Here is a 115,343-nt window from a genome sequence, read left to right as displayed (position 1 = left end):
TTTCGAACTGTCCGGCAAAAGAAAATTGACTGCCATCCTCATCCATAGCCGACGAGCGCACTGCGTAGGTTTTACTGTTATAATTATCACCAAAGTAGGTTTGCAATGCCGTTAACACCTCTTGTGGTACTTTCAGTTGTTCAAATTCAGCTTTGATACTGGTTTTGTCGGTTTGCCCAGACAATTGATCAAGCAACACAACCTGAGGCACTACTGCCCAGGCAGGTACTTGTGCGCCCATTTTTACCAAACGAAGTAAATTACTGGCTTTGCCTCCTATGCCTTCTGGGGCGGTTTTTTCTATACTTGGAATAAATATCATGACAATAATCCTTTCAACATTGGAATGCCGCCCAAGGCGAGGTACATCAATATGGTCCACAGTGCGGTGGTGTATTCTATGTATTTACTTTTTTTGGCAGTAGGTGTTTTTAAAAAAGACCAACCCGGCAATGAACATAACACAAAGCATACACCCAAAATAAGGATTGCCCAACTGCTGTAATTGGCATAATAAGATGCCCCAATGGCTAACAACATAGTGGTAAACATGAGCCCTATCCATATCAAAGTACCTCCACGGGTACCATACAACCCAGTATAAGACACTACGTTGGGTTCTTCGCCTTCAGGGGTTCTTATCTTACGCCCAAACTCTAGCACCAAACCATTGGTATATGATACAGCAAAAAACCAGGCAAGCCCCCAGTGTGGATGCCCACCCCCCAACAGCCAATCTAACCCACTGGCATAAATATCAATTAGTGGAATAATGACCATGTGTGAGGTAATGTATATGATTTGGCGTTTTTTGAGCCACTCAGGTACAAAAAACTCTACTCCCATCAAACACAAATACAGGAGCACAATCACATACAAATAGAGCATTTGTAATTGGAAAATAGCAATGACTGCTATTTGGGTAATCCCCACTACCAAACCTATTATTTTAAGTTCCTGAAGCGACATTAGGCCACGAGGGACAGGCAGGTAAGTACGGTATTTTATATCATCTTCATGGTCTTTGAATTCGTCGAATATTCTGACCAAAAAGAAAAGGGTCACAGTGGCAAAAACGCCAATAAAAAAGTCTGACCAATTGATAAAGCCTTCTTTTCCCCGACAAATTCTTGAATAAGATACAGCCGAAAATGTGAAAGCTGAAATCATAATTCCATGGGCAATAAAAGGAAATCTTTCTTTTTGATAAATTAAAAAACGTTTAGCAAACGGTAGATAGTTTTCTTCAGGGTTACTCATTATTTTCTTCCCAGTTTTTGGTGAGCATTAGTAAAATGGTCGGCAGACATAGCCGAAGCAATTGATATTTCGCCAGCAAGTGCTACTGCACAACAGATTTCAGCAAATTTCTTGGCTTTGTTGGCGCCAGCACAGCCCAACATTTCAAGGCATTCTTTTTGGGTGGCAAGTGAGGTGCCTCCACCCACCGTACCCACAATAAGTGAGGGTAAAGTAACCGACACATATAAATCGCCATCAGCGTTAGTTTCCATTCGGGTAAGCCCAATAGATGATTCAGAGATGCAGGCAACGTCTTGTCCACAAGCAATAAACAAAGCCGTAAGTCCATTGGCCACATGCCCTTGCGCACCAATGGCGCCACTTTGGATCACACCTAAAGTAGATGATTGCCAATATTGAGCGATTTTTTCGGGGGTGGTTTTTAGTACCTTATCTACTACAAAGCGGGGGATAACTATCTCAGCAGTTACTTTTTTGCCTCTTACATTTACAAACGATAGCGTAGTTGCCTTTTTATCTCCTGAGTAATTGCCCTCTATGTACCACTCAAGCGGGGTTATATCAAAGTTTGCCAAAATGTATTTGCATATTTTGTCGGTGCAAATCGTCACCATGTTTTGTCCGGCTGCATCTCCAGTAAGGTATTCAAAGGTAAGAATCACACTATTACCCTCTATGTTGGCTTTGAGGTCATTGAGCTTGGCAAAACGGCTGGTGCTTTCTACAATCTCTGTGAACTTGTCCATGCGTTGGTATACCCATTTGATAAACAGCCCGACCGTACCCAAGTTATCAAACTTAAAGAAAGGACTACGTTGCACACCCTCTATCAAACATACCGAAGTAATGCCCCCGCTCAAGCGGCAGGCTTTCATTCCTCGGTTATAAGAGGCAATCAGGGCGCCCTCAGTGGTAGCCAATGGCACAAAAAAGTCGCCTTGCGCTTCTGAGCCTTTTACCAACAAAGGACCTGCTAAGCCTACGGGCACTTGTGCCATGCCTATAAAATTTTCAATATTGCCTTTAAGCGATTCTGGACTCTCTAAACCAGAGTGGCTGGTTAACCGATCTACCGAAACTCCTTGTTCAGCCAGGAAGCTCAACCTTGCTTCTAAGCCTTCGGTAGTAGCTGAACCGTTAAAACTTTTTCGGTCTAACTTGTCAATTTCTTCTTGAGTCAGTGGAGCAATTTGCTGTGTATACGCCTCAATACTTTTTACTTTTTCTATTTGTTCAAGTACCTTTTTTACGTGTTTATGGCTATAAGACATAAGTAGGATGTTAAGTTAAACCAACAAAGATAAAGCATACATTTATAAGAAAGTGTGTCTGTAAGTGCTTACGTTTTAAACTTCCTTTTTTTGTACTATACTTTGTTGAAAAATTTTGATGACCACGCCAGATGAGTAGGGGTTTATAGTCAATACGGGACAGAGGTAAAAAGTTTAACTAAGGCAAGTTGAAAAATTATGGTATTTGTTTAAGTTGGAGTTGTATATTGCCTAAAAAAAGACATATTTGGTAGAATTAGAGAATTTAAAGATGTAAAATTGCATATTTTGCTAGTTAAATTGTAGTGAATGTGTTTTAATGCAAAATATTTAATAAGTATGCTTGTGTCAGTTTATTGACCATTTGCGTAAAAAAACAGTGCTTTAGTTGGTACTATTCACAGAAGTTTATAGAAGGATTTGAGAATTCAAAAGCGGGCTGGATGTAACTTTTTTAAAACATTTGAATAAAAAATATTCTGTATTTTTTAAGGTTTTGCTTTTTTGATAATACTGAGTGAGTAATAGTACTTAAATTAGGTTTTGGTTTATGGTGTATATACTCCATTACTTGCCAATGTTGGATTATTTGTAAGCCCGTAGTTCGTGGTTTGTATGTATTATTGGAGAATTGACTCTTGGCTAAAGAGCACTAGTGCATTGGGTACTAAGATAAGTGATACACTATTTCGAGTTTATTTTGCCTGCTGTCAAGCCTCCAAAAAATGAGCATCGTTCGTTTTTTGAATTCTAATGTCTTATAGAGCATTAAACTTTCAGGAATGGGCAATGGTTAGCCTAAAATGTGTAATGATGCAATCTTTACCTTAAGCCATCGAGGTCAAGAATTACAATTTCGTTGCGTGAATAAATAAGTTGATTTTCTTTTTTGAGTTGGTTGAGAATAGAAGTAACTGTTTGGCGGGTAGACCCTGTCAGGTGAGCAATGTCTTGATGAGTAAGGTAATTACGTGCCAACCACAGTTTGCCTTGTGCTTCTCCATTGTCTTGAACAAATTTTTTAAGAAAATGGATTACCCTGGTGCGTACATCTTTAAAAATCAGGTGATTGTACCGATTCTCAAGGGTTTTGAGTTTATTACCTACCTTTTTGGTAAATTTCAAAGAGATAGAGGGGTTTTTAGCCAGTACTTTCTCAAAATTTTCGAGAGTAAAAGTGCACATCACAGCCTCATCGGTGATTACTTTAGCGTATTCTGATGTTTCTCCGTCTGGTGCTTCATCCAAAGCAATTTCGCCAAATATATCTCCTTTTTGAATAATATCTTTAGTCACCTCGTTGCCATCAATGTCCTGGCTGATGATTTTGAGCATGCCTTTTTTGAGAAAATAAATGCGCTTGACAGGCTCATGGGTAAAAAATATGTCTTCGTTTTTGATGGCTTTTTTAAACCCAACCCATACACACAACTCTTGGTATTTGTCATCAGTAATTTGTGAAAATATTTGATGATTGCGCAAGTACCAATATTTAACATCTTGTTGCATATAACAGAGGGCTAAATGAAGTAGGGTGAATGAGTCTTTTATCAAATATAACGAAAGTAGGGGCACAAAAAAAGCACAGTTTGTTGAAAAACTATGCTCCCTGTCTTATTTTATGGAATGTAATCTGGAGGTATGGTTGTTTGTAACCTATCCTCAGATAAGGTATCTCCAAATTAAGCTTAGCTTAGTTGGCAGAAACAGGCTCAATTACAACAAAAGAACGATCACGTTGCCCTTTTTTGAAGTGAACAGTGCCTTCAACTAATGCAAATAAGGTATGGTCTTTTCCCATTCCTACGTTTTTGCCAGGATGGTGTTTAGTACCTCTCTGACGTACAATGATGTTTCCAGCCTTTGCAAGTTGGCCACCAAAGATTTTAGTCCCTAGTCGTTTACTTTCCGACTCGCGACCGTTTCTAGAACTACCAGCTCCTTTTTTATGTGCCATAGTTTTATAAAATTTAAAATATTTTTAAGATTTTTTTCTTGAAATCTGTATTTGTTGGGCAACCCCAACAAACAGCAAAAACGAGGATAGCCTTATGCTGTGATGTCCTCGATTAATACTTTACTCAAGTACTGACGATGTCCGTTGGCTTTCTTATAGCCTTTGCGTCTTTTCTTTTTAAATACGATTACCTTGTCGCCTTTTACGTGCTCCAAAACTTTACCAGATACCTTTGCACCATCTACTACGGGAGCACCAATTTTAACATCTCCGTCATTGTCTACCAACAACACTTTGTCAAAAACTACCGCTGAGTCTTGCTCATCTTGAAGACGGTGAGTATATACGTATTGGCCTTTCTGCACTTTAAACTGCTGACCTGCGATCTCTACAATTGCATACATTTCTCTCTACGATTTATTATAACTGCAAAACAGACCGCAAATTTAGCCTTTAATTTTCGAAATACAAACGTTTTGGATGAATCCATTGTATAAAAATTGGATAACTGGAAGAAATTTTTATCAGGTAAAGACAAAACCAGGTACATAGAAACAGAGGAAATAAAAAATAAAAAAATTCTCTTTTGACAGCCAATCAGTTAGGGCTCACTCCCTTTACCCACCTTGTATTTCTTGTGCATTCTTCTCACTTTTGTGGTATAAAAACACCCCAGCAACACCTTAGTTTTATCAAGGTGTTATTAATCTTTTGTATCATTCCTGAGTTATTTTATAGCTGTTATTTGGGAGCTTCTGTTTTTTGATAAAATGGAGATAACATTTTGCTTTGACAATGGTTTGATGCATAAATCAAGAAATTTTACATCATAAAAAATAAAGAAAATGAGCAATACTGTCAGTGAACCTCTATTAGAAAGCGTTGACAACCGCTTTGTATTATTTCCTATTCAACAAAACGATATATGGCAAATGTATAAACAAGCTGAAGCCTCGTTTTGGACAGCTGAGGAAATAGACCTTGCGCAAGACCTGAAAGATTGGGACGAAAAACTGAATGACGATGAGCGCCATTTTATTACGCACGTATTGGCGTTTTTTGCGGCAAGCGATGGTATTGTAAACGAAAACCTGGCAGTAAACTTTCTTGAAGAAGTAAAAAGCCCTGAGGCACGTTGTTTTTACGGTTTTCAGGTGGCGATAGAGAATATACACGCCGAAACCTATTCGTTGTTGATTGATACTTATATCAAAGATGCTGACGAAAAGCACCGTTTGTTTAACGCCCTCGAAACAGTACCTTGTGTAAAGAAAAAAGCTGAGTGGGCTTTGCGTTGGATTGATAAAGGGAGTTTTGCTGAGCGATTGATTGCCTTTGCTGCAGTAGAGGGCATCTTCTTTTCGGGAAGTTTTTGCTCTATCTTCTGGTTGAAAAAACGTGGCTTGATGCCAGGTTTGAGCTTCTCTAACGAATTGATCTCTAGAGATGAAGGTTTGCATTGCGATTTTGCTTGTTTGTTGTACAACAGCTACATCAAAAATAAGTTGCCAAACGAAACCGTAGTATCAATCATTAAAAATGCCGTAGAGATTGAAAAAGAGTTTGTAACCGACGCATTGCCTGTAAAACTGATAGGAATGAACTCGGATTTGATGAATGAATACATTGAGTTTGTAGCCGATAGGTTGTTGGTAGAGTTGGGTTGTGAAAAACAATACAATACTTCTAATCCTTTCGATTTTATGGAAATGATTTCTTTGGAAGGTAAAACCAACTTTTTTGAGAAGAGGGTAAGTGAATATTCTAAAGCGGGTGTGGCAAACAAGCCTGCTTCGGGCCAAGGTAACCATAGTTTTAGCATGGACGAAGATTTTTAGTCTTAAGCTAACAAGCCAAGTATACCAAAACGGGTGTTTTCTCTATTTTGAGAAAATACCCGTTTTTTATTGGTTCGACTACTGCCTATGTAAAGCTAATCTAACCACTCTAACAGCGTCCAATCATTTTGGGCAAGATGTACATTATCTCCCATCAAAATCCATTGATGTTCTATTTGGTGAGTAGGTAAGGCATTGGTTGGGTCTTGTAGGCTCGTGAGTGCTTCTTGACTAAACGCAATAATATCTTCTAACCTTCGCCGCAAACTATAGCGCAAGCCCTCGGTCAGGGCGTTGAGTGGAGCCTTTGCCTTGTTTTGCAGGGGCATAGTTTGACTATTCAATGAATGGTTTTTACCTTGCATTGTTCGAATTATTTTTATTTGGATAAAAGCCAACGGGAAAGCGTCCAAACTTAGACCTGTTGGCTATTTCTTCACTCGAAGAAGTGTTACAAATATAATAAAAAGAGCGGTTTTGTCGCACTATATGCCTTCTTTTTTTTCAACATACCCATACCTTTTAAGCACTGGAAGTAACTTTTCTACAGTCTTTTGGCTTAAAGGTCGTTTGCCTCCTAAAATTTTACCTAAATAGCTATCAGTTAATCCCGCTTCATTATTTACTCCATTAATGCTCAATGATGGATGCTCTTCAAAATACTTTTTCAACTCTTCTATGGTCATATTTTTATATGATTTGATGATAGGGGTAAAGTTAAGGAATATTATATTTTAAGCTAAATGCTTTTATTACAATGCTTGTTTACGCATTTAGTAGCAGGTTTTGAAACCATAAAAATATATTGTTGTCTACTACAAGTTTTAACAAGCAAATAATTGAAATTAAGCTATTTCTGTTATATATTTTGGGGAAATTTAATCATCCAATAAATTATTACACTATTAAAAAATATACAAATGAAAAAATTTAAAGTAGACAAAAGCCAGGTATTATCTAAAAATGCACAAAAAGAGATTTTAGGGGGTAGACCTGTATTGAGTAGCTGTCCAACAGGGTGTTTCGACCTGTTTTTTTCTGATGCTTTTGGTGAAAGGTGCGCTGTCCCTAGCAATACAGGAGAAATTTGTTTCGGACGTATAAACCGTGAGGGTAACTGCTGCTTATAATTAGTAAGGATAGTTGTCAACAAAATATACAAGGCAGGGAGTGATTCCTGCCTTTTTTAATCACCCCACCAATCTCTAAAACTATCAGGTAAACCACTTCTATTCTTACGATAAGTATCTTTAGGGGAGTAAGTCTTTACCTTTATTTTTCCATCTTTTTCTTTTTTGATTACTAACAACCAAACCGCGATAATAAGCCCAATGGTGATCACCACCCCTAGAGCCACATAACCAATGATTTTTTGTTGCTCTGCCTGATGTTTTTCCCATTCTTCTGCAGTGTAGTATTGAGCCATTGTCAAGAGTGGCAGGAGCAACAGTACAATGGTGAGTAAAGTTACTTTTATTTTTACCTTAGCTTGAGTCAACATATTTTGCACTTTCATAAATACTTGTTGTATGATTATACCTACTTATTACTTCAAAAGAGGGAGGAAAGTTGAGCCTAAAGCAAAAAAAGACAGGCATTACACCTGTCTTTGCTAAGCTTTACAGCCAATACTTTAAAACTTATTAAACCTGCGCCATCAAAGAATCAAAAGTATCCATTACTTCTTTTACCTTGCCACGAGAAACCTCTAATAGTTCTTTCTCGCCAGCGTTTAGGTCAAGTTCGATGACCTTTTCGATACCATTTTTACCCAAGATAACAGGTACGCCTAAGTAACAATCATCAATGCCATACTCGCCTTCAAGTTTAGTACAAACTGGGAATACACGACGTTGATCCTTTACGATAGCTTCCACCATTTGAGCCGCTGCCGAACCAGGTGCATACCAGGCAGAAGTACCCATTAGTTTCACCAATTCTCCACCGCCTTTTTTAGTGCGTTCTACAATTGGGTCAAGCTTGTCTTTAGCCAACAATTCGGTTACTGGAATACCACCTACTGTAGTATAGCGAGGCAATGGCACCATAGTGTCACCATGACCACCCATCAACACAGCCTGAATGTCTTTAGGAGATACGTTTAGCTCACTTGCTAAGAAAGCACGGTAACGTGCTGTATCCAAAATACCTGCCATACCCATTACTTTGGTACGAGGTAATTGGGCTGTAGTGTGAGCCGCATAAGTCATGACATCCAATGGATTAGAAACCACAATAACAATGGCTTCAGGAGAGTGAGCAATCACTTGCTCAGTTACAGATTTTACAATACCTGCATTGGTTGAAATAAGGTCGTCGCGAGACATTCCTGGTTTACGAGGAATACCAGACGTGATCACAACCACTTCCGAACCAGCCGTTCTGCTGTAGTCATTGGTTACTCCAACTGTACGGGTATCATATAGATTGATAGGAGCTTTTTGCCACATATCAAGCGCCTTACCTTCGGCAAGTCCTTCTTTAATATCTACCAAAACTACTTCGTTGGCAATTTCGCGGTAAGCCAACACGTCGGCACATGTAGCACCAACATTTCCCGCGCCTACAACTGTGATTTTCATATTTTTTGTATAGTTATTTTAATATAAAATTGTCGTAAATCAATGGACAGTGGAAATTCTTTAATTATTCATAAAAATACAAGCATTGTTGTTGGATTTTGTTTGTATTTCAAAATATTCGACTATACTTTTACTTAGGTTAACTTAGAAAAGTACCATTTTTATACTAAAATTTATGGCAAAGATAATTTCCTTTATAAGCCGCAAAGGTGGCACCGGCAAAACTACCAATGCAATTCAAATAGCTACTATGTTGCATAGTTTAGGTTATAAACTGGCTTTGATTGAGACAGATACAAACTATACCTTGAGCACTTTGCGTAAAATGGAATTGTTCAAGTCGGGAGCTAAAGAAGGGAGTGTTTTCGATATTATAGGCTCAAAAGATGACAAGGTTTTGACAGATATAGAAGCGCTTCATCCAGCAAAATTAGATTACATTATTATAGATAGTGCAGGAAAAACTACTGACAATAATATCAAAAATCTGGCAGTTCAGAGTGATGCAGTAATAGTACCCACCAGCCTTACTCAAAATGATGTATTGGTCACCTATCAAACAGTACAAGACCTGAAACCAGCCCAGGATATTAACACAAACCTGAAGATTATAGTATTGCCTAACCGGATTCATGGCAGAACTAGCCCAGCAAATATTCATCGCCAACTAGTAGACCTGAAAACAGTCATTACTGAAAATTTTGTTCCGGCAAAAAACATATATGCTCAATTTAGTACTATTCTGCCTGAAAAACAATACCAAGATATTGCCCGCGAACTGATTGGGATATTACAATAATTTATCAAATAGTGATATAAAAATAGTCACAACCATTTGTGGTATCGATATTCATCGGTATCTTAGGACTTGTCGCTTTTATATTTTTGCAACCCTGAATATAAAAGACAACTCGACTTAATATTTAACAAGCTAAAATAAAAAAAACATGGCAAAGAAGAATACCCTTGACGACTTGAACGAGTTTTTGAAAGAGACAAAAAACAGTGAGGAACAACCTGCCAAGGCTAGTAGTAAAGAAGAGTTTTTGGCAAAAGAGCCTAAACAATTGGTAGAGGTAAAAAAAGCTGGTGAAACTGATAAAACACCCGTAAAAAAAACTACTAGTCGTAAACCATCGGCTAAAAAAACGGTGAGTAAGCCAAAAGCAACAGCTAAGTCAAAAACTACTACTGCCAGAAAAAACACTTCTAAAACTACTGCGACCAAAAAAACTACAGAAAAAGTAAGCGAAGCACTTATTTTGGCACAATTAGATGCTTTGGCAAAACAAGAAGATAAAACTATGCGTGAAGTGTGGGCAGGCATTGCCAAAAAAGTAGGAGCAGAGTTTCCGCAGGCGTCAGAAAGCCTCATAGATGAAGGAGTAGACATATTGGTAGATCTAGCAATGGCTCCGATGAATTTCCTGGTATCTGTATCTGATCGAATCAATAAAATGTTATAATAATAATTTTCATTGTACATTTATAAAACCCAGTGATGTTTGACAGCAGCATTTGGGTTTTTTTGTGCCTGACTTAACAGCTTTTTAACGTGACTATTTCCCATAACTTGCTAAAACATTTTATACATTTGAAACAAAGATAGTAAACCGTTGATTGACCAATTGATATGGAAAAAAATATTGTAGAAGAATTCAATACATACCGTGCCCAGATGAATGAGAAAATTTTGGGAGCAGATAATAAGGTACTCAAGCGTTTGTTCAACCTTGACACCAATTGTTATCAAGAAGGGCAGGTAGATGTCATCACCAAAGAAATGATAGGCATGGCTTGTTCTATGGTGTTGCGTTGCGACGACTGTGTACGTTACCATTTAGGTAAGTGTTATGAGCTAGAGGTAACTACTGAGCAGGTATTTGAGGTATTTGCTATTGCCAATCTGATAGGTGGCACTATTGTTATTCCACACTTGCGTCGTGCTGTTGAATACTGGGAAACATTGCAACAAAATCAAGAGAAGTAAGACATAGTTAGGGCAGAAGGAGATTTCTGCCTTTTATTACTTGTGAAACAATATGGAAGAAGACGAGAGTAATATAGAAGAACGTTGGCAGGCATTGCTTAACTTTTTGGAAAAAACTATAGGCAAGCGCCCAGCTGATTTGAACGCCGTCATGTTTTTGATTGGTGTACAAGAACTGGGGCAGGGGGTAAGACAGTTTACCAAAGAACAAAAACAAGACCTGATGCACATAGCGATATGCAGGGTGCTAAGCAAAGCAGGATTTTATGAACTGGAAGGCTTAGATAAAGATGGTTGGCCACACTGGAAGTTGGTCAATAAGCTACCCCATGTAGACCTGCTCAATCAGGAACATTTACTTAAAATATACGTATTAGACTACTTTGAAGATGAGGGGATTTTATAAAAAAAACATCTTATTCTAATACAATCACTTGCTGGTTGATAAATCAATAGTAGTTTGTTTTAGTGTATTGAAAATAAAGGTGTTATGCGATCTGTTGATTCCATTAGTTTAGACATAACTACAACTTTTATACGTGTTTCACCACCTTATAATTTATAAAAACACCTGATCTAACGACATAATATTCAATGAAAATTATCTCTTACAACGTAAATGGTATAAGAGCAGCTATTCGCAAAGGTTTAGTAGAATGGCTCAAAGCAGCAGATTGTGATGTATTGTGTATACAAGAGCTCAAGGCACTGGAAGAACAGGTAGACACAACTGAGTTAGAGGCGTTGGGGTATCATTTATATTGGCAACCTGCCCAAACCAGAAAGGGGTATAGTGGAGTGGCTATTTTTAGTCGAATAAAACCTAAGAATGTGGTGTATGGTTATGGTGATTACGATTGGCATGACACTCGCTGGGTAGATGATGAAGGAAGAATTATCCGAGCTGATTATGATGACTTTTCAGTAATGAGTGTATATATGCCCTCAGGTACTAAGCCCGAACGTGTAGTGTTTAAAATGGAATGGAACCTTGCTTTTCAACAATACATTGCCGAACTTAAAAAAGTGGTGCCTCATCTCATTATTTGTGGTGATTATAACATCGCTCACCAAGCCATTGATATTCATAATCCTAAATCTAATGCAAAAAGATCGGGATTTTTGCCTGAAGAGCGAAATTGGCTTACTGATTTTATGGAGCTTGGCTTTACTGATTCTTTTCGATATTTAAATTCAGAGCCTCATAATTATACCTGGTGGAATGTACGCACCAATGCTCGGGCTAAAAATTTGGGTTGGAGAATTGATTATCAGATGATTTCAAAATCCCTAAACGAAAACCTCAAACGTGCCGTTATCTTATCAGAGGCTATGCACTCCGATCATTGCCCAATTTTGATTGAGGTAGATTAGTGAAAACAAAAAATTGCAATAGGTGTAAAAACTTTAGATATATTTTGATATTTTTGTAAAATAACCAACAAGATAACACTAAAAAAACATGTCAGATCAAAACGCTTCATTTTCCCCAAGCTCGAAACTAATGAGCGAGCTGAAGCGGTACAAAAGCAAGTATTACCTTAACATGTTGTTTAAGGGACTCTTGGTGACTGCCGCTTTACTGCTTACAACTTATATCATAATCAATGCTGCCGAATATTTCGGTAAGTTCAATACCACCATACGAGCTGGATTGTTCTATACATTTTTGGCAGCCGCGGTATTTACACTGATTGCTTGGGTGTTATGGCCTATTTCTAAACTATTGAACATTAATAAACAAATAAGTGATGAAGAAGCAGCCGTTCAAATTGGTAAGTATTTCCCCAATGTAGATGACAAACTCTTAAATACTATTCAACTGCATAATGCAGCAGATAAAAACAATGCTTTGCTGATGGCAAGCATAGAGCAACGCACCAGTCAGTTGGGTATTGTAAAGTTTACTGATGCGGTGCGGTTTTCTGAAAATCGGCGTTATTTGCGTTATGTAGTACCACCTTTATTAGTATTGTTGCTAATCTTAATTATTGCTCCCACATTCTTTTCTGAAAGCTCAGCACGTATTATCAACTACGACAACGAGTATGTAGAACCTGCCCCATTCACTTTTCATTTGGCAAATAAAAACCTGAAAGCGTTTAAAAATGAAGACTTTGTAGTAGAACTAGACTTAAAAGGGCGCACTATGCCACCTGATGTGTATTTAGTATCTGGAGGACGACGCTACAAAATGGAAAAAAGTCGTTATGATAAGTTTTCTTATACTTTCAAAAAAATACAAAAAGCGACTGAATTCAAGTTTGAGTCGGCAGGCTTTAGTTCTCAAAACCACAGCGTGAGTTTGATAGAACGCCCTACCTTATTATCATTCAGCGCCAACCTCAATTACCCTGCATATCTTAACAAAGCCAGTGAAAACTGGGATAACATTGGTAATTTGGTAGTGCCTGAAGGAACACAAATTCAATGGAACTTTAAAACCAACAACTCCAAAGAATTGGCTTTATTTTTTAATGAAGGTAAAGATGTAGTGAAAGCTGAAAAAGTAAATCCAAAAACTTTTAAGTACAACCGCAGTGCCCAACGATCTGAAACATACCAGATCAAACTCAAAAATGAGTTTAGTGGTAACAAAGAAGATATTAACTATTACATCAATGTAATTCCTGATCGTTACCCAAAAATCAATATCAAAGAGTACAAAGACACCACTATGTACGATTATTTAAGTATTGGTGGAAGTGTATCAGATGATTATGGTTTGTCGCAACTCAAAATGTTTTACCGCATTACCCGCGATGGTAAGCCAGGTAAGCTTCAGGCTGTAGACCTTCAACTCAACTCAGGACAATCAATTCAGAACTACTATTATCAAATGGATTTAGCTCCAATGAATTTACAGCCTGGTGATAACCTTGAGTATTTTGCGCAGGTATGGGACAACGATGGAGTAAATGGAGCTAAAAGTGCCAAAACTACTGCTTTGACATTTAAGATTCCTGGTGAAGAAGAGTTGAAGAAAGAAATAGACAAAGCAGCCGAAAAAACCGAGAACCAGATAGACAAAACGCTCAACCAAGCACGTAAGCTAAAAGAAAGTATGGAAAACGTGAAAAATCGTTTTCGTAACAAGCGTTATATGGACTATCAGGACAAGAAACAAGTAAAAGAACTGTTGGAGAAGCGACAAGAGTTGATCAAGGAAATAAAAAAGATTCAAGAGCAAAACGAAACTACTAATCAAAAGCAAAATCGTTTCTCTGAAACCAGCCCTGAGGTAAAGCAGAAAATGCAACAACTGAAAAAGTTGATGGATGAGTTGCTGGATGAGGAAACCAAAAAACTTTATGAAGAATTACAAAAACTCTTAGAGCAAACTCGTCGTAATGATCGTATACAGAACATGCTTGATAAAATTCAGAAAAAAGAAGAAAATCTGGATAAAGAACTAGAGCGTGCCCTAGAAATGTTTAAACAATTAAAGTTTGAACAGAAGCTTGACCAAACCTCTAAAGACTTGCAAAAGCTTGCTGAGAAGCAGGACAAGCTTGCTGAAAAAACCGATAAAAATTTAAAAGATAAGTCTGATAAAAACAACACAAAAGATAACAACAAATCAGACAAAAAGAATGACAAAAACAAAGGTCAGACGTCTGATAAAAATGATAAGAAAAACTCTTCAGACAAACCTGATAAAAAAGAGAGTAACGAAAGTTTGAAGAAAAAACAAAAAGAGCTTACTAAGAAGTTCGACGATATAAAAAAGCAGTTGGAAGACCTCAAAAAAATGGATAAAAACCTTGAGTTCCCCAACGATATGAAAGATTTTAAACAAGAAAAAGAGGATATATCAAAAGAACAGCAAAATAGCCAAAAACAACTTCAGCAAAAGCAAAACAAAAAAGCTGGTAAGTCGCAGAAAAAAGCGGCTAAAAAAATGAAGAAAATGGCACAGCAAATGCAGCAAATGCAACAAAACATGCAGAAGCAGCAAATGCAGGAAAATTTGGATGATTTGCGGGCTATTTTAGAAAACTTGGTTACATTGTCATTTGATCAGGAAAAGCTTATGAAGGATTTCCGCTCAGTGAGTCTTTCTGATCCCCGTTTTGTAAAATTAGGTCAAAAGCAGTTGAAGCTTAGAGATGATGCAAAAATCATTGAGGATAGTTTGAATGCACTGGCAAAGCGAGTATTTCAAATAAAATCATTTGTAACCCGTGAAGTGGGTAAAATGAAAAGTTATATGGACGAAAGCACTGACATGATCAAACGACGACGTTTGAGCATTGCCACAGGTAAACAACAGTTTGCGATGACTTCTATGAATAATTTGGCACTTTTGCTAAATGATGTGATGAAGCAGATGCAAAACTCTATGGCAAGTGCTATGTCAAAGCCTCAAAAAGGCAAAAAAGGAAAACCAAAGCCTAACTTGGGGCAATTGCAGAAAAGTTTGAACCAAAAAATTCAACAATTAAAGAAGAGTGGTAAACAAGGGCGAAAACTTTCAGAAGAATTAGCTAAATTAGCAGCTGAGCAGGAACAAATTCGCCAAGCATTAAAAGAAATGCAAAAAAGAATGGGGAAAGATGGTAAAAACGGAAAAGATTTAAGAGAATTGCAAAAGAAAATGGAAGAGGTTGAAAAAAACCTGGTTTTCAAGAATCTTGAGCAAATTACCAAACTTCGCCAAAAAGACATCTTAACTCGTTTGTTGGAGTCAGAAAAGTCATTGCGGGAACAGGGACAGGATAAGGAGCGTAAATCGAAGTCTGCAAAAGATCAAAAAATACGACGAGTGCCACCGGCTCTAAATCAATACTTCAAGAATAAAGCAAAGCAAATAGAGCTGTTAAAAACAATACCACCAGCCTTGTCGCCTTATTACAAAAAAGAAGTAGATGAGTATTTTGAAAAAATTGATAATTAGATACTTAATAGTATGACGTCTCTTCAGATAAAAATACCTTCATTGGTAGAAAATATCAGGATTGTCGAAAGTTTTATAGACAATGCAAAAGAAAAGCACAACATTAACGATGACATTTATGGCAACATCATGATTGCCATAACTGAATCGGTTAATAATGCTATCAGACACGGAAATCGTGAAGATAAAAACAAAAATGTGCTGTTGTCTTTAGTACTTAATGACAATCGTGTCAAATTTATTGTTCAGGACGAAGGCCCTGGTTTTGATTATCAGAACCTGGCTGACCCTACTGCCCCCGAAAACCTAAATAAACCCGGAGGACGAGGCATCTTTTTGATGAAGAACCTGTGTGACGAGGTGAATTTTGCTGATGAAGGCAGAAGGGTAGAAATGGTGTTTTATGTGATGTAGGGGAAGCTTTTATGAGCAGTGAATTTGAAGATGTATTACAATCTTCACAAAATAATGGTAAAGTTTATTTTTTTAGCGAGCAAACCGATTTTGTGCTAAGCGAAGAAGCAGAGGCAATTAAATGGGTGAACCTTATTGCTGAACAAGCTAATCATAAAATAAATGGACTCAACTATATATTTTGTAATGATGTCTATCTGCACCAAATCAACGTAGAGTATCTCGACCATGATACTTACACCGATATTATCACCTTTGACAATTCTGAAGAAGAGCAGTTAATAGAGGGCGACATTTTTATTAGTATAGATCGAATACGCGAAAATGCCGCCACCTATAATGCCTCTTTCGATGTTGAATTACATCGTGTGATGGCTCATGGCTTATTGCATTTGCTGGGGTTTGGTGATAAAACTGATGATGAAAAGCTTATAATGCGTACTCAAGAAGACAAAGCGTTGACTTTGTGGAGTACAACTTTATAAACATAAGCAAACCTGTTGACATGATTGACTTGGTTTGGTAGACAGAAACCAAACTATGCCAGCAGTTCTCATTACTCAAAAAGCCTAATACCTTAGGTTTTTTTTGACATACCTAACTTACTACCTGTATAACAGGTAACCTTCCAAAATAGTATGAAAGCAGCTTCTATTAGAGAGATCAAACATGAGCTAAACAATATGCCTCAGGGCGAATTAATTGAGCTTTGTCTGAAAATGTCAAAGTTTAAAAAAGAAAATAAAGAGTTGTTAACCTATCTCTTGTTCGAAGCGAATAATGAAGCAAATTATATAGAGAGTATTAAAGAGGAAATGGATGTTCAGTTTGCCAACATCAACCTAAAAAGCGTTTATTTTGCTAAGAAAAGTATTCGTAAAATACAGCGAATGGTGAAAAAGTTTATCAAGTACTCTAAACATAAAGAGACAGAAGTAGAGTTGCTGATTTACTTTTGTATTCATCTTAATAAAGTAAACACCTTATTGGGTAAAAGCTTGGCATTACGCAACATTAACCTACGTCAAATAGCAACTATCCGCAAAACCATTACCCACCTGCATGAAGACCTTCAGTATGATTATAAAATAGAGTTAGACGAGGTTGCAGCCAAGGTCTAATGCCTTGGTTTACTTCATTGTATCTGATAATTTTTTTTGTAGTCAATAAAAACACATCTTTGTTAAGCAAAGCCAGAATCGAAGAATAACTAAAAGCTGTTTGAAGAATTGAGAATGGCAAAGAGGCTGGAGGAAAGTATTAAACTGGGTTTAATCTGGTGATTGTTCATATAAGACTTAAGCTGTTGTTTTGATGTGAATATTAATAGGTAAGTTTTCAAAAAAATCTTTAATGTCTTCCCCATAATCTATGATCTCATCATCATCCTGATTGCATATCCAATTTATTTTGACCAATGTTTTGGTTGCCATGTAGTAGCGCTCCAGCATTGCCAAAATCTCATTGAATCTTTTAAAAGAACTTGTATTCAAATAGTTCATCTGAATATTGAATTCTATGAAACGGTTGTTTTGCTTTAAGTACTTTTGAAGCCAATCAACTATAGGGTTGAAAAAACGGAGTGTGTCTTCCCCAAACGAGTCTCCGGTAATTTCAAATACATTGCTGGAAGTATCAAAAGATACTTTTGGAGAATAGTCACCTGCTTTTATAAATAAACTTTTCATCTGTTCAAAAGAATTTGTAAATGTTAAAACTTTAATGCCTGTATTATATCTTAATAATATGTTACAAAAGTACCATGCTAAAGTCAATAAAAATATTTCAATTTATTTCAAACATATAAGCTGTTGATTGTCAGTTTGTAATGATGTTATACAAAGGTATATTCATTCAAGGTTGAAATAAAAACCATTCTGACTAAAGCAAAAACAGGCATTAAGTAGTTACTTAATGCCTGTTTTCCAAGTATAGAAAGTTTATCTTCTCAAAAAATAGTTATAATAAGAACATTCTTTAATGACTTTTTGATGATAAGTGGTATTGCTATATTGTTGTTGTAGTAATTTAAAACTGTTTAAATATTTTTCAGGTATTTTTTTCTTGTTGTTATAATCTTTACTTGCTTGATAAGCCATTTGTTCGCATTTGGCAGCCATATAAGTCGCTTTAGCAGCCAGTTCTTTGTCTCCTTTTTTATGAGCTAACGAAATAGCTTTGTTGAAATAACGCAATGGGTAGGATAAGTCAAATTGTCGAGGAACTGGTTGTGGTTTATTTCTTAGATTATAACGATAGCCCCAAGTACCTGTACTACTACGATAATTTTGTAGCGCATCCCAAGTGTTACCAAACCAAGTGATGTTATAATAAATATTTCCTAGTTCGAACATGGCAGTAGCATTTGTAGCTTGTTTTTTTAGGCTAAGCATTTCTTTTGCTAAACTGGCTTGGGTATATTGATTAATCACCGGACGACGATGTCCATAGCTTCCACTAATTGTATAGTATTTGGGGTTGGCCAATAGTTTTTTTGATTCACCTGCCAATGTATAATATTCAATGGCTTTTTTTAATTGATCATTACGCAGATACATAGTAGCCTTTACCTTATACCAGTTTTTGAGTGACGAATTCAAGGTCTCTTCAAAGAGGGTTTTATTCTTAGTGCGTTTCTCCCAGGAAATCAGATTATCTACTACTTTCATTGTAAGTGGTATAGCCAGTGCTGAGTTCTGTGGTTGGCACAAGTATGCTTTACCTATATCGCCTTGAGCGTATAGTTTATGGCGAAACACGTTGAGCAAATAGTCGTTTAGATGATTGTGTTTTAATAACCTTACTTGCTGGAACAGTGATCCTTCCTCTGTTTTGGTGATTTTATCGAGTTGTGCTATTTTTATTGCCAGCTTAAATACTTGCACTTGATACTTGAGTTGGGGAGAGCTAAAGGAAAGCTTATTAAACATTTGTAAAGCTTTAGTGGGCTTGCCGCCTACATACTCTAGATAGCAATGAGCCATTTGCCATAATGTTAAATCATCTACTTTACGTTCTTGCACTACCTTACTTACCATTGCTTTCAACTCTTTGAGGTATTGAATAGCCTCCTTTTTTGGGAAACCATCAAACTTTTGATAAAAAGCCAGATTCTTACTTAAGTTGGCAGACAATAAGTTTACTTCCATTTTATTGACTTCACGAGTGAGTAATAGTGAGAGGTATTTGGAAGAAGGTGCCACTTGGTAAATTTGTTGCATTTCTTCAATAGCATTTGCATAGGGTTTTATTCCTCGCAATAGATATACAGTAGCAGTTTCTTCGTTGCTTTTGCACAAGTTGAGCACTTGACGAAAGTCTTGATCTGAGGAGACCTTAAAACTATCGTAAGCTTGTACCCTACGGCTGGGGCATTTGTCAAAAACCTTGGCAAAAAGGTATGCTCCTTTTACTTTATCACCACTCAGCGTCAAAGCGCCTGCTTTATGGGCAAGCGCCCAATATTTGATGAGTGAGTTAGAATTGCCTTCCAACGGCTTTGCTAACTGATCGTATAGCTTGATGGCTTGAGCGTAGTTTTGAGAGTAATGCGCTAAACGTACTAGTTGATAAGCATAGCGCATTTTTAAAAATTTATTAGAAGAGTTTATGTAAGCGCCATTGCCGTTAATTATGAGGTCTTGCATTGCCTCTTTGTCTTTTTGAGTGGCATTTCGCCATCGATTGTCCCCCAAGTTTATTACATAAGGTTCACATTGCTTTGCAAATAGTAGGTACTTCACTACATCGGTAGCCCGTGTCTTCTTTAGGTGTTGTATTGCTGAGTTATTACGCCATTTACTTGGAAGAGCTCCATTAATGCCTGCCACATAGTTTTTGATAAGTTTAGTTTCACTGACCTTGGCTTTGTATACCAACTGTTTGGTGTCATTGGTAGAAGGCGTATTTTTGAAATAAGCCTTCCATTCAGCAAGGTTGTCTTGTGTATGTCCTTCTTCTTCGTTCCAATGATAATCATATAAACGTTCGAAAGTAAAAAAGAAGGGTTTATTGTGAGGTTGGTTAATAATCTCAGGATCGAGAAATTTGTAATAGGTAATGCCTGTTTCATAAAAACCACAGGCAGATTGGGAGAGTTCTTGTGGTTTTAGTACAAATGCTGCGTGTACTAAAACCACAAAAGCCATTTTTAAAAACTTCATATTCGTGAATTTGAGTAGATTTTAGGTAATGACACCTAACTCAAATTTACACTAAATAATCAAAATTTCCTCGTCTTACACGCAAAAGCAAAGAGAAGAATATCATGTCATTATCTATTGCCTGAAAATCAAACAATAACTTTTCTCCCGATTTTCGTACCATATCAATGAATCCTAAACCAGCCCCACCTTTATCTGACAGCTCACCAATTTTTACGATTTCGCGGAAAAGCGCACGTAACTCATCCCGACTCAAACCATTCACATAGTTTATTTTCTCGGCAATGGTAGCAGCTTCCTCTTTAGTTACTGGGTTGCCCGATCCTATAATATAGTCATCGTCATGCTTACCAATCATAAAAATCGAACTGTTGCTTGAGTGTTTCACAAGGTTTTGTAAACACTCAATCATTATATTGAAGACTTTTTTGCGAATGGTGGAAATTTCGCCGAGAACGTTCATATTACGTTCGGCCATTGCTAAAACTGTTTTGGTTATTTCTTGGGTAAACTCCCCTTCATAGACCAAAATCAAGTTTTCGTCCATCAATCTTTTATGCAAGTTATAGATGTAACCCATCTTTCAAGCTTAGATTTTTGGTTAATTTAGTATAACAATTGAATAGCAATTCAAGCTAAAAAGAGTAGAAAATACTCTTTAATTCTTTAGGCTCATAATTTTTCAGATTTTTTTCGTCCAGATGATATAATGTAATATACAACTGATGACTTACTATATAACGACGTAACAACTTTGCCGCTTGTTGTAAGTTGTGAGCACTAATCTGTTCGAGTCTTATCAAATCACCTTTATAAAGGTAAACGCCATTTAAATAAGTACTTTTGATGACTTCAAACACTTGTTTTTGCTTTTGACGAAAAAAACGGGTATTAACAAATGTATTGTTTTTTAAGCTATTGAGCAACTTTATAACGCGTCCTCTTCTTATCAAAACGCCCCATCGATAGATTGGCAATGCCACATCTAATTGTAGGGGATATTTCTTTGATTTTGCCAAGTATTGTTGGGCAATTTGGAGGTCTAAAATAGAGTTATTGGTATTTTTACCATCAAGGCTTCCCATGTTGTAAAACATCAGCATACCACGATCTACTGGAGGTACTCCCGTTTTTTTGTAGTATTTAAGCTGATGCAACCGAATGGTTGCTGACAGGGTCTTAATACCGTTGCCTTTGACCTGTTCTCTCAGTATTTCAATTAATTTGAAAAAACGCTTTTGGGTTTTACCCGACCAATCACAATCCAGTTGGATTTCACGAATGGTTACGTTTCTGAGATTCTTTGACTTCTCAAGTATTTTGTTAGCAATATTGTTGCCTAATTTCTCTAATTGATTATAAGAAATATTCAAAAGTGTGCGATTAGTGATAAAAACAGTAGGCACCAAGCATGGTATAGGGATGTCTTGGGTTTGCCACTTAAGCTCAGCTATTGGTTGTGCTTCTTTTTGGTAAGGGTTCCAATCTATGTCAAAATAGCGTACATATAGACGCTTGATTTGCAACTCTTTTAAATATTTACGTTCGTTTGCCGAAAGATTAAAAGTGGTTTTCCAATAATAAAACGCAGGAGTTATTTTTGATTTTTGAGAACGACAGTGAGTATGAAGCAACCCTATACATAACCATCCAATAGCCCAGTAATATTTACAATTAAATTTCCACACATTCTTTTTTTATTGCTTGAATTAAGTTTTCCAGGTTGGTAACTTGTGGAATGCCATATCTTTGACAAACTACATCTACATTACCTTTACGCCAAAAGTTTTTTGAACAACATACAATTAACTTTTTACTTTGAGCGAATAACCCTAACTCTAATAGTGTAATTGGTGCTTTTGAGTGTGGAGCAAAATACATCGCAATACAATGAGCTTTTTCCAGCGCCTCTAGTTCCCAGTTTACCTGTGCTACAAACTGAGGGTTATTGGTAGATTGTTCCCAGGAAGCATCCCAATCATCGCGTCGGGGGTTCAAAAAAGTAAGCGAACTGTTGGTCAATGCTTGAGTTACTGTGGCTTGCCAGTCTATAGCATTGCCCATGTCTATGCTTCCTGCCAAAAATGCTGCCTTGGTATTGGGGGGAATGTCAATAGAAGCAGGTGGTTTTATAACTTTCATTTGGTTAGTCGATACTTATGGTAGCTTATTTACATCCAATTATTTTCTTCCGCATCCTTCACAAAGCGTTTGTACAAATCAGACTGAAAACTGTCTATGACTTTTTGTTCGTTAGCATCTATACCATCACTTGCCTCAGCAACTTTTTTGAGCACATCCAATAAATAGACATAGTCAGGATCAGGTCCATGTTCTTTAAAAATATCTAAGGCTTTCTTATAGCTATCTTCTGGATTCATGCCTTTTTTACTTTCATAATCGAACGACCAACGGATTTGACTAGCCCAAGGGTGTGCTGTCAAAATGTTTTCCAACATGCGTTGTTCTTCCGCTTGAATAAGACCATCAGCTTTTGCTACTGCATAAATTAGTTCACCAAAAGCATCATATAATTGTTCTTTGTTTACCATAATATAAGTTTATTTGAATCACCTTTTAGGTTGAGTAAATATATCAAAAACCTGAGATTATTACAGAAACAGGTTTAGAAAATAAGTTCAATAGGTGCAAAATTCTTTTTTAATTGATGTCGTTGTTTTGCCAATGCAGGTATGTTATGAATGGTGATCTGCTTCAAACAAGGCAGTTTTTTTAATTTGAGAGGTAGTTCTTCCAACAAGTTATCAGAGATATCAAGGGTGGTAAGGTTTTCCAATAAGAGCAATGACTCGATAGGTAAAGCAGGAAGCTCATTGGCAGACCAATTGAGTTTTTTGAGCTTTTTTAACTGCTTGGCAGCCTTGGGTAGTTGCTTAATCTGATTGTGGGCAATATTCAGTTCTTTGAGCTTAGGTAAATTACAAATGCCTAATGGCAGTGTCTTGAAACTATTGTAGCTTAAGTCCAGCCATATTAGTTTAGCCCAATTACTCAAATCGCTTGGCAAGTTATTCATCCCTTGATTTGCACTTAAGTCCAACTTTTTTAGGCTTTTCAGTTTGCGTATTTCAGTAGGCAATACAGCAATTTGATTATGCGCAAGAAATAACGTTTCTAGTTTTTTTAGTTTACCAAACTCAGGAGGCAAAGTAAGTAAATGGTTATTTGCAAGGTCAAGTACTTTTAAATGCTTAAAGGTGGCAAGTTCAGATGAAAGGTATTGTAACTTCAGGTTGTTGAGTTTCAGTTCAGGATTTGTGAGGTGTTCTCGGTAAGCCCATTGCCGAATAATGCCTGCATCTATTTGTGGGTGTTTTACTACCTCTTCTATCAGATTCCATACTTTGGGTAGGGTAGGAGTAGGCAAGTAACGCCATTTACCCTTTAAAAAACTGGCGTAGTCGTCAGATACTTCTTTAAAAATAAGGTGTTTTATCCGACGTCGAATCTTTGTGTCGGGATAAAACCAACTCATTCCTACCAAATAAGATATGATTTTATAATCAAGCTTGTGTTGACGCAACTTGTTTAAACCAATAATCACTTTTTTGGAGGATGAATCTTCTAGTAACTGATAAATCTGCTCGATTTGTTGGGCAGATGGTTTTTTACCTTGTATGGGCATTCTATGTGTTTTTTATAGCAAATATTAGGTGCTTATTTTATGATCTTTTTTCTTTACGGAAGAAATGTAATCAAACCTTTACTTGATAACAAGCTCACCTTTATACATTTTTGAACTAATGAATTATAAACATATATTTTTTGACCTGGATGATACCTTATGGGATTTTCGGCGCAACTCTAAAGAAACCCTACTCGAGTTGTTTGAACATTACAATCTTGCTGAGGCAGGCAAAGAAGTGATTGATCAGCAAGAGTTTTTAACCAGGTACTACGCCATTAATCAAGAACTTTGGAAGCAGTACCGAGAAAATAACATAGATCATCAAACTTTAAGAATGGTACGGTTTGAAAGAATATTTACCCAATTTGAAATAGATATGCCTCATCAATTGGTAAAACAGTTTTCGGACGATTATTTGGATATGGCTCCTACTAAGTCTCATTTGTGTGACCATGCTCAGGAGCTATTGGATTATCTCAAAGGTAAATATGAACTACATATCATTACCAATGGTTTTTCTGATATACAGTTGGTAAAAATAACCAGTGCCAAATTAGGTGATTATTTTAATGTCGTGGTGACTTCAGGTTGTACTGGTTATAAAAAACCTTCTACTCAAATATTTGAATATGCACTTCGTCAGGCTGGTGCCAAAACCCAAGAGAGTATTATGATTGGCGATAGTCTGGAGGCCGATATTGCAGGGGCTAAAAATAGTGCGCTTGACCATGTGTTTTATAATCCTTTGCAAAAAGCACACAAAGAAGAGGTATATAAAGAAATTACAAGCCTGAAGGAGCTCATAGAGATGTTTTAAGCATTAAAAGCACTAAAAAATGAATCCTTATTGGGGGGGGACGATTTTTAACCACTTTAGAGTTTATTATCTGGTTTTTTTTTGTTTGTTTTGCCCTCAGTTAAAATTTATCTATACTAAGTTTCGTAATTACCCTTAGGGCATAGCAGACAATGGATATAACGTCACAGATAATTATGATACTGGGCTTTTCTCTGGCATCATACTCAGTGGTTGGTAATGATGTGATTCAAACGTTAGGAACCTTCATCAGTTCCAACAGCAAACGCAAATGGCATGTGTTATGGCTGTATATTGGCGGTATATTTTTAGCTGTGGCTACCTATGCCTGGTTTCAACTTCAAGGTGATATTGCCTATGGTCGCTTAGATAAAATTCCTTTCCCGAAAAACTACCATTGGTGGTTAGCACTTCCTCCCGTTATTTTAGTAGTAATTACTCGTTTTGGAATACCCGTAAGTACTACATTTCTTATTCTTAGTGTGTTTAGCTCCAAAAATATCCGAAGCATGGTCGAAAAATCATTGCTAGGATACCTAACAGCGTTTGTTGTAGCAATCGTGTTGTATATGTTCATTTCTAAACGTCTCGAAAAATACTTTATCAGTACTAGCCATAAATACCAAGAGTTTACCAAAACCTCTAGTAATGCGGTATTTCTGAGAGCTTTTTTCAACTTCCTGATAGCTATAGGTTTGGGTATTGTTATTGTCAATTTAATTGGACATTATCAACTCATAGAGGGTATCTTTGGCAAAGAAGCCTATAAAACTTATCGCTTGTTTGTGCTTAAAAATGTGGTAGCTGCTTTGGTAGTAGTACCAGTATACTTTTTCTTATACCGCCAGGGGTTAAGTGCTAATAATAAAGATTCAGAAGAGTATGCCTCTAATAGTTGGATGATTGCCCAATGGATTTCTACTGGCTTTTTGTGGAGCCAATGGATCATTCAAGACATGGCAAACATATTTGTATATTTGCCACGTCATGGTGCTCTGTCAGCCTTAGGTTACTGGTTAGCTATAGCCTTGCTGGTGGGACTTTTAGGGCTTATATTGTATCAGCGTGGAGGAGGCATTCAAAAAATTGTGACTACCAAAACTAATACCTTCGACATCCGTTCGGCTACCATCATTGACTTTACTTATGGTATTGTATTGTTTATTTTCAAAGAATATAGCAAAATACCTATGAGTACTACTTGGGTGTTTGTGGGTTTGCTGGCTGGTCGCGAAATAGCCCTTACTTATCAGTTGGCACGTGGTGAAGCAGGGAGTTTCCGGTCTGTGATTATGGTAGTACTCAAAGACCTTAGTAAAATCTTCTTAGGCTTGGTAGTGAGCCTGCTGTTGGTGTGGTTGATCAGTTACTTGAAATAAGATATAAAACGTTTACGTAGAGGAAAAAAAAGCCTGGCATCACTGTCAGGCTTTTTTATTGGACTCAAACGGCTGTTTTTTTGTATTAACATCAGCAATGGTTTAAGTGGTTGAATATGAGCGTTTTAATTTTAGTTGAAAGTTGTCACCATAAGCTCTTATACCACCTTGAAAACAGACAGTGAAAAATATGATTGACACCCCAAAATTACAATTGCTCAAGATAACTTACATCTCTCATAAAACCTCTCTGTTTTTGCGCTAAAACCTTGGAAATGATAGTCTAAATGTCATTTTTTTTTTGTAAATTTACCTCTTTGAAAAAGAAAAATTATGAGCGAATTTACGGAAAATCAAAATGGTGCTGTAGACGCCAAAAACTCAGAATATTCTGCTGATAATATACGCGCATTAGAAGGGTTAGAAGCGGTTCGAATGCGTCCATCAATGTACATTGGCGATGTAGGTGTGCGAGGATTACACCACCTTATCTGGGAGGTAGTAGACAACTCTATTGATGAGGCACTTGCTGGGTATTGTGATCATATCACAGTAGAGGTAAATACTGACAATTCTATTACAGTTACAGACAATGGGCGTGGAATACCTACCGGGTTTAACAGCCAAATGCAAAAGTCTGCGCTTGAGGTAGTAATGACAGTATTGCATGCGGGGGGTAAATTTGATAAAGATACATATCAGGTATCAGGTGGATTGCACGGGGTAGGTGTCTCTTGTGTAAACGCATTATCTACTCTTTTAAGAGCCACAGTACACCGCGAAGGCAAAATTTTCCAACAAGAATATAAACAAGGAGATCCTCAAACAGAGGTAGAGGTAGTTGGAGAGTCGGATAAGACAGGTACAGTGATACATTTTGTGCCCGATGCTACCATATTTACTGCTATTGAGTACAAGTATGAAACGATCTCTCAACGCTTGCGTGAGCTTTCATACCTCAACAAAGGGATTCGCCTAACAATGGTTGATCACAGGGTGAAAGGTGAAGATGGCAATGCTTTGACTGAAGACTTTTTGTCAGAAGGTGGCCTTACTGAGTTTGTTCGCTATCTGGATGAAACTCGTCAGTCGTTTTTGCCTGAGCCTATTTATGTAGAAGGAGAAAAGTCAGGGGTACCTGTACAAGTAGCTTTTACTTACAACCATTCTTATTCTGAAAATGTGTATTCTTATGTAAATAATATCAACACTATCGAAGGTGGTACACATATTTCAGGGTTTCGCCGGGCGCTTACCCGTACTTTGAAGTCTTATGCCGATAAGGAAGGAATGCTAGAGAAAGCAAAGGTAGAAGTAACCGGAGATGATTTTAGAGAAGGACTTACTGCCGTTATTTCGGTAAAGGTTGCTGAGCCTCAGTTTGAAGGACAAACCAAAACCAAATTAGGCAACTCTGAAGTAATGGGAGTGGTAGACAATGCTACCAGTGAAGCTTTGGGTAAGTTTCTTGAAGAAAATCCTAAACAAGCCAAGTCTATCATTCAAAAAGTAATATTGGCTGCTCAAGCACGTTACGCTGCCCGCAAGGCGCGTGAAATGGTACAGCGTAAAAATGTATTAAGTGGTTCTGGGTTGCCTGGTAAGCTTGCCGATTGTTCAGAAAAAGATCCTGGTTTGTGTGAACTATACCTGGTAGAGGGTGATTCGGCAGGTGGTAGTGCCAAACAAGGGCGTGATCGTAATATTCAAGCAATTTTGCCATTGAGAGGTAAAATTCTGAACGTAGAAAAGGCGCAAGAATACAAAATTTACGACAACGAAGAAATTAAAAACATTATCACGGCTCTAGGAGTTACTTTTGGTAAGGATGATGATGACAAGGCGTTGAATATGGAAAAACTACGTTATCATAAGATCATAATTATGACGGATGCTGACGTGGATGGAAGCCACATTAGAACCTTGATTTTGACTTTCTTCTTCCGCTACATGCGTGACTTGATTGAGAGTGGTTATGTGTATATTGCTTTACCTCCATTTTATTTGGTCAAAAAAGGTAAAAAAGAGCTATATGCCTGGAACGATGATGACAGGGATGTTGCCATCAAAGAGTTGGCTGGTAATGGAAAGCCTGAATCTGTACACGTACAACGATACAAAGGTTTGGGAGAGATGAACCCAGAGCAGTTGTGGGAAACTACCATGAATCCTGAAAACAGGAGCCTAAAACAAGTGACTATTGAGTCAGCTGCAGGAGCCGACCATTTGTTTTCTATGTTGATGGGAGATGATGTACCACCACGTAGAGAGTTTATAGAAGAAAACGCTAAGTATGCGAATGTAGATATATAATTTAATGGCGAGTGATTGGTTCTCAATAATTTTCTGGTTTGAAGTAAATATTGTTTTTCATTCTTTGAGCTTTTACTCAAAAAACAGACAACGATTTTGAATTAATTATTTACAAGATCATATCGCATAAATTTAACTTTTGGGAAATTGGTAATTCAGAGTTTTTTTAGTATTCTGAACCGATTTCCCAATTTTTATTGATTTGTTTAGTATAAGCCGAAAATAGACTAACACGATGATTGCCAAAAAAGAAAATAAAGACAAGATATCAGATAAAAAGAAGAACACTCCAACAGGTGCTATTGAAAAAGAGAAGCGTGATGGACACATTGTGCCTAAGCCTATTACAAATAAACGCATTGCCAACCTCATTGAGCAAAGTAACTATATTAGTCGTGACTTAAGCTGGATGTTGTTTAATCGCCGTGTGTTAGACCAGGCGCGCATTCCTAAGCGTAATATTTATGACCAGTTGAAGTTTTTGGCAATTACAGCTTCAAATCTGGATGAGTTTTTTATGATTCGTGTAGGGAGTTTATACAACTACATAGACTATGGCAAAGAAAGAATAGATTATTCGGGTTTACGCGAGAAGCCTTTTAAAAAGCTGTTGTTTGAAGAAATTCAAGATTTTACCCAAGCACAGCATGCGCATTTCAAAGAGGTATTAAAGCCTAAGTTTAAGGAGAATGGGTTTCAAATACTGGGTATAGAAGGGCTTACAGATGCAGAAAAAGATGAAGCTGCGGTTTATTTTATGCGAACTATCTTTCCTATGCTTACCCCAATGGTGTACGATAACTATCGAACCTTCCCTGTGTTAATGAACAAGGTTTTGACCTTTGGGGTGGTCACCCGCAACCTGCAAAGCACTGATAAAGATGAGCGTCGATTTTCTTTTGTGCAAGTCCCTCAAAACTTACCCCGTTTTTATGAATTTGAGAGAGAAGATGACGAAATTATTTTTGTGCCTATTGAGCGTATTATTCACTGGCAAATCAACAAACTTTATCGTAACATAGACATTGTATCAGTTTCTTTGTTTAGGGTTACCCGTAATGGTGATATATCTTTAGAAGAGAGTGATGACATTGAAGCTGATTTTATAGATGAAATTAAGCAAAAAATAAAAACTCGTAAAACAGGTCGGGTAGTAAGAATAGAAGTGGAGAAAGGGTATTCGACCTGGTTAATGAAAAACCTGAAACGTCGTTGGCAACTAGACGATGACAATGTTTTTGTGAATGACACATTGATGGACTATACTAGTTTGTTTAGCATTGCAGGGCACGAAAACTTTAAAGACAAATACCCCCCTATACATTCACCCATATTGCCAATAGGGTTGATAGATCCTGATGTCGATTATTTTGAACACCTCAAAGAAAGCGACATATTATTACATCACCCTTATCATAGTATTGAGCCACTTTTACACATTTTGGAAGATGCCGCAGAAGACCCAGATGTATTGGCAATTAAAATTACTATATACCGCCTGGCCAAACATTCCAGAGTAACCAGTGCTTTGCAAAAAGCGGCTGAAAATGGGAAGCACGTATCAGTATTGTTTGAGCTAAAGGCGCGTTTTGATGAAGAAAATAATATTCGTGAAGCAGAGAGACTACAAAAGGCTGGGTGTTATGTTATTCATGGCATAGGACGGTATAAAACGCATACAAAAATGTTGTTAATTGTACGTAAAGAAGAGCAAAGTGTCACCCGTTATGTACATTTGGCAAGTGGTAATTACAATGAAAGTACATCAAGGTTATACACCGACATTGGCATGCTCACTACCAATGAAACTTATGCCCATGATGTTTCTGAGTTTTTTAATGTGATTACTGGACATTCCCAACCTCATCATTATGAGTATTTGCTTACTGCCCCTCGTGACTTACGCAATGAGTTGATTAAGCTTATTCAGAATGAAGCAAAAAATGCTCAAAAAGGATTGACGAGTGGTATTGTAATGAAAATGAATTCACTGGAAGATAAACGGATGATTGATGAGTTGTATGCAGCATCTAAAGCAGGTGTGCAAATCAAGTTAATTGTAAGAGGCATTTGTTGTATTCGTCCCCAACGAGTAGGCTTAAGTGAAAACATTATGGTAAAATCAATTGTGGGAGACTATCTGGAACACTCACGTATGTTTTATTTTCATAACAATGGCGACCCAAAAATTTATGGTGGAAGTGCCGACTCTATGGTACGAAGTTTTGATCGTCGTATAGAATCGGTGTTTTTGATGGTAGACGAAGGTGTGAAAAAGCAAGCAATGCATATACTTGATTATAACCTAAGGGATAATATGAACTCATATATGATGCAAGAAAATGGAAACTTTATCAAAACAAAGGTCAGTGGAGACGAGGAGCCTTTTAACTTACACGAAGAGTTTTTTGAAGTAAACGAACAAACAATTCTGGAAACCAAGTTATTCTAAAAGATTGTACTATAGCTTTTAACTTGGCATAATTTTTCCCTGAATATTGCCAGTGCATAAGCCTGTCAAAACACTCGCTTGTGCACTGGTAACATATAAAGCAACATGATTGATTGAATCAATTGTTTTGGTGGTGATATACAGCCACTTTATCAAAGACGCAATATACGGATGAAAGAACAAAAATATGGCTTAAATACGTTGTTTCAGCGCAACTCCGTTATCGGTAGGTTGTTTTGGTTGTATGTGCCTTTGTTTTGGGTGTTTGCCAGTGGATGGTATTTGATTACCCTTAGAGCACAGGATCAAAACAAAGAGTTAACTACTATTAAAAATCGCCACCAAGACATTCAGCGGAATTGCCAGAACCTGGATATAGCAGTTCAAACCTCTATCCACTTGCGTAAAAGCCGGGTTCTGTTCAAACACACCACTAATATAGATTCTATCTGGAGTAACCGTGCGGAGACTTACCTAGACTCTTTATCGAACATAAGCAACAAGCTTGATGAAAAAGCATTGAAGCAAAAGGTAAAACAAGTACGTGGTTTAATGATTACATTAGAAAAGCAATTTGGGCGTTTGAATAAATTTGACTTTTCTGCTTTGACTACACAGAATGACGGAGTGTTTGATGATAAGAAGCCTACTCAAGCATCACAAGATTTTGAAGATATAGATCGCCAGATTAATAATTTGAGCATTAATATACACCGTACCTTAAACGAGGCTGTTGTGTACCACGAAGTAGCACTCAAAGATCGTATGGCATTGCTTAAACGTAAAAACCTAAGCAATGCTAATTATTATGCTGTGTTTGCTTTTTTTATTTTAATGGCAGGCATTATCATTTCTTTCATTGTATTGCCTCGCACCATTAGTTTTGTAGAAGAGCTAAAGCAACACATCAACAATTTATTGCATGGTAAGTTTCCCGGAAAACTCAGGAAATCTGTGTATGAAATGAATGATTTGGTAGATAAAATAGATGAATTAACAGATAGCTTTAGAAAGCTTGAAGTATTTGCCGAAGAAGTAGGAACCGGAAACTTTGATACAGATATACAGGTGTTCGACGAACAAGGAGATGTAGGGCAGTCATTGGCAAAGATGCAGAATAGCTTGAGACAAATTGCAGTAGCTAACCAGCAGCGTAACTGGTTTAACGAAGGTTTTGCAAAGTTTGGAAATATTTTGCGAAACGATGAAGAGCAGAGTTTTGAGTTGTTTTATGAAAGCATTATCACCAATCTGGTAAAGTATCTTGAGATTAACCAAGGAGGCATATTTGTGTTGAATGAACAAGGAACAGCCAGTGAACCTGTATTGGAGTTGAAAGCATCTTATGCTTATAACCGGACAAAGTATCTTAAAAAAGAATTGACAAAAGAAGATGGCTTAGTAGGACAAGCCTGGCGCGAAACAGATGTAGTATATGTGACAGATATTCCTTACGACTATATAGAACTCTCTTCTGGCTTGGGAGGTGCCAGACCAAAAAGTATCTTGATTGTGCCCTTACTTACTGGAGATGACCAACTAATGGGAGTGGTAGAATTAGCATCTTTTGACGAGTTTCCTGAATATAAAATTGATTTTGTCAAACAGTTGAGCGAGAGTATTGCAGGAACTATTTCCAGAGTAAAAACCTCCATTCAAAATCAACAACTTTTGCATGAGTCACAGCAAATGGCAAAGCAAGTAAGAATTCGTGACAAAGAAAAAGAGCAGACAATGAAGGAGTTAATTACAACTAAAAGCCACATGGAGCAGGTCAATCGTGAGCTGGAAGCTGAACTAAATGTGATTAACGAATCATTTACGGTGTTGGAACTGGATGCTGACGGTAATTATACAGAGGCTAATGCACTTATTCAAAAAGTTTCTGGTTATAGTCGTGCCGAACTTGTAGGAAGGCATTATACGGTGTTGCTGCGCCATAAGGCAGGAGCAGTACAAAAAGAATGGAATAGCATAGTAGAGGGTAAGTTGGTCAAAGGTGAATTTGTTCGTTATGCCAAAGATGGTCATAAGTTTTGGCTGTACGAAATAGTGTACCCGGTATATGATGCCAAGGGAAAGCTAAAGAAAATAAACTCTATTGGCTACGAAATTACCAAGCAAAAAGAACAAGAGGGGCGTATTAATGAGCAGCTTCAGGCATTACAAGCAAATGAAGAGAAGGTGATGAAAAGAATTAAAGAGGTGAGAGAAAATGCCAATCTTAAATTAAAAAGACTCAAAGAAGACTTTGCGAAGCAAATAGAAGAAAAAGACCGAATTATTGACACACTTAGAGGTTAACCCAAGCCTTTAGGGAGCAATTAAAAAATAGGATCCCCGTTCTTTGCTAACTATTTTATTCTGAGACGCGGCACTTTTTAAAGTCATAGCAGAGCTACGGCTGCAAACCGAGGCTACAGCCTTGCTGTGCCGAGCTCTGCCAAAGGCTAAAAGTAACAAAGTCTTGGGGCAAAAGAGCAGCTGCAAAATGGGTAGGTTATTTCTTGTTTGCTTCCTTAAAACTACCAGGAGTGCTTGTTGCAAAATGGGTACTCTCCTACATTTTTAAACCTTATCTCCCCATATTGTGTTATAGCTTTACGACTTATTCAGTTGCTTGATAATGGAGCAATAAAGCTAAAAAATAACAAGAACTCCTCCCTATTATTTTAACTGAGGGGTTTATTTGTTAATTTTGCACTTTACAAACATTAGATTTATGAGCATTCAAGAAATTCAAGATGAAATTATAGAGGACTTTTCTCTTTTCGATACTTGGGAAGATAAATATAGCTACATTATCGAAATGGGTAAAAAACTAGCCCCCTTGAGTGAAGAATACAAGACTACTGACAATAAAATCAAAGGATGCCAGTCAAATGTGTGGTTACATACACGTATGGAAGCTGATAAGTTAGTTTTTGATGGGGACAGTGATTCTATCATTGTAAAAGGTTTGGTAAGTTTGCTTATTCGTGTACTATCAGGGCATAAGCCTGAAAGCATTGCAACATCAGAGTTGTACTTTATTGATAAAATAGGAATGAAACAGCATTTGTCTATGACGCGTGCCAATGGACTGGCAGCTATGATTAAGCAGATGAAGTTATATGGAGTAGCTTATCAGTCAAAGGTAGGCTAAAAAACCAAGAATGTGCTGCTATGTACAAGGTGCAAAAAAGATAAAAATGGTTTTATCTGGTGACAAGCCTTTCTTTTTACCTGTTTTCTAAAAGAAAAAGAGGGGAAAGTAACACCCAAAAAAAAGAAAATATGAAAACTAATCAACTCGAAACGCCTGACTTGAAAGAGAAAGTTGTAGAGGCATTGAAGACTGTATACGACCCGGAAATACCAATAGATATATATGAGTTAGGTTTGATTTACGAAATCAAAGTTTTTCCGGTAAACAATGTATATATTTTAATGACATTAACTACACCCAATTGCCCCTCAGTAGAAGAGTTACCCGCTGAGGTAAAAAATAAAGTATTGGCTATAGAGGGAGTAAATGATGTGGAATTGGACATGACCTTTGAACCCCCATACCATCAGGATATGATGTCAGAGGCAGCCAAACTTGAGTTAGGCTTTTTATAAATAAGGGTATGTTTAATGCGTGTTTACGAAGCTCTGTTGTACTACCAAAAAAGACAACAAGCAAGTTTTAAACAATACTCTAAAAACATCAAAAACAGTATAATTGTTATTGACTATGTTTTGTCCATAGTTACGTTTTAGCAATTGTCAATTCAACTATTGTATTAATTTTTAAACTTAGGATAATTATGTACCCAGAAGAATTAGTTGTTCCAATGCGTCTTGATTTAACCCAGGCAGGTGTTCAGGAGCTAAAGACTGTAGAAGATGTAGATGGCTTTTTTAAAGATGCCAAAGGAACTGCTTTGATGGTGATAAACTCTGTATGTGGTTGTGCTGCTGGAGCTGCTCGCCCAGGTATTAAACTTGCTTTATCTGAAACTGCTCATAAGCCAGATTCAGTAGTAACTGTTTTTGCTGGGGTAGATAAAGAAGCAACTGCCAAAGCGCGTGAATACATGTTGCCTTATCCTCCATCGTCACCCTCAGTGGCTTTGTTCAAAGACGGAGAATTGGTTCACTTTGTGGAGCGTCATCATATAGAAGGCCGTACGCCACAAATGATTGCTGACAACTTGTTGGGCGCTTTTGATGAGCACTGCAAGTAGTAGCCAGCTAACTTTTTAATAAATATTGTAAAGAGCAATGGGTCTGACAGATTCGTTGCTCTTTTATTTGTTGAGGCAAAAAAATAGACTCCGAGAATATCATCCAGGAGTCTACAAAACCTAACTAATCAAAAACTTACAATTATGAAAACCTAATAAATGGTTACGTTTTAATGCTTCAAAGAACATAAGGTAGCAACCACGTGTTGACCTTTAATCTTATGCAAAATTATGATTTTATTCTCAATAAATCTACATTCTAAACAATATAAACTCATTTTTGTTTTCAGAAGAAGTTATTTTAACGCCACTTTTTCATAATTAACACATTTTTAACAGGGATTCCTGTGGTTTTAAAAATATTCTTACCTCCTTATACCCTCAAAATGCCCAAACAGACCATTATTTGCAAGGTTTGATGAGTTTTTACCTCAAAATCTTTATATAAACATTACATTTGAAACTTTCTATGGAATAAAGATGAGCGTTTTTTTATAACTAGAATGTTAGTTATATTTGTGCATACTTAAAAATGTTATAAGTTTGCACTTCAAGTTTATAGATAGGGAGTAAATACTGTAAAAGCCTCTCTAGATTGTTTAATCATGCTGAAAGCATTAATTGTATTGAGGGCAATTTATAATTGATAGATTGAACGACAAAGTTTACCTAATATTATTTTGGCAATTCATCAATTATAAAAAAAAACGCCTGAAACAAGATATAGTCAATAAAAATTATTTATAATTGCGTAACAAAAAACTGATAGGACAATGGGCTTTTTTAATCAAATAAGCGAAATTATTTCGAATTTGTTCGGATTTGTACAACCAGTATATTTGATTGTATACTTGGTAGTAGTGGGTGCAGTAATTGCTTTGGCTGTCACCAAGAAAATTTCATATAATCTGGCAAGCACAGTAGCGGTATTACCATTAGGGGTGTATTTGTTGGTGTTTATGGTTATGGGGGTAAAAGTTCCCATTGATCAGCAAACAGAGATTGATAATGTGGAAAAAAAGATTATTGCAAAACTTACCTTAATTCGTGATATTCAGGAAGAGTTAGCAAAACAAAAAGGAATGTATGCGGATAAACCTGAGGAGTTGATTAACTTTTTCAAAAATGGAAAAATTCCTATTGTAGAAAAAAAAGAAAAGGATTTAGGCAATGACAGTGTAATTGTAAAAATTGATACTTTACAAATCATCTCAACCAAAGAACGAATTCTTAATCGTTTGAAAGAAGACAAGGCAAACGCAAAAACACAAATTCAGATTTCTCACATTGAGCGTATGATCAAATTTGCCAATGATATTGAGAACATTGCAGTAATCCCAAGTAATGGAGGCAAGCAATTAAAGTTTGAGTGGTTTGCTGATACTATTCGTAAAGGTGGTGTGTTGGTTCCTGTTTTTGAGATAAAAGATGCAGCTCCTATCAACCCTAAACGTGGAGGAGAGTTTGATCCTGCCAAGCGTGTACCGATTAAAGATAAAATAAAAGCTTTAAAGCAAAAGAAGGAGACACTGACCAACAATATGCTATATGTAAAGAATGAGCGAAAGAAAATATTAGATGACGATGCTAAAGCCATTCGCAAACGTATGAGAGCTCTGGAGGAAGCTGACAAGAAAGCAAGTGCAGAGTATCAAGAGTTGGTAGAAAAGTTTAAGAAATATCAAACCCGACTTGCTCCTTGGGATGATAAAATGACAGACTACCAGACAATTCTGAAAGATGTAGAGGATAAGCTCACCATCTTGAAAGAAAAGCCTCTGAAGGTGGGCTCAAAAGACGAGCCTAGTACAGCTGGTAACTGGCAATAAGTCTATTAAAGCAATAAGATTTAACAATTGTGGTAAAGAGCTGTGTTACTGTGAAGTAGCATGGCTCTTGACCATTTTACCCGGAATGCTAATACTATATTTCTTTATAAACCCTCAACTTCCTCACTACCTTGGACGCAACAGACAAATTATCTATCAGAGAAGTAAGTTTCCAGGATGATGCCTTTGATATACAAGCATTAGGAAATTACAATTTGTACTTGTCGATAGGGCAAGATGGGTTGGAAATATGTGTGATAGATACCCAAACCAATCGCTGCCTTATACTAGAGCATTATAGCTTCTATGTAAACCTTTCTCACAACCAGTTAACTTCTCACCTAAACTGGATATATGACAATCATTTGTTTTTAAAAGCTTACCGTTGGAACGAAATTAAAATAGCTTATCGTGGCAAAGCTTTTACTTTAGTACCCAAGGCATTGTTTGAAGAAGATGAAGCGGTAAAATACCTAAAGCACTTAACCGATGTAACTATTGACCAAACAATCTGCTACTCGGAGATCGAAAGTTTGAATATAATGAATGTGTTTTTGGTAGAAACCGAGTTGGTTGCTTGGTTTGAAAACATTTATGCTTTGTCTGAAAAGATGAGCTTTGTACATCAAACTGCTTCATTGCTCAAAGGTCTGAAGCAACAAAGACAGCTGGGTGCTTCTGGGTTGGCACACCTTTTTTTGCATGTAGAAAGTGAGTATCTTACTTTGAGCATACTTAAAGATGATCAGTTAGAGTTTTGTAATGTATTTGCTTATAAAACAGAACAAGACTTTTTATACTATGTACTGTTGGTAATAGATGAATTAAGGTACTTTCCTGACAAAAGCGTGGTTAATTTGACTGGAAATATTATGCCTGACTCTAGCATCTACGAGTTGCTCGACCAGTACATTCAAAAGGTAGAGATCACCTTGAATCAATCATCAGTTTCCTGGGTTACATTCAATGATAAGTTTGACAAGGACATTTACCAGTACTTCGATCTATTTAGCCTTCATTTATAGTTCTTGCTTTGTATGATTGAAGTATTGCTCAAATACAAACACTATAGAGTTATAGCTGTTATTTAACGCTTGTGGCAGCTGCTCATCATCCATCCATTCTACTTTTTCTATATCTTCTATTGTTTGTGGTTTTAAGTGACTGTCATCAATACATTGCATGGTGTACCAATCGGTTTTCTTAAGCATTTGCTTGCCTTTTTGTGGGTAATAATGCCAAGTGGTACATATAAAGCGCTCAATTTTCACTTTGATGCTACATTCTTCTTCTACTTCTCGTAAGGCAGTTATTTTACTGGTTTCTCCTTTTTCAGCTTTCCCCTTAGGTAAATCCCACTTTGCCAAACGATAAATGAGTAGGTATTGATTATTTTGATTGGTGACTAGCCCCCCAGCTGCCTTTAAAGTATAAAACAAAGATTTGATGGCCTTTTTACAGGCTTTTTTATCATTGACTAAAATAACACAATGTTTGAGGGTTGGATGATGTTGGTCTACAACACCTTGAATAAATTGTTTGACTGTTTCTAAATTGGGGCACTTCAATACTACTTGCTTATTGAGTTTTGTGGGTAAAGTGGTTTTTTCCTGACGGAAATCAATTACTTGGCTATAAAGTTCAACATTGTTTGCATCGTCATTTTTATAAACTGAAATATGTTTGTCGCATATAAATATATCCATAATCTTTACTTAACTTTGTGTTATTAATTTGTTAATATTTAATGAGTTAAACTATTAATTCTGTTAATCTTTTGAAACTTTAAAACATACTAAAATATATGATGTCTAACCAGAAAAATATAGCGGAAACAGTAGCTGCTATGTTACTCGAAGTAGAAGCAGTTCAGGTACGCCCCGATCAACCTTTTCGCTGGAGTTCAGGTTGGTATTCTCCTATATATTGCGATGGTCGCCTGACATTATCTTTTCCCAAAGTACGCAAATTTATCAAATCAGAATTTATACAGTTGATAAAAAAAGAATATCCTACTGTAGAAGCCATTGCTGGTGTGGCTACAGCAGGCATTCCTCAAGGAGCTATGATTGCCGACGAGCTTGAGTTGCCATTTTTGTATGTGCGCTCAAAAGCTAAAGGACATGGAAAAGAGAACCTGGTAGAAGGTAAGCTTACTAAAGGTCAAAAAGTAGTAGTCATAGAAGATGTATTATCTACTGGAGGTAGCTCTATCAAAGCAGTAGAAGCATTGCGTGAAGCAGGTGTAGAGGTATTGGGAATAGTGGCTATGTTTACCTATGGGTTTGACGTAATGGAGCAAAATATGATGGATGCTGATCTCAAGTTTAATACATTGAGTAATTACACTACGTTGGTGGTAGAGTTTTCTCACCGCCACGATTTGAGCGAAAAAATTATGGCTTCGCTGCACGAATGGCGGCGAGATCCTGCTAAGTGGCAACCCCGCGAAATAGACGCATAGTTGCCTGTACTACATTTTGTGATCAACGCCCAGACCAAATAGTGCAAAATCGTATTTGACAGGATCTTGGGCGTTGAATTTTCGTAAGTTTTGGGTAAGCTCAAGAGCCGTTTGCCAATTCATTTGTTTTCTTTCCAGTAAATTTAATTTTCTTGCCACCCGTTCTACATGTACATCGCAAGGGCATATCAACTGACTAGGATTAATTTTGCTCCAAATCCCAAAGTCAACCCCTTTAGTATCTTTTCTTACCATCCATCTCAAAAACATATTGATGCGCTTGCAAGCTGATTTTCGAGCAGGGGTAGCTATATGCTTACGAGTACGCTCTGGGTATTCTTTCAGGCTAAAAAACAACTCATGAAAATCTTTGAGGGCTTGTTCTACATGGGGCATCTCTGGAGTGAAGTTTTGGGTAAAAGCTTCTTCCAAAGAGGTGTGTTTCTGGTAAAAATACTTAAAAAAATGAATAAAATAGAGCGTGTCAGTAGCGTTGAAAGTACGATGTTTAAATGATAAAAATGCCTTTAGGTCTGACTCTTCGTGGCTGAGTATAAAGTTATGTGGGTCGCCATCCATCAGTTCTACCAATTCTTTACATTTTTTTATAATAGTGGTTCTATTACCCCAGGCAAGTACAGCTGCCCAAAAACCCGTAATCTCAATGTCTTGTTTTTTGCTAAATAAATGAGGAATAGAGATAGGATCATTCTCGATAAAGTCGGGTTGATTGTACTTATCTGCTGCTTCGTCTAAAAACTCTTTAAGAGTTTGTTCATTTGTTATATCTGGAATGTTCATCTTTGTTGTTTTGTTTATGATTAAACACAGAGTGAGAGTATGTTTAAAAATTATAACCTGGACTAAAAAAGCAGCTTTTACGCGCTGACTTTAGTAATTTTTTCAGCAATAGCTTTGGCTATTCCTTCTAAAATATACTTCGTCAGCACAAAAAATCCATCATTTTTAATTCCGAAGACAAAATTTAAACATACTCTGAGTGTATGAACAAATGTACAAAGATTATGGTGGTTGATGTAGAAGATAAAAAAATCCCTGCGTGATAGGGCAGGGATAAGCATTGGCCAAAAACACAAAGTTTTAGAAATGAACTCCCATTCCTATTCGAAGATTGGTCATCGAAATCTTTGACTGGTATACTTTGCCTGTGTGGTAAGGATGGGTAATTGTACTTACCCCAGGAGCCAGCCCAGGCATGTCTGTGTTGCTGGGGACAACATTGGCTGGAGCATTTAAACTCATATAACGCACTGTGCCTCCGCTTAAATAAGTAGACTCTATATTAAGAAATAAGCGATTATTACCCATTCCCAGCTTAAATATTTGCCCCATATCTATTCTTACCCCAAAACCAAACCCTGCTGCCATCGCTACATCGTGTAATACTGTGCCCTCTTCTACTGGGTCAGGGCATTCTGTAGTGTGTTGTATATTGGGGTTTTCAAGAATGTAGTCGGTATGGTACTCTTGCACTCCAATACGAGCACTTATATAGGGTCTGATGATTCCTTTAGATAATAAGTCCACTCTCCCTGTAATGAAGGCATCACATACGTAATTGTTGATGGTAAGGTCATAGGTGCCTTGTATTTGCTCATCTTGTACAACCGTAAAGTCGTCTAGTTTGCGTTTACCATAGCTTGACAAGCCCAGGTCTAAACCGATGCTAAAAGGTGACTTGGGAATCTTATAGATAAGCTCTAGGTTAAAACCATGCATCTGCCTGATGGTACTTGCCATTTCTTCCATAGGTTTTGAGTAATTATAACCCATGTTGAAGCCAAGCTGAGCAAAACTTGTTTGATAAATCAAACAGAGTACAAGCCCACTGACTATGCTTTTAAATAGTTTGCTGTTCATGTGTTTCTTGATTTGATAATGTAAACAGTAAATTTAATAAGGTATATACACAGGCCTGATGTGTGAAGCATACATCAAGCTTGGTACCTACTATATGTATACGACAAGTGAAAAATATAAATCCCTTAATAATAAATAAGATTTTTTAACTATTTTTTACCAGTGCCTTGCCTACTGTTTGTCAATGTATTCTTAAGATAATAAAAAAAACTTTTAGTGAGTAGGGTTTTATAGGTGATTGAAGTTTTTTTTATACAAAAACAAACAAAATAATAACTATACCTGCTATTCAATAGTTATTGGGTAAGCAATTGTGTACTTTAGTAGAATAATACTATTATTGACTTTGTGTGATTTTTACTCATAATGTTGCACTGTATACCAAGTAGTAATTACAAAACTTTCCTTAATATTCAATTTATTTAAAATACTAAAAGAATGGCTTTAAAAGTAGGAGACAAAGCACCTGATTTTACCTTACCCTCTACCACTGGAGAGGATTTTAATTTGTACAATAATCGCAAAGATAAACCTTGTATTATTTATTTTTATCCAAAAGATTTTACCCCTGGTTGTACTGCAGAAGCCTGCGACTTTCGTGATAATATTGAGTTTTTCAAACAGTTTGACATAGATGTACTGGGAGTTAGCCGTGATGATATAGAGACGCACCTAAAGTTTAAGGAAAAACACAATCTGCCATTTGAGTTATTGGCTGATACTAAAGGAACAGTGACTAAAGCTTTTAAGGCAGCTATGCCATTGGTAGGAGTATCCAAACGTATTACTTACTTGTTGGACAAAGACCAACAGGTGGTAGCAGTATTTGATAAGTTGTTTGGGGCTAAAGCCCACATTCAGGAAATGATCAAGAAAGTAAAAAGTGACTTGGTTGAAGAGTAAATCTTGGGGTTGGACATAAAAAGTTTTAGCTGTGGGTATTGTGTAGGCAAGGTCCACAGTTTTTTTTATGCTTAAGATTTGCGGCGTTTCTCTTTTTTTAAGTTTCTAAACATCCATAATGCGATGCCAATAGGAGAGCCGCCTAAAGCCAACATGTTTATAACCAAATGGGCAGTATTTGGATGGGGGCGTGCCAGACGTATACAATACCCTACCACGATCCAAATGCCCAGTATAAGCAGTGTCCAGGCTGTTTTGCGATAAAATCCTATGACTTGTTTCAATCTTAAAATATTGCTTTTGCTCTGCAAAAAGGTTATTATGAATCAATAATTTATTCATTACATTTGTAGAAACAAAACAAACTTACAAAAATGGCAGATGAAGTTGGAAGGAGAGGTTGCTCAGGTATGGTCAACCTTGGCTTATCCGTGATTGTATTGCTCTTATTAGGCTGGTTTTTTACTCAGGATAAACTTTCTTTCTCAGACCTTACCAAAAGAATAGGGAGCATTTCAGGTGTTTCGCCCAAAGTGGTATTACGTACTATGCCCTTGGTAGACAGCCCCACGCTTACTATGTCTGATGTATTGGTAGTTAGTGTAAAAAAAGATATTAAGCATCGTAAAAACGCTGAAAACCAGTACGAAATACATTTAGCTTATCGATCAGCTGCTAATCAGGTTACCCAATGGGAAACCAACCTTACTACCTTATACAAAGATGGACACAATTATTTGAAAACTACCTATGATCGTGAGCATGTATATATTCTTGTAAAAGATTTTGTGTATGCACTTAAGCGTAATAGCGGCAAGAAGGTATGGAGTTTAAGGTTAAGGGATCAACTATCACCAGAATGCACTAACTGTATGGCGTTGGTACAGCGAAAATTGATATTACTCACCGAAGATCGGATTTTATACTCAGTAAATACCTTGGATGGCAATATTTTACGAAAAAATCGCCTTGAAACCCCTAAAGCAAAAGGGGTAGGTTTTTATGTAGTGAAAGATAAAATTGTGCTAAGCGATCAGGCAGAAGATAAGATAGATGTTTCAGCAAGTGTGGTAGTAATTAATCCAATTACCTTGATGCCTATAAGGTTATTTACTCCTACGCCCCATCGTGAAATAGACAGTGGGAAAGTATACAGGGTAAACATGCCTATGGTATTTGATAATATAGGTACACACGTATACTTGATGCCTGAGGGTACTCATATACAATGTTGGGACATAGATAGTGGTATTAAGAAGTGGGATAAAGTTTTGCCTTCCAGAGTATTACTTCCTTACGATATAAAAAATCTAAGTCATATCAAGCATCAAACATCCTTGTATTTAAGTGCATTGAGTGGTTCGCGGAGTGTACTATTGAAGGTGGATATGTTATCAGGAAAAATAAGCGAGCTGGCAAAGGAAATAGATTACAGTCTGACACCAATGGTTGGGCGTAAAAACCTGGTAATTGCCTTTACTCGAAAAACGAGAGGAAACAATAAAAATGAGCTTTGGGGTATAAACCATCACACAGGAATGGTGGCTTGGCGTTATCCTCTGCGTAGCACCAACTTATACAATAAAAAAACAAAAGATGGTGAAGTGTATCATATCTTACACAAGGGCAATCTATTAATCATACAATACCTCAAAGAAACAGGGCAGATGCTTATTGAAAAAGTGAATCCTATGAATGGAAGTTTGATTAAAAAAACAGTAAAAGATGTGATAGGTAATCAATGGAATAATATAACAGTAACCAAACATAAGGCATATTTTAGCATGGGCGATGTGTACGAACTAGACTTAAAAACTGCCGAAATTACCAGATTTGATTATTAAATGATTTTGAAATCACCTACACCATTTTGAAGTGGTGTGGGCGATTTCAAAATGGTGTGGCTTGTTAATACATATAATACAAAGGGGTACTTGATGTATTAATGCTTACTGTAAAATTAGGAAACTTGGCGCTCCATTGTTCCGCTTGTTCCTTGGCATTTTTCCAGTCCGATTCTTTCCACACAACTTTATTCAGTGCTGGATATTCTTTCATTACATCAGGCAGGGCTTTCAAACCTGCGAAAGGAATAAATAGTTTGGTAAGGGCAGGCAGTTGCTTTAGTTTTTTGAAAATATCTTCATAGTTATAAGGGGCGTCTTTCTTGCTGCTAATACTCAAATACTCAAGGTTGCTAAGTGTATAAAACTCATCAGGTAAAGTTTTAAAGTTGTTGTTTTTAATTCTCAAATGTTTTAGATTTTTTAATTCCCCAATGGTCGCAGGCATTGTTTCAAATGGTATATAAGACAAGCTTAAATTCTCCAGTTGAGGGCAGTTTTTCAGTACATTCAGCACTTGTTGAATATCCAGCTTTCGACAAGAAGTCAAAGAGATTGTTTTCAGGTTTTTGAGTTCTCCTATTCCCTCTGGCAATTTTTCTATTTTAGCGCCGTCTAACACTATACATGTAAGATTTTTGAAATTCTTGATTTCATTGGGTAACTCAGAGCTGCTCAAACTCTGCAATACTAGTACCTGTAGGTTTTTGGCTTCGAACAATGCCTTGGGAAACTCCTTAGCGTAACTTTTAGAACGGTAACGGATAATCTTGCTTTTGTCGGTTTCTGCTGTTACTTCTTCCTCTGAACCATATTCTTTGGCTTTACCCACCAAATCTTTGCTCAATGGTGCGTCAGCAGTGTTGGCTGATGTTGTTTCGCTGTTTTTATTATCAGCATTAACACTGTCAGTATTTGTGCTGGCACTTGTATCGGTTGAGTTTTCGGTGTTCTCACCTTTTTTACTTCCTCCACAGGCAGCCAAAAAGCCCACCATTGCGAATGTTATCAATAGTTTTTTCATAAATGTAATGTTTAAATAAAAAGATTAAGTAGTTACAATCTTAGAGCTTGTTTAAAGCGGTCGTTTACAGGAGGTTTTATGATGAATTTTCGGATTAGATGCGTCAAATTTTGAAGGAATAGCCACGCTATTGCTGATAACCGATGGCTACAGCTTTGCTGTGCCGAGTTTATAAATCCCGAACTTGTTTCGGGGCTCTGCCAACGGCTAAATTTGACAATATATAATCATAAAAGTCGCGTAAAAGCTCACAGTCCCGAACTTGATTCGGGGACCTAATCAATGAATTTTAAACAAGCTCTTACCAAATATACTATTTAAAATTTACCTTCATCTAAATATTTTGCAATAGTGCTTGAACAAAGCGGCTACCTACCTCAAAAAACAACCAATCGTTCTCTTCTTGCTTTTTGTCTATCTGTCCAAAACCCACATGGTCATAAATAATTCCAAGCTTGCCCGTAATCACATCATAACCAGCTTCCAGTTCATTTAAAAACTGTTGATAACGATCTGCTACCACAAAGTCGAGGCTTTGGTAGCGAATAGCTCGTTTGATATAAAAGCTCAAAAAACACCTAAGCTCGTGCATAAGTGTAGCCCTATGAGGAAACAGTAATGAAGGTTTGAAGTAATACATCAGGGCTTTGTAGGTATTGTCAATGTCTCGTTTTATTTGTTGTTTGATCCCCTTCATTTCATCTTCAGTTAGGTTGTCACCAGAGGCTACCCCAATCATTTGTACCCAGATGTTACGTTCGTTGGTATCCATGGCTACCAGCAACAGGTTTGCCTGATGTTCGCTGGGAAACCATTGGGGGTGTTTGCCTACAGGTATAATGAAATGATCGTTCAGAAAATCAAACTTTTCCAGTAACATTTTAGTCAACGCCATATCTGTGGCTTGTTGAGGCATGTCAAACCAGGGGAAACCACTGACTTCGAGATGCTCTGCCATTTTTTCAAGGCGTTCTGGCGAATTAGACCAATTGTGCCCAATATCGCGTAATTGGAAATCTATAGTTTCCAAAGGGCTACCTGTTTGTTTGGTAACTACTATGCCACTGCTTATATCTTGAGCCACAAGTTGAGGCAACTGATGTTTATTAGGCGAAAAATCAAACAAGTCTGGGGTAATATGATTGTCTTTAACAATGACCCATTCCGAAGCTTCACTGGCTTTGTCAAATAATACTTTTTGAGGTAAAGTGAGCACTAGTTGAGTGGCAGGGGTAGCACCTGATACTTGTCCGGCAAGGTTAGTGACTACTAGTTGCTGCCAAAGTTCAAAGCCTTTATGTAGATAAAGCACATCTTCGGGAGCATCTTCGTTGATAAAGTGAGCTGTAGAGGTTACCCATCGACTTACCTTGATTTGTCCGTTGACCTGAGTAAGCAATGCAGGAGCCTGAAGCAGTCCTTCCTGTAATTGAGTAGGTGCAGCTTTGTCAAAATCAGAGGCTAATAAAATAGGTTGAGCGCTGAATGGTTGTACCAAAAAAGTGAGATCACTGCTAAACTCTTCGGGTGTTTTGAAAAACTCTTCGATGTTTACTACCCCCACCTTTACTTGCTCAAATAGCTCAGGAGTTTCAGTAGCAAGTAGTTCAAAAGCATTACCGACTTTACCCAATGCATAATCATTGGCAAATAGGAGTAGCGTATATTGCAAATCCTGAGTTTCGGGTTGGTTAGCAAGCCAGTAAATAGCTTCAGCCAGTGACTGTCCAGTATCTGCATTTAATACATTGACTAAAAGTTCTTTTTTCTCTGGGTAACGTACCAAATAGCTTTGAATTTGCCCAATAACCTCTTCAGCATTTAGAGCCGATGAATTGTAAACAGGAGCAAGGTTAAACACTTCTTGCCAATACCTTAAGAGGTGAGGTTGCGTGTTGAGTTCAGTGGCTGCTTTGGTTGCTTGGTTTGCCAGAGTATATATTCCCCACCCGTGCGCAAGTTCTCCTGTATATTGATATACCTTATCCTCTATGCTCATCAGCAGGGGGTTGTTTTGAGGCATCATCAGTTCTAAGTACTCTTGCATAGCTTCTACCCAGGTCGCATATCCTTCTTCTATAGTGAGCAATTCCTCTTCCCATTCCTGGTACCAATTCCAAAGGTTAAGGCTCCACATCATTCGTAAGGGGTGTAGTGGAGATTGTAAAAATACTGTCTCTATTTTTTGATTAGGCAAAAGCGTTCTTGTTTGAATCAAATCAAGGTTTTGCACTACTTGCAGCATTTCATATACATCCTCCTGTTCTTCGGGTTCCAGCTCTTCTATTTTTTTGAGTTTGCGCAGCACCTTGTTTAGCCAGTGTTCATACTCTTCTACATAATCTCTAATGAGTTCAATATGATTATATATTGCAAAGGTTTCCCACACCCCTTTATTGTCAGTAGCACTAGTACGAATGGCAGTAAATACTTCGGTACGTTTTACCCTAAATGAGGCTGGAATCCAATCGTTTTCTCCTTCAGCTACTTCAGTAAGGGTAATGGCTCCCTCGCGTAATGGTCCATGGTTTTTAACATCAATTAGCAATGGGTCTACTTGTTCAGGGTTGGCAAGCATACACTGTTCTATGATCGCCAGTTTTTCGGGCAGTTGAATTTTTAACGACTTATTGGCAGGTTTTAGAATCGTTTCATAAATACTTTCTAAGTGTTTGCCTCGACTGGTTTGTAGCCGAAACCCAGTAGTACCAGTGACAGGAGTAGCCTCAATGATATTTTGCAGCCTTAGCTTGATAAAAGCATATAACCAATGTTTGAGCGAACTAGTTACCTCATTGGCTGGTGGTAGCTCATTGGAGGCATCATTGCTAAGCATTAAATTTTCTATAGAGGAGATATTTTCTTGTATTTGGGTAAAGAAAAAAGTGTCAGTATCACTGCTTATTTTTTGAGTGTGTACTAGTTCTTCTTGCAAAGCCTCCTCTTCTATATTAAGCGGAAGTTCCTCCTCATCTAAAGCAATAATGCGTAAAAAATAAGAACCATCTTCCAAATCGGGTGGTAGTACAATTGTTTTGTTACGGTAGTTACGCGTTGATCCTGAGTCTTTAAACTTTGCCAGTGCATTGACAAAAGTAAAGTCTTTACCAGACAAAGAGCGCATTAAATCAATCCTGAAAAAAGCCAATTCCTCAAGGGATTGAGGGGCTGGTACTGTAGTAAACTTTAATTTTATTTTAGCAGGACTTTCGGCATTGCCCCACACTACCTTGGGTTTTTTTGGGGTGGCTTCATTTATTTCATTTGCTTGATTAATCTCGATTTTTTGAATCACCACCTGTGTATCAGGAGGGTCGTATCTACCATACTCTATAGCTGGTTCCTGTAGTATATTTAAAGGTGTTTCCTGAGTTTCCTCACTGTCATTGTAATGGTTCAATGGCTCTTCAAGCTCTTCTTCATGATGAAGTGTAGATTTTAAGTTATAGAAAAGGTTGTTTTTAAAGGGGAATTTCATCGGATTGTAAAAAGTAAGTTGTGAACTAATTCTGACTAATAAGCAGCTTGACTAGTGTTGATATGATTCAGCACATTTGAAATTAAATAAACCTGTCAATAAATATAAATCAAATTGTTCATAATTTATTGACAGGTTTCAACCCTTGCGGCAATGACCTCCCTGAGGTATTATCAATAGTCCATAGCATTTAGTCCGTAGTCCATAGCGGATTCGAGTAAATGTTTACCCTATTAATCATTGTAAACCAATGGCGTATATTAAATTTGCGTACTTGCTTTATTTTTCAAAGGGTTTCGGTTTTACGTCTAAACACGGAATTAAATAGTTTTTAAACTTATAACCATTTGATAATCAACTTTGACTAAAATCACTGCGGAGTATTGATTATAATAGGACAGCTTTATTTTTTTAGCATTATTACCATAATAAACAAACCCATTACCGGCATTGCTATGAGCAAACCACTCAATAGCCACATAGATAACCACTTGCCTAGCATAAATTCAAACCACTTCATATACAGGATTAGAATTAAAGTATCGGCATACAAAGTAATGGCCCCTGGACAAAAAGCATTTTTCCATTGATCTTCATGAAATAAGATAATCACCATCAAGACACTAATGGCTAGGCCATATAACAAAGCGTCTATTTTGATGTCACCCGAAAAACCCATCGGTGGAGCCGATAGTAAAAAACTGTTGCGTAATACAACCACATTAAACGAAATAATCAGCAATAATACTATACTCTTGGTAGCCCCTGAAGTAAACACATCTGCCATGTCAATAGTAGTGACAGGGGGAGTTTTCTTTTTAGGTGTTACACTCTTTTTTGTTGTACTGGTTTTTCTGGTAGTTTTTTTTTGCTGAGTTTTTCGTGTTCGTTGTGTTGTTTTTGGTTTCGCTGTTTGTTGTGCTGTAATCATGACCTCAGATATTTTTATTTAATTTTTTTTCATAAACCCGTAGTATTTTTCTTATCTGACTGACTTTAAATTATTTTTTTTGACAAACTTTTATGCTTTGCTCATTGTAAGTGGTTGATTGTTAATAATTTTAGCGTTTAAACCTTGCAAATGACCGATTAGCTTGCTAAATTTGTTAGCAAATATACCGAATAGGAAAATTATTAGCCAATATTTTTAACATTTTTTTGATATGTTTTTGAGCAAAAATTTAAAACACCTGAGAGAGCGCAATGGAAAGCAAACTCAGGAAAACCTTGCAAATGCACTTGGTATTACTCGTAGTGCTATTTCTTCGTATGAAGATGGACGCGCTGAGCCTAAGTTGGTAGTGATGAATAGAATTGCTCAGTATTTTAACATTACATTAGATCAATTGCTAAATGTCGAATTAGCAACCTTAGGAGATGTAGATCTTCAGCAACAAAAAGAAGTGAAAAAATATGCTTCTGCCGAGAACTTACGCATTCTAACTATTACCACTGACCGCGAAAACAATGAAAATATTGAGTTGGTGCCCGAAAAAGCCGCTGCTGGATATACCAAAGGGTATGCAGATGCAGAGTATTTGAAAGATTTGCCCAAGTATCAATTGCCCTTCTTACCTGAAGGTAGAACTTACCGTGCCTTTGAAATTGCCGGAGAATCTATGTTACCGTTACTGCCAGAGTCTATTGTTATTGGCGAATATGTAGCAAACTGGAACGATGTACAAGAAGGACAAACTTGTGTAGTGGTGGCAAAAAATGATGGAGTAGTACTTAAGAAGGTGTACAACAAAATTACCGAAAGAGGTACATTTTTGTTAAAATCGTCTAACATTGCTTATCAACCTTATGAGGTACCCGCTGACGAAGTAGTAGAGATTTGGAAGTTTGCTGCTTATATTAGTCGTGATATGCCTGATGATAGTGTCACTTCATTGCAAGAACTAAAATCTGCTTTTTCGCGCTTAGAAGATGAGCTTCAAGATATTAAAATGGAACGACGCGTTCGTAAATAATTTGATTGCCAGGTTTTCGTCCTGTAAATAGACCGTAAACCAAAAACAGGGAGTTTTTATGCAACCAAGACCCAATTAATCCAGTTCGCAGCATTTAGAGATATATAGACAGTAAATTGAAGATAATTCAAATAAACAAAATAAATTTAAAACATTTAAAACAAGAAAGTAACCACCATTCAAACAAATAGCTGCGGACTGGTATAACCCACATAGTTTTAGCCTGCTTTTTATTTCATTTTTTGAAATACCATACGAACCTCACCACCTTTTAAAGCCATATACAATAATTGATTGTCTATGCTGTAATTTTCAGCTTGAGGCAAACTTTCCAGAAATTTTACGCCCCATTGCGACTCGGTAGTGAGGGTACTCACTGGAGTAGTCAGTACTAAATACTGATTATTGATAAGGGTATAGCTGCCTGTGTAGGCATTGTGTAGGGTAGACCCACCATAATCACCTTGCTTAAAAGCAATGATAGGGTTTTCGTTAATATTTTCAGTGTTTTGTTCAAGCTTTCCGGCAGTATTCTGATAGCCTATCAATTGCCAGGTGCCATCTAAAGCCACTGGAGTCACGTCTTGCTCCTTAGTAGCGTCACACGACGAAAGAGTGAACATAAAACTCAACAAAATGATGGGTAAAATATTTATATATTGCCTTACTAACTTCATATCTTCTTCTTAATGTCAATATCTTGATAATCAACACGATAAATATTGTTGAAATGCTACTTGATGGACTATTGTTTTCAATAATTATGCCTTTACTTATCTTGTAGCATAGCATATTTAATAAACTTACTTGTTTTGTAATAAAGACAAGAAGACACTGGACTTCCCCTAGTTTTACAAAAAATAAAATGTCCGAATTTGATACCTTTGATTAGTTTTAGAAAATGTCTGTCCTGATTTGCTACCAAAGAAGCTCCCTCCACATTGTATATGAACAAGTCAACTTGTTATAAAGAAATTGAGAGAGTGTGCCAGAAGAACGTATGTTATTATAGAGAGTACAACAATTACTCTATCCATTGAAAGAAAAAAACGATTGGGTAGCCGTGTTTGTAGTCCTATACGTTATCAAATAAATTGAAATTGGTTTAGTACTAAAGCATACTACCTTAGTTACAATTATGAAAATTATCAAAATTTTTACTCTTCTTACTACCCTACTATGGATAAACCTCCCTACCTCAAGGGCGCAAACCAGCCATTCATTACACTATATAGTACTTAACTCTGGCGACACCCTATATGGCAAAGTAGAACATGTAAATCAGCGCAAAGTAACCCCTCGGTATTATAAAAAGATTCGATTTACTGATACACAAGGAAATCGAAAAAAATATAAAAGGGCTAATGTTGCAGCTTTTAATGTGAACAATACCAACTATGAAGGGTTTTGGCTCAGCCAATCGTCGCGAGGGATTACCCTACTAAATCCTCGATATGATATTGATCCTAAAAATGGAGAAAGGCATTTTTTGCGGGTGATTAGTAAAGGAAAACTGAGCCATTATTACTTAGAATGGTGGGAACAAGGCGAAGCCGGCTCGTCTTGGATGGATTTGTTTAGAAAAGAGGAAGATCAATTTTTCATTAGAGCCACTCAGGGACTATTCGGCTTGAAAAGAAAGACGTTAGTCAAGTACTTCTTCGACTGCCTTAGCCTTCAAGAAAAAATCAAAAAGAAGCAAATACGTAAAGTGTCGCAAGTGGTAGACTATTACAATAAAACTTGTGTTGACTAGCTTAATTGGCTTTGCCTGGTTAGGTCTGCTGCCTGTTTTCTTCTTGAACTGCCAGCAGTTTTGAGTGTTTTGCTTGAGTAGATTATTTGGGTATTTTCTTTTTTCTCCCAGCAACCCCCTTCTATTCTTTAATGCTTCAAATAGTTCTTGTTCCACTACAATTTCATGCCTTTATATCACTTGGCTACTTAGTTGTAACTTGCAACTTAAATTAATTACTCAGGTAGTGTTAGATAAATGAAGCATTCTGATAGTTTAGAAGCTAAATAATGAATCGATTGAATAGCGAATGATGAATGCCAATGAATGATTTTCAACAATATTATCTACCGAACAGCAAATGCCGAGAGATGTTAAGGCGAAATTCAACATTCGCTAATTATTGTTTGATATTGTATTAGGGAGCGTTCACAACGCTATGTCTAGAAAATTTAACCTGCTGATTATCAGTATTTTTTTTCAAAAAGCACAATTAAATGAACGCTCCCTTGTATTACTCATTTAGCCCCTATGTATGATCTGCTATATTTTAAATAGCTCTAGTCAGATAAACAGATGACTTTACTTTCCAAGCTATCATCAGTCAAGTACTTTATAGGAGGTGTCTAGCAGCTTATTAATATCTTCATCTGTAATAGGTTTTACCTCATTTATATCCGAATAAGACCTTTCAGCGGCTACAGCCTGTTTTATGACTTTGTAGGTATAGCCTTGGGCAAGTAACCAGTTCCTAAAATCATCCACTGTATGGTTATAATCGTAATTTATAATTTGCTCTTGTGTAAAATTTGTGGGGAGGTATTTCTCCGTGTATAAGGCGTCTAAAGCTGCTTTGAGTGCTGCTTGTCCATCACCACCTTTTCCTCCCTGAGAGGTGGGTGATTCATAAACAGCGTTTGCCAGAAACCCAAACGGGGTGGACGTATCGTAGATATTGAATTGAGCCCGTTGAAGAAGCCCGATATATTTTTCAACATTCCACTCGTTCGCGTTGAGTATTTGGATTAGCCTGAACAGCCTGCCCGACTTTTTAGATTCAGTAGCAGCAATAAAGGCGTTCTCGAAGGTTTCGATGGCTCGGTTTAAATAAGCTGTAAGTTGATCCAAATTAGCCCAAGTGTTGTAAACACCTCCAGTCCTTAGCCCATTCACTCTATTTCCTATAAATCTAGTGAGGAGTTCTTCGCCTACAAAACGAGCAACAGCTTGTACCCCTTGCTGAAGTTCTACCTCATTAGATACATCCAATTGGTTGTATACGGTTTGTATTTCATTACCAACAATACGCAGGCTGTCCATATACCTTAGCATAAACCGGGCTGTAGAGGCCTCTCTGGGGTTGATATGACCAGCTTTTACTGCCAATGCTATAAACTGTTCGTGATTATTGGCTACCTGCCCCTTTGCTTTAGCCTCCTTTACCAAGGCTTCAACGGTTTTAATATCTTTTTCCGAAAATTGCACCCCGGTAATGGCTTTTAGTTCGTGTTGTTTCCGAACATAGGGGGCTTCTTTGGTAGAGTCATCGTTCGCCTTTGTTTGTCCACTACTGGCGCCAATCCGGTCTTTGGGGTGCAAGGTATGCACTACTTCCCAAGGGTAAACACCATACAGTTCATGAAACTGTTCTACCATGCTCCAGTAGCGTTGGGCACCCTCTTTTATCTCCGCTTCTGTTTCGGTTCTGGGCACAAGGTTGTCCAAGGTTTTTATCATATCGGAAGGGGCAGTACCAGACGCTAAAATAGCGTCAACGGTATTGTTAAAGCCTGAGGTAGTATCAGACACCGACGCTGCATCATCAAGGGATGCCCCTTTTTTCCTTGAGTCAGACTTACGCTTGCCAATGACACCATCGGCATCCATTTTGGCTTTATTTTGTTTTTGTCGCATTCGAGACAACAGTTGTCTATCCATCGTTTGAGTGTTTTAGGAGTTTCATAAAAAAATACTACGGGTTTGGTTTATTGACCAGTCAACGATTTTAAACTTTGCCTGGCTTCTGAAATGTCTAGAGCAATTTGAACTATTAAATCATCTAAAGATGATTGGGCTTGGCTGTTGTTAGTTTGATTGCCCCGTAATTGTATCGTTCGTTCATTGATCTCCGTTGCGGTGCTAATAAATGTTTCCAAACTTGTTCGGTTGCTAGTATCTACCAAGTTTTTTTGCTCACTATAGAACCCCGCTATATTTTGAACTGTGTCAAGGTTAATTTGTTGAGAGTTGTTATTGGGTAGATTGTTATTAGGGGCGTTGTCATTATTGGGAGCATTGTCATTATTGCCGTTGTTAAGGATGTTGTCATTATTGGAATCATTACCGTTGTTAAGGATGTTGTCATTGTTGGAATCATTGCCGTTGTTAAGGATGTTGTCATTGTTGGAATCATTGCCGTTGTTAAGGATGTTGCCATTGTTGGAATCATTGCCGTTGCTGAGGAGATTCGGTTGATTATCATTGGCAGAGTCATCACCAGACGGAGGAAAGTAAAAGTTTGGACCTTGTCCAGTCAAATCTGTCAATGCATATGTTTGCTTTTCACTTAATTTAGCCATTGGATTGTCCTTATACTCCGATTTCCAGTATCTTTTTTTACCATCTTTGAAATAGATGACAGCATCACTGCCATGAAGTTTTTTTAACTTCTGGAATAATGTTTTGCTTTGGGCAGAGATAACTCTTTCATCGTCCTCAGTTTTTGCCTGATCACCTCCTCTAATCATGTCATCCACTGGTTCTTCAATTTTACCCTTTGCTGTTTTATATACAGCATTTACTAATTCTTCACGATAAGCGTCTATATCTACCTTGTAATTGGGGTTTGGTGAATCTGATTCGTCTTTATCCAAGACCCAAATTTGAGCTCTGTCTGCGTCATCTAAACGCTCTTCTTTTGTTAATTTCCGATTCGTCCACTTGTCTAATCCTCCCTTATAAATTTTATTCCCGTGAACGTGACGAGTACCAATTATGAGAATTTTCTCACCTTTCTTTTGTTGATTATCCATCACAGATTTTATCATCCCCCCAATATATTTTTGCCTACCAGAATATGTGTTAAGCTTCTTATTATTTGGATCGTCTTCATTCCCTATATCAACTGATACTACCTCCCATCCTAATTCTCTGGCTTTCTTCACTAAATCTGCCTGATAAGGAGAATTCCAGGCTACTTGGCTCCACTCATCTATTTTACCGTTAAATTCTGCATCTGTCCATTCAGGCATTGTCCAGGGACCTTCAATCATCAATACTCCTGAAGAATCAACAAGTTCATCCATTAATATAGATGCATAAATATATGGTTCCTTAGGGCCATGAGTATCACTGATAATCACTAAATTCCCTTTTTTTAACTCACCTGTAAGATCATCTATGACCAATTCTTGTTCCTCGTGTAAATCATCCACTGATAATTCGGACAGGTACTCATCTCTTAATTTTCTTCTGAATGATACTTTATCGCTAATTTCCCATAGTTTTTTTAATGCAGCTTCCTGCTCGGTTGCTGTTTTTTTGAATATATTCTTATCAAAACCTTGTTGTCTCTTTACTAATCTATTTAAGACGCTTTTTACCCATACATCTACTTTATCTTGCTCCAAATTCCTCAGGCTTTCTGTTCTTCTTAAATCACTCATCTGTCTTTGCGACATGTTGCTTTTTTTGCTTCGCGCTCGATTCTTCTGCTTTTTATTCTTTTTAGTAGATGTACTAGTGGTTATACTTGGGTCAATGCGAACTGACTTTTTTTTACGAGGATTACGATTTGACTGTTGTTTACTAAGATTACGATCTGACTGTTGTGCATCAAGATTATGATCTGACTGTTGTGCATCAAGGTTATGATCTGACTTTTTTTTATGAAGGTTACGATCTGACATAATATGGTTAATTAGTTATTTTAAATTGTTTAAGTTAGTTGATTAAATTTCTGTCACTGCATTTCTACGGTTCCGCCCCTCAGGTTTACTAGCCCTTTGGGCGCGTCTTCGGGTGGGGTGTTCATTGATCACCTCCTCGTCGCGTACAAACTGCCCTTTAGTTTTTTCTGAGGCAGTGGCTTCGCTTTCTTTGGGATAATACACCAATTCCTCTTTTCTACCGTCTGACTGGGTTTTTACAGGGTAAAGCATCCTTCCTTGGGCGTCTATTTTGGGTTTGGTGTTTTTGGGGAGTACTTCCCTTACTTTTTTCCCTTGGTCTACCTCTTTTACAAACTGCCCTTTTTGAAGCTCCGACGGGGTGGCATCGCTTTCCTGTGGCAGGTAAACCACCTCGCCCTCATCTCCCAAGGTTGCGTACAGGTTGCGTCCTTTGAACCATTTGTCTTCTTTGGGGGCATACCCTTCAATAGCGTCTTTGCCAGCGTCTACGTCTTTCACATAGTTTCCCTTCAGACGTTCGGCTGGAGTTGCGTCGCTTTTTTGCGGCAGGTACGTCGTTTTTCCGTTTTCATCAAGCGTAGGGTAGAGGTTGCGCCCTTTGTACCACCAGTCGGGTTTGGGGTCTACATCATTGAGCACCTCTTTGCCCGCATCCACATCTTTTACAAACTGCCCTTTGAGCAATTCCGACGGGGTGGCTTCGCTTTTTTGCGGCAGGTACGTCATTTTTCCGTTTTCATCAAGCGTAGGGTAGAGGTTGCGCCCCTTGTACCACCGGTCAGGTTTGGGGTCTACACCGTTGAGCACCTCTTTGCCCGTGTCCACATCTTTTACAAACTGTCCTTTGAGCAGTTCCGAAGGTGTCGCATCGCTTTGCTGAGGTAGATAAATTGTTTTTCCGTTTTCATCAAGCGTAGGGTAGAGGTTCCGTCCTTTGTACCATTGGTCTTCTTTGGGTGGTACACCTGCTGCCACTTCTTTTCCAACATCTACGTCTTTCACAAACTGTCCTTTGAGCAGTTCCGAAGGTGTCGCATCGCTTTTTTGAGGCAAGTAAATGGTTGCGCCATCTTTGCCCGCAGTGGGGTAGAGGTTGCGCCCCTTGTACCATTTATCTGGCTTAGACGAGAACCCTGCCTTGGCTTCTTTGCTTTTGGCAATGCCAGATTTCTTGGCTGCTCTATTTTCTCTTTTTTTGTTGACGCCTGCTCCTCCTTGTTTTTTGGCAAGTGCGGTAGAGCGTTTCTTGGCGGGGCGGTTTACACCAGTAAATACATTTTTAGCATTCTTTTGGCGTTTCAACTTAGCCCGGTTCGCATTGCCTCGTTGTCTTTTGTTTTTTGCTGACTGATTCATGAGGGTATGTTTAAAGTAGTCTACAGTGTTGAGCATTGACAAGGTGCTAGGGACTAGGTGCAAGGTGCTAGGTATACCCTGCTCCGTAGATAACTAACAAATTCATAGCATCAAGTTACATCCTGTGCCTAAAAGCGAAACTGAGTAAAGGTTACACTATGTAGGTTTGGAAAACAATGGCTTATAATCATTGTAGACTATTGTTTTTACAAAAAATAAAATCAGCCTTGGCAAGTTTTTAAAACCTGCCAAGACTGAAAAAACAAGGTTATTCAACTTTTGCCTTGTATGAAGCAATCATCTCTACATTGGTAATCATTGACTTATCGCCCTGTACAGTAAACTTCCACGTAGAGCCCTCTTTGGCTACGCTTAGGTTACCTATTTCCAGGTAAGTACTGTCGGTAAGTTTGGTTTCGTCATTGAGCAAGAATGTAGGCTTTTGATCCCCCTCATAGTCATATTTAAGGAACAACCCATTTACTTTACTACCACTCATACTAGGGAACATATCACGGGTAAAGGTGAGCTCCAAGTCTTGTTCATCGCTGAGCATGAAAGTGTTCCAAGCATCGGTAAAGTTATAGGCAATGTCAAAGAAACTAGTGGTATGGTAGGGTTTCAAGGCACCTTTCACCGCATTGGCAAAGGCACTTCCTCCCTGCACCGCCGTATAGCGTAACTTGATGGTCACATCTAACAAGTCTTTTACATTGTAGTTAAAGCCTTTTTTACCGTTCAGTTCTAGACTCCACAACGACACGGCTCCAGTTCCCTCAAATGGCAGGTAACGATCGTCGTAATACCTCAACTCAAACAAACCATTGTTTTCAGTATATTGGTCTACATAAGAAAGCGCCACTTGCTGGTTGGCTTTCCAGTCGTTGCGAATAGACAACGGTTGGGTACCTTTAGCATCTAGCAAGTACTTCACTGCCTTGGTATCGGGCTCTAGCAATACCTTATTGTTCAACTGAGTAAGCGTGGCATTTACATATTGCCCTTCGCCAATGTCAAAAGCCAGGGCAATGGTTTTTACCTGGCGCTTGTAGTGCCCAGGGAAGTCATAATCAAACAAAGCCTCAGTCAGTCTAAACTCACACACGCCTTTAGACTTAAGTTGCATAAATGCGAGTGGGTCTAGTTCTAACAAAGAGATGTTTTTGGTGATTTCAAAAGTACGCGAATCTTGCTCTATGTAAGCCTTTTCCATTCGGCTAAGGTCAAAACCAAGGCTGCTACCCGCTAACAGTCCTTTTTTCTGGCTATCCCAGTAGGTGCCCCCAATGTAGCTTACCTCCGAAGCGGGTGTGCCCGTTTCGAACTGGAAGGCTTTTTCGGCTTGTTTTGCCATGTCGTGCGCCATCTTGTACGAATCATAATACATACTTGACAACTTGCTTGACATCCACTGGTAGAGGGCTTCATTAGAGAACTTATCGGTCATAAAGTTGGCGATTGATTGGTTGTTTTCAATCTCCTTTTTGTGAACTTCCAATTCTCTTTGGGCTACCTCTTTTTGTATTTTGGCGCTCAAAATCTGAATTTCCAATTGTTTGATTTCACCATCTGCCATATCTCTTTGCAGCTCCCAGTCTTGCACAGAGCGTTGGTGTTGGGCACGTATACCCACCAATTCGCCTGAAGTCATAAGCGCTTCGCCCGTGGTTTGGAACGACTCGTTGGTGCTTTCGAGAAACTCGCCCGCTTGCATCCCTCCTGTGGTTACCCCAAAGTTGAAGGGGCCCATGCTGAACTGAGGCACTACCTTGGCAATGGCACTTAAAATATAACCAAAGGCAGCCACCGATTGCAACGCAATGCCCGCAATCATCAAGTCCATCTGTTGGGTTTCTTCGTCGAGCCATCCATCACTAATCAGGCTGTCATAGTGCTGTTTCTGAAGTTCAGCCGTTTTTTTGCTTTCCTCGAGGTTCTCAATACTCTTTTCTGCCTCCTCAATGTTCTTTTCTTTGATTTGGGTGGTAAGATGAAGAATATTGTGTTCATTTTTATTTTGAAGAATGCTCAATGCCTCGGCATCTTTCTTTTCGATGGCTGCCAATAGGTCACTGCCAAACTGTTCTACTTTTTGGGCAAACTCTTTAGCCTTGCCAAGCATATAGCCAAATCGGTAATGAGGCACCTCCATAGTGAGCCCAGCCAAGGCACTACTGAAACCTCCACCTCCAGCGGCAGCGTTTACGAGCGCCATGGGGTCTATAGGTGGTTGGAACAGCGGCAAGGGTTGTTTGATGCCCATGATGTTGAGGCTGTGGCGAATTTTATAGAGACGATCTTCTACCCGGCCCCAATAATCTGTGAACAAGGAGTTTTCGGGAACAAAAAAGTAGGGGTCTGCTATAGAGTCGTGCACCATCCCCGCAAAAGAGAAACTATCATACGAAGAAATAACTTTTTCCTCCTCTTCGTCATAGTTGGCATTTTCTAGGTCAAAGATAAAATCGTAGTCATCGTCTAAACCAGAATATTGCTTGAGTTCGCTGTATGCCACATCGTCGGACAACACCTTTTCTCCCAGGTTTTCAGGTTTTTTACCCAAAAGGTCATACGCCAACACATACAACATACGGGCTTCGTTGATGCTCTCTCTGGTGTATTGGCGGAACAACATATCGCCCCAGTCGAGCAAGTTGTCTATGTAGTTCATCACAATAGCCTTGCGGTAAGCAATCTTACGATACTCGGCAATGGTATGCGGGTCGAACGGGTCGTCGAGGTAAGTACTAATTTGTGCGGTGGTATTTTGCATTAGCTCATAGCGATAGTCGAGCTTGGCGCAAACTGCCAATACCTCTTGCAAGTTCGCTTGGGCACTTTCCAACAACGTTTGCTGGTCAGCGTCAGTGCTTGAGGTAGTAAGGTTGGTTACCGCCTGCGAAAGCTCGGTATAAGTAGGCCAGCTTTCAATATTGGCAAGGGTTCTGGTCACTTCACCCTCTGTCGCATCAGTATAAGTCCCAATCGACACATTGTCTAGCGAGGTATACCCTTGGAACACTGGGTTAAACTCAATCAAAAACGTAGAGAAGCTTTCTAGTTTTGCCCTTGCGTCATCGCCATCACTGCCAAAGTACTCCAAGCTACCTTCCATAGAGGTAAGCAAAGCGCTAATGTCGGTGGCAAGGAAAGGCAAGAATTTCCAATAGTTGCTTGTCTCGGTTGGATCAAAAATGTATTCATACCATTCTTTGGCATATTCAAATTTTTGATCGGTATTGAGCGACATCGCAATGTGGAAAGGCGCATGAAAGAAAATCTCCCAATAATAAATTCCATTGGCACTATTGAAGTCCAAATGGGTACTCACGGGTAAATCTGACGAGTATACATAGTTGGCATCAGCCTCAATTGTAGTAGGGCTAGAGCTTCCTGCTTCTCGGCTAAACGAGGGCGTTTCATCCGTTTGTTGTACGGTGGCATTGAGCAAACCTCCAATACCCGTAGGCGTATCTACCGAAGCAAGCAGGGCCTGGTTGAGCGCATCGGCGGTACTGGTGGTCAATCGCACGATTTCATAGTTGATGTCGTCAATCTCATAAGGTTTCGCCTCATCTTCATCATCCACCACATAATCGATAAACTGACCATTTTGAATGAAGTATAACTTGCTGTTTTTGTTCAACGCGGCAGTCATTCCTTCATGCAAATCGCTTGGGAAGTTCCCCCAGTTTCCTTTGATGGTAGCTCCCTCACTGTCGGCAAAGTTGTCTGGTGTTTCCGTATCCAAAATCTTGTAATACTGGCTATCTACAATCAAGTAGATGTTACCATTGAGCACAAAAGCCGCCGATACATCACTTACCCCGTTACCAATCGTTTTTGGATAGTTTTCATCCATCTGTTGGCTTACGGTCACGTTGCCTTCCTCGTCAACCTCAATGCTATGTGCTATAAACTGGTCATTACTAAATAAGTAGACTTTACTGTCAAGCACATAAGCCGCATCAATGTTACTTGCGTCGAAGTTTTGGGTGTTCAAATTTCCCCAGTCTACTGTAATGGTTTCCGTGTTTGAGGTGCTAAAGTCCGAGCTGAGCTCAAGCGATTGGTTTTTGGCACTGTTAAACAAATAGGTTTTACTATCAAAATAAGTAAATGCCGCATCTACCGTACCCGACCAATTGGAAGGGAGGCCTGGCAAGAGGTCGGCAATAGCCCCTACAGTTTCTACGGTGTCATAATCAGTCCCTTCATACCTTACATACTGACTTCCTGACAGCAGGTAAGTATACCCATTAAGCGTAAACGCCGCATCAATGCTGGTGTTATTAAAAGTCAAACTGAAGCCAAAAGTATTTGAAATGGTTTTGCTATCCTCGTTTACCATCACATACTGTACTTTATTTTGTTTGACGCTGAACTGGCTTATATCTATAGTCCAGTATTTATTCCCCGCCAACAGGTATACAAGGTTGTCATAGCAAAAGGCAGCATCTGGGTCAATCACACTTTCATATTGATCGAGTACGTAGAAATAACCCTTGAAATTGCTTAACGAGTTCTTGTATATCGCCAACTTTCCATCATTGGTTCCTGCCTTTACTACATAAGAGTTTTCTGACTCAACATAAACCAGGGCTTCAATCTCATCGCTATTAGTGATGGTTTGATTAGATAAATTAAAGTCGACAAGTCTACCTCCAAGATACGCCCTTAATAAGTCGTTTTTGGAGTCATAGCATATAGATGTTAAATCCAGGTTACTATAAAATATAAGGTCTCCTTCACTGAAGCCAAACTCTTTCACCATAAACCTTTGGAAGTCGCCAGTTTTGATTACTTCAGGGGTTGCGCTTGAGATAGACCCATTGTTGGAAGTAATAGAAGTGTAACGAATCCATTGATTGCCGTTAAACACATAAAGTGTGTTATTGTGAACAAAGGCGTCTGTTATGGGGGTAGCACTGGAGCTAGTAAAGTTATTCGTTAAAATTCCCCATTTGCTGGAAATATCACTTTCTCCAGACTTGCCATCTAGCGCAATGTATTTTGACGACGCATTATTAAACAAATAGGCATTGCCATCATCCCCTTGAAAAGCTGCATCTACATTACCCCAATCGGTAGGGATACCCAGGTCATTATCTTTGATAAACTTAGGATAGTACTCTTCAGCCAAGTCTCCCCCGTTGGTCAGGTATTTGTAATATTGATCACCCGAAAACAAGTATACGTTGGTACCGTCATTATAACCCGCATCTATTCCATAATCGGCTTGGATGTTGTTTTGAACTTGCGCCCAACGTGCCGAATTATTACCGCTTTCTATGACACTGCTACCATCATACACATAGTATTTGGTGCCTACCATGTAATAGATGTTATCACCATCATAGAAGGCAGCCGTAATGTTCTCGTCGGTAGGGAGGTTTTCGGTGTTGGTTGCCAGGCTTTGCGGCCATTTATCGGTAGATAACGCCACCACCGAAGGTTTGACCAAAAAGCCGCCTCCTTTGTAATCATAAGTAAACCAAGGACCATCCAAACTATTCTCAATAGAATTGAGCATCACAATGTCGCTGCTATTCAATTGACTAGAGTCTTCTTCAGGAAAGAGGTGTTCAAATACTTCCATCCCTTTGTTTTCAAAGTCAGGCGTATCGGCAGTATAAGTCACCAACTCCGAGGTGAGACTATAAGCCACCTGCTTGGTTTTTACCAGCGAACTCTTGGTGTAAATACGTTTTAAGAAGTAGGGCAGACTGAGTACAGAAAAGTCGTAGTAAGTATACTTACAACTAATCACGATGTTCTCATAGTCATCGTCGTCATAGCCATCAATCTTTTCGGCGTTTTCTACAAACAGTTCAACATTGGTAATTTTGCCTTGTGTTTCGATGCTGGTGTCCAACAATTGGGGTTGTGACCACTCGTCATTGAGGTTGTAGAAGGAATAGTAAATATTTACCCGATACCAACCTCCTCCACTCGAAGATGAAGAGGGAGACGAAGTAAAATACTGAATGTCAGAGTCGTCATCGTCGGTAGTAGACGCTACCGCCGCTGTAGACGTATCTTGTTCGTCTTCGTCGTTCATGATGCGCTCAATGGTAGCCCAAAACACAAACACTCGATGGAACGCATACACAGGGTAAACCTTGGTAGACTCAATGGCCACTTCTACTTTTTTCCAAGGTTCCCAAGTAGCTCCACTGCTCTCGCCGTTTATAAAATTGGCAAAGCGGTAGTAGTAGCGTAGCGGATCGGTTTTGGTTCGCCCAAAGAGCACCAAGTTTTTATCATTGCTGCCAATAGACCCTATCTCGTCGTAGATATAACCACCCGCAATCTTCAAACGAGAAACTTCGGTGTACTCGTCTAAGTATTTTTTATAGCTTCTTTCTACCAAGTCTTCTGTAATGTCGCCTTGCATCAGGTCTTGTTCTAACACTTCAAAAGCAGGGGTTTTATAATCCGAGTCTCGGAGCTCAGGACGGATGTAGTTTTCGGGGTATAAAAACACCTTTCGGTTGGCTTCCCAAACCCTATAATTGCGCATCCATTCCCATTGTCTTCTCAATCGCTCTTTTACCTCTTCATCGTTCGAGCCCGCAAGATCTACATTCTCTAAGTTGATAAAATAGCGGTGGAAGTAAAGTTGGGTGGCGGCAATGGCCTCTTTAATGCGTGAAGTAGTAGCCTCGCTCTCCATCATTACATCGATCAATGTTTTCTCATACAGATCGCGTGCATCTAACAAATCGTCATCTATAGAAATGGCGTAAGGTACCAAGGCATCTCGTTTCAGGGTGTTAAGCTCTCCTTCCACTTGGTCTAGTCGTGCCTGGTAGTTGTCGTTGCACTCTACTGTACCCAACATTTGATAAATCTTGGTTTTGGCAGTAGTTCTATCTACTGTAGCACCATACAAGTTTACCCATACATCTTCATACAGTTTAGAGGCATCCACATTTATTTCCTGCGCCTTGGTCAGTATGTCATACAGTTTGATGATGAGTTCCATGTCAAACTGTTTTTCAAACGAACTGAGCGACTCTAAGAAAGCGTTGTTTTGTTTCACCCAGCGTACTTCATCCTTGTCAAAGCCAAAGATTTCGGACATAGCCAAATAAGGCTCTTTTTCTATGCCATCGCCCTTGTGTAGCAAACTAGGCAAGTCATACTTGTCGCTGCTAAAGGTATCGGCTAATTTCTTAAATCGCGCCAATGCCAATACATCGCTCAATAAATAATCTGCCCAGTCGCCCCAACGGTACTTAAATTCTTGTGGGTAAATGTTGTCGTCATAGGTGTGGTAGCCATCAACCGCCATCACATACGACGTGTCCTTGGCAAAATACATCCTACCCTCAAACATAAAGGCAGCTTCCAGGTCTTCTCTAAAGCCTTCGGGCAACCTGGCGTGGTGATCTTCAATGAGCATAGGATACCCCGAATCGACATATTTTTGTAGTTCATCGTCTTCGGTAAACAACTCTTTAGGGTCGGTATAGCGAATAAACTGGTCGCCCTTGAACACCAACAAGCGCCCTTCCTCATCTATGTAAGCCGCATCAATGGTTTGTCCGTCCTCTTCCTGAAAGTTGTTTTTGATTTTGCCAAAGTGATCGCTGATCGACAATAGCTCGGTGCCACTATTTGAACTAATGTAGTTTTCATCTTTGAAAAGGTACACCACTTCGTCGCTATCACTATAAGCCGCGTCAATGCCATATTTAAAATTATCGGGTACACTGCTCAGTCCTAGTTCTGCCGCCAAATCATCTATAATCAATTTGGGGTAGCCTTCGTCTATGTACCTGTAGTAAGTATCAGAATAACGAATGTATTGATCGCCTGAGAATAGGTAGGTTTTGCCCGCAGGATCAACAAAAGCCGCGTCCACCATTCCTTTCTCCTGAAAGTTGTTGCGTACCTTGCCCAAATGCCTCATGTTCAACCGATCGTATTGGTGCTTCGAGCCCACATACAATTTGTTATTCAAGAAAACATAAGTATTTCTGGGGTTGGTATATACTCCCGTTAGGCGGAGTTCCTCTTCCGACTCTTCTATCTCGTCAATGGCGTACTGAAACTCCTTAGGCATAAAACTAAAAGGTGCTTCGGTTCGCAAGTCTTTTGCCACTTCTTTGGGATAACCTTCGTCTACATAGCGATAATCTGAGGTAGAATAACGAACATATTTGTTTCCAGAAACCAGGTAAGTGATTTGCCCATTGTATACAAAGGCAGCGTCTACGGCATCGGCAAAGCTATTGCTCACCAATCCCCAATGATCTTTGATTTCGGTGACTCCAGAAAACGCCCCGCCTGCGTAGGTCACATAATGATCTTCATTGAAGAAATAAAGGGTACCATCGGCGCCTTCAAAAGCAGTTTTCACCTCTTGAAAAGTGGTTTTATTAAAAGGGAAGTTCTCATAGAGCAACTCCAAGTCTTTGGGGTAAGACCAGTTCTCTTCGTCGGTGTTATAGCGGATAAATTTCTGACCTTTGATAAAGATCATATTGTCGCCTTGCATCAACATAGCATCAAAGCGATCGAAGCCTTCTTCGGCTTGTTTGCTTGGTATGCCAAAGAAGCCAATATCTGCTTTTTTTGGATACCCGGCATCAGGCTTTTCGTAGGTGTCGTTAGAGTATACTACATACCTAAAATAACCGCTGACATCTGCTTTTTCGAATAGATAAGTTTTGCCCTCTTTTACATAGGCAAGCATCACGTTATTCAAGCCTCCCCATTTGCTGGCAATGAGCTCTGGCGGGTCTTCGGTCTGTTTTTCTACATAGGTATCCGTTTCATACACAAAATATTGGTTGCCACTAAAAACATAGGTTTTGCCATCTCTGCCCACAAAAGCCGCATCAATGGTTTCGTTCATTTCTATGTTGTTTCTAGCAATGCCCCACTCTTCGCCCGTGGCATACTCCAAATCAAGCAAGGTATTGTAACACTCGGTACCCTTAAACACATAAGTATTGTTATCGGTACCTCTCAATACAGCACTTGCTTCGGTTCTAAACGCATCGGGCACCGCATCGAGGAAGTTGGGCGTTTCGTCTACTTTCTCAATTTCTTCGGCTTCTAAGCTACTGGCACGTCTCCAAATGCCATCCTCAAGGGTGTAGACACTGCCATAGTTAAAGGTAACCGCCGCAATGCCCAAAAATTCATCGGAAGTATAAACCCCCTGGTGGTGATCTTCGTCATCGGATACCACATGGAAACTGCCCCCGTCAAACAAGTATACATTTCGATCGTCGGCATAAGCCGCAGTTATTTTATGTATTTTACCTTGTAACTCCCCAAAACGAGGCTCGTCCTTGAGGTCAGTCAATTTTTTGGGGTAACCCTGTTCTACTTTAGTGTAATCGTCGGCGAGGTAACGGAATATTTGGTCACCAGCAAAAATGTAGGTGTGACGGTTGATGTCCACATAGTCGTCTCCTTCGTCGTCCTCTTCGTCTTCGCGAGATTCTAATACAAGCGCTGCATCTACCTTACGATAACGCTCTATGTTATTCTCTACTTCGCCCCAGTATTTGCTAATGGCCCTTGGGTAGCCGTTGTCTACCTTCCAAAAATCTCCGTCAGAAATACGCACATATTGGGTGTCTGAGAAAAGGTAGACTTTCCCGTCTTTGCCCGTAAAGGCGGCAGTGACAGCAGTAAAAGGCAGGTTATCCCATTTTTCAATAATTTTTTCAGGCTCCGACCACCAACGATTTGCCTCGTTGAACTCTACCACATACTCGCCCGAAAATAAATAATGTAAACCACTGGGTGCTTTAAAAACCGCGTCTACTTTTTCAAAACCTGCATCAATCAACGATTGTGGGAAGCTCCACCACTCATCGTCATTTTGATCTCTGGGGAAAGTTTCCACCTCTTCAACATCGGGCAGGCTTTCTACTGGAGTAATGTAGCTGTGCTCGTCCTCGTCTTCTTCGTCTACCTCGGTATAGTCAGGCGTAGAGTAACGCACATACATCCGCTTTTCGTTTTCGGCAATCCCAAACAAGTACGTTTTACCATCGAGCACAAAAGCCGCCTCTACCTGCATCAACCCCTTAAAATCTTCGGAAGTAGTGCGAGGATAGCCTGGGTCAACTTTTGCGTAATTACTGCCCGAATAGCGGAAGTATTGATCGCCACTGAAGACATAGACTCTGCCATCCAATCCTGACAATACCGCATCAACAGTTCCAGTGATTTGGATATTGTTTTGTACAATTCCCCAAGTATCGGCTAAGTCTAAGAGCGCTATTTGCTCATCGTCTTCGTTAAAACTTACCGCGTGTTCATCTTTGATAAAATGGAGCTTACCATCTTCTCCTCTAAAGGCAGCATCTACCCCTTGAGCAAACTCATAAGGAAGTGCAGGGTACTGGTCTATGATTCGTTTTGGGAAACCTTCGGCTACCTGTATGCCTTCATTTTCGAGACAGTCAGTATACTTCACCATTACCTCTCCCGAAAACAAATATATATCGGCACCATCTTTTAATACAGCATCGATATGGTTGCCTCCTTTAAACTCATACTCCATCCTTCCCCAGTGTTTATCCACTGGCATCATTTGTCCTTGGTGCTCGGAGCTTACAAATCCACGCCCATTAAATACATAAGAATAGCCATCGGTGCCCTCAAAAGCAGCACTCAATTGATGACCAAAATGGGTGGGAAGGTCTACTTTTAGGTGTTCATCTTTCCAGCTCTCAGCAATTTTTTTAGGGTATTCGTCATCAATGTAACTGTGCCCATCAGAGTACCTTACATATTCGTCGTTGGCAAATAAAAACAACCTGCCTTCATCGTCTTTATAAGCCATGTTTATTTCGGTGATGGCTTCAAAGTTATTGTCTAAATTTCCGAACTCATTGTAGCGTACATCCCAAGTGTCGCTCCCCTTTGGCAAGAGAAAATAATAGTCTTTGGTGAAAATATAGGTATTCCCTTCCTTGTCTTTAAAAGCGGCGCTTACATCAATAGAGTCTCCCTCTTTTTCAAACAATAATCGAATTGGGTCATCTTCAAGCACCTCTCTCAAGTCGTCATCGTCTCGTTGTAGGTCAATCAAATCCTCATCGCTTTCCAAATCCGTCTTGTCAACCAATTCGTAGTCCGATTTGCGATAAATCCAGTACTTGCCATCGTGAAACAAGTAAATAAACTCGTCGCCTTCTAGAACAGCATCAATTTTTTCTATCGCGGTTGTTCCAGGTACACCTACCTCAGTTATTACGTCAAGGTCTAGCTTTTCGGGAAACTTGGCAACCAAGTTCTGGTCACGGAAGGCAATTTCTACTTCTTCTTTTGAAAGCTGCAATTTGCCTGACAACATAGCAAACTGGCGAATCCGTTTGAACGCACTATTGAAGGCAGCATCTAGGGGTTCTTCGGTTACGCTATCTAGTACATTTACAGCACTAAAAATAGGAGACATCCAAGCCGCCTTTATATCATGTTGCCCTTCAAATACCGCCCGTGATATGGACTGCATAATATCGGCGTTTAGCCCAAAAATGCCTTGTAATTGGTCGTGTAAAAAACGGTCTTGCTTTTCGGCAGTCTCTTTCAAAACCGTTTGAATCACCTCTTGCGCCTCTTTTACCTGCTTGGCTACTGCTTGTAGCAAAAAGAATATATCTTTGTTGTAATCTTCAAAACCTTTTACATAGAAAGAGAGGGCATTGTTTGACTCTAAGTAGTAGTCTAATGAGCCTATGGGCAACTTGTTGTCTTCGGTGATGGAGTCCATATAGCGAAGTATTTTCATTACTTCGGTGGTTTCATCTTCCGAGAATTTCAAATCCTGAAAAGCTTGCCTGGTTACATGAAAATCTTCAGTGGTTTTGATAATGCTTGCTAGGCGATCAAATAAGATGGTGCCAGGCAGGTTATCAAAATAATAGCTTAAAATAAATTCTTTTTTATTCTCCTCGTTCAGGAAAAAATCTCTTGCAGATGGCAGTAACTTAAAACCATCAAGATAGTCTGATTGCAAATCCTGAAAAGCCCATTTCGCTACAATTTTATCCGCTATTGGGCTCAGCGAAGCGCTGCTGATGGTCAAGTACTCTTTCTGAAAGCGCTCTACTTTGTCTTTGAGCAAGCGAAGAATGGCATGTCTGTGTGGATAGAAATGAAGGGCTAACTTAAATTCATTGGCATCTTCTTTAAGCAAGCATTGTTTGTCTTTAACTACATGTTTTTTGTCTATGTACTCATTGAAGATCAAGTTCTCAACCAACTCATTTATTTCGCCTTCTTTTAAGGGCAATTCGCTAAAAACTGATTTATTAATGACTAAATGCCCCTTTTCAAACATGTGGAGTTTTTTCTCAAACTGCTTGTATACTTGGGGTGCATAATCGTTAATATCTATTTCTGTATCAAAACTCTCCTCGTTTTCATCCTTCGCAAAGAAAAATGGGTGTTGAATGTTGCCCTCTTCGTCTATGTAATTGTTAAAGATGAGGTTATCATACAATTCATCTCGTTCGTTTTCGCCTAGCCCCAAAGCTTCAAGGTCAGACGGAAACAAAGAAATACTCAAGTCTTCTAGGTCTTCCTCCTCTTGCACTTCTGCCCCTTCAAAAAGCGCTTGGAATATGCTAAATAGCTGATGACGAAGATAACCGAAGTTGGTTTCCAAGCGAAAGTATTTGTGATCCTTAGGAAACGTCTCAGACTGAATAATCCCTTGTTCATCTATGTAGCCTATCATCACCAAGTTGCGGAACATCTTCTCAGCTAGTTTCTCCTCAATGCCCAAGTCGGTAAAATCTAGGCTAGTTACCCAACCAAGTTGGTCTACTGCCTTGTGCGCAATCATTTCCGCCTCTTCTTTCGAGTAGCTCACCAACCGTACATCTTGGTCTTTAGCCTCATTCAAGGTTTCTAGCGTGCGATAAATCACCCCAGAAGCACGTTTGTCGAAGGGGGCGCGGATGAAAGAGTCGGGCTTAAGCACCATGGGTTTAAACCCTTGATAAATGCCATCAAGCGCCGTGATTTTGGCTGTTCGAGAAGCCTCTTCTGCTTCTTCTGTTTTGAATTTACCCGTGGTTATTTGCCATAAATTGTCCGCCGTAAATCCGTGCTCCATCATCCATTTGCAGGTATAGTGTAAAGTATGCATCAACCATTGTTGATCTTTTACCTCCGAACCCATAAAAATCTCGTAGCAGTCTTGCGTAGAAGGCAAGTAGCTAAGGAAGATGTTTTGTTGATTGTGGTGGGCAATGGTGGGGTCTACTTCCAGCACATCAAAAAGCGTAAACAACTCTTCGTGACCAATATCCAGCAAAGATGCTAGTTTCGTGAAGCGGTAAAGGAAGTTGAGCAATTCCATCTTGTTCTCTTCCAGCAACCAAAGGCTATCCTCTACCTCTTTGTCGTCCAAACGCTGAATAATCTTTTCCAAATCAAGTTTAGAAAGCCCCAATACATAGCGTGCCCGTTTTCTGAAATCATAGTTGTCATCCGAAAACAGGTCGGCATAATACGGTATTTCAGTATACTCCTCTTCTTCTTGAAACTCTGTAGCCAAATCTACTGAGCCCAGAATATAGCGTTCGTCAAATTGTACACATTTATTGTTAAAAATGCGGTTGAAAAGGTCTTGTGGTTCATCCCCTTCGGTTTGCCCCATTTCGTTGATGGTAGACAACAGCGCCACCACTACATCATACTCCACATCAAGCGCTTCCTTGAGTTGCTTTACCGAAGCCACCATAGCCACTGCATCGGCGTCTAAAGTGTTGTTGCAGCAGTGCCTAATGATCAAATCTAAATCGGTGAAGCTAATGCCTATTTTATTGGCAAAACGGGTAAAACGATTGACCCTGTCATACCAATCATAAGGCAACTCATTGTAGGTGTTGTTGGCATCGTCTTGCCAAGTTCCTTCCGAATCATTGCTCCAGACAATATACGTTTCCGTATCGTCTAGCAAGGCATAGCCATCGCCTGCCAAGCCGTTATTGATATAAAAGTTGCTCTGAAAGCCATACTCCTCTTCGCGCAGGTTTTGATAGAGCAGTTCTCTGGCTTGTACCCCCGTGAGGTCGGTGGTTTCTAAAAAGGTAGTGACATTGGCCATGTATGCCTGAAAACCAAGGTCTGAGGTGTCATCATCACTTGAGTAGTTATAGTATTTCCGAACAGGCCCATAACTATGCTCCGAAATGATCATCTCGTACTCCTCTTCCGAAAGGTTTAGGTATTCTCTGGCAATAATGCTATCATCGTGCTCCAGCGAAAAAGTTTTATACAACTCCTCAGAAGAAATGCCCAAATGTTTCAAATAGAGCTGTACTTCGGCGTGATCGAGGTTGAAGGGCATGTTAAAAGGGTAAGAAGCCTCGAGCAAGTCGGTGTATACACTGTCTCCAATTTTAGTCTCAAGTACTTCGTTGACTACCTCCAAATAAGGAATTTCTTCGAAAGAATTTTCATAATCAAGAATAATATTACGTATGTCAGGACGCCTGGCTTTTACATCTTCGGTAGAAGAAAATTCATCGTCCATCATTTGCAGTAAATCTGCCAGGTAAGCGGCGGGAGAATAAACTGATCTTGATTCATCGCCTTCTTTAAAATCCAAGTCTCCGAAAAGAGCTTCGTAGTCTGGCAAATCATTAAATGTACTCATGATTTAGGTGGTTATGTTTAGGGATTGAAAAGTTTTTTTGAACTTGTTGGGGCGCTTCAGAGCCTGAAGCACCAACAAAGCTTCTAACTAACAACATTATAATGCGTTGTAAATAAGGTCGTTAGTTGCTTGATAAACAGGAGGTAGCACCGATATTCATCGGTATCTAAGGACTTGCGACTTGTCGCACCGATATGCATCGGCATCCAAGGACTCGAAGCTTGCCTCTTGTCAAACACTTAAAAATTGGGCAAAGCAATGCCGTGCAACTCCTTGGTCAGTAAAGCGGAAAAATAAGATGTGCCAATAAAACAAAATATTTGTTGAGTGGGCGAGTCAAAAAATCTTTGCATAGCCAAAGCTATGGAACTATTTTTTGAGGAAGTCCGCTCGGGAAAGATACCGTTTTATGGCTCAGATTATTTTTGTAGGTTTACCTATCTTTTGATAAGACCAAAAAATTGAAAGTATTTTAAATGTTGTTCTGCTATGCGATTAAAATAAATTGAGAAGCCAAATCAGGCAATAACATTGACCGATTTAGCATGAGGTTGGCGGTTTTGCACAATGTTCATGTACTTCAAAAGCACCTTGCTTCGGGTAGCTAGAGCACGTGCATAAAATTTCTTCATCAAATCTTCGTCCTTAAATACGCTCAAAAAATCATTCATAAACTTCTTTTGAGGAATAGAGGCAATCTGAACCGCAGAATGAAGATTTTGCTTGAGAAGTTCTTTGGCAATTTTTGGGTGATGTTCTCCCAATAGACGAAGTAGACGTTGGTAAGCCTTGGCTTGTTTTAAGACCTTTGGTCGGTCTTTTTTAGAGATTTTACTCCAGTTTAGACTTTCCAACTCTTTTGCACTCAGTAGGTTAAAAGTTTTAAAGTCAACTTTTTTGTTCTGGCGAAGCAACTTATTAAGTTGTTCTAAGGAGTTATCCTTTGCAGTTGATTTTGTAGGCATACCTGTTAGTTTATAGCGGTAGATTTGAATATTAATATATGTAGAATATTTGTAAAAATATTTGAATGTCTAAGAATTAAAATAAAAAATATGGATACATGTTTTTTATTTAATATAACATCAAATTTGTTTAAAATTTATATCCTGTTCTTGTTACCGGAATCGTCAACAAGTCAGAGGTTGGATGGTTCAATGACGACTTGTTTGGTAATTTGAAGTGTCAATGTGGGCTTTGAAAGTAATGTAAACTTGAGTAAGGATTTCATACAGTTCTTATTTTAAGTGGTTTGTTTTAAGGGTAAGAACTTCTTACTGTCGATGTAATGTTTTTTTTTGAAAAATTATAAAAAAAACATCATTTATCACGGTATATGATGGCTAAATATTAGAAGCATTAGGCATTACTATAGGCTCGAATTTAACCTTATGTAATGCTAAAAATGTGCTTTGTATGGTTAAAAAGCTTTTTTGAAAATATTTACACATTCAGTGAAATTACCATACATTTGAAAATCAAATTTACTACAAAACAATTTCCTTACGGTAATTATTACATCACTAAAAGTTGAACTCTCTTTGTTATATCAGGAAGTTATTGTTGTTTGTAAATTTCCTTGTATCCCTGATTTATGAGTAATCAGCTTGTTATTTGATTTTTAGTACCGTGTTGTTGTACTACCATTCCTAAATGAGTTTGTTCAAGCTCAGTCAAATCAACAGGGTATTTTTTGTTTGGCATAAGTTTCTGGTGTTTGGGTGAAGATGTTATACTTAAACAAAAATGGTTTTGGGGACAGATTTTGACTAATTGCCTGAATACCAACATTAATCAACCGAAGCTACAGCTTTGCTGTGCTGAGCTCAGCAAAGCTAATCCTGTAAATCCTAAAACCGAGTCTATTTATAAATGCCGATTCATCAGGGTAGCTTGCTGTGACAAGCTCACCGCAGGTGATCACCTTAATCTTAGTATAACTTATTCCTAAATAAACTATTGACTAAGTACTGGGTGAATTTTAAACAGGCTCTTAACTTATCGTTAATAAACAGCGTGCTAATAAATTTAAAGAATGGCTGGGCAAATGGTTAATCAAATACTTGTTGAAAAGGAATTAAATTACCCTCTGGGTTATGGGCTTTCCAGGCGTTATGATCATCTATAATGGCAAATATTACAGATTTAAACCGTTCGTTAAAATCGGCTTCAACTAATACTTCCTTAAACAGCTGCGCCATGTGGTGAGGAGGATTTTTGAAAGCTCCACAACCAAATGCGCTCAAAATTAGGCAATCGTGTTGGTGCATAGCTGCTATTCTTAGTATAGCTCTAATCTTATGCTTGGTAAATTCTATCTGAGGAGGCGTCAGCCAATTGCGCCCATTGCGTGATTCTACTTTGGGACGAGCAATAGCAGGCACAGTGACAATAGATAAAGTAAAAGGTTGGGTAAGCAAAGCATAACCACTATGTTCCGATGACCTAAAAAATAACACATTGGGTGAGTAAATACCTCCAGATTGGGCTGGAATAGGGTAGTGGTGTTGCCCATGTTTGTGAATACCATATTGAGGAGCAAAGTCAGTGTATTGATACAATGAGGTATATAAATTAGAACGACGAAATAGGTTTTCTTCTTGAGCACCTGCTCCGCGAATAACTGCTCCGCCCGGAGTATTACCATTTGCCATATTCAATACTACAGGATTAAATCCTAGTTTTTGCATAGTTTGCCCTACTTCTACACAATCTGCCTGAATGACTTGATAAACAGTAGTATATGGAGTAGTTATCTCTGGTAGCACTAAAGTATGGGTATCAGGGTAAAACTTTGAGTCTTGCCAAATATGTAACAGATCAGCAAAGTCTTTCAGCATAATAGTTTTTCCATTAGCTACATACTGCCCTGTTTTAATTACCTCTACAGTATGATCAAACACTTTTTTGCGTGAAACCCTAAAGCCTATTTGAGATTTAGAACCTTGCTTAAACTCTGCAATCCATTTTCTGTAGTCCCAAGTAAGGGGAGTATTGTTTATTAGGTATTCTTCCATAGTTGACTTTTTTGACCATTATTTTTTATCAATATACATAAAAAAATCCCTGAAGATGTCTCCAGGGATTCAATAGTTTATAAGAAATAAAACAATGGGATGTTATATTATCCATTCATCGAAATCAAGAATTCCATGTTATTTCTGGTACCTTTCATTTTATCTAATAAGAAGTCCATTGCTTCATTAGAGTTCATGTCATCCATGTATTTACGCAATATCCATACACGCTGTAATTCTTCCTTATCCATCAATAAGTCTTCACGACGAGTACCAGAAGCAGGAACATCAATGGCAGGATAAACACGTTTGTTAGATAGTTTACGGTCAAGTTGAAGCTCCATGTTACCAGTACCTTTAAATTCTTCAAAGATTACTTCGTCCATTTTAGAACCTGTTTCTATCAATGCAGTAGCAATGATAGTCAAAGAACCGCCATTTTCAACGTTACGAGCTGCCCCAAAGAAACGCTTAGGTTTATGTAGTGCATTGGCATCTACACCACCCGTTAATATCTTACCAGATGAAGGAACAACTGTGTTATAAGCACGTGCCAAACGAGTGATAGAGTCAAGCAATATTACTACATCATGTCCGCACTCTACCATGCGTTTTGCTTTGCCTAATACAATCTGAGCAATTTTTACGTGACGTTCGGCTTGCTCGTCAAATGTAGACGAAATTACCTCAGCGCGTACACTGCGTGCCATATCGGTTACTTCTTCTGGACGTTCGTCTACCAACAATACAATGAGGTATACCTCTGGGTGATTGGTGGCAATAGCATTGGCAATGTTTTTAAGCAAAACAGTTTTACCTGTTTTTGGTTGGGCTACAATCATTCCCCTTTGACCTTTACCAATAGGGGCAAATAAATCAAGTATACGGGTAGACATTTCATTGCTTGAAGCACTCAAGTTGAGGCGTTCTTGTGGGAACAAAGGTGTGAGGTATTCAAAAGGAATACGATCCCTGATTTCTTCTGTGGTTTTTCCGTTGATGTTCTCAACCCTTAAAAGTGCAAAGTATTTTTCACCTTCTTTTGGGGGTCTTATTTGTCCTCTGATAGTATCCCCTGTTTTTAGACCAAATAATTTAATCTGAGAAGGAGAAACATAAATATCATCAGGGCTGGCAAGGTAGTTATAATCAGACGAGCGCAAGAAACCATAACCATCTTGCATAATCTCAAGAACTCCCTCATTTTCAATCAAGCCGTCAAAATCACGGATAGAAAACGAATTGTTATTCTTTTTGCTACTACTCTGACTTTTACCACTGCTTGCTTCCTTGGGCTCAGCTTTAGGTTTTGCCGGAGCACCAAGGTCGTCATTTACTGGGTTGTCAAACAACATAGGGTCATTACCCATGTCAAAGTTAAAGTCTTCTTGCTCAGCTTTCTTTCCATTATTAGCTGTGCTTGCCACTTTAGGTTCTTTTTCTCTGCTACTTTCAGATTTGGTGCGACTTCTCTTACGAGGCTTGCTAGAAGTGTCACTCTTTTTTTCTTGAACTTTTGGTGTTGCTTCTTTTTCTTTTATAGGAAGGACTTTTTCTTCGGGTAAGATCGCCTGTTGATCTAAAATTTTGTAAATCAACTCCTTTTTAGTCAATTTCTTGAAGTTTTTTACTTGTAGTTGTTCGGCGATTTCTCTTAACTCCGAAAGAAGCTTTAAGTTTAGTTCTTCGATGTTATACATAGGAAATATTTTGTGAAATTAATACGCATTGAAACGATTAAGTTGAACAATTAAATATTTGGATATAAATAAGAAATGTAGGTTTCTATATCAGGAGAGTGTATTTGCTTTCTCACTACTATAGTGTAAATATCTTGTTATTTACATTACCTTCTCACACTAGTGCATTGGGGATTAAATAAATATATTATTTATTCGAGGGTATTTTGTTTGCTGACGCACTTCAAAAAGTGCTCATAGCCAAAGCTACGTAAACTTTTTGAAGTAAAGTAAGCGGGCTAAAGACTCCGAATAATATGATAGGAATTTAGTTTCCAGTGCACTAGGCAAATGAGTTTAATGTTAAATCAAAAATAAAAGTATGATTGTTTTAATAGCTTATCCAAGATGCTGGATAAGTACTCAATTCTATAATATGGTTAAAATTTGCAAAGAAAGAAGATACCATTGAAAATACCCTTTACCCACAATAGACCTTTGGTGTAGAAATGAGGCTCAATTCACGCTTAGGAGATTTTGCACGGCAAGTTTACGAAAAAACCAATAACTAAAAAATGAATGTAAATTTTTTTTAAGTTTTTTGTAATTAGTGCAATTTTTATGGGGATAATAAAGAGTGTTTTGATGGTAAATTTATAGATTTGCGTCTCTTACTGACACAAACATAATAACTTGACACGATTTTTCAAAATTTTTATATACAAATATAAATACTGATTATGTTACAGATTCCGCACATCCGCACCCACCAACAAAAGGTTATTGAAGGATTACAAAAGCGGGGAGTAAAAAACGCCGAGGATTTGGTAGACCAAGTTTTGGAGTATGACACCCAAAGAAAAAATACGCAAACAAAGTTAGACAACCTCAAAGCTTCTTCTAATAACCAGGCAAAGCGTATTGGGCAATTGATGAAGCAAGGCAAAAAAGTAGAAGCTGACAAATTAAAACAACAGGTTGGAGGTAGCAAGCAAGAAGTAAAAGATCTTGAGGCCAAGCTGAAGATTGTAAGCAACAAACGCGATGAAGTTTTATATAAACTTCCAAATATCCCTCACCCAAGTGTACCCAAAGGTAATACTGATACAGATAACAAGGTAGAATCTGAGCATGGATCTGTTCCTACACTACACGACAAAGCAGTGCCACATTGGGACTTGATTAAACAGTATGATATTATAGACTTTGAGGTAGGAACAAAAATTACTGGAGCAGGCTTTCCGGTATATAAAGGGAAAGGCGCCAGACTACAGCGTGCTTTGATCAACTTCTTTTTAGATGAGGCAGCCAACGCGGGTTATAGTGAAGTTATTCCTCCGCATTTGGTCAATCAGGATTCTGGTTTTGGTACAGGGCAATTGCCAGACAAAGACGGACAAATGTATCATGCCCAAGAAGATGGCTTGTACTTAATACCCACAGCTGAGGTACCTATTACTAATATGTACCGTGATGTAATTGTAGAAGAAGCAAATCTGCCAATCAAGCACGTTGGTTATACTCCTTGTTTTCGTCGGGAAGCAGGTGCATGGGGAGCGCAAGTACGTGGATTAAATCGCTTACATCAATTTGACAAAGTAGAGATTGTTCAAATACAACACCCTGAAAAATCTTATGAAACATTAAACGAGATGTGTACGCATGTACAGGGACTATTGCAGAAATTAAATTTGCCTTACCGTGTGCTCAGGTTATGTAGCGGTGACTTGGGTTTTACGTCAGCCCTTACTTTTGATATGGAGGTGTACTCTGCTGCTCAAAAACGTTGGTTGGAAGTAAGTTCTGTAAGTAACTTTGAAACCTTTCAGGCAAACAGAATGAAACTACGTTATAGAACAGGAGATAATAAGAAGCATTTTACCCATACTTTGAATGGTAGTGCACTAGCCTTACCACGTATAGTAGCAGCGTTGTTAGAAAACAATCAAACACCAGAAGGCATTAAGGTACCAGCTGTATTACAGCCGTATACTGGATTTGATATAATTAACTAGAAGTTAGATTATGAGAGAAAAGAAAAAATAATCTTTTCAGAGATTATTTTTTCTTTCTTACCAACATCATTAGCTCCTTTTGAACACTCCAGTCTTTGGCAAGTTTAAGCATGGCAGTTGCTTCCATCTCTGTTACATACCCTTTAGCGTTATTAGCCTCCCATACCATACTAAGGTAGTTTAACCTGGTTTCTTTATCCAAATTACCCACTACTTCATTTAAATACTCTCTGGCACGCTCAAAAGCTGTATAATAATCAAGAGAAATAAAGTCATTTGCCCACTTTAGTTCTTCCCAGGCATCAAACCTTTCAGCTGTAGAATCCAGTATTTGTTGCTCTTCTTTGTCTAACCCATGATAGTGGAAAATCACAGATTTTAATAACAAAATTGCTTTCTTCTCATCACTAGTCATTACTTTGCTTGTCATTGTTTTAATGGTATTTATAGCTATTGATCTATCTTAACATACTGAATAAAAGCTTGGTAATATAGCTTTTATTATAGTGGTAAATGTTACTTATCTACCATTCGCATGAATTGTTCCAATAAGATAATGCAAGGTATTTATCATACCAACCTTGGCAATTACTTTTTCAGTTTTGGTTTTCAACTCATCATTGATTGAGCTGGATGATGTTTGCAATTTAGTCATACTAAATTTTACTAAGCGGATAAATTATAGGTTTACTAGGGCTTGCATCACTCCACAAACTAATTACTTGTAGGTTGAGTAAATACAACCCGTCAGGAACGGTTGAATTTACATAAACCAACTCAGTAATTGTACTATCCTTGCGAGTTTTTTCAGGATGCTGCCAAAAAGCCCGGTGACACAATAACTTTCCCCCATCTACTTCTCTGTCTACTGAAGGCAAGTCAACTAATAAATGTTTTACTTTGTGATCAGCCAGAAATTTACCAATGCTTGCTTCCAGGTAGGGGGGGTTACTCCCTGAGTATTGTCTGGTAAGCTTATCAGGAGTATTAGGTATTGTTCTAATAATCAAGGCCTCAGGTATTTGTTGAAGCATATTATTTTTTAAGTCCTGCAAGGTCACTAACTGATCTTCACCTTGTTGATGTACTGGAAGAGTTACCAGTTGACACACAAACATATACTCTTTCAAACAATTGTATATATTAGCACTATTGTCTGCCGACAAATGACCATAGCACTCGGTATGAGTACCATTGCCGTGGGGAGTAAGGGTTATTTTTTGGTAATTAACTACCCCGCCTCTGGCAACACTACCAATAAAATCACCCATTTCATAAGTTTCAAAACCAACTTTGTCTGCATAATAACAGTTGGCAGAATCTTCATTCAGTATCATTGAAATATCAATAGGTTCGCTAGGATTGAAACTATAGTCCTGCCCTAAATACTGTATTTTTATGGGTGAAATCATATTTATTCAATAATAAATAAATCAGAAGCTATTTTATCAGCAAACAATTTACCATTGTTGGTAAGTTTCAGTACATCATCCTCAAGTTTTAACAACTTTTTATCTATATACTCATGAATGTAACTTTTGTTTTCATAGAGTAAATTTATATCAAAGTTATGAGAAATTTTGCGCAAATCACAGCCCCAAATTGTTCGTAAACTTGTCATAATATATTCATTTACTTGATTAGCTTTTGATAACTCTTCTTTTTCAAAAGGAATTGTATTTTTAGCCACAGCCTGTAGATATTTACCATTATTAGCTATGTTAAACTGACGTGTAGAACCATTATAAGAATGGGCACTGGGACCTACGCCAAGGTAAGGATTTTTTATCCAGTAATTACTGTTGTGTTGAGAGTAAAAACCTGGTTTGGCAAAATTTGATATTTCATATTGAATAAATTGATTCTGCTCTAAATGTGTAATCAAACTATTGAACTGGCTAGAGGCAAATTCATCATTGATTGGATTGATGAGTTGTTTTTGTAATTGACGACCAAACACGGTTTTCTCTTCTATTGTCAGACAATATGCCGAAATATGCTGTACTTGAAGGCTAACTGTTTGTTGTAGATCTTCTTGCCAAACTTTATTATTTGCCACCGGAATAGCGTATATCAAATCTATACTTATATTATCAAACCCTTTATCTTGCGCCATTAAGATACTTTGCTTGGCTTCAGTAGCATTGTGTGCTCGGTTTAAGTATTGTAAACAAACATCTTGGAAAGACTGAGTGCCTATACTTAACCTATTGATTCCCTGTTTTTTAAGTAGTAGTAGTTTCTCTTTTGTTAAGTCATCAGGGTTAGCCTCTAAGGTAATCTCTGCGTGAGGCGCTACTGAAAATGTGTGATGAATGGTTTCAAAAATTCCTGCAAGTTCTTGCTCATTCAGCAGAGAAGGTGTGCCACCACCAAAGTAAATTGTGTGTAAATGATTATTGGGTAAATAGTTTTTTTGCAGCACAATTTCCTTCTTGATCGCTTCTACAATCAATTTTTTATTATTTTGGTTAACGCTGAAATGAAAATCGCAGTAATAGCAGGCTTGCTTACAAAAAGGTATATGAATGTATAAACTAGACAAAATAATAAGATTAAGACGAGGTATTCAATACAAAAAACAACTCATTTATGGGTGTATATACTGGTATTTTTTTCCTTTTATTATCTATGCTCAAACCCCTTCGTCAAAACAGGCAGACTCAACAAATAGAAGAAACAGTATTTACCTAAAAATTAGTGCAAACTTAAAAGATATTCAAGCATTAAAAAAAAAAGAAGTACCCACTGTTTATCAAGACATTAAAAAAGCTGAGAAGGCTGTAAAATCTTTTATTCAAAAACTACATCAACAAGCTTACTTGAATGCCCAATTAGATAGCTTGCTAGGCACCCCAGATACCCTCTTTGCTTATATTTCTGTAGGTACTAGGTTTATATGGGCAAGCTTGAAAAAAGGTAACCTTCCTGAGGAAATAATACACAATGTAGGATTTAAGCCTAAATACTATAATAAAAAACCTTTTCTGTATAAATCAATATCAAAATTACAAAGTAAAGTGTTAAGTTATTCAGAGAACCATGGTTACCCTTTTGCGCAAATTCGCCTAGACTCTTTAACATTTATAAAGCAGGAAGTCTATGCTAAGTGGAACTATGATCAAGGCCCCCAGATTTTATTTGATACTCTCCACATTGTGGGTGATTTGCAGGTAAAACCAGAGTTCATGATGAAATACTTAAGACTAAGAGAAGGCGACCTATTTAGTCAATCAAAAGTGCAAAGTGCCCATCGTATATTGAAACAATTACCTTATTTGAAGGTCAGAAAAAAAGCAGTGGTAGATTTTCGGGCAAAGAAAGCCAGCGTTAACTTGTTTTTACGAAAGCGTAAAGCGAATCAAATAAACTTACTAGTGGGACTACTTCCTAATGAACAAAACCCTGGCACTCTAGAGTGGATGGGGGAGTTTGATCTTCTATTGCAAAACATGTTTAGGTCTGGTAAGAGTCTTTCGGCAAAGTGGTTAAGACCAGAGTCTCAGTCTCAACTGATTAACTTAGATTACACTCATCCATTATTATTTGGGTCAGCATTAGATCTACAGCTTAAATTTAACCTTTTAAAAGAAGATACATCGTTTGTTAATATAGATTTAGGTGGGGTTTTATTCTATAATTTAAAAACAGGAGACAAAATAAAGGTTACTGTAAACTCTAAAAGTTCTAGGGTACTAAATAGCCTTATTTATCAAAATGCTACCCGCTTGCCTGATACCTTAGACATTTCTTTTATTGCGTATGGTTTGGGCTATATACACAGTAATTTGAATGATGCCTTGTATCCATCTAAAGGTGATTTTTTAAGTTTGTCAGGGGAGATTGGACAAAAAAAAATTTTACAAAACCCTGAGTTACCAGAAAATTTGTACAAAAACATTCCACTGTCTACTACTAAATTGGTATATAAAGCTAAGTGGAAGCATTACTCCAAAACATCTTCAAAATCAGTGTTCTATTGGCAGTTAAGTACAGGAGGAGTTATCAATGACCAATTATTAGTCAACGAACTATTTAGGGTAGGAGGGATCAACAGTTTAAGAGGGCATAACCAAAATACCTTCTTTGCCTCTCATTATGTAATCGCCAATCTTGAATATCGCTTTTTATTTGATGATTACTCATATTTATTTGTTTTTTATGATCAATCATGGCTACAACAAAAAACAATCAATACTTTTACCGAAGATACCCCTCTAGGGTTTGGTCTAGGGCTTAATTTCCCTACTAAAGCAGGTATTTTTAATATTGTTTATGCACTGGGTAAAGCTCGAGAACAGCCAATAAACTTTAATCGTTCTAAAATACATTTTGGTTTTATAAGTAGATTTTGAAATATTTGTAAGACTCAAAATGTCTGTTATGAAATATTATACTTTACAAGTAGTTTGGATTTTAGGGTTGTTACTAGGTTTGTGTGCAAACACTTATGCTAAACAAAACTTCCAGGATGGTTTTCTTAAAATTTATGACCTGGAAGATGAATGGCAAGTGTATGACACCAAGTATAATTCTTATGTGCCCTACATAGAAGACAGGCATGTGGACTCTAAAACCGCTAGTTTTTGGTTAGACACCCAAAAGTATAAAGGGTATTCGCTTACACTTTATAGCCCTAAAGATGTGTTTATTTTTATAAATAAAAAACTTTGTAAAGAGGTAACGCAAGAGGGTTGGATTACTTTCAGCATTGATAGCCTTCAGCAGGCTTTTGATCAAAAGAAGAAGTTGTTTTTTACCTTTTATGATAGGGGATATCGTCTTCCATTGAAGTCTGTACATATCGGCTACTTTAAAGAAGATTTCATTACAACTAAAAAAACTAAAAAGCAAGAATCTAAAATCCAGGAAAAAAGTCGGTATTTGTCAGGAGTGAAAGATTTCATGATTATAATAGGTGGGGTCTTATTGGGAGTATTTACCTTACTTTGGAATTTCCACCCTAAAACATTTTTAAGCTACTACAGTTTTCGCAGCAGTGTTTCAAGTTTATCTCGCAAGGATATTTCATTAATAAGTAAGCCTTTTAATGCCATCAACCTGTTGTTTTTAGCTTTACATGCGTTAGTCATAAGCTTGTTTTTTATGCTTGCACAAAAGGACGTAACGGGTATTCTTAACGTATCATTTAAACTAGTAAATGCTAACTATGACTTTGTCTCACTGCTTGCCAACTATGCATTGTTCTTTGCTATTGTATTTGGTTTAATTTTTCTGAAATATATTCTTTTAAAAGTATTTGGGATATTATTAAGTCTGGAAAAAATAGAGTATACTCATTTCTATGAATACATGAGGCTATCAAAACTCTTTTATACTATAGCTGTTATTTTTCCGGTGTTTATGCTTATTTCTGCTGAAGAATACATCACAGAGTTGAATAAATATTTTATTTATTTTGTCATAGGGTTTCATTTTGTCCAAACTATGCTAGTTAGTTTTTATGTAAATAAACGGGTTCAATTTAAAAATCTATATTTATTTTACTACCTTTGCAGCACAGAACTAACCCCCTTGTTAATTGGCATAAAACTATTACTTTTCAACTAGTTTACTTTGTAATCAGCAAACAGTAAAGAAAATCTTTAGCGCATGAGTGAACTACACCCTCAAATGCCTCAAATTGTTCGTGAGCGACTTCTTAAAGTAGAAAGCATTTTAGTTTCACAACCTAAACCTAGTAACGATAAATCACCCTATTTTAAATTAGCAGAAAAATACGGAATTAAGGTAGATTTTCGTCCATTTATCGATGTTGTACCGGTTTCTGTAAAAGAGTTCAGAAAACAAAAAGTCGATATTTTGGCCCATTCTGCCGTGATTTTTACTAGTAGAAAAGCAGTCACACTTTTTTTTGAAATGTGTAAAAACATGAAAATTGAAGTGCCCGCAGATATGAAATATTTTTGCGTATCAAGCCAAACTGCCAATTACTTACAAAAGTATATCGTAGTGAGGAAACGAAAAATTTTCACAGGTTTAAAAACTGCAAAGGATTTATTAGAAATTGTAAAAAAGCATAAAGGGGAGAAATATCTTTTCCCTTGCTCAGATATCCGAAAAGATGATATCCCAAATTTCTTGACTAAAAATGACTACAACTTTACAGAAGTAGTATTATATAGAACAGTTGCGAGTGATTTATCAGATTTGTCTGATGTGAATTATGATGTTATTGCATTCTTTAGTCCATCAGGAATACAGTCTTTATTTGCAAACTTTCCAGACTTTAAACAAAATAAAACTCGTATAGCAGCTTTTGGTCCTACTACTGCCAAGGCTGTAAGAGATGCAGGCTTGGTGTTGGATATAGAAGCACCTATGCCAAATGCTCCCTCAATGACTGGGGCTATAGAAAACTATATCAAGGTTTCGAATAATATCAAGTAAGTATAAGTTTTACAATCAAGTAGCTTTGTTATAAACTTATGCTTGCATAATATTTATAAGTTTATTTAACAAAGCTATTTTTTTGACTTATGAACAGGATTCCTAGAGTAATATTACTGTTTTTTTTACTGTTAGGCAGTACAACTACTACTGTAAAAGCACAACAAGATGCACAGTTTAGCCAGTACATGTTTAATCAGTTATTTATCAATCCGGCTTATGCTGGTGTCGAAGGTAATTTTTCTGCTTCATTTATTCACAGAACCCAGTGGGCAGGCTATAACCCAACCTTTGATAATGGGGGGAGTCCAAATACACAAGTAATGAGTGTGTCTTATGGCAATAATGCTTTTCGTAGCGGTGTAGGGCTACATTTTGTCAATGATATGATTGGACCTCTGATTAACCGTGAAGCGCAACTTTCTTATGCTTATCACGTACCACTTGGTAGTCGTAATGGTACTCAAGCCAAACTATCTATAGGTGTGCGAGGAGGTATTTATTCTCAAACTATTGATTTTGATCAATTTAGGGCGATCGACCCTGATGATAAGTTACTGCAGACTGGAGTTTTATCTCAAACAAACTCCGATATGGCAGCTGGCATTTATTACCATTCCAATACGTTCTTTGGAGGAGTAAGTATGAATCATATCATTCCTCAAAAATTTAATTTTGGACAAGAAGGAAGTGAAGGTATATTGGCTAGTAATCTTTATGTATTAGCTGGATATAACTTCAATGTAGGAGGGTATAACTCTCTTTGGTCTGTAAGCCCTTCTGTGTTGGTTAAAATGGTACCAACAGATTTAAGCGGCTATTCGTTTGATCTAGGGGCAATTACTACTTACGACAACAAATATTTTGCTGGAATATCATATCGTCAAGAAGAATCAGCATCATTGATTTTAGGAATTAAGTTGAATAAAAGTAGTAAGAAACCAACCCTACAAATTGCGTATGGTTTTGACTATGTGTTTTTTGGACAATCAGCCAAAGACCCCACGTCACATGAAATATCTGTATCATACAAAATACCTATTTTTCATACTACAGATCCAAAACTTAATACTCCCCGTTATAATAATGAGTGATCATATAAAAACGATTGGAAAAAAAGTAATATTATTGTAAATAGTCCGTTTTCGAATCAGGTTTGGAAACAGAAGAACAAAGGTGCCATGATTTTGGCGCGATATTAGTTGTTTACCGAATAAAACATCAACTTATATAAAATAATAAAGCTAAACCAAAAAAACAATTGTCATTAATTTGTTAGGTGTTATGAATAAAATGTTGTTTAAGTACAAGTTTTTGTCTTATGCTCTAATTGCATCCTCTGTACTATTTCTTCAGGGATGTTTTTTGTTTGGAAAGAAAGGTGATCCAAACAGCTTAGAGTCAAGAATTAACGGATCGGCAGGTGAGATTATTCCTTTTGAACAAGTCAGAAGTGATTATTCTCAGTACGTGCCTAGTGGAATGGTCGTTGTACCTAATGGTACTTTTCACATGGGACAAGCAGATGAAGATGTTCCTGCAACTCAAATCAATTTGAATAAGCAGATCACTATCAGTGCTTTCTTTATGGATCAGACAGAGGTTACCAATAATCAATACAGACTTTTTACGGATGTATTGTTGGCATACTCTGAGGGACGACAAGCACAAGGGGAAGAACTGCCCCAAGAGTATCAGGAAGGTGTAATGGATAAACTATTTTTGAAAAATGGAACTCCTGTAAGACCTGATTCTATAAAAGTAATGAATGAAATGTATCCAGATACAACACGCTGGAGTACAGAATACGCTCACCACATGGGAGATCCTTTGATGGAGTATTATTTTATGCACCCTGCATTTGATGATTATCCTGTGGTTGGAGTAGATTGGCAAGCAGCTAATTTCTTTTGTCAATGGCGTACCATGCACTTGAATTATTACCGTCATACAGTAGAAGGTGATCCTTACCCTGCACCTCGTTTTCGTTTACCAACAGAAGCCGAGTGGGAATACGCATCAAGAGGTGGTCGTGATATGGCAAAGTACCCATGGGGAAGTCCTTATTTGAGAAATACACTTGGGTGTATGTTAGCAAACTTTAAGCCTGGTAGAGGTAACTATTATGATGATGGTTTTGCCTACACAGGTCCTGTTGCCCAATATTTCCCTAATGATTATGGATTATACGATATGGCTGGAAACGTAGCTGAGTGGGTACTAGATGCTTACTTCGAGTCTTCAGTACCTGTAGTATGGGACTTAAACCCTGTATATAACCCACCTATTACTAAAGCAGGTAAAAATGATGTAAATATAAACAACCGAAGAGTAATTAGAGGAGGATCTTGGAAAGACATTGCATATTATTGCGAAACTGGTGCAAGAACTTTCCAACATTGGGATTCTTCGTCTACTTCTATTGGCTTCCGTTGTGCTATGACATATTTAGGTCGATCTTCTGGCGAAGAGGTTGATCTTGGACGATAAAAACATGCATATCATTGCATTCTTTCAATACAACTACTAAATTTATACTTGTTAAACTATTCTTAAATTTTAAACACTAAACTTTTACTGAAATGAGTTCATCAAAGAAACTGAGTACCATGGAGTATGTCTATACTTTCATTGTACCACGAGTTACAAATGTTGGAGCTGCAGTTGTTATTATAGGTGCAATGTTTAAAATCCTTCACTTACCAAATGGAGGACCTATTTTGGCTGCTGGTCTTATTACTGAAGCTTTCTTATTTTTTATTGCTGCATTTGCTCCTCTTCATGCGGAAAATCACCGTCCTGATTGGTCTTTAATTTACCCTCAATTGAATGATGAAAATTATGTACCAAGTGACAAACCTGTATTACCAGGTTCAGGTGCTCCCGCTGTAAGTCAAGACCCAAGTGTATCTAAAAAGTTGGCTGAAATTGACGCAGCTTTAGCTAAGTCTTTGACAGGCGCTAAAATAGAAAGCTTTGGCAATGGAATGAAGAGCCTTAGTGAAAACGTAACCAAAATGGGCAAACTTAGCTCAGCTTCAGTAGCTACTGAGGAGTATGCTAAGAATGTGAAATTAGCATCTAATGCAATTGTAGAAATGAACAAGTCTTACAAGACTACCATTAATGCAATGAGTGAAATGTCAAATGCTTCTAAAGATGCTAAAGCTTATCATGCACAAGTTCAGGGGTTGACAAAAAACCTGACTGAATTGAATACTTTTTATGAAGTAGAGATGCGTGAAGCTAAAAAACATGTGAAATCTGTAAACGATTTTTATAAAGGTTTAGGCGTAGCAGTAGAAAATGTTTCTAGTGCTGGAAAAGATGCTGCAACCCTTAAAACTGAAATGTCTGCACTTGCTGGAAACCTTACTTCTTTGAACAAGGTTTATGGAAGCATGCTTGCTGCCATGAAAGGTTAATTTTTTTTAAACTATTGATAAACTTTTAAAATTAATTAATTCTTATGGCAGGTGAAAAGTTAAGTCCACGGCAACAGATGATCGGCTTGATGTACCTAGTATTAATGGCAATGCTAGCACTTCAGGTAAGTTCATCTATTATGGACAAATTCATATTTTTGAATAGCGCATTAGAGCATTCTTTAACAAACGCCAAAAAATCAAGTGACCAAGCATTGGAAGCTTTGAAAAGGGACGTGAAAAAGAATGGAAACTCTCGTCAAGGTCTCGAAAGAATCAAGAGAGCAGAACTTCTTAAGAAGAAAACTTCGGAAATTATCGGGGAGGTAACCAAAATCAAGCAAATGTTAATCAAAGATGCTGGTGATGGTATTGATAGTAAAACCCACGTGGTAAAAAATCCCAAGGAAGAAGGAAAAGTAGGGGAGATCATGATTGGAGAATCTAAGGGAAAAGGAGAAGGTTATAAACTTAAGAATAAACTGGATAAATACGTAGCTTGGTTGTCTACTGAGTTCAAAGATTTAGATTTACCTAAATTTGAACCATTAGCTGAAGGTAATCAGAAGAAAGCTTTGTATGCAAATGATCCCATTCAAAAGAATAAAGATTTTGCAGAAGCTAACTTTGGTCACACTCCAGTAGTAGCAGCTTTGGCTGTTTTAACTCAGAAACAATCAGAAATTCTTCGTTATCAAGCAGAGGTTTTGAAAAAACTAGGGGCTGGTGATTTAACCAATGACCTTAAGTTTGACAAAGTACGCGCAGGTGTAAGCGTAGAAGCAAAAACTGTTGCTCCTGGTGATGAATATAAAGCTGAGCTGTTTATTTCTGCATCAGCAAGTAAAGCACAACCTAAAATGACTTTAAATGGCTCTCCTATTCCTGTAAATGATGGCATAGGTAAGGTAAGTTTTAAAGTAAGCGATCCTGGTGGTTATACTGATGGTAGAGCAAAAGGATCTTGGGAAGGTACTGTCACTTTCAAAAGTAAAGGTAGAGATACCACCTTTAGACATAAGGAAGAGTATACAATTGTTCAGCCTGTACTTTTGATTTCGTCGGCTACTATTAACCCACTATATAGAAACTGTGCCAACCCATTGGTAACATCTGTACCTGCTTTGGGTGCGGCTTATAGCCCTAGTTTTCAGGCTACAAATGGCTCTGCTATACCTGGCGCTAAAAAAGGTGATGTTACTATATTTCCTGGTGGTGGTGCTAAAACCAGACTTACAGTAAGTAGTAATGGTACATTGGTTGGATCAAAAACATTTGATGTACTACCAGTGCCTCCTCCAACTGTAATGTTAGCAAATAGAAATGGTGGAGCAGTAAATATAGAGCGACCATTACCCGCAGCAAGATTTCAGGTGATAGCAAAGGCTGATGATAACTTTAAAAAGGCCTTGCCTAAAGAAGCTACTTATAGAGTAACAGGTATTGAAGTAACTACCTTTAGAGGTGGTGGTTCTACTGGTTCTCGTAAGGTCAATGGAGGCGCAGTGAATGTGCGTGCATTGAAAACACGTAGAGGAGATGGTGTAATGATCAAAGTGTTAGGAGTGCAAAGAGTAAACTCCCGTGGGTCTGTTGAGACTGCACCAATCCGAAACCGGATTATTAGTTTCAGGGTAAGATAGAGTTGAAAAACAACATTCGACTATATAAATAATATGTCACTTAAATCGTTATTTAAGTGACATATTTTTTAAAACAAATAACTATAAAATAATAAAGTTCTAACTATGAAAAAATCGTGGTTAAGTATAACAGGTATATTGGTGTTTTTATTGGTTTTAGATGTATCGGTTTGGGCACAATATGGACCAAACGGATATAACCCCAATTCGGTAAGGGGTTCAAAAAAATCAAAACCAATTTTTGGACAGCCAATTTTTGAATCAGATATAATGTACCGTACTACGGTATGGCGTAAGATTAATTTGCGTGAAAAACAAAACAAGCCTTTCTTTTCTATTGAGAATGAAATTACTCAAGTAATTATCGATGCTGTGAAAGCTAAGAAATTACAACCTTATGAGTTTAACTCTTCACCTACCACCGATGGTGTTTCTAGCCCAATGCAATTTGAAGACTTCTTAAACAAATTAAATTATTATGATGACTCGGTTCAAGATACTGTTCCTTTGCGGGCAACTGACTTGTATATTCTAGAGTTAAAGGAGGATTTGATATTTGATCGTAGACGTTCAAGAATGTACTGGGATATCCAATCTATTACTATGGTTATTCCACAAGGAACAAACCAAGAAACACAATTAGGTGATTATCGTTTGGCATCATTTAAATACAGAGATTTATATGAGTACTTTAAAGAGGCTTATGAAGAGTCTCAGAAAAAAGGAACTTTTGAAGATGTGAGAGCTTTTTGGTATAACCCTGAAAACCCACGCCGTCACATGTCTTTGGGTGATGCTATGGAACTACGTTTATTCAACTCTCGTATTGTAAAAGTATCAAACCCTGATGATAATGACATTGTAACAATTATTAATCAGGAGTATGGAGACCAGGATACAAAGAAAGCTCAAAAAGTATTGTATTTATCTCAAAAAATTGAATACGATTTGATGGAGTTTGAGCATAATTTATGGGAGTATTAATACTTCTTAAAAAGGAAACTATTTATTGAGGTAAGGTCGAATGGCTTTACCTTTCTTGCTTAAGCTCATTGTATAAGTCATTTTAAAAAATTAGCCTACCAAATTCAAAAAATCATCATCTTCCCATAGCCATTCAAAACTTCGATCTTTGTAGGCATTACGTTTCCATTTACTATTGAGCACTACAAACTTTTTGAGATACTCCAGTGTTTTATCACGGTTTTTCATAAAGTTGTATGCACGAGCAATGTTGTAAAGTGCCTTATCAAAATTTGGTTTTTCTTCTACTACTCGTTGAAAACAAGGGATAGATTTTTCGTATTCACCAAGGTTGATATAAATAATACCGAGGTTGTACCAAACTAAGTCAAACTCAGGGTTGAGTCCAACAGCTTTTTCAAAACAAGGGAGAGCATCTCGATCACGTCCTAGATTAGCATAGGTAATGCCTAGATTATACCACACCATTGGATTGTTAGGGTTAATTTCCAGTGATTTTTTATAGTAGGGAATGGCTTCCTCGTGTTTTTGTAAGTTTGAATAAGTTACCCCTAATATATACCAGAGTTCGGTTTCAGGGTTGATTTCTATGGCTTTTTCAAAGCAATAAATTGCTTTTTCGTAGATTTTCATATCGGTATAGGTCAAACCTAAACTATACCAAGAATCAAAATCAGGTTTGATATCAATGGCCTTTTCATAGCAAGGGATTGCTTTTTCATACTGTTTAAGATCAACGTAAGTAGCCCCTAAGTTGTACCAGGCTTTTTCGAATTTATCGTTAATTTCTATAGCCTGCTTGTAGCAGTAAATGCTTTCCTTATATTTTTGCAGGTCTATATATGCATTACCAAGGTTATTCCAAGAGTGATAATTGTTTGGGCGAATTTCTATGGTTTTTTGATAAGCTTTTGAGGTAAACTCTGGGTCATCAGAAAAGTATCCCAGGTTAAAAAAGTTTTCTTCTAATGTGTCATCAAAAGATGTAACCCCTTGCAGTGCTTCTTGACATTTGATAAACATGTCAAACGCATCTTCGTATAACTCGCTCCGACACTTGCTTTCAGCCATTCTAAAATCAATCAAAGTACGTTGGGTGTCGTCCAATGTTTTTTCTTTTTTCAGGTAACGAATCAAATCCATTACTTCTGGAGAGTTTTTCTCTTTGAAATTGGCAAACTTGAGTGGCTTAAAGCGGCTTACTCCTTCAAGTATTATCTGAGAAATAAGTTTATGTGGTGTAATAAGGGCAGGCTTAAACTCTATAATGTTATACATAAGCTGCCTTGCAAGGTCGCGGCTAAATTGCATCATTTCTACAATTAACCCGCTTAAGTAGCTAAAAAACTTATTGTGATTAGACCACAATAAAGCATTACAATAGTCTAACAATGCTATTTGGTAATCTTCGCTCTGGTAACGTTGTTCTATATTTGGAATTTCTTTTTTTAGTTTGTTAATATTATTTTTATAAAAAATGCTCATGTTTTTACCATAGCTTATAATTTCGTCGCGCATTAATGAGTGTTTAGTCATATCTGATTGACTTACCAGGTTCGCACGAAGCACTTGCCGTACTTTTTTGTGCATTTCAAGCTTGTTAGTATCTATAAAAGAATAGGTATCGGCAAGGTCTTTAAACTTTAATGCTGTTGCCTTATCATCATTAGTTTTCCAAAGAATAGATAATACTCCTATGTTCCAAGTGCGTAGCATTGCCAAGTGAAATATCTTTTGCAGATCGCTTTTAGGACTATGTTTAATAAAGCGCTCAATCAATCCTTGAATCACCATTTGGTGAGTTTTGCTGTAGCGCTGTAAACTGATGGTAAGGTCACTAAAATTGATGATTTTATTTTTTAGTAAATACAAGGAGTCTTTCACGACTAGGGGTATTCCTTTGGTGTGTTCATTTAGTGATTTTATTTGTGTTTCAGTAAGTTTTACCCCTATCTCAATAGCTAAATCCTGTGTGTTTTGATAGGTAAACAAGAGATTTTCTAAGTTCTGAAAATGTAATAATGTTTCGGGTAAACTATTACGATACTCTTGTGTGTGGTTATTTTTTTCACAAACAATAGTTGTTATTCCTGTAAAATCTTCGGCGTAAAGCGTGGAAAGAAAGTGGTCACGTAACCATATATTAAGGTCTTTGCTATTAATTATTTCATAGTTATCGATGGCCAGTAGCAAAGGATAAGCTTTAGAAGCCTCCTGCAAACAAAAAACCAGTGATTTGACAAGTTCTTTCTCTGAAAATTCGTATAAATACAAATCCTGATCTTCTAAGATGTCTTTTTTGCGCAACCATGCAAGTGTCGTTTCTTGTGTTTTACTTTCAGTAATGCTAATTTCACTTTCAGTTAGTGGAACCAAACTGCTTTTTGAACCTCTTGGGGGTAATTCAAGCTCAGTGAAATCTACAGTTTCCGAAATGTTAATTGCCCAATCTTTATTGGCTTTTTTAAGGGTTTCTACTTTATCTTCTACTGCCTGAATTTGTTGTTTGGTTTGGTAATAGTAGCTGAAATGTTCGTGAATGCCTAATTCTTTAGTTGTAAAAATATCTGCAAGAGCATCCATCATTTTTACTCTTGTGCTAGGTAATACACTTTTGCGATCGTAGTAGTTCTCCCAGTTGATATAAATTGTTTTTATTTTAGAACGTTGGGCTTGTGCTACTTTCTCTGCTGCATCAAGGTAGGCCTGGAGGAGCGACGTTTTGCCAAAACCATCTTCTCCGTATAATAAAAACACTTGTGCGTAGGAGGCCTCTCTTTTCTTCTTTGCAAAAGGATTTAGAGAAAAGCCACTTTTTTTGAATTGCTTCGTAAAGTGTTCTTGAAAACGTACAATCTGTTTTTGTCTCCCAACAAAAACTTCAGGATGAGCCATACCAAACTAGATTTAATAACTTTGTCCAATATAGAGAATCTGACATTTTTTTCCAAAGAGACTTGTATAGAGAAAAATAGTGTTTGGGTACTTTTCTTATGGGTGAATAATAGCAATTAAGTGGTTGTGGATACCAGTGAGTTACACCAAGGGCTAACTAAACTAAGGTGAAGCTGTATAATTTTTGATTGTTGAATGATAACTTAAATATTTCGGTTTGTGTAGGTTTAACAAGACATTAAACTTGGTTTGAAACTCCTTAAAGCCTAAAAAATGATACATAGGTGTAGGGATTTCAAAGATGAGTTTTTGTTTTGCTTTGTGAGTATCGTCTTCACGGCACTGTAAATAAATAATGCCATCTTGCATGGTAGTATTACCTGTAAGGTATTGCCAGTTTTCTTGCTCCCAGTTTAAAACCCAGGCTTCAAGCTCATTTTTCGGTTTTAAATAAAACCTACCATCAACTTCATCTGCCCGATCTTCCGTATTTATTGTGTGTGAATGTTTTTCTCTGGTTAAATAAAGCAACCCTTTATGAATAAATGCATCAGTGTTTTGACCATTTATTGTCCCGAAGCCATTACACTCATTAAGAGGTGCTTTAAGATACCCTGTGGTGGTATTACCGTAGTAACAAGCCCATTCAATGTTTATGTTTGCTCCCAAATCGTTTAGGATATAATCGCGTAGCCCAATGGATGAAAGGTAACCATTTACTATGATATGGAGGTTTTGGGGTAGTGTAATTTTAAAGATTTTTTTATACAACCATAAGGTGTGGGCTATTGGTAAGGGTTGGCCTGCCAGTATGACTTCTGTATTGGTTTTGCTGGCCAACAGGAGCGCATGACTAGCATTAATTAGTTTACCTCTGGTTTCTATCAACACGGTATTTTTTTCAGTTGATTGATGCTTATTAAAAGTAGCAAAAAGTTTTTTGGGTGAGAAAGTACTATTTGTTTCTTGTTGCAAATAGTCTTTGTTTAAGAGAATATTGATAATTGTTTGTATTTGATTTTGCTCTTGAACTTTTATGCCCCAATGAAAGTCTGATATAAAAGGTTGTTTACTTTCAACAAAAGTGGTAGCAGTAGTTGTGCCCAATCTTGCGGGAAGCTTGCTTATGATATGGTGCCTTAGTTCTTTGTCAATCACTTTTGTTTGACTATTTTTTTTTCGGCGGAAGTTTAAAATGCCTAATCTTAACATAAATGTGCAATTTTATGAACTAAATGTTCAGCGGTTGAGAACGTGTTATATAAGTTGGAATGGGTACGTTGCTTAGATATTTTAATGATACCCTTCAAGAGATTGGTTACTTTGTGAAGGTTTACTCACATTAACCAGCAAGTTTACACTTGCTTTTTATGCAGTCATATAGTGCTGTGCAACTTTTTTAGGTTACAAATATAGATGTTATGAAAGGACGATGTAAGCGTATAAACACTGGTTTTTTAAAAATAAGGGTTTATCAGGAGCCAAAAAAAGTAGGCATAGTAAAGTGGCCTTATCAGGGGGGAGGTAAGGGTAGTTGAGGTTCAAGCATTGTTTATTTAGTATTTGGCAAAAGAACTGTGCTATATTCCGATAAGGAATGGTGTAAAAATAAATTTCTATAGTAACGCTAAAATATTTTGTTGCTAGACGCGGTACGGCAATATCCAGTGGATGTTGAGCGAGCTTGAGGGAAGGTCGGCTAATAGCATCGCTATTCGGCTATTTTTTAACAAAGTATAGCCTCAAAAGATGAGGTTAAGAATGCGTATTTATTTTGGTACCATTCCTAAGGTAGATTTTGCCAGCAATATATTTGCAAAAAAACAACGGCAAGGTTTCTCAGAATCCTTGCCGTTAGAGCTTGTTTAAATCGTCATTAGTGTGATTGTTGATGAACTTTGTTCTCAGAGAATAGCCTAGTGCATCGGGTACTAAGTTACTCACATATTCTTTGGCGACTTTTGCCCCCTGACTTCCTCGTGAAAAAGTTGGATAGCTATGGCTATCCGCCATTTTTACGACTCGTCAGAAAACAAAATTCATCCAAATTAATAGGCAACTTATTTAATCCCCAATGCACTAGCTATTGATTCGCATTACTTATTGTCCACCATTTACACGAATCATTTCCGACAATATTTGACCGCCATTTTGTAAGAACACATCCCGGTTTTCTTTCTTGTGTAGCTTCTTATCGCGTACTTTGCGTTCTTGCTCTTTTTTATCCCATTCTGCTTTTTTGGCAAGCCTTATTTTTTCATTCAAAGACACTACCGTACGTTTACGTTCAGCCCTTATTTCTTTAATATCACTTAACAATCGCTGTAAATCTTCGTCAGTTTTCAAACGTTGTTGGTAATATTGTCGGAGTTTGTCTTTCATTTTGGGTGTAATATGATTAGTAGCTGCAAAACTAGCCGATTTTATTTCGTCCCAAGGTAAAGCACTGGGTTGAGAGCTTTCGCCTACTTCGTTGCTTAGGTATACCGACGGCAACTTAATGTCAGGAGTGACTCCTTGGTTTTGGGTGCTACTTCCTGTAATTCTATAATACTTAGCCAGGGTTAAATTCAACTGTCCTGCTTTTTTTGTTTTATCTTGAACAAATCTGTCCAGGTTAATTACATTTTGTACAGTACCTTTACCATAAGTTTGCTCACCTATAATTATCCCCCGGTTATAATCCTGAATAGCACCTGAAAAAATTTCTGAGGCTGAGGCGCTATAGCGGTTTACCAATACTCCTAAGGGACCAGCATAAGCCTGCTCTTTGTTTTTATCTTTTAGCTCTTCTATTTTTCCACGTGAGTCACGTACTTGTACCACAGGTCCTTCCTTGATAAACAAACCAGTCAAGTCAACCGCTTCTTTGAGCGACCCACCACCATTATAGCGTAAATCGATCAAGATGCCATCTACTTTTTCTTTTTGAAGCTCTTTTATCAAACGACGTGTGTCATTGCTGGTACTTGCATAATCTTTTTGTCCTGCTTGATAAGCGTCAAAATCAAGGTAAAATGAAGGAATGTGAATAACCCCTATTTTGAATGCTTTGCCATTGTGGTCAAGTTTGATGATTTTTTTAGAAGCCTTTTGCTCTTCAAGTTTTATTTTATCCCGTACTATACGTAACACTTGAGGCTCACTATTAGTTGTAGCATCATGTTTAAGTAGTTTTAACCTTACTATAGAACCTTTAGGTCCACGTATGAGCTGTACCACTTCATCTACTCGCCAGCCTACTACATCAATAAATTCTTTCTTATCACCTTGGGCTACTCCTATTACTTTATCATTGGGGTGCAACGCTTTGGTTTTAAAAGCAGGCCCACCAGGTCGTACCGAGCGTATAACAGTGTAGTCTCCCTCGGTACTCAATACAGCACCTATACCTTCAAGAGATTTACTCATTCTGATTTTGAAATTGTCAGATGATATAGGCGAAAAGTAATTGGTGTGAGGGTCGTAAGTTTCAGATAAAGCATTCATGTATATCTGAAAAACATCTTCTGCCGTGTACTGTATGACATTTTTTTTATAGTTTTCAAACCGTCTTTTCAATAGCTTACGTATTTCTGTATCTTTCTTTTTACTCAAGCGTAAGCCTAAAAACTGGTGTTTAAGCATTTTGCCCCATACCTTATCCAGCGTAGCTTCAGAACTGCTCCATTCGGCATTATCACGATTTGTCTCGTATGATTCATCTTTAGTAAAATCAAAATCTTTTTGAATGATTTGAAGATTTTTTTCGATACGACTTAGAAAGCGCAGGCGAAAACGATTAAATATTTTATAGGCTACATCTACCTTACCCACTTGCAAGTCATCGTCGAGGTAGTAGCGGTATTTCTTAAATTCTTCGATGTCAGATTTTAAGAAATAGAGCTTGCTATTGTCTAGCGATTTGATGTAAGAATCAAACATGACTACCGACAATGAGTCGTTGAATTTCATTTGACGATAATGATGAAAATTGATAATACCGCTTACAATGCGGGCTTTTTGGGTATGAATCTTTTCTGGTTTAAGTTTTTTAGAGGAGTCTCTTGGGTCAATATTGTGGCCAAGTTGACTGGGTGGTGTATAAAATACAAAACCTGCGATAATCACCAAAAGTGATAAGAATATTATGGTTTTTTTCATATTATAATGATGGTTATACAAATCTCACTTTATTATTTGGGTTAAAAAATATATATACGCATTGTACTGGTGCATAGATGTGTTGCTATCTCTACAATCTTGCATCTATTTTTATTATTGATGTAAGCAGAGAACAAACAACAACAAAATGATGTAAATACCCTGTTAGAATATTTGCCTTATTAAACGGGCAACAAGTGTGATGGGTTATAAGTCTGATGTTTGGTTTGCCAAACCAAGATAGTACTTTTCCTGAAGTTTTTGGGTAAAACGCGTTTATAAACAGTGTAAAAAGCAGGAAACAACTAAGCCAACCTCCGGAAAATGTTTTTTGACTTTATCCAAGTGTCAACTGCTTGTTGTTTGTTCTAGCATAAAACCCTCAAACGATCGTTTAAGATGTACAAGTTTTATCCCTGATTCTGGAAAGTTTTTAATATATTTGACTATAACCCTATCAGCAAAACATCATGATCATTGAGGTATGCCTCATATCAAATGTGATTCATTTTTTGTAAAATATCATTTTCATGAAAGACTATTATCAAATTTTGGACATACCATCAAGTGCTGATATTGAAGCAATCAAAAGCGCCTATTATAACCTGGCAAAAAAGTTCCACCCTGACAAAAATACACGTAATCCTTATTACTCTGCTGATAAGTTCAGAGAAATACAAGAAGCCTATCGTATATTATCAAATGAACAGGAAAAAGCAACATATGACCAGCATTTTATTTATTTGCAGGCACAACAATTAAGGCACTTCACGCGTGATCGCCGTAATGTAAAACCACGCTCCAAACCACAAACACCCTCTCCTCAATCGGCCGAAATGCCGCAAACCTCTGCCGAGAAGTTTGACATGTTTAGAAGTGCATTCCTTAAGAAACAAAAGGAGATTCACCAACAATACCAAGAAGAAAAAGCCAAAGAACAGCGTGACCAGAAAAAAAGCTTTCAAGAAGCCTTTAAACGTAATCAAGCCAAGCTTCGTGAAGAACAAGCTATATACACTAAGCCAGTAGATGAAGTAGCAAAAGCCCAAAAAAGAGGCAAACAAGTGACAATTATTGTGGTAGGTATGTTGGTTGTTTGGCTTGTTATTATCTTCCTTATCCTAAACGATATGGTATAGTTATTCTTTGATATATTTCAATACTTTATGATTTTTTAACATAATAGCCTTTTATTGAGCGCTGTTATCCCTTTAAACCTGGAATTAGTATTTATATACTAATTCTATTGCACTCTATCGGGGAATGTGATAACTTTGGAAATAAATAAAAATTATTGAACACTACACCTCCCCAAATACACATCAATGATGGCAGCAAATAACCAAGCACTTATTCAAACATTTTATGAGGCATTTAGCAAGCTCGATTACAAAACAATGAATACTTGTTATGCCAGTGATGCGACGTTTTCAGATTCAGCATTTAAAAACCTAACGAGTAAACAAACCCAGGCAATGTGGCACATGTTGTGCAGTCGCGCTAAAGATTTTACACTCACCTTTAAGGATGTAGAGGCAAGCGAGTCAGCCGGAAGTTGTCATTGGGAGCCCATCTATACTTTTTCATCTACTGGACGCAAAGTACACAATAAAATAGAGGCAAAATTTTGGTTTAAAGATGGAAAAATTGTTAAACACGAAGATTTTTTTTCCTTTTATCGCTGGAGTCAAATGGCCTTGGGGCCTATAGGATATTTACTGGGGTGGTCGTCATTTTTGCAAAACAAAGTGCGTAAAACAGCCCTGAGTAGCCTACACAGTTTTATCAAAAAACACCCTGAATACCAGGAAAAATAAAACCCCTGAGTTGATTTAGTCAGGGGCTTAATAAATATGCCAGTGTATTAGCCTTTTGACTGTGCCTGCGATCCTGTTTCGTTTTTAGGTGGAGGAGGGGGAGCAGTAGTGGCTGCGGGTGCCATCGATTTACGCACACTCAGCAATTTATTGAATAACTCATACCAAAAGGGAGCACCTAAAGATACTGCCATTGCGGTAACCAACCAGCCAAACACTTTGTGTATAATTGCCCAAAAATCATTACTGGCTTCTTTTGCTTTGGTTTTGCTCCATCCTATAGGCAATGGTTTCAGTAATGCATAGTTTTTTCCAATATCTTTTACAGTGTTTTGCACTATCCGTTGAATGGTAGTATCAGTGGTTGTGCTATCTTTAGGGCTTGCCTTGTAATTTTGCATAGTAGCCAAGAATTCCACTGCCTGGTCAGGGTTTTGCCATAATATCTTACCTATATAAAAAGTGTCTACATTAAACGCCACTGCTATAAGTAACCCGTACAAAAACATCAATAGCTTTACCTTCCGGCGGTACCAGTCGCGCAGGTGATCTACCGAATTGGTGTAAAAATCTTCAATTTCTTGTTTGAAAGCTTCTACATTATTTTGAGATCTATCTATAAACTCCAAAAGTTTTGCTTTGAACTTGCCCTGAATCATTTCTATCTCATTTTTTTCAAGTTTGACCTTCAGTTGATTTAAAAAATTATGTTCATCGTGATTATTGATTTGCTCTTTCAAAAACTGCATCATAGCTAGCACAAAGTTTTTGGGAGGGATATACTTAGGAAACTTATCTGCTTTACTCCTGAGAGAGTCTATAAAAGGGGTATCAATGATTTTTTTTAAGCAATTTTGCCAGTCAGGATCTACTTCTTTGGATAACTCTTGGGTAATATCTTTAGCCGAAGCTATTTGGTCATTGTCAGACTTATAAAAGAGGTTAAAAAGCGAGTTTTTGAGCATATTACCTCGCATATTCAGTACATTGGATATACCCTCATTGATAGAAGACACCATAAGGGCGAGAATAAAATAGGTAAATGCCAACGCAATGACAATATCCAGGGTGGCAGTATTTAACATAACGATTTAGTAAAGTTTTGATTGATAGTCAGAGTATATACACAAAGATATTATTTCTGATTAATTATAGAGTGTATGCCAGAAAATTGTTCAGTGGTTTTGCAACCTTGAGTGAGTTTGATGGAACCTTAAATAGAGGTTTGTTGGACATTGGCGGGTATTCGTATAAAAATTTACCTTTTTACCTTTTTCATCGTTTAACATGCTGACAGGAATTATTGAATATAAAAAAATAAAATGATGAAAAAACTACTATTAACCACCATTTGCTTGTTAATCATTACTACTTTTGGCGCTTTTGCTCAAACTGTATTTAAGGTAGGGAGTAAATATGATGCTGATATTAAAGTATTTGCCGTAAACAGTAAGTATGATGCCGATTTGGTAGTATATGAAGTAAAAAGTAAATACGATGCTAATAAAGACGGGCGATGGTTTTTTACAAGTTCGAAATATGATGCTAAAAAGAAGGTCTTTTTTGTGAAATCGAAATATGATGCTGACCTCAAAATATATTTTGCATCAAGCAAGTACGATGCTGGATGGCGTAACCGTTCTAAGCAGCACTTGTTAAAATAATTGACAACTGTTTGAAGTTAAATATAAGGCAAAGCCAAGCTTTGCCTTTTTTGCTTAAGCATAAGTGATTTGACTAAAGAATGATGATTGCTGTTTAACTATTAGGTGCGTTTATTGATAATAAGGAGCATTACTATTCTTGTTCTTTACTTTCCTTACTCTCAAAATAAGCCCTAATCAAGTTCGCTTTAGCCTTGCCTACCACTTTTGCAACTTCTTGTGTTGATGCCTGTGCCACATTATTTACTGTTTTGAAATGCCTGAGTAAGCTGGTAATTGTTTTTTCTCCTACTCCTTCTATTGCTTCCAACTCTGAGTGTAAGCTATCATTACTTCTTTTATTGCGATGAAACTCAATAGCAAAACGGTGTGCTTCGTCCCTTACTTTTTGTAATAATTTAAGCGCAGACGATTTTTTACTAATGTGCAAAGGAATACTATCTTCTGGGAAATAAATCTCTTCCAGCTTTTTGGCAATGCCTATGATGGTAATTTCGCCATATAAATCAAGTTCTTTTAATGCCTCACAAGCAGCACTCAATTGCCCTTTGCCGCCATCTATTACAATCAATTGGGGTAACTCGGCTTTTTCGTACAATAACCTTTTATACCGTCGGTGGACAATCTCTTTCATTGATGCAAAGTCGTCTGGCCCCACAACTGTTTTGATATTAAAGTGACGGTACCCCTTTTTATAAGGAAAACCATTGCGAAAGAAAACCATAGACGCCACTGGGTAAGTTCCCTGGATATTTGAATTGTCAAAACATTCGATATGACGTGGTAATTCTTTCATTCTGAGTACCTTCTGAAGCTCTTCCAGTACCACTCTACTTTTGTCTTTGCCTTGGCGTAATAAACGTTGTTGAATTTTTTCTTTTTTGTAATACAACACATTCTTTTGCGAAAGCGAGAGTAATTTCTTTTTGTCACCAATCTGCGGAATAGTATTGGTAAACCGGTCATCACTTATATTGAGTGGTAGGTTTGTTATAATCTCTGGAGCATTGCTTCCAATGGTATCTCGCAGGTTAAATGCTACCAAGGTTAAAACCTCTTCTTCGGTTTCGTCCAATTTTTTGGCTATTTCTATGCTTTGGGTGTGTATAATTGCCCCATTTTTAATCTTAAGGAAGTTGACATAAGAATAGTTTTCGTCTGAAATAATAGAAAACACATCCGTATCTATCACTTTATTGGGGTTTACCACCAACGATTTACTTTGGAACTTATCTAGTGAGGTAAGTTTTTGTTTTTGTGCCTCAGCCTTCTCAAACTCAAGTTTCTCAGCGTGGGCAAGCATTTGCTCCTTGAGGTAAGTTTTTACAATATGAATATTACCTTTCAGAATATGCTTGGCGTGTTCCAGGTCTTTTAAATAATCTTCTTCACTTTGCAAACCTTCACACGGTGCCTGACAATTACCTAAATGGTATTCCAGGCATAATTTAAACTTATTTTGTTGAATGTTTTCCTTTGACAAGTACAAGTTGCAGGTTCTTATGGTGTATAACTCTCTAATAAGCTCTACAATGGCATTCATTGCCTTTAAGTTGGTAAACGGACCATAAAAACGTCCTTTGTGTTTTTCAAGTTTTCGTGTGACTACCAGTTTTGGAAAAGGTTCGTTAGTAATCAGTATATAAGGGTAGGTTTTATCGTCTTTTAGTAGAATATTGTACTTAGGCTGGTAGTTTTTTATGAGGTTATTTTCCAGCAATAAAGCATCAAACTCACTGTTTACAACGGTGTAGTCAACATGGGCAATTTGCTTGACCAGGTTGATTGTTTTACGATTATGCTGAGCCGATTTGTTAAAATAGCTATTTACCCTGTTTTTCAGATTTTTGGCCTTGCCTACATATAGCAAAACATCATTTTTATCAAAAAACTTATACACTCCGGCGTTGGTTGGGAGTTGTTTTAGGGTAGCTTCTATTTGGCTCATATAAAGGTTGGACTGAGTTTGAGTGATCAATATAATTTGTTTTGTCAACAAAATAAAGCCTTCCGAAGTTCTTCAGAAGGCTTTCAAATAAAATAAAAAATGACTTACTTTATGCTTTTACCGACCAAAATTGATCAATCAGGTATTCAGCAATTTGTACTGCATTGGTAGCTGCGCCTTTGCGTAGGTTATCAGCCACAATCCACATATTTAGTGTATTGGGTTGGGTTTCATCTCTACGCAAACGCCCTACAAACACTTCATCTTTTCCGTGCGCATCCAATGGCATAGGATACACATTATTTTGTACATCGTCTTGCAAAACCACACCAGGTGTGTTAGCCATCAAGTCACGTACATCTTTCAAATCAAAATCTTGCTCAAACTCTACATTTACCGCCTCAGAGTGCCCACCTACTACTGGAATACGCACCGCAGTGGCTGTCACCTGAATATTGTCATCCCCCATAATTTTTTTGGTTTCGTTCACCATCTTCATTTCTTCCTTGGTATAGCCATTGTCAAGAAATACATCAATGTGAGGAAGCACATTTTTGTCAATAGCGTGAGGGTAAGCAGGCTCAGCTTCTTCGCCTTTGCGTTCAGCTTCCATTTGGTTTACCGCCTTAATGCCCGATCCTGACACACTTTGGTAAGTAGATACTACTACACGTTTTATTTTGTATTTTTTATGAAGGGGAGCCAAGGCTACTACCATTTGGATGGTAGAACAATTAGGGTTGGCAATAATTTTATCCTCTTTGGTAAGTAAACCAGCGTTGATCTCAGGAACAACCAGCTTGTGTTCTGGGCTCATTCGCCAAGCTGATGAATTGTCAATGACTATAGTACCTACTGCAGCAAATTGGGGGGCAAACTCTAAAGAAGTGCTACCTCCTGCTGAGAAAATAGCAATGTCTGGTTTGAGTTCAATAGCTGCCTTCATCCCTACTATGGTGTATTCTTTACCCTTGAAAGTAATCTTTTTACCTGCTGATCTTTCAGAGGCAACCGGAATCAATTCTGTTATTTGAATCTGACGTTCTGCCAGTACTTTCAACATTTCGCCACCAACCAAACCAGTGGCGCCTACTACAGCTATTCTCATTGTATTATTATATTTTAATTTAGTGTTTGTTGTCAACAGCAGCCAAATTACGCAAAAGCCAATGATTATAAAACTAAATATAGCTGTAGTTTGAGTATAGTAAGGTTAAATTATAACATAATATTGAAATATTGTAAGTATTTGTAAGCTTATAACTGTAAAAATACCTTCCTAAATTTATCTTGATCTACCCCAATAGAAATATAAGTATTTGTACCCTCTTGAGGTTCAGAACCCCATTTACCCCCTTTTTTAATTAGTTTCACTTCTTTGAAAATACAAATATCAGGGTCTATTGCTACGCAGGCAGCCAATGGGTCGTGGAATTTTTTGCCTGCCTTTTTCTTAGACAGGTACAATTTCATTCCCTTGTAAATGAGCTCATATCCAAGGTGTAAGTGTCGTTGGGGAGTCAATAGCTCATGAAACTCCTCGTTGTATACTACTCCATGGCACACATTCTTAGAAACCAAAAAGCGGTCGTTGATGGCTACCTCGTTCAACATCTTGAGTGCTTCATTGGGTGCTCCGTTAAAATTATAAGTAGGGCAAAACTGCATCCCATTAAACTTGGGCAAACGATGCATAGGAGGTACTACATTGTCGCCAGCAAACCCACCTTGAGCTATCCACTTTTCTATAGGTTGGTTCACTTCCAATGCCCCAAAATTTTTGAGTGGTGCTCCTGTGATGATCACCAAGTCAGGGTAAGCCTCCAATGTCTCTTTAATTACTTGATGCCCCTCTGCATCAGGTAGTTGATCGTCAAAGTTGCCCAACCAACGCCTATGAAATGCCGACAGGCAGTTTTTTTCATACTTTGGACGATAACTACCCACAGGAATTTCTGCATGATTGGTTGTTTGTAATATGTGGTGTACCAAACCTACTTGTTCATTGGTGCCAGGTGTCACCGTTACTGCCCTCAAACTTACCAAAGGGTGGGCTATCAAAAAACAAAGGGTGACCGCATCATCTGGGTCACCCGTTTCCATATCAAATAAAACATTCATTGGGTCAAACTAATCATAATTACAATAGACACTACCATACTTGTATACTGGCTACAGTAAACCTGAACATACGTTGAAGCTGTGTTGCCAACGGCTTTAGTCGTTTCAGGCAAAGCCTTTAAGCTAACCAAAAAGCTTGATTTGTAATGGCTTTTCGGCTAACCGTTTAGCAATTGAAGGCTATAATATTATCACTTCCTTAGCTTTATCCAACCTTTCAGCTTTTGTACCGAGTTGTTAGGATCAAGTGTGATAAATTTTACTTTGGCAGAATAGTAATACATACCAGATGGTAACACTTGGTCGGAGCCATTGCTACTACCATCCCAGTCAAGCATAATATTATCACTTACCTCAAATACTTTCACACCCCAGCGGTTATATACTTTAAACTCCACCGACTCAACAAATCGTGGAGTAGGGAAGGGGCGAAACACATCGTTTTTACCATCCTTGTTAGGGGTTATAATATTAGGTAATTCATAGTACGTGCAATTATCTTGACAAACAATATTACTTGGGTCACTTTCATTGTCTAAGCGATCGACCGCTGTAACATAATAACAGCCTGCCAGCGAAGTAAGATTGGCATGTATATAACTCAGTTCACCTTGTGTTAGACTTGTTAGCAGAGTAAAATCACCTTGGTTAGTAGGCCTGAAATACAATTTGTATTGAACTATATCATCGTCGCAACCAGCTGGTATATTAATAACAGGTGTCCAACTCAGGCTATTTTGCAACAAAGCCTGGTCGTTAAAGTTTTCACACTTAATAGAGTCAATGGCAAGCCGCGGTGGACAAGGTGCAGTAGTATCGGTAGGTTGTGCACAAGCAACCTGCGATAAATTAGCTAAAGAATCAGGGTCAGCAATTTTTATGTCTGGGTTTGAGTAAGTACCCACCGTGAGAATATAATAACAATATGTGCTATCAGTATCTAGTTTACGGTCTTGGAAAGTACCCTTGTCAAAATATTCTAATTTGTTTGAGCTACTTTGAGGCAGCGAGTCTATCAGGTGAATGGCTCCTCCAGGGCTTGCCTGGCGATAGATCAAGTGTTTGATATTTGCCCAGGGCACATCGTAAGTCCAGTTGAGTTTAATACTACTAGGAGCTGATACGGCAGTCAAGTCTATACTGGATGCTAACTCAGAGTAATCGTCAAAAATAGGAGTACCATTGTCTACATAAGCCAGTACTCTATAAGTATGCCCTGTGTCTAATGTATTGATATTTTGGTGAATGAATGAAGTATCAGCCGAAAGCGTCAATAACTTGCTTGAATCAGTTCGGGTAGAATCTTCTCCCCTGATACCTACAAAATGGTATAAGTCATATTTGTAATTAGTAGCCGGGTTTGCTACTGGCGGTTTGGTCCATTTAACCGTAATTTGTCCAGTAGTAGCACTGGTTTGGTCTACTGTCACATTGGTAACAATAGGAATGTCAAGCGGTAAACTCACACACACCTCTTGCGATGCCCGGCTTTGGCCATTAGATGGCTCTGGGAATACTGCTGAAATACGATAACTGTACTTGAGCCCTTTTTTAAGCCTTTGACTGTCAGTAAAAGTAGTTTGACTGGCTGGTACTCTGCCTACCTCTTGATAACCTAGTCCGGCAGGAACCCCTACCTCGCAGAGCGGTTCCCAGGTAGAACAACCCTCCTTACGCCAAATGATCAATTCTTTGGCATTGGCACAAATCAGACTGTAGTCCGACCAATTGAGGGTAATACTTCTGCCAGCAGTTGTAGCAGTAAGCCCCACTGGACGAGGCCCCACTACGGTAATACGCCAGGCTTTTACATCTACTAGCGGGCTTTCTATGGTAGGGTTGTCTTCTGCTTTGAAAACAACCCGGTAGGGTTGCTCTCTGATATTTTCACAAGATGGTGTCCACCTAAATGTACCTTCGGGAACACCACCAGTTTGAAAGTTGGTAGGACCAAAGGTTGCCCTTGGGTTAAACCCAGGTTCCAGAATACCACTTTCAGCAGTAATTCTGACTGGGTGTCCATCAGGATCATTTGCTCTAATTGTTTTGAGTATCTCACTGTTAGCCTCTACACAAGTGTCTTGAGGTAGCTCCAGCCGAGGACGCTCATTGTTACAGTCTAATACTATAATTTGCATATCTCGAACAATAGAACCTATTTTTACCCCATTGCGCCATTCTTCTACCTTAAAGGCAATGTTATATTCTCCGGCAGCACCAGGCGAATCCCACGTAAGTGTACCAGTAAAGGGGTCAATTCTAAAAAATGGGGTGCCGCCAGCTTCAGTTCTACCCCCAAATGAAGCACTTGATGGGTCTGCATAGCCATTGACTACTTTCTCAATATCTTGGTTGGGTACAGTAAGCGTAAACGAAAGGCTGTCACCGTCTGGGTCAAAAGCAGCAGGGTTGTGGGTGAATTTTTGCCCTACACAAGCCAAGTCAATTGGGTCAGCCAATAAGATTGGAGTGTCGTTTAAACCAACAAAAGGGTCTATTAAGAGCCTGGTTTCTACCGAAAAAGGAGTATCCACTGAGTTGATCATATTCAATACCCCAGCGTTACGGTTTTCTTCTGCAAAGTAAATGGTATAAGCTTGTGGAGAAGGGTAAGTGTGTTCTATCACATAAATATTACGCGTAGTGTTGTTACCAATAGCTTCTTCGGTCACTCTTTGTACTTCTGCACTATTACCATCACCAAAAAACACATTAAGCGAAGGGCTATCTGCATTGCCTTGTCCACGGTCCATGTAAATGGTAACAGTAATTCTATAAGTAAGGCTTACACTGGAGATACGTTCAGCAGTAATTTGCCCTGCTCTCAAGTGGGTTGCTTGTACTGAATGAGACACCAGCAACATAGTAAAAAACAAGCCTAATGTATAGGGTATATTTCTGAAACGATGTATTCTTTGCATATTTTGTTCTCTGTTATTTTAAGCTATTGGTCAAGTGCCCTGTATTAGTAACTATCATTACTGCTCAAATACTCAACATTTGGTAAAAATAATGAAATATCTTGACAATTTTACTGGTAGTTGCTGTGCAGGCGAACTCTTTCTAGGTATACTTTACCAAAAACAGGATGAATAAAAACCAGGTTTTATGCCAGAGGCTCTGGTCTGCATAACAAACAACCTTTGCAGGAAGTTTGAAAGGATGTGCAAAAACTCGTATTTGTATAAACAGCTTGCGTTACCTCAAAGCCCAAACCAGCGGCAGACAAGCGCTAAGCATAGGTGCCATTGGCAAATAGTCCTGTTTTTTCTTTTACAGGCTGAACTGACTGCAAAAGAGACGTAAAGCCAGTAACATATCCCCTATAAAAGGTGGGGAATAGGGGATAATTTTGTATATCAAACAACTATTTACGTGCTTTGGGTATTATTTAGTAAGCATATAGTTTTTGACTGCAGCAAGGGGCTAAATCTTGCTTGTTATACTTAAACAAAAATGGTTTTGAGGATGGATTTTGACTAATTGTCTGAATACCAACATTAATGAATCCTGTAAATCCTAAAACCGAGTCTATTTATAAATCCCGACTCATCGGGGCAGCTTGCTGTGACGAGCTCACCGCAGGTAATCACTTTAATCCTAGTATATATTATGAATTTACTGTTCAAACACTCCCTTATTGGGGAATGAATTGAATAGATTTAATGGTACATTATTTATGATTAGTTTTCCTAATGCTAAAATAAACCTGGGGCTCAACATTATAGAGAAGCGCTCAGATGGTTTTCATAACCTGGAGTCCTGTTTTTACCCTACAGGGTGGACAGACATACTCGAAATACTACCCGCCAATCAGCTATTATTCGAATCAACTGGTATACCTATCCCTGACGATGGCAACGAAAATCTTTGTCTTAAGGCATATCATTTGTTGAGTGCCGATTTTGACCTGCCACCTGTGCACATTCATTTACACAAAATTATTCCGATTGGTGCAGGTTTAGGGGGAGGCTCTGCCGATGCTGCGTTTACCATTAAAACCCTAAACAACCTGTTTGGACTCAAGCTTACTACCGTTGTGATGCAAGACTATGCTCGGCAACTGGGCAGCGATTGTGCTTTTTTTATTGAAAATGTACCTAAGTATTGTTTTGGTAAAGGTGACCAGTTCAAAGAAATTGACATCAAGCTTAAAGACAAGTTTTTGGTATTGGTATACCCCAACCAACATGTGTCTACCGGTGAGGCGTATGCAGGCATTTGCCCTATGGAGGCAACCAACAACCTACAGGAGGCATTGCAACTTGAAGCAAATGTTTGGAAGCAAAAAGTTAAGAACGATTTTGAGCCACAGGTTTTTTCCAAGTACCCCCATATAGCCACCATCAAAACCAAGTTGTATGAGCAAGGCGCTTTATATGCCAGCCTGACAGGGTCAGGGTCTACTTTGTTTGGTATATTCGACCAAGTTGTTACTCCCGATTTTTCGCCAGCATATACAGTATACAGCCAACCTTTATCTATCTAAATTTTTATCTCTATGAGTCATCAGCCCAAACCCTCCGTTTTTCCGGCAAATATTAACAAGTATCAGGCGGGCGAGCTGGCTCAATCGCCTGATTTGTTGGCAGTAGAAGAACCCCTGGAAATTCAATTGAATTTTATTGCCAACGACGAAATCACGGAACGAAAAGTATCAGTAACTATGCGTACCCCTGGGCACGACTTTGAGCTTGCCACAGGCTTTTTGTTCAGCGAAGGTTTAATCAAATCACCCAAAGACATTATCAGAATAAGGCATTGCGAAAGTATCAAAAAGCCTGAAGAGCAGGGTAATGTGGTAAAAGTCACTTTGCGTCCACATGTAAAAGTAGATTTGCAAAGGCTTGAGCGTCAGTTTTATACCAATTCTAGTTGTGGGGTTTGTGGCAAAACCTCTATCGAGGCCATTCAGCTTACAGGTTGCCCCAACTTGCCCATAGATGCCCCTAAAATAACGGCTGATATTTTGCTTGGCTTGCCTGCAAGTTTACGTAACCAACAAATGGTTTTTGAGCACACGGGTGGGTTGCATGCAGCGGCTTTGTTTGACAATAAAGGGCACCTTTTGGCAATGCGTGAAGATGTAGGCAGGCATAATGCGATGGATAAGTTGATAGGAAGTCAATTAGACAATACAGAAGTTTTCCATAGTTCTATTGCTTTGTTAAGTGGCAGGCTAAGTTTTGAACTGGTACAAAAAGCCTTAACTGCCGAGATTCCCATAGTAGCAGCTGTAGGAGCACCCTCAAGCCTGGCGGTACAACTTGCCCAAAACTATGGGATGACATTGGTGGGTTTTTTACGCAATGAACGGTTCAATATATATACCCACCCCACCCGTGTACAGGTGTAGTTTTTTAGCAAAAATTGCGTAAAACGCCTATTAGATAAGCTGGGATTTAGCGAGTTTCTAAATTCTACGAATCAAGTTTGGAGGGTTGAACCTTTTTGGCTAATTGGCAGGGATTGATCAGCAACAAAAGAAGGTTGGGGTGTAAATTAAAGCACTGGAATAACTTACCTTTGTAAATACAACGCAACAAATTATTCCTGAACCATATTAAAAATGTACCTGTCTGGGTAGTAGAGTATTTGAGCAGTTTTTTATATAAGTTGATAAAAGTCTTTAAGAGTTGTATGCTTTGAAAATCAGATAGTTAGCTTGCTGTTTTCCTTGCAAACTCTTGGTAGTTTTGAGCTTTTTCTCTGAAAGGTGTATATTGTTGTGATGTTTAAACACAAAGAAAAAATTTTATGGTTGGCTGGTGCCGTTGCTTTTGTAGCAGGGGTCATTATTTTTGCCTTCAAGGGCTGGGATGTAGCCGAGCCCTGGACTTTTATTCTGAGTGGAGGCATTCCTATGCTATTGTTGGGTGTTTACCTTTTTGTGCTCAAAAAAACTTCTGCACCCGAACAATCCTCTGGTATTATTGAAGCAAACAATCAAACCCTAACCATAAAACCTTTGACAATGACCTACGAAGAAATCAAAAACCTGATTAATGAAGGAAATTATGTAACCACCTTTGATGAACTGGACAAGGTACATGATCAAATGCCTAACTACCTCAAGCCCAGCTATGCCCGGCTAAAGGCTACTTTTACTCAAGGAAAAGACGATGTAAACTATGCCCAACAGTTGATAGTATTTGCCAGCCAACTAAAGAGCATCTTAACTGCCGATGGAGGTACCTCTGCCAATCCGTCTACCTCAGGCAATGATGAGCGCACCATTCATACTACCAATTATTTTGAAAATACAGATAATGTAAACCTTGACCAACGCACCAACCCCAAAGACCCTGAGTAAACTATGCGTGAGATAAATAGTCAAAATTATTTCGAGAACACCGAAAACGTGCACATCCATCAACACGCCTCCAAATTCAAAGAGTATTTGTTTGTAATAGTACTCACCCATACCCAACAATACTGGGCAAACAATCCGTCGGTCATAGTAGATGTGCCTACTGGCAACTATGGCAACACACTCAAGCATTGGAAGCCTTTCGGCGAAGCAACTATTAGTGGGTTATTGGATGAATTTAGCCGTTTGTCTGAAATAAACTTAAAGGTATGTTATCTGGACGAATCCTGTATTAATCATGCTATTAGAAGGCAAGCCAAAGGGCTCAAAGACAGAATTGTGTTGGTAGCTGATCCTTTTTCTCTGGTGGCAACCAATAACAACCAGTTTGCCAAAGTATTTGATGAAACTGCCCATAATAACATCAAGGCTTGCCTAGTGCCTCTTTGTGTTACATCGTCTACTAGAGCGCGTGGAATAGCTACTAATAATATTAAAGGCACATTTGAAGATTTATACCACGGTTGGGGACAAGAGTTTTTTAAAAGTTATGTACACATAGAATTGGATGTTCCCAGTAAAATTCACTTTTTTAGGCGTTTATCCAACATTGCCTTCTATAGGGGCATAGGCGACAAAGAAAACCTGGCACGCTTTGAAGCCACCACTCAAAAGTTTGAAAACAAACCATCACTAGGGGATTTATAAATGGGGACTATATTTACTTTCTATTCATACAAAGGCGGCGTGGGGCGCACCCATTTACTGGCAAACCTTGCCGCGTATTTGTGCTATTATCGCAAGCGCAAGGTATTGATGATAGATTGGGACTTGGAAGCACCCGGTTTACATTTTTACTATGACAAAACCGATCAAAGTATAGAAAGCCAGGGTTTACTTGATTTGTTTAACGCCCACATTGCCAAAGTACGTAGCATAGAAACAGACACCTTCAGCGAACAAGACTTTATTGCCCCCGATGGTACCTACATTAGCCCCTTGGTACAAGCCGATAATGGGGGTGTTATAGACTTGATGCCCGCTATAGATTACCGCCAGGAGGGTTTTCACGGGCAAGTAGATGATTTTGACTGGGTGGAGTTTTATGACAAGTTTGAAGGAGGCAGCTATTTGCTCTGGTTCAAAGAACAACTCAAGCAACAATACGACTATGTGCTGATAGACAGCCGAACGGGTTTTAACGACTATTCGGGGATTTGTAATGTGCTCATGCCTGACATGAACATTATTTTGGTGGCACCCAACCAGCAAAATTTTGATGGGGCTAAGCAAATGGCTATGCGCATAGTAGAAGCAAAATATACCCAGGACAAAAAGCGTAAACCTTTTATATTGCCCGTGTTGTCTAAAATAGACGAATCGTATGGCAAGGTAAGTGACCAATGGAAAAAACGTTTTGTAGAGGCTTTTGCTTTTACTATAGACTTGCTAGACCATGACCTAAAAATGGTGAGTAAAGATGTGTTGGAAATGATTGCCTCACGTACCACCCTTAGCTATAATGCCGACTTTGCCCTAGGTGAGCCTATTCACTTTGAGCCTACCGCCGAAAGGGTGAGTGAGGGCTCTTATCTCAAGCATTTTGAAAATATAGCAGTCAACTTCTTAGAGGAAATGCACCAACAAGGTGACATCAGCCTAAGTAAAATATTTGCTTATGCTTTGCTGGACGTTTTTCAGCGAAATGTGGAGATGAACCCTGAGGATGCTGAATCGTGGGGAGGGTTGGGACAAGTATACAATGATTTGGGAGAGAAAGAAAAGTCAATCAATGCTTATCAAAAAGCAGTAGCCTTGCAACCTGGTAATGCGAGTTATTGGGTCAATCTGGGGGTAGCCTATTCGAGGTTAACCAATGATGAGCAAGCGATTTCATCTTATCGAAAAGCTATAGACATTAGTGTTGATTTGGCGGTTGCCTGGTTTAATATGGGTAACTCACACTTTATTTTAGGCAATTATAAAGAGGCTATATCAGCTTACCATAAGGCTGTAAGAATTCAACCCAACGACGAAGATATTTGGATTAACTTAGGGGTAGCTTACGAAGGCCTAGGTAAATATGAAGATGCCATTGTAGCTTATCAAAAAGCAATCGGGATCAGACCTAACTACGAAAAAGCTTGGTTTAATTTAGGGGTAAACTATGAATGGCTGGATAAATATGAAGAGGCTATTATTGCTTACCAAAAGGCTATAGAGATGAAGCCTGGTTATGAAAATGCCTGGATTAACTTAGGAGTGGTTTATAAAGGTTTGGGTAAGTATAATGATGCGATTGCTGCTTACCAAAAAGCGATCGAGATTAACCCCAATTTTGAACAGGCATGGGCTAACTTAGGCGTCACTTATGACGACTTAGGTAAATACGAGGATGCCATTGTAGCTTATCAAAGAGCGATCGAGATTAGGCCTGATTACGAAAAAGCTTGGGTGAACTTAGGGGTAGTTTATAAAAGTTTGGGCAAGTATGATGATGCGATTGCAGCCTATCAAAAAGCGATTGGGATCAAGCCTGACTTTGAACAAGCCTGGATCAATTTAGGTGTTACTTATGACGACTTAAATAACTATGAAGAAGCCATTTCAGCCTATCAAAAAGCCATAGAGTTTAACTCAGCAAATAAAGAACTATTACTGGACATAGGTTGGCTCTACTTTATTCAGGGAAAATATAAACCTGCCAAACCCTATTTTGAGCAATCTCTGGAGTTACCTCATTCTCAAATGAACTTGGGGCATATATATTTGACTGAGGGTAATACAGCCAAGGCAATGGAGTTTTACCAACAAAGCCTAAATAGTATTGAAAACAAAGCCGAGTTCTTTGAAGGTTTTCAAAGCGACTTTCCCTACCTCGAAAAGCAAGGCATTAGTCGTGACACGTTTGACAAAATAATAGCACAGCTAAAGCAACAAGGTGCAGGTGATGAGCCACTAGTACCTTAAACATTAAGTAAATGCGCTATTATTTGGGATGAGTTTTGTTTTCTGACGAACTTCAAAAATCGC

86 protein-coding genes (1 of these 86 running past the window's edge) are annotated in these 115,343 nt (G+C 38.0%); 43 read left to right on the top strand and 43 right to left on the bottom strand.

Translation table 11 applies throughout. The features are described 5' to 3' along the window. From Q0954_RS03135 to rplU, 6 genes are all read right to left on the bottom strand, one after another. On the bottom strand, window positions 1-322 hold the beginning of the coding sequence (locus Q0954_RS03135) for a PEP/pyruvate-binding domain-containing protein (protein ID WP_299453486.1). Its footprint begins 2,258 nt before the window's first position; 322 of the gene's 2,580 nt are visible here — the first part of the coding sequence; its start codon is at window positions 320-322; its stop codon lies beyond the left edge, outside the window. Continuing rightward, the gene (locus Q0954_RS03130) at window positions 319-1,260 is read right to left on the bottom strand and encodes a UbiA family prenyltransferase (protein WP_002705490.1); all 942 of its coding nucleotides are present in this window, start codon (window positions 1,258-1,260) and stop codon (window positions 319-321) included. The genes Q0954_RS03135 and Q0954_RS03130 overlap by 4 nt, the downstream gene beginning before the upstream one ends. Next, a complete protein-coding gene (locus Q0954_RS03125; protein ID WP_299453478.1) occupies window positions 1,260-2,534 on the bottom strand; it encodes a hydroxymethylglutaryl-CoA reductase in 1,275 nt (424 codons plus the stop codon). The genes Q0954_RS03130 and Q0954_RS03125 overlap by 1 nt, the downstream gene beginning before the upstream one ends. 822 nt (window positions 2,535-3,356) lie before the next feature. Continuing rightward, on the bottom strand, window positions 3,357-4,043 hold the full coding sequence (locus Q0954_RS03120) for a Crp/Fnr family transcriptional regulator (RefSeq protein WP_299453476.1): 687 nt from the start codon (window positions 4,041-4,043) through the stop codon (window positions 3,357-3,359). Between the two features lie 184 nt (window positions 4,044-4,227). Next, the gene (gene rpmA, locus Q0954_RS03115) at window positions 4,228-4,491 is read right to left on the bottom strand and encodes a 50S ribosomal protein L27 (protein WP_299453473.1); all 264 of its coding nucleotides are present in this window, start codon (window positions 4,489-4,491) and stop codon (window positions 4,228-4,230) included. 92 nt (window positions 4,492-4,583) lie between these two features. Then, window positions 4,584-4,895, bottom strand: coding sequence for a 50S ribosomal protein L21 (rplU, locus tag Q0954_RS03110; protein ID WP_002705498.1), 312 nt, complete (start codon window positions 4,893-4,895; stop codon window positions 4,584-4,586). 441 nt (window positions 4,896-5,336) lie between these two features. Here rplU and Q0954_RS03105 point away from each other — a divergent pair, with 441 nt between their 5' ends. Further along, window positions 5,337-6,329, top strand: coding sequence for a ribonucleoside-diphosphate reductase small subunit (locus Q0954_RS03105; protein ID WP_299453466.1), 993 nt, complete (start codon window positions 5,337-5,339; stop codon window positions 6,327-6,329). 95 nt (window positions 6,330-6,424) lie between these two features. Here Q0954_RS03105 and Q0954_RS03100 read toward each other — a convergent pair whose 3' ends face one another. After that, a complete protein-coding gene (locus Q0954_RS03100) occupies window positions 6,425-6,694 on the bottom strand; it encodes a hypothetical protein (protein WP_299453463.1) in 270 nt (89 codons plus the stop codon). Between the two features lie 120 nt (window positions 6,695-6,814). Further along, window positions 6,815-7,015: a DeoR family transcriptional regulator gene (locus Q0954_RS03095; protein WP_299453460.1), complete on the bottom strand. Its 201-nt coding sequence runs from the start codon at window positions 7,013-7,015 to the stop codon at window positions 6,815-6,817. Between the two features lie 234 nt (window positions 7,016-7,249). Here Q0954_RS03095 and Q0954_RS03090 point away from each other — a divergent pair, with 234 nt between their 5' ends. After that, window positions 7,250-7,459, top strand: coding sequence for a hypothetical protein (locus Q0954_RS03090; protein WP_299453457.1), 210 nt, complete (start codon window positions 7,250-7,252; stop codon window positions 7,457-7,459). 56 nt (window positions 7,460-7,515) lie between these two features. Here Q0954_RS03090 and Q0954_RS03085 read toward each other — a convergent pair whose 3' ends face one another. Continuing rightward, window positions 7,516-7,845, bottom strand: coding sequence for a hypothetical protein (locus Q0954_RS03085; protein ID WP_299453455.1), 330 nt, complete (start codon window positions 7,843-7,845; stop codon window positions 7,516-7,518). Between the two features lie 127 nt (window positions 7,846-7,972). Then, window positions 7,973-8,911: a malate dehydrogenase gene (gene mdh / locus Q0954_RS03080; RefSeq protein ID WP_299453452.1), complete on the bottom strand. Its 939-nt coding sequence runs from the start codon at window positions 8,909-8,911 to the stop codon at window positions 7,973-7,975. Between the two features lie 175 nt (window positions 8,912-9,086). Here mdh and Q0954_RS03075 point away from each other — a divergent pair, with 175 nt between their 5' ends. The 9 genes from Q0954_RS03075 (at window position 9,087) to Q0954_RS03035 (ending at window position 17,333) form a co-directional block, all read left to right on the top strand. Then, window positions 9,087-9,710 carry a ParA family protein gene (locus Q0954_RS03075; protein ID WP_299453449.1) on the top strand — a complete coding sequence of 208 codons (624 nt, stop codon included), beginning with the start codon at window positions 9,087-9,089 and terminating at the stop codon, window positions 9,708-9,710. A 148-nt stretch (window positions 9,711-9,858) separates the two neighbouring features. Further along, window positions 9,859-10,377, top strand: a complete 519-nt coding sequence (locus tag Q0954_RS03070; protein WP_299453446.1) for a hypothetical protein — start codon at window positions 9,859-9,861, stop codon at window positions 10,375-10,377. A gap of 167 nt (window positions 10,378-10,544) precedes the next feature. After that, complete coding sequence (locus Q0954_RS03065; protein ID WP_299453443.1) at window positions 10,545-10,901, top strand: carboxymuconolactone decarboxylase family protein; 357 nt, start codon at window positions 10,545-10,547, stop codon at window positions 10,899-10,901. A 52-nt stretch (window positions 10,902-10,953) separates the two neighbouring features. Beyond that, a complete protein-coding gene (locus Q0954_RS03060; protein ID WP_299453441.1) occupies window positions 10,954-11,307 on the top strand; it encodes a hypothetical protein in 354 nt (117 codons plus the stop codon). 188 nt (window positions 11,308-11,495) lie between these two features. After that, entirely contained in the window at window positions 11,496-12,275 is a 780-nt protein-coding gene (gene xth, locus Q0954_RS03055; RefSeq protein ID WP_299453438.1) for an exodeoxyribonuclease III, read from the top strand. An 88-nt stretch (window positions 12,276-12,363) separates the two neighbouring features. Continuing rightward, the gene (locus tag Q0954_RS03050; protein ID WP_299453436.1) at window positions 12,364-15,798 is read left to right on the top strand and encodes a DUF4175 family protein; all 3,435 of its coding nucleotides are present in this window, start codon (window positions 12,364-12,366) and stop codon (window positions 15,796-15,798) included. A 12-nt stretch (window positions 15,799-15,810) separates the two neighbouring features. Further along, the gene (locus Q0954_RS03045) at window positions 15,811-16,212 is read left to right on the top strand and encodes an ATP-binding protein (protein ID WP_002705535.1); all 402 of its coding nucleotides are present in this window, start codon (window positions 15,811-15,813) and stop codon (window positions 16,210-16,212) included. An 11-nt stretch (window positions 16,213-16,223) separates the two neighbouring features. Continuing rightward, window positions 16,224-16,697 (top strand): rRNA maturation RNase YbeY, encoded by a 474-nt coding sequence (ybeY, locus tag Q0954_RS03040; protein ID WP_299453431.1) that lies wholly within the window; start codon window positions 16,224-16,226, stop codon window positions 16,695-16,697. Between the two features lie 153 nt (window positions 16,698-16,850). Next, the gene (locus Q0954_RS03035; protein WP_299453428.1) at window positions 16,851-17,333 is read left to right on the top strand and encodes a hypothetical protein; all 483 of its coding nucleotides are present in this window, start codon (window positions 16,851-16,853) and stop codon (window positions 17,331-17,333) included. A 177-nt stretch (window positions 17,334-17,510) separates the two neighbouring features. On the opposite strand, the gene Q0954_RS03030 is transcribed toward Q0954_RS03035, so the two are convergent. From Q0954_RS03030 to Q0954_RS03000, 7 genes are all read right to left on the bottom strand, one after another. After that, on the bottom strand, window positions 17,511-17,900 hold the full coding sequence (locus tag Q0954_RS03030; protein ID WP_299453425.1) for a DUF1987 domain-containing protein: 390 nt from the start codon (window positions 17,898-17,900) through the stop codon (window positions 17,511-17,513). Window positions 17,901-18,152: 252 nt separating this feature from the next. Further along, a complete protein-coding gene (locus Q0954_RS03025; RefSeq protein ID WP_299453423.1) occupies window positions 18,153-20,375 on the bottom strand; it encodes a hypothetical protein in 2,223 nt (740 codons plus the stop codon). Window positions 20,376-20,421: 46 nt separating this feature from the next. Continuing rightward, entirely contained in the window at window positions 20,422-20,955 is a 534-nt protein-coding gene (locus tag Q0954_RS03020) for a SiaB family protein kinase (RefSeq protein WP_002701360.1), read from the bottom strand. Between the two features lie 55 nt (window positions 20,956-21,010). Further along, complete coding sequence (locus Q0954_RS03015) at window positions 21,011-22,063, bottom strand: hypothetical protein (RefSeq protein ID WP_299453415.1); 1,053 nt, start codon at window positions 22,061-22,063, stop codon at window positions 21,011-21,013. Beyond that, entirely contained in the window at window positions 22,050-22,517 is a 468-nt protein-coding gene (locus tag Q0954_RS03010) for a nucleoside 2-deoxyribosyltransferase domain-containing protein (protein WP_299453413.1), read from the bottom strand. Before Q0954_RS03010 ends, Q0954_RS03015 begins: the two co-directional genes overlap by 14 nt. 29 nt (window positions 22,518-22,546) lie before the next feature. Next, window positions 22,547-22,927: a TerB family tellurite resistance protein gene (locus tag Q0954_RS03005; RefSeq protein ID WP_299453411.1), complete on the bottom strand. Its 381-nt coding sequence runs from the start codon at window positions 22,925-22,927 to the stop codon at window positions 22,547-22,549. 74 nt (window positions 22,928-23,001) lie between these two features. Next, complete coding sequence (locus Q0954_RS03000) at window positions 23,002-24,021, bottom strand: leucine-rich repeat domain-containing protein (RefSeq protein WP_299453409.1); 1,020 nt, start codon at window positions 24,019-24,021, stop codon at window positions 23,002-23,004. 118 nt (window positions 24,022-24,139) lie between these two features. Here Q0954_RS03000 and Q0954_RS02995 point away from each other — a divergent pair, with 118 nt between their 5' ends. From Q0954_RS02995 to Q0954_RS02950, 10 genes are all read left to right on the top strand, one after another. Next, window positions 24,140-24,841, top strand: coding sequence for a YjjG family noncanonical pyrimidine nucleotidase (locus Q0954_RS02995; protein ID WP_299453364.1), 702 nt, complete (start codon window positions 24,140-24,142; stop codon window positions 24,839-24,841). Between the two features lie 152 nt (window positions 24,842-24,993). After that, window positions 24,994-26,220 (top strand): hypothetical protein, encoded by a 1,227-nt coding sequence (locus Q0954_RS02990; RefSeq protein WP_299453361.1) that lies wholly within the window; start codon window positions 24,994-24,996, stop codon window positions 26,218-26,220. A 333-nt stretch (window positions 26,221-26,553) separates the two neighbouring features. Then, window positions 26,554-28,533, top strand: coding sequence for a DNA topoisomerase (ATP-hydrolyzing) subunit B (gene gyrB, locus Q0954_RS02985; protein ID WP_299453358.1), 1,980 nt, complete (start codon window positions 26,554-26,556; stop codon window positions 28,531-28,533). Window positions 28,534-28,768: 235 nt separating this feature from the next. After that, window positions 28,769-30,985, top strand: coding sequence for a polyphosphate kinase 1 (gene ppk1 / locus Q0954_RS02980; RefSeq protein ID WP_299453356.1), 2,217 nt, complete (start codon window positions 28,769-28,771; stop codon window positions 30,983-30,985). A gap of 171 nt (window positions 30,986-31,156) precedes the next feature. After that, window positions 31,157-33,289, top strand: coding sequence for a GAF domain-containing protein (locus tag Q0954_RS02975; protein WP_299453355.1), 2,133 nt, complete (start codon window positions 31,157-31,159; stop codon window positions 33,287-33,289). 418 nt (window positions 33,290-33,707) lie between these two features. Then, entirely contained in the window at window positions 33,708-34,130 is a 423-nt protein-coding gene (locus Q0954_RS02970) for a SufE family protein (protein ID WP_299453353.1), read from the top strand. A 131-nt stretch (window positions 34,131-34,261) separates the two neighbouring features. Continuing rightward, entirely contained in the window at window positions 34,262-34,588 is a 327-nt protein-coding gene (locus Q0954_RS02965; protein WP_002701378.1) for a DUF59 domain-containing protein, read from the top strand. A gap of 188 nt (window positions 34,589-34,776) precedes the next feature. Continuing rightward, entirely contained in the window at window positions 34,777-35,196 is a 420-nt protein-coding gene (locus Q0954_RS02960; protein ID WP_299453343.1) for a BrxA/BrxB family bacilliredoxin, read from the top strand. Between the two features lie 773 nt (window positions 35,197-35,969). Then, window positions 35,970-37,025 carry a hypothetical protein gene (locus Q0954_RS02955; protein ID WP_299453340.1) on the top strand — a complete coding sequence of 352 codons (1,056 nt, stop codon included), beginning with the start codon at window positions 35,970-35,972 and terminating at the stop codon, window positions 37,023-37,025. 131 nt (window positions 37,026-37,156) lie between these two features. Beyond that, the gene (locus Q0954_RS02950; RefSeq protein ID WP_299453337.1) at window positions 37,157-38,050 is read left to right on the top strand and encodes a DUF3822 family protein; all 894 of its coding nucleotides are present in this window, start codon (window positions 37,157-37,159) and stop codon (window positions 38,048-38,050) included. Here the strand turns inward: Q0954_RS02950 and Q0954_RS02945 are convergent. Further along, window positions 38,045-38,731 (bottom strand): NUDIX domain-containing protein, encoded by a 687-nt coding sequence (locus Q0954_RS02945; RefSeq protein WP_299453334.1) that lies wholly within the window; start codon window positions 38,729-38,731, stop codon window positions 38,045-38,047. The genes Q0954_RS02950 and Q0954_RS02945 overlap by 6 nt on opposite strands. Before the next feature lie 101 nt (window positions 38,732-38,832). Here Q0954_RS02945 and pyrE point away from each other — a divergent pair, with 101 nt between their 5' ends. Further along, window positions 38,833-39,489 (top strand): orotate phosphoribosyltransferase, encoded by a 657-nt coding sequence (gene pyrE / locus Q0954_RS02940; RefSeq protein ID WP_299453521.1) that lies wholly within the window; start codon window positions 38,833-38,835, stop codon window positions 39,487-39,489. A 9-nt stretch (window positions 39,490-39,498) separates the two neighbouring features. Here the strand turns inward: pyrE and Q0954_RS02935 are convergent, their stop codons facing one another. Further along, window positions 39,499-40,290, bottom strand: a complete 792-nt coding sequence (locus tag Q0954_RS02935; protein ID WP_299453332.1) for a TIGR02757 family protein — start codon at window positions 40,288-40,290, stop codon at window positions 39,499-39,501. Window positions 40,291-40,590: 300 nt separating this feature from the next. After that, window positions 40,591-41,370, bottom strand: a complete 780-nt coding sequence (locus tag Q0954_RS02930; RefSeq protein ID WP_299453330.1) for a hypothetical protein — start codon at window positions 41,368-41,370, stop codon at window positions 40,591-40,593. 438 nt (window positions 41,371-41,808) lie between these two features. Between Q0954_RS02930 and Q0954_RS02925 the strand changes: the two genes are divergently transcribed. Then, on the top strand, window positions 41,809-42,273 hold the full coding sequence (locus Q0954_RS02925; RefSeq protein WP_299453327.1) for a peroxiredoxin: 465 nt from the start codon (window positions 41,809-41,811) through the stop codon (window positions 42,271-42,273). 71 nt (window positions 42,274-42,344) lie between these two features. Here Q0954_RS02925 and Q0954_RS02920 read toward each other — a convergent pair whose 3' ends face one another. Further along, window positions 42,345-42,557 carry a hypothetical protein gene (locus Q0954_RS02920; protein ID WP_299453325.1) on the bottom strand — a complete coding sequence of 71 codons (213 nt, stop codon included), beginning with the start codon at window positions 42,555-42,557 and terminating at the stop codon, window positions 42,345-42,347. Window positions 42,558-42,647: 90 nt separating this feature from the next. On the opposite strand from Q0954_RS02920, the gene Q0954_RS02915 reads away from it, so the two are divergent. Continuing rightward, a complete protein-coding gene (locus tag Q0954_RS02915) occupies window positions 42,648-44,117 on the top strand; it encodes a PQQ-binding-like beta-propeller repeat protein (protein WP_299453322.1) in 1,470 nt (489 codons plus the stop codon). Window positions 44,118-44,181: 64 nt separating this feature from the next. On the opposite strand, the gene Q0954_RS02910 is transcribed toward Q0954_RS02915, so the two are convergent. The 3 genes from Q0954_RS02910 to Q0954_RS02900 all read right to left on the bottom strand — a co-directional run bounded on the left by Q0954_RS02910 (window position 44,182) and on the right by Q0954_RS02900 (window position 49,550). Beyond that, on the bottom strand, window positions 44,182-45,141 hold the full coding sequence (locus tag Q0954_RS02910; protein WP_299453319.1) for a leucine-rich repeat domain-containing protein: 960 nt from the start codon (window positions 45,139-45,141) through the stop codon (window positions 44,182-44,184). A 334-nt stretch (window positions 45,142-45,475) separates the two neighbouring features. Next, window positions 45,476-48,619, bottom strand: a complete 3,144-nt coding sequence (locus Q0954_RS02905) for a hypothetical protein (protein WP_299453317.1) — start codon at window positions 48,617-48,619, stop codon at window positions 45,476-45,478. Between the two features lie 403 nt (window positions 48,620-49,022). Beyond that, on the bottom strand, window positions 49,023-49,550 hold the full coding sequence (locus Q0954_RS02900; protein WP_299453315.1) for a hypothetical protein: 528 nt from the start codon (window positions 49,548-49,550) through the stop codon (window positions 49,023-49,025). A 232-nt stretch (window positions 49,551-49,782) separates the two neighbouring features. Here Q0954_RS02900 and Q0954_RS02895 point away from each other — a divergent pair, with 232 nt between their 5' ends. Beyond that, window positions 49,783-50,592, top strand: a complete 810-nt coding sequence (locus Q0954_RS02895) for an XRE family transcriptional regulator (protein ID WP_299453312.1) — start codon at window positions 49,783-49,785, stop codon at window positions 50,590-50,592. Window positions 50,593-50,822: 230 nt separating this feature from the next. Here Q0954_RS02895 and Q0954_RS02890 read toward each other — a convergent pair whose 3' ends face one another. Then, on the bottom strand, window positions 50,823-51,269 hold the full coding sequence (locus Q0954_RS02890) for an META domain-containing protein (protein WP_299453309.1): 447 nt from the start codon (window positions 51,267-51,269) through the stop codon (window positions 50,823-50,825). Between the two features lie 461 nt (window positions 51,270-51,730). Between Q0954_RS02890 and Q0954_RS02885 the strand changes: the two genes are divergently transcribed. Next, the gene (locus Q0954_RS02885) at window positions 51,731-52,348 is read left to right on the top strand and encodes a hypothetical protein (RefSeq protein ID WP_299453306.1); all 618 of its coding nucleotides are present in this window, start codon (window positions 51,731-51,733) and stop codon (window positions 52,346-52,348) included. A gap of 579 nt (window positions 52,349-52,927) precedes the next feature. Here Q0954_RS02885 and Q0954_RS02880 read toward each other — a convergent pair. The 7 genes from Q0954_RS02880 to rho form a co-directional block, all read right to left on the bottom strand. After that, window positions 52,928-54,265, bottom strand: coding sequence for a hypothetical protein (locus Q0954_RS02880; protein ID WP_299453304.1), 1,338 nt, complete (start codon window positions 54,263-54,265; stop codon window positions 52,928-52,930). 47 nt (window positions 54,266-54,312) lie between these two features. Continuing rightward, window positions 54,313-56,235 carry a hypothetical protein gene (locus Q0954_RS02875; RefSeq protein ID WP_299453301.1) on the bottom strand — a complete coding sequence of 641 codons (1,923 nt, stop codon included), beginning with the start codon at window positions 56,233-56,235 and terminating at the stop codon, window positions 54,313-54,315. Window positions 56,236-56,277: 42 nt separating this feature from the next. Further along, window positions 56,278-57,594: a hypothetical protein gene (locus tag Q0954_RS02870; RefSeq protein ID WP_299453298.1), complete on the bottom strand. Its 1,317-nt coding sequence runs from the start codon at window positions 57,592-57,594 to the stop codon at window positions 56,278-56,280. A gap of 268 nt (window positions 57,595-57,862) precedes the next feature. After that, window positions 57,863-72,238 carry a hemopexin repeat-containing protein gene (locus Q0954_RS02865; protein WP_299453296.1) on the bottom strand — a complete coding sequence of 4,792 codons (14,376 nt, stop codon included), beginning with the start codon at window positions 72,236-72,238 and terminating at the stop codon, window positions 57,863-57,865. A 518-nt stretch (window positions 72,239-72,756) separates the two neighbouring features. Beyond that, complete coding sequence (locus Q0954_RS02860) at window positions 72,757-73,203, bottom strand: hypothetical protein (RefSeq protein ID WP_299453293.1); 447 nt, start codon at window positions 73,201-73,203, stop codon at window positions 72,757-72,759. Window positions 73,204-74,289: 1,086 nt separating this feature from the next. After that, on the bottom strand, window positions 74,290-75,255 hold the full coding sequence (locus Q0954_RS02855; protein WP_299453290.1) for a TIGR02452 family protein: 966 nt from the start codon (window positions 75,253-75,255) through the stop codon (window positions 74,290-74,292). A 107-nt stretch (window positions 75,256-75,362) separates the two neighbouring features. Then, entirely contained in the window at window positions 75,363-76,955 is a 1,593-nt protein-coding gene (rho, locus tag Q0954_RS02850) for a transcription termination factor Rho (protein ID WP_299453287.1), read from the bottom strand. 719 nt (window positions 76,956-77,674) lie between these two features. Between rho and serS the strand changes: the two genes are divergently transcribed. Continuing rightward, window positions 77,675-78,949, top strand: a complete 1,275-nt coding sequence (gene serS, locus Q0954_RS02845; protein ID WP_299453284.1) for a serine--tRNA ligase — start codon at window positions 77,675-77,677, stop codon at window positions 78,947-78,949. Window positions 78,950-78,992: 43 nt separating this feature from the next. Here the strand turns inward: serS and Q0954_RS02840 are convergent, their stop codons facing one another. The 3 genes from Q0954_RS02840 to hemW form a co-directional block, all read right to left on the bottom strand. Further along, a complete protein-coding gene (locus tag Q0954_RS02840) occupies window positions 78,993-79,379 on the bottom strand; it encodes a hypothetical protein (protein WP_002701434.1) in 387 nt (128 codons plus the stop codon). 226 nt (window positions 79,380-79,605) lie between these two features. Beyond that, the gene (locus Q0954_RS02835; protein ID WP_299453274.1) at window positions 79,606-80,361 is read right to left on the bottom strand and encodes a cyclase family protein; all 756 of its coding nucleotides are present in this window, start codon (window positions 80,359-80,361) and stop codon (window positions 79,606-79,608) included. A 2-nt stretch (window positions 80,362-80,363) separates the two neighbouring features. After that, on the bottom strand, window positions 80,364-81,494 hold the full coding sequence (hemW, locus tag Q0954_RS02830; RefSeq protein WP_299453272.1) for a radical SAM family heme chaperone HemW: 1,131 nt from the start codon (window positions 81,492-81,494) through the stop codon (window positions 80,364-80,366). Here hemW and Q0954_RS02825 point away from each other — a divergent pair. The 8 genes from Q0954_RS02825 (at window position 81,478) to gldN (ending at window position 91,412) form a co-directional block, all read left to right on the top strand. After that, the gene (locus tag Q0954_RS02825) at window positions 81,478-83,304 is read left to right on the top strand and encodes a BamA/TamA family outer membrane protein (RefSeq protein WP_299453270.1); all 1,827 of its coding nucleotides are present in this window, start codon (window positions 81,478-81,480) and stop codon (window positions 83,302-83,304) included. The genes hemW and Q0954_RS02825 overlap by 17 nt on opposite strands. A gap of 184 nt (window positions 83,305-83,488) precedes the next feature. Then, window positions 83,489-84,520, top strand: a complete 1,032-nt coding sequence (locus tag Q0954_RS02820) for a DUF4271 domain-containing protein (RefSeq protein ID WP_299453267.1) — start codon at window positions 83,489-83,491, stop codon at window positions 84,518-84,520. Window positions 84,521-84,583: 63 nt separating this feature from the next. After that, complete coding sequence (locus tag Q0954_RS02815; protein ID WP_082226708.1) at window positions 84,584-85,360, top strand: uroporphyrinogen-III synthase; 777 nt, start codon at window positions 84,584-84,586, stop codon at window positions 85,358-85,360. 89 nt (window positions 85,361-85,449) lie between these two features. Beyond that, a complete protein-coding gene (locus Q0954_RS02810; RefSeq protein ID WP_299453264.1) occupies window positions 85,450-86,454 on the top strand; it encodes a type IX secretion system membrane protein PorP/SprF in 1,005 nt (334 codons plus the stop codon). A gap of 190 nt (window positions 86,455-86,644) precedes the next feature. Then, window positions 86,645-87,850 carry a gliding motility lipoprotein GldK gene (gene gldK / locus Q0954_RS02805; protein ID WP_045114369.1) on the top strand — a complete coding sequence of 402 codons (1,206 nt, stop codon included), beginning with the start codon at window positions 86,645-86,647 and terminating at the stop codon, window positions 87,848-87,850. Between the two features lie 92 nt (window positions 87,851-87,942). After that, window positions 87,943-88,785 (top strand): gliding motility protein GldL, encoded by an 843-nt coding sequence (gene gldL / locus Q0954_RS02800; protein ID WP_299453255.1) that lies wholly within the window; start codon window positions 87,943-87,945, stop codon window positions 88,783-88,785. 44 nt (window positions 88,786-88,829) lie between these two features. Then, window positions 88,830-90,428, top strand: coding sequence for a gliding motility protein GldM (gene gldM, locus Q0954_RS02795; RefSeq protein WP_299453253.1), 1,599 nt, complete (start codon window positions 88,830-88,832; stop codon window positions 90,426-90,428). Window positions 90,429-90,533: 105 nt separating this feature from the next. Beyond that, on the top strand, window positions 90,534-91,412 hold the full coding sequence (gldN, locus tag Q0954_RS02790; RefSeq protein WP_002701451.1) for a gliding motility protein GldN: 879 nt from the start codon (window positions 90,534-90,536) through the stop codon (window positions 91,410-91,412). Between the two features lie 90 nt (window positions 91,413-91,502). Here the strand turns inward: gldN and Q0954_RS02785 are convergent, their stop codons facing one another. From Q0954_RS02785 to Q0954_RS02775, 3 genes are all read right to left on the bottom strand, one after another. Beyond that, on the bottom strand, window positions 91,503-94,307 hold the full coding sequence (locus Q0954_RS02785; protein WP_299453248.1) for a tetratricopeptide repeat protein: 2,805 nt from the start codon (window positions 94,305-94,307) through the stop codon (window positions 91,503-91,505). Between the two features lie 162 nt (window positions 94,308-94,469). Further along, on the bottom strand, window positions 94,470-95,519 hold the full coding sequence (locus Q0954_RS02780; RefSeq protein WP_299453247.1) for a hypothetical protein: 1,050 nt from the start codon (window positions 95,517-95,519) through the stop codon (window positions 94,470-94,472). An 888-nt stretch (window positions 95,520-96,407) separates the two neighbouring features. Then, on the bottom strand, window positions 96,408-98,450 hold the full coding sequence (locus tag Q0954_RS02775) for a carboxy terminal-processing peptidase (protein WP_299453246.1): 2,043 nt from the start codon (window positions 98,448-98,450) through the stop codon (window positions 96,408-96,410). Window positions 98,451-98,980: 530 nt separating this feature from the next. On the opposite strand from Q0954_RS02775, the gene Q0954_RS02770 reads away from it, so the two are divergent. Together Q0954_RS02770 and Q0954_RS02765 are read left to right on the top strand one after the other, a co-directional pair. Beyond that, window positions 98,981-99,589 (top strand): DnaJ domain-containing protein, encoded by a 609-nt coding sequence (locus Q0954_RS02770; RefSeq protein ID WP_299453245.1) that lies wholly within the window; start codon window positions 98,981-98,983, stop codon window positions 99,587-99,589. A gap of 186 nt (window positions 99,590-99,775) precedes the next feature. Then, the gene (locus Q0954_RS02765; RefSeq protein ID WP_299453244.1) at window positions 99,776-100,267 is read left to right on the top strand and encodes a nuclear transport factor 2 family protein; all 492 of its coding nucleotides are present in this window, start codon (window positions 99,776-99,778) and stop codon (window positions 100,265-100,267) included. Window positions 100,268-100,314: 47 nt separating this feature from the next. On the opposite strand, the gene Q0954_RS02760 is transcribed toward Q0954_RS02765, so the two are convergent. Next, window positions 100,315-101,352 carry a hypothetical protein gene (locus tag Q0954_RS02760; protein WP_299453243.1) on the bottom strand — a complete coding sequence of 346 codons (1,038 nt, stop codon included), beginning with the start codon at window positions 101,350-101,352 and terminating at the stop codon, window positions 100,315-100,317. A 237-nt stretch (window positions 101,353-101,589) separates the two neighbouring features. Between Q0954_RS02760 and Q0954_RS02755 the strand changes: the two genes are divergently transcribed. Beyond that, window positions 101,590-101,931, top strand: coding sequence for a DUF6150 family protein (locus tag Q0954_RS02755; RefSeq protein WP_299453242.1), 342 nt, complete (start codon window positions 101,590-101,592; stop codon window positions 101,929-101,931). A 133-nt stretch (window positions 101,932-102,064) separates the two neighbouring features. Here the strand turns inward: Q0954_RS02755 and uvrC are convergent, their stop codons facing one another. The 4 genes from uvrC to Q0954_RS02735 all read right to left on the bottom strand — a co-directional run bounded on the left by uvrC (window position 102,065) and on the right by Q0954_RS02735 (window position 108,921). After that, window positions 102,065-103,879 (bottom strand): excinuclease ABC subunit UvrC, encoded by a 1,815-nt coding sequence (uvrC, locus tag Q0954_RS02750; protein ID WP_299453241.1) that lies wholly within the window; start codon window positions 103,877-103,879, stop codon window positions 102,065-102,067. A 109-nt stretch (window positions 103,880-103,988) separates the two neighbouring features. Continuing rightward, on the bottom strand, window positions 103,989-104,987 hold the full coding sequence (locus tag Q0954_RS02745; RefSeq protein ID WP_299453240.1) for an aspartate-semialdehyde dehydrogenase: 999 nt from the start codon (window positions 104,985-104,987) through the stop codon (window positions 103,989-103,991). Window positions 104,988-105,136: 149 nt separating this feature from the next. After that, window positions 105,137-106,000 carry a nucleoside hydrolase gene (locus Q0954_RS02740; RefSeq protein WP_299453238.1) on the bottom strand — a complete coding sequence of 288 codons (864 nt, stop codon included), beginning with the start codon at window positions 105,998-106,000 and terminating at the stop codon, window positions 105,137-105,139. 191 nt (window positions 106,001-106,191) lie between these two features. Further along, on the bottom strand, window positions 106,192-108,921 hold the full coding sequence (locus Q0954_RS02735; protein WP_299453236.1) for a gliding motility-associated C-terminal domain-containing protein: 2,730 nt from the start codon (window positions 108,919-108,921) through the stop codon (window positions 106,192-106,194). Window positions 108,922-109,679: 758 nt separating this feature from the next. On the opposite strand from Q0954_RS02735, the gene ispE reads away from it, so the two are divergent. The 5 genes from ispE (at window position 109,680) to Q0954_RS02710 (ending at window position 115,280) form a co-directional block, all read left to right on the top strand. Continuing rightward, the gene (ispE, locus tag Q0954_RS02730; RefSeq protein ID WP_299453234.1) at window positions 109,680-110,489 is read left to right on the top strand and encodes a 4-(cytidine 5'-diphospho)-2-C-methyl-D-erythritol kinase; all 810 of its coding nucleotides are present in this window, start codon (window positions 109,680-109,682) and stop codon (window positions 110,487-110,489) included. A gap of 12 nt (window positions 110,490-110,501) precedes the next feature. Next, window positions 110,502-111,356 carry a formate dehydrogenase accessory sulfurtransferase FdhD gene (gene fdhD / locus Q0954_RS02725; protein ID WP_299453232.1) on the top strand — a complete coding sequence of 285 codons (855 nt, stop codon included), beginning with the start codon at window positions 110,502-110,504 and terminating at the stop codon, window positions 111,354-111,356. A gap of 372 nt (window positions 111,357-111,728) precedes the next feature. After that, the gene (locus Q0954_RS02720) at window positions 111,729-112,313 is read left to right on the top strand and encodes a hypothetical protein (RefSeq protein ID WP_299453230.1); all 585 of its coding nucleotides are present in this window, start codon (window positions 111,729-111,731) and stop codon (window positions 112,311-112,313) included. A gap of 3 nt (window positions 112,314-112,316) precedes the next feature. Beyond that, window positions 112,317-113,018, top strand: coding sequence for a hypothetical protein (locus Q0954_RS02715; RefSeq protein ID WP_299453228.1), 702 nt, complete (start codon window positions 112,317-112,319; stop codon window positions 113,016-113,018). Next, entirely contained in the window at window positions 113,019-115,280 is a 2,262-nt protein-coding gene (locus tag Q0954_RS02710; protein ID WP_299453225.1) for a tetratricopeptide repeat protein, read from the top strand. Window positions 115,281-115,343: the final 63 nt, after the last annotated feature.

Source organism: uncultured Microscilla sp., from assembly GCF_947493425.1.
In the GTDB taxonomy this organism is placed as follows: Bacteria; Bacteroidota; Bacteroidia; order Cytophagales; family Microscillaceae; genus Microscilla.
This window is presented reverse-complemented; position numbering and strand designations above follow the sequence as displayed.

Bases quoted from the DNA above. Each gene is read 5' to 3' on its own strand.
- Q0954_RS02760 (WP_299453243.1), bottom strand. From the start codon at position 101,352: ATGTTAAATACTGCCACCCTGGATATTGTCATTGCGTTGGCATTTACC.
- Q0954_RS02715 (WP_299453228.1), top strand. From the start codon at position 112,317: ATGCGTGAGATAAATAGTCAAAATTATTTCGAGAACACCGAAAACGTG.
- Q0954_RS03020 (WP_002701360.1), bottom strand. From the start codon at position 20,955: ATGGGTTACATCTATAACTTGCATAAAAGATTGATGGACGAAAACTTG.
- Q0954_RS02880 (WP_299453304.1), bottom strand. From the start codon at position 54,265: ATGGATAGACAACTGTTGTCTCGAATGCGACAAAAACAAAATAAAGCC.
- Q0954_RS03130 (WP_002705490.1), bottom strand. From the start codon at position 1,260: ATGAGTAACCCTGAAGAAAACTATCTACCGTTTGCTAAACGTTTTTTA.
- Q0954_RS02865 (WP_299453296.1), bottom strand. From the start codon at position 72,238: ATGAGTACATTTAATGATTTGCCAGACTACGAAGCTCTTTTCGGAGAC.
- Q0954_RS03100 (WP_299453463.1), bottom strand. From the start codon at position 6,694: ATGCAAGGTAAAAACCATTCATTGAATAGTCAAACTATGCCCCTGCAA.
- Q0954_RS02745 (WP_299453240.1), bottom strand. From the start codon at position 104,987: ATGAGAATAGCTGTAGTAGGCGCCACTGGTTTGGTTGGTGGCGAAATG.
- Q0954_RS02970 (WP_299453353.1), top strand. From the start codon at position 33,708: ATGAGCATTCAAGAAATTCAAGATGAAATTATAGAGGACTTTTCTCTT.
- Q0954_RS02885 (WP_299453306.1), top strand. From the start codon at position 51,731: ATGAAAATTATCAAAATTTTTACTCTTCTTACTACCCTACTATGGATA.
- Q0954_RS02905 (WP_299453317.1), bottom strand. From the start codon at position 48,619: ATGAAATTCCCCTTTAAAAACAACCTTTTCTATAACTTAAAATCTACA.
- Q0954_RS03075 (WP_299453449.1), top strand. From the start codon at position 9,087: ATGGCAAAGATAATTTCCTTTATAAGCCGCAAAGGTGGCACCGGCAAA.
- xth (WP_299453438.1), top strand. From the start codon at position 11,496: ATGAAAATTATCTCTTACAACGTAAATGGTATAAGAGCAGCTATTCGC.
- serS (WP_299453284.1), top strand. From the start codon at position 77,675: ATGTTACAGATTCCGCACATCCGCACCCACCAACAAAAGGTTATTGAA.
- Q0954_RS02965 (WP_002701378.1), top strand. From the start codon at position 34,262: ATGAAAACTAATCAACTCGAAACGCCTGACTTGAAAGAGAAAGTTGTA.
- Q0954_RS02825 (WP_299453270.1), top strand. From the start codon at position 81,478: ATGTATAAACTAGACAAAATAATAAGATTAAGACGAGGTATTCAATAC.
- Q0954_RS02935 (WP_299453332.1), bottom strand. From the start codon at position 40,290: ATGAACATTCCAGATATAACAAATGAACAAACTCTTAAAGAGTTTTTA.
- Q0954_RS02710 (WP_299453225.1), top strand. From the start codon at position 113,019: ATGGGGACTATATTTACTTTCTATTCATACAAAGGCGGCGTGGGGCGC.
- Q0954_RS02900 (WP_299453315.1), bottom strand. From the start codon at position 49,550: ATGATTACAGCACAACAAACAGCGAAACCAAAAACAACACAACGAACA.
- Q0954_RS02855 (WP_299453290.1), bottom strand. From the start codon at position 75,255: ATGGAAGAATACCTAATAAACAATACTCCCCTTACTTGGGACTACAGA.
- Q0954_RS02930 (WP_299453330.1), bottom strand. From the start codon at position 41,370: ATGAACAGCAAACTATTTAAAAGCATAGTCAGTGGGCTTGTACTCTGT.
- Q0954_RS03010 (WP_299453413.1), bottom strand. From the start codon at position 22,517: ATGAAAGTTATAAAACCACCTGCTTCTATTGACATTCCCCCCAATACC.
- Q0954_RS02740 (WP_299453238.1), bottom strand. From the start codon at position 106,000: ATGAATGTTTTATTTGATATGGAAACGGGTGACCCAGATGATGCGGTC.
- Q0954_RS02755 (WP_299453242.1), top strand. From the start codon at position 101,590: ATGATGAAAAAACTACTATTAACCACCATTTGCTTGTTAATCATTACT.
- Q0954_RS02810 (WP_299453264.1), top strand. From the start codon at position 85,450: ATGAACAGGATTCCTAGAGTAATATTACTGTTTTTTTTACTGTTAGGC.
- Q0954_RS03120 (WP_299453476.1), bottom strand. From the start codon at position 4,043: ATGCAACAAGATGTTAAATATTGGTACTTGCGCAATCATCAAATATTT.
- Q0954_RS02770 (WP_299453245.1), top strand. From the start codon at position 98,981: ATGAAAGACTATTATCAAATTTTGGACATACCATCAAGTGCTGATATT.
- rpmA (WP_299453473.1), bottom strand. From the start codon at position 4,491: ATGGCACATAAAAAAGGAGCTGGTAGTTCTAGAAACGGTCGCGAGTCG.
- uvrC (WP_299453241.1), bottom strand. From the start codon at position 103,879: ATGAGCCAAATAGAAGCTACCCTAAAACAACTCCCAACCAACGCCGGA.
- gldN (WP_002701451.1), top strand. From the start codon at position 90,534: ATGAAAAAATCGTGGTTAAGTATAACAGGTATATTGGTGTTTTTATTG.
- gldL (WP_299453255.1), top strand. From the start codon at position 87,943: ATGAGTTCATCAAAGAAACTGAGTACCATGGAGTATGTCTATACTTTC.
- Q0954_RS02780 (WP_299453247.1), bottom strand. From the start codon at position 95,519: ATGTTAAGATTAGGCATTTTAAACTTCCGCCGAAAAAAAAATAGTCAA.
- Q0954_RS03025 (WP_299453423.1), bottom strand. From the start codon at position 20,375: ATGAAGTTTTTAAAAATGGCTTTTGTGGTTTTAGTACACGCAGCATTT.
- Q0954_RS02835 (WP_299453274.1), bottom strand. From the start codon at position 80,361: ATGATTTCACCCATAAAAATACAGTATTTAGGGCAGGACTATAGTTTC.
- Q0954_RS03070 (WP_299453446.1), top strand. From the start codon at position 9,859: ATGGCAAAGAAGAATACCCTTGACGACTTGAACGAGTTTTTGAAAGAG.
- Q0954_RS03065 (WP_299453443.1), top strand. From the start codon at position 10,545: ATGGAAAAAAATATTGTAGAAGAATTCAATACATACCGTGCCCAGATG.
- rho (WP_299453287.1), bottom strand. From the start codon at position 76,955: ATGTATAACATCGAAGAACTAAACTTAAAGCTTCTTTCGGAGTTAAGA.
- Q0954_RS03030 (WP_299453425.1), bottom strand. From the start codon at position 17,900: ATGAAAAGTTTATTTATAAAAGCAGGTGACTATTCTCCAAAAGTATCT.
- Q0954_RS02945 (WP_299453334.1), bottom strand. From the start codon at position 38,731: ATGGATATATTTATATGCGACAAACATATTTCAGTTTATAAAAATGAC.
- Q0954_RS02870 (WP_299453298.1), bottom strand. From the start codon at position 57,594: ATGAATCAGTCAGCAAAAAACAAAAGACAACGAGGCAATGCGAACCGG.
- Q0954_RS02895 (WP_299453312.1), top strand. From the start codon at position 49,783: ATGTTTTTGAGCAAAAATTTAAAACACCTGAGAGAGCGCAATGGAAAG.
- Q0954_RS02875 (WP_299453301.1), bottom strand. From the start codon at position 56,235: ATGTCAGATCGTAACCTTCATAAAAAAAAGTCAGATCATAACCTTGAT.
- Q0954_RS02765 (WP_299453244.1), top strand. From the start codon at position 99,776: ATGATGGCAGCAAATAACCAAGCACTTATTCAAACATTTTATGAGGCA.
- Q0954_RS02955 (WP_299453340.1), top strand. From the start codon at position 35,970: ATGGGCTTTTTTAATCAAATAAGCGAAATTATTTCGAATTTGTTCGGA.
- Q0954_RS03050 (WP_299453436.1), top strand. From the start codon at position 12,364: ATGTCAGATCAAAACGCTTCATTTTCCCCAAGCTCGAAACTAATGAGC.
- Q0954_RS02735 (WP_299453236.1), bottom strand. From the start codon at position 108,921: ATGCAAAGAATACATCGTTTCAGAAATATACCCTATACATTAGGCTTG.
- gldK (WP_045114369.1), top strand. From the start codon at position 86,645: ATGAATAAAATGTTGTTTAAGTACAAGTTTTTGTCTTATGCTCTAATT.
- gyrB (WP_299453358.1), top strand. From the start codon at position 26,554: ATGAGCGAATTTACGGAAAATCAAAATGGTGCTGTAGACGCCAAAAAC.
- Q0954_RS02910 (WP_299453319.1), bottom strand. From the start codon at position 45,141: ATGAAAAAACTATTGATAACATTCGCAATGGTGGGCTTTTTGGCTGCC.
- Q0954_RS02960 (WP_299453343.1), top strand. From the start codon at position 34,777: ATGTACCCAGAAGAATTAGTTGTTCCAATGCGTCTTGATTTAACCCAG.
- Q0954_RS03005 (WP_299453411.1), bottom strand. From the start codon at position 22,927: ATGGTAAACAAAGAACAATTATATGATGCTTTTGGTGAACTAATTTAT.
- Q0954_RS03095 (WP_299453460.1), bottom strand. From the start codon at position 7,015: ATGACCATAGAAGAGTTGAAAAAGTATTTTGAAGAGCATCCATCATTG.
- fdhD (WP_299453232.1), top strand. From the start codon at position 110,502: ATGAGTCATCAGCCCAAACCCTCCGTTTTTCCGGCAAATATTAACAAG.
- gldM (WP_299453253.1), top strand. From the start codon at position 88,830: ATGGCAGGTGAAAAGTTAAGTCCACGGCAACAGATGATCGGCTTGATG.
- ppk1 (WP_299453356.1), top strand. From the start codon at position 28,769: ATGATTGCCAAAAAAGAAAATAAAGACAAGATATCAGATAAAAAGAAG.
- Q0954_RS02990 (WP_299453361.1), top strand. From the start codon at position 24,994: ATGGATATAACGTCACAGATAATTATGATACTGGGCTTTTCTCTGGCA.
- Q0954_RS02840 (WP_002701434.1), bottom strand. From the start codon at position 79,379: ATGACAAGCAAAGTAATGACTAGTGATGAGAAGAAAGCAATTTTGTTA.
- Q0954_RS02815 (WP_082226708.1), top strand. From the start codon at position 84,584: ATGCCTCAAATTGTTCGTGAGCGACTTCTTAAAGTAGAAAGCATTTTA.
- Q0954_RS03060 (WP_299453441.1), top strand. From the start codon at position 10,954: ATGGAAGAAGACGAGAGTAATATAGAAGAACGTTGGCAGGCATTGCTT.
- ispE (WP_299453234.1), top strand. From the start codon at position 109,680: ATGATTAGTTTTCCTAATGCTAAAATAAACCTGGGGCTCAACATTATA.
- Q0954_RS02975 (WP_299453355.1), top strand. From the start codon at position 31,157: ATGAAAGAACAAAAATATGGCTTAAATACGTTGTTTCAGCGCAACTCC.
- Q0954_RS03090 (WP_299453457.1), top strand. From the start codon at position 7,250: ATGAAAAAATTTAAAGTAGACAAAAGCCAGGTATTATCTAAAAATGCA.
- Q0954_RS03125 (WP_299453478.1), bottom strand. From the start codon at position 2,534: ATGTCTTATAGCCATAAACACGTAAAAAAGGTACTTGAACAAATAGAA.
- ybeY (WP_299453431.1), top strand. From the start codon at position 16,224: ATGAGCAGTGAATTTGAAGATGTATTACAATCTTCACAAAATAATGGT.
- Q0954_RS02890 (WP_299453309.1), bottom strand. From the start codon at position 51,269: ATGAAGTTAGTAAGGCAATATATAAATATTTTACCCATCATTTTGTTG.
- pyrE (WP_299453521.1), top strand. From the start codon at position 38,833: ATGTCTAACCAGAAAAATATAGCGGAAACAGTAGCTGCTATGTTACTC.
- Q0954_RS03105 (WP_299453466.1), top strand. From the start codon at position 5,337: ATGAGCAATACTGTCAGTGAACCTCTATTAGAAAGCGTTGACAACCGC.
- rplU (WP_002705498.1), bottom strand. From the start codon at position 4,895: ATGTATGCAATTGTAGAGATCGCAGGTCAGCAGTTTAAAGTGCAGAAA.
- Q0954_RS02995 (WP_299453364.1), top strand. From the start codon at position 24,140: ATGAATTATAAACATATATTTTTTGACCTGGATGATACCTTATGGGAT.
- Q0954_RS02785 (WP_299453248.1), bottom strand. From the start codon at position 94,307: ATGGCTCATCCTGAAGTTTTTGTTGGGAGACAAAAACAGATTGTACGT.
- Q0954_RS02915 (WP_299453322.1), top strand. From the start codon at position 42,648: ATGGCAGATGAAGTTGGAAGGAGAGGTTGCTCAGGTATGGTCAACCTT.
- Q0954_RS02860 (WP_299453293.1), bottom strand. From the start codon at position 73,203: ATGCCTACAAAATCAACTGCAAAGGATAACTCCTTAGAACAACTTAAT.
- Q0954_RS02775 (WP_299453246.1), bottom strand. From the start codon at position 98,450: ATGAAAAAAACCATAATATTCTTATCACTTTTGGTGATTATCGCAGGT.
- Q0954_RS03035 (WP_299453428.1), top strand. From the start codon at position 16,851: ATGAAAGCAGCTTCTATTAGAGAGATCAAACATGAGCTAAACAATATG.
- Q0954_RS02925 (WP_299453327.1), top strand. From the start codon at position 41,809: ATGGCTTTAAAAGTAGGAGACAAAGCACCTGATTTTACCTTACCCTCT.
- Q0954_RS03045 (WP_002705535.1), top strand. From the start codon at position 15,811: ATGACGTCTCTTCAGATAAAAATACCTTCATTGGTAGAAAATATCAGG.
- Q0954_RS03085 (WP_299453455.1), bottom strand. From the start codon at position 7,845: ATGAAAGTGCAAAATATGTTGACTCAAGCTAAGGTAAAAATAAAAGTA.
- mdh (WP_299453452.1), bottom strand. From the start codon at position 8,911: ATGAAAATCACAGTTGTAGGCGCGGGAAATGTTGGTGCTACATGTGCC.
- Q0954_RS03000 (WP_299453409.1), bottom strand. From the start codon at position 24,021: ATGCCCATACAAGGTAAAAAACCATCTGCCCAACAAATCGAGCAGATT.